This window comes from Streptomyces sp. NPDC041068 (assembly GCF_040647455.1).
Classification (GTDB): domain Bacteria; phylum Actinomycetota; class Actinomycetes; order Streptomycetales; family Streptomycetaceae; genus Streptomyces.
Window position 1 is genome coordinate 304,908 of sequence record NZ_JBEZCG010000009.1, and the last position, 102,405, is coordinate 407,312.

Annotated in this window: 80 protein-coding genes; 32 read left to right on the forward strand and 48 right to left on the reverse strand. The window is 70.9% G+C overall.

The genetic code is table 11. The annotated features are described in order from the left end of the window. Positions 1–95: 95 nt before the first annotated feature. The 13 genes from AB0B50_RS22645 to ngcE all read right to left on the reverse strand — a co-directional run bounded on the left by AB0B50_RS22645 (position 96) and on the right by ngcE (position 17,140). Positions 96–1,589, reverse strand: coding sequence for a glycosyltransferase family 39 protein (locus AB0B50_RS22645; protein WP_362334638.1), 1,494 nt, complete (start codon positions 1,587–1,589; stop codon positions 96–98). A gap of 84 nt (positions 1,590–1,673) precedes the next feature. Then, entirely contained in the window at positions 1,674–3,167 is a 1,494-nt protein-coding gene (locus AB0B50_RS22650) for an amino acid permease (RefSeq protein ID WP_362334641.1), read from the reverse strand. Between the two features lie 146 nt (positions 3,168–3,313). Then, on the reverse strand, positions 3,314–5,245 hold the full coding sequence (gene dxs, locus AB0B50_RS22655; protein ID WP_362334644.1) for a 1-deoxy-D-xylulose-5-phosphate synthase: 1,932 nt from the start codon (positions 5,243–5,245) through the stop codon (positions 3,314–3,316). A 227-nt stretch (positions 5,246–5,472) separates the two neighbouring features. After that, positions 5,473–6,771 carry a sugar ABC transporter permease gene (locus tag AB0B50_RS22660; protein WP_362334647.1) on the reverse strand — a complete coding sequence of 433 codons (1,299 nt, stop codon included), beginning with the start codon at positions 6,769–6,771 and terminating at the stop codon, positions 5,473–5,475. Further along, positions 6,768–7,568, reverse strand: coding sequence for an ATP-binding cassette domain-containing protein (locus tag AB0B50_RS22665; protein WP_362334649.1), 801 nt, complete (start codon positions 7,566–7,568; stop codon positions 6,768–6,770). The genes AB0B50_RS22660 and AB0B50_RS22665 overlap by 4 nt, the downstream gene beginning before the upstream one ends. Before the next feature lie 190 nt (positions 7,569–7,758). Next, positions 7,759–8,847, reverse strand: coding sequence for a substrate-binding domain-containing protein (locus AB0B50_RS22670; RefSeq protein ID WP_362334899.1), 1,089 nt, complete (start codon positions 8,845–8,847; stop codon positions 7,759–7,761). A 131-nt stretch (positions 8,848–8,978) separates the two neighbouring features. Further along, positions 8,979–10,178, reverse strand: a complete 1,200-nt coding sequence (locus AB0B50_RS22675) for an ROK family transcriptional regulator (protein ID WP_362334652.1) — start codon at positions 10,176–10,178, stop codon at positions 8,979–8,981. Between the two features lie 243 nt (positions 10,179–10,421). Further along, a complete protein-coding gene (locus AB0B50_RS22680) occupies positions 10,422–11,300 on the reverse strand; it encodes a carbohydrate ABC transporter permease (RefSeq protein ID WP_362334655.1) in 879 nt (292 codons plus the stop codon). After that, positions 11,300–12,247, reverse strand: coding sequence for a sugar ABC transporter permease (locus tag AB0B50_RS22685; RefSeq protein WP_362334658.1), 948 nt, complete (start codon positions 12,245–12,247; stop codon positions 11,300–11,302). Before AB0B50_RS22685 ends, AB0B50_RS22680 begins: the two co-directional genes overlap by 1 nt. A 51-nt stretch (positions 12,248–12,298) precedes the next feature. Then, on the reverse strand, positions 12,299–13,561 hold the full coding sequence (locus AB0B50_RS22690; RefSeq protein ID WP_362334661.1) for an extracellular solute-binding protein: 1,263 nt from the start codon (positions 13,559–13,561) through the stop codon (positions 12,299–12,301). Between the two features lie 149 nt (positions 13,562–13,710). Then, positions 13,711–14,604 carry a carbohydrate ABC transporter permease gene (locus AB0B50_RS22695; protein WP_362334664.1) on the reverse strand — a complete coding sequence of 298 codons (894 nt, stop codon included), beginning with the start codon at positions 14,602–14,604 and terminating at the stop codon, positions 13,711–13,713. Positions 14,605–14,625: 21 nt separating this feature from the next. Beyond that, positions 14,626–15,636: a sugar ABC transporter permease gene (locus AB0B50_RS22700; protein ID WP_362334901.1), complete on the reverse strand. Its 1,011-nt coding sequence runs from the start codon at positions 15,634–15,636 to the stop codon at positions 14,626–14,628. A gap of 70 nt (positions 15,637–15,706) precedes the next feature. After that, entirely contained in the window at positions 15,707–17,140 is a 1,434-nt protein-coding gene (ngcE, locus tag AB0B50_RS22705; protein WP_362334668.1) for an N-acetylglucosamine/diacetylchitobiose ABC transporter substrate-binding protein, read from the reverse strand. Between the two features lie 576 nt (positions 17,141–17,716). Between ngcE and AB0B50_RS22710 the strand changes: the two genes are divergently transcribed. Together AB0B50_RS22710 and AB0B50_RS22715 are read left to right on the forward strand one after the other, a co-directional pair. Continuing rightward, a complete protein-coding gene (locus AB0B50_RS22710) occupies positions 17,717–21,625 on the forward strand; it encodes a GH92 family glycosyl hydrolase (RefSeq protein ID WP_362334671.1) in 3,909 nt (1,302 codons plus the stop codon). 140 nt (positions 21,626–21,765) lie between these two features. Further along, positions 21,766–22,527, forward strand: a complete 762-nt coding sequence (locus AB0B50_RS22715) for a hypothetical protein (RefSeq protein WP_362334674.1) — start codon at positions 21,766–21,768, stop codon at positions 22,525–22,527. Between the two features lie 42 nt (positions 22,528–22,569). On the opposite strand, the gene AB0B50_RS22720 is transcribed toward AB0B50_RS22715, so the two are convergent. Continuing rightward, complete coding sequence (locus AB0B50_RS22720; protein ID WP_362334676.1) at positions 22,570–23,199, reverse strand: TetR family transcriptional regulator C-terminal domain-containing protein; 630 nt, start codon at positions 23,197–23,199, stop codon at positions 22,570–22,572. A gap of 151 nt (positions 23,200–23,350) precedes the next feature. On the opposite strand from AB0B50_RS22720, the gene AB0B50_RS22725 reads away from it, so the two are divergent. After that, positions 23,351–25,003 carry a carboxylesterase/lipase family protein gene (locus tag AB0B50_RS22725; protein WP_362334678.1) on the forward strand — a complete coding sequence of 551 codons (1,653 nt, stop codon included), beginning with the start codon at positions 23,351–23,353 and terminating at the stop codon, positions 25,001–25,003. Between the two features lie 10 nt (positions 25,004–25,013). On the opposite strand, the gene AB0B50_RS22730 is transcribed toward AB0B50_RS22725, so the two are convergent. After that, on the reverse strand, positions 25,014–25,547 hold the full coding sequence (locus AB0B50_RS22730; RefSeq protein ID WP_362334681.1) for a DUF1203 domain-containing protein: 534 nt from the start codon (positions 25,545–25,547) through the stop codon (positions 25,014–25,016). 64 nt (positions 25,548–25,611) lie between these two features. Continuing rightward, entirely contained in the window at positions 25,612–26,043 is a 432-nt protein-coding gene (locus AB0B50_RS22735; protein ID WP_362334904.1) for an ATP-binding protein, read from the reverse strand. Between the two features lie 84 nt (positions 26,044–26,127). Between AB0B50_RS22735 and AB0B50_RS22740 the strand changes: the two genes are divergently transcribed. The 4 genes from AB0B50_RS22740 to AB0B50_RS22755 are packed head-to-tail and all read left to right on the forward strand — an operon-like array spanning position 26,128 to position 29,817. Then, the gene (locus tag AB0B50_RS22740) at positions 26,128–26,955 is read left to right on the forward strand and encodes a helix-turn-helix transcriptional regulator (RefSeq protein WP_362334684.1); all 828 of its coding nucleotides are present in this window, start codon (positions 26,128–26,130) and stop codon (positions 26,953–26,955) included. Next, positions 26,952–27,203 carry a DUF397 domain-containing protein gene (locus AB0B50_RS22745; protein ID WP_362334687.1) on the forward strand — a complete coding sequence of 84 codons (252 nt, stop codon included), beginning with the start codon at positions 26,952–26,954 and terminating at the stop codon, positions 27,201–27,203. Before AB0B50_RS22740 ends, AB0B50_RS22745 begins: the two co-directional genes overlap by 4 nt. Positions 27,204–27,216: 13 nt before the next feature. Beyond that, positions 27,217–27,870 (forward strand): SAVMC3_10250 family protein, encoded by a 654-nt coding sequence (locus AB0B50_RS22750; RefSeq protein ID WP_362334690.1) that lies wholly within the window; start codon positions 27,217–27,219, stop codon positions 27,868–27,870. 36 nt (positions 27,871–27,906) lie between these two features. Beyond that, entirely contained in the window at positions 27,907–29,817 is a 1,911-nt protein-coding gene (locus AB0B50_RS22755) for a HEAT repeat domain-containing protein (protein WP_362334692.1), read from the forward strand. Positions 29,818–29,835: 18 nt separating this feature from the next. On the opposite strand, the gene AB0B50_RS22760 is transcribed toward AB0B50_RS22755, so the two are convergent. Then, positions 29,836–31,041, reverse strand: coding sequence for a S1 family peptidase (locus AB0B50_RS22760; protein WP_362334695.1), 1,206 nt, complete (start codon positions 31,039–31,041; stop codon positions 29,836–29,838). A gap of 327 nt (positions 31,042–31,368) precedes the next feature. Here AB0B50_RS22760 and AB0B50_RS22765 point away from each other — a divergent pair, with 327 nt between their 5' ends. The 3 genes from AB0B50_RS22765 to AB0B50_RS22775 all read left to right on the forward strand — a co-directional run bounded on the left by AB0B50_RS22765 (position 31,369) and on the right by AB0B50_RS22775 (position 34,111). Then, positions 31,369–32,706: an MFS transporter gene (locus AB0B50_RS22765; RefSeq protein WP_362334698.1), complete on the forward strand. Its 1,338-nt coding sequence runs from the start codon at positions 31,369–31,371 to the stop codon at positions 32,704–32,706. Between the two features lie 107 nt (positions 32,707–32,813). After that, positions 32,814–33,206, forward strand: coding sequence for a VOC family protein (locus AB0B50_RS22770; protein WP_362334701.1), 393 nt, complete (start codon positions 32,814–32,816; stop codon positions 33,204–33,206). Between the two features lie 134 nt (positions 33,207–33,340). Continuing rightward, positions 33,341–34,111 carry a hypothetical protein gene (locus tag AB0B50_RS22775; protein ID WP_362334703.1) on the forward strand — a complete coding sequence of 257 codons (771 nt, stop codon included), beginning with the start codon at positions 33,341–33,343 and terminating at the stop codon, positions 34,109–34,111. On the opposite strand, the gene AB0B50_RS22780 is transcribed toward AB0B50_RS22775, so the two are convergent. Continuing rightward, positions 34,112–34,732: a MerR family transcriptional regulator gene (locus tag AB0B50_RS22780; protein ID WP_362334706.1), complete on the reverse strand. Its 621-nt coding sequence runs from the start codon at positions 34,730–34,732 to the stop codon at positions 34,112–34,114. Between the two features lie 98 nt (positions 34,733–34,830). Between AB0B50_RS22780 and AB0B50_RS22785 the strand changes: the two genes are divergently transcribed. After that, a complete protein-coding gene (locus tag AB0B50_RS22785; protein WP_362334709.1) occupies positions 34,831–36,132 on the forward strand; it encodes an NAD(P)/FAD-dependent oxidoreductase in 1,302 nt (433 codons plus the stop codon). Between the two features lie 73 nt (positions 36,133–36,205). Here AB0B50_RS22785 and acnA read toward each other — a convergent pair whose 3' ends face one another. From acnA to AB0B50_RS22800, 3 genes are all read right to left on the reverse strand, one after another. After that, positions 36,206–38,920 (reverse strand): aconitate hydratase AcnA, encoded by a 2,715-nt coding sequence (acnA, locus tag AB0B50_RS22790; RefSeq protein ID WP_362334712.1) that lies wholly within the window; start codon positions 38,918–38,920, stop codon positions 36,206–36,208. A 156-nt stretch (positions 38,921–39,076) separates the two neighbouring features. Beyond that, positions 39,077–39,331 (reverse strand): hypothetical protein, encoded by a 255-nt coding sequence (locus AB0B50_RS22795; protein ID WP_362334714.1) that lies wholly within the window; start codon positions 39,329–39,331, stop codon positions 39,077–39,079. A 35-nt stretch (positions 39,332–39,366) separates the two neighbouring features. After that, on the reverse strand, positions 39,367–40,176 hold the full coding sequence (locus tag AB0B50_RS22800) for a class I SAM-dependent methyltransferase (protein WP_362334717.1): 810 nt from the start codon (positions 40,174–40,176) through the stop codon (positions 39,367–39,369). Positions 40,177–40,251: 75 nt separating this feature from the next. On the opposite strand from AB0B50_RS22800, the gene AB0B50_RS22805 reads away from it, so the two are divergent. Next, complete coding sequence (locus tag AB0B50_RS22805) at positions 40,252–40,848, forward strand: TetR/AcrR family transcriptional regulator (RefSeq protein ID WP_362334720.1); 597 nt, start codon at positions 40,252–40,254, stop codon at positions 40,846–40,848. Positions 40,849–40,988: 140 nt separating this feature from the next. Here AB0B50_RS22805 and AB0B50_RS22810 read toward each other — a convergent pair whose 3' ends face one another. Then, the gene (locus tag AB0B50_RS22810; RefSeq protein WP_362334723.1) at positions 40,989–41,912 is read right to left on the reverse strand and encodes a sigma-70 family RNA polymerase sigma factor; all 924 of its coding nucleotides are present in this window, start codon (positions 41,910–41,912) and stop codon (positions 40,989–40,991) included. Positions 41,913–41,999: 87 nt separating this feature from the next. Between AB0B50_RS22810 and AB0B50_RS22815 the strand changes: the two genes are divergently transcribed. Then, the gene (locus tag AB0B50_RS22815; protein WP_362334726.1) at positions 42,000–43,109 is read left to right on the forward strand and encodes an alkene reductase; all 1,110 of its coding nucleotides are present in this window, start codon (positions 42,000–42,002) and stop codon (positions 43,107–43,109) included. Here AB0B50_RS22815 and AB0B50_RS22820 read toward each other — a convergent pair. Beyond that, entirely contained in the window at positions 43,091–44,098 is a 1,008-nt protein-coding gene (locus AB0B50_RS22820; RefSeq protein ID WP_362334728.1) for a LacI family DNA-binding transcriptional regulator, read from the reverse strand. The genes AB0B50_RS22815 and AB0B50_RS22820 overlap by 19 nt on opposite strands. 154 nt (positions 44,099–44,252) lie before the next feature. On the opposite strand from AB0B50_RS22820, the gene AB0B50_RS22825 reads away from it, so the two are divergent. Next, entirely contained in the window at positions 44,253–46,145 is a 1,893-nt protein-coding gene (locus AB0B50_RS22825) for an amidohydrolase (protein ID WP_362334731.1), read from the forward strand. A gap of 93 nt (positions 46,146–46,238) precedes the next feature. Then, on the forward strand, positions 46,239–47,768 hold the full coding sequence (locus tag AB0B50_RS22830; protein ID WP_362334732.1) for a UDP-N-acetylglucosamine 1-carboxyvinyltransferase: 1,530 nt from the start codon (positions 46,239–46,241) through the stop codon (positions 47,766–47,768). Between the two features lie 66 nt (positions 47,769–47,834). On the opposite strand, the gene AB0B50_RS22835 is transcribed toward AB0B50_RS22830, so the two are convergent. The 3 genes from AB0B50_RS22835 to AB0B50_RS22845 form a co-directional block, all read right to left on the reverse strand. After that, a complete protein-coding gene (locus tag AB0B50_RS22835) occupies positions 47,835–48,674 on the reverse strand; it encodes an alpha/beta hydrolase (protein WP_362334735.1) in 840 nt (279 codons plus the stop codon). A 24-nt stretch (positions 48,675–48,698) separates the two neighbouring features. Further along, positions 48,699–49,097 carry a RidA family protein gene (locus AB0B50_RS22840; protein WP_362334736.1) on the reverse strand — a complete coding sequence of 133 codons (399 nt, stop codon included), beginning with the start codon at positions 49,095–49,097 and terminating at the stop codon, positions 48,699–48,701. 94 nt (positions 49,098–49,191) lie between these two features. After that, on the reverse strand, positions 49,192–50,313 hold the full coding sequence (locus AB0B50_RS22845; protein ID WP_362334739.1) for an acyl-CoA dehydrogenase family protein: 1,122 nt from the start codon (positions 50,311–50,313) through the stop codon (positions 49,192–49,194). A 109-nt stretch (positions 50,314–50,422) separates the two neighbouring features. Here AB0B50_RS22845 and AB0B50_RS22850 point away from each other — a divergent pair, with 109 nt between their 5' ends. Then, positions 50,423–52,099 (forward strand): AMP-binding protein, encoded by a 1,677-nt coding sequence (locus AB0B50_RS22850; RefSeq protein WP_362334742.1) that lies wholly within the window; start codon positions 50,423–50,425, stop codon positions 52,097–52,099. 4 nt (positions 52,100–52,103) lie between these two features. Then, complete coding sequence (locus AB0B50_RS22855; protein WP_362334745.1) at positions 52,104–52,925, forward strand: PaaX family transcriptional regulator C-terminal domain-containing protein; 822 nt, start codon at positions 52,104–52,106, stop codon at positions 52,923–52,925. A gap of 2 nt (positions 52,926–52,927) precedes the next feature. Here AB0B50_RS22855 and AB0B50_RS22860 read toward each other — a convergent pair whose 3' ends face one another. Together AB0B50_RS22860 and AB0B50_RS22865 are read right to left on the reverse strand one after the other, a co-directional pair. Beyond that, the gene (locus AB0B50_RS22860) at positions 52,928–55,222 is read right to left on the reverse strand and encodes a bifunctional salicylyl-CoA 5-hydroxylase/oxidoreductase (RefSeq protein ID WP_362334748.1); all 2,295 of its coding nucleotides are present in this window, start codon (positions 55,220–55,222) and stop codon (positions 52,928–52,930) included. After that, positions 55,219–56,046: an enoyl-CoA hydratase family protein gene (locus AB0B50_RS22865; RefSeq protein ID WP_362334751.1), complete on the reverse strand. Its 828-nt coding sequence runs from the start codon at positions 56,044–56,046 to the stop codon at positions 55,219–55,221. The genes AB0B50_RS22860 and AB0B50_RS22865 overlap by 4 nt, the downstream gene beginning before the upstream one ends. Before the next feature lie 259 nt (positions 56,047–56,305). Here AB0B50_RS22865 and AB0B50_RS22870 point away from each other — a divergent pair, with 259 nt between their 5' ends. Beyond that, positions 56,306–56,752, forward strand: coding sequence for an ATP-binding protein (locus AB0B50_RS22870; RefSeq protein ID WP_362334754.1), 447 nt, complete (start codon positions 56,306–56,308; stop codon positions 56,750–56,752). On the opposite strand, the gene AB0B50_RS22875 is transcribed toward AB0B50_RS22870, so the two are convergent. From AB0B50_RS22875 to AB0B50_RS22900, 6 genes are all read right to left on the reverse strand, one after another. Continuing rightward, a complete protein-coding gene (locus tag AB0B50_RS22875) occupies positions 56,718–58,172 on the reverse strand; it encodes an amino acid permease (protein WP_362334757.1) in 1,455 nt (484 codons plus the stop codon). The genes AB0B50_RS22870 and AB0B50_RS22875 overlap by 35 nt on opposite strands. Positions 58,173–58,304: 132 nt before the next feature. After that, the gene (argF, locus tag AB0B50_RS22880) at positions 58,305–59,303 is read right to left on the reverse strand and encodes an ornithine carbamoyltransferase (protein WP_362334760.1); all 999 of its coding nucleotides are present in this window, start codon (positions 59,301–59,303) and stop codon (positions 58,305–58,307) included. A 97-nt stretch (positions 59,304–59,400) separates the two neighbouring features. Then, complete coding sequence (locus AB0B50_RS22885) at positions 59,401–60,630, reverse strand: arginine deiminase (RefSeq protein ID WP_362334763.1); 1,230 nt, start codon at positions 60,628–60,630, stop codon at positions 59,401–59,403. Positions 60,631–60,684: 54 nt separating this feature from the next. After that, positions 60,685–63,258, reverse strand: a complete 2,574-nt coding sequence (locus AB0B50_RS22890) for a polynucleotide kinase-phosphatase (RefSeq protein ID WP_362334766.1) — start codon at positions 63,256–63,258, stop codon at positions 60,685–60,687. After that, entirely contained in the window at positions 63,255–64,802 is a 1,548-nt protein-coding gene (locus AB0B50_RS22895) for a 3' terminal RNA ribose 2'-O-methyltransferase Hen1 (RefSeq protein ID WP_362334769.1), read from the reverse strand. Before AB0B50_RS22895 ends, AB0B50_RS22890 begins: the two co-directional genes overlap by 4 nt. Positions 64,803–64,957: 155 nt before the next feature. Then, positions 64,958–66,322: an MFS transporter gene (locus AB0B50_RS22900; protein WP_362334772.1), complete on the reverse strand. Its 1,365-nt coding sequence runs from the start codon at positions 66,320–66,322 to the stop codon at positions 64,958–64,960. 732 nt (positions 66,323–67,054) lie between these two features. On the opposite strand from AB0B50_RS22900, the gene AB0B50_RS22905 reads away from it, so the two are divergent. The 6 genes from AB0B50_RS22905 to AB0B50_RS22930 are packed head-to-tail and all read left to right on the forward strand — an operon-like array spanning position 67,055 to position 78,922. After that, entirely contained in the window at positions 67,055–73,174 is a 6,120-nt protein-coding gene (locus tag AB0B50_RS22905; RefSeq protein ID WP_362334774.1) for an acyltransferase domain-containing protein, read from the forward strand. Continuing rightward, positions 73,171–74,988, forward strand: coding sequence for a non-ribosomal peptide synthetase (locus tag AB0B50_RS22910; RefSeq protein ID WP_362334777.1), 1,818 nt, complete (start codon positions 73,171–73,173; stop codon positions 74,986–74,988). Before AB0B50_RS22905 ends, AB0B50_RS22910 begins: the two co-directional genes overlap by 4 nt. A gap of 37 nt (positions 74,989–75,025) precedes the next feature. Continuing rightward, on the forward strand, positions 75,026–76,810 hold the full coding sequence (locus AB0B50_RS22915) for a type I polyketide synthase (RefSeq protein ID WP_362334780.1): 1,785 nt from the start codon (positions 75,026–75,028) through the stop codon (positions 76,808–76,810). Further along, positions 76,807–78,057: a cytochrome P450 gene (locus tag AB0B50_RS22920; RefSeq protein ID WP_362334783.1), complete on the forward strand. Its 1,251-nt coding sequence runs from the start codon at positions 76,807–76,809 to the stop codon at positions 78,055–78,057. The genes AB0B50_RS22915 and AB0B50_RS22920 overlap by 4 nt, the downstream gene beginning before the upstream one ends. Beyond that, entirely contained in the window at positions 78,054–78,230 is a 177-nt protein-coding gene (locus tag AB0B50_RS22925) for an MbtH family NRPS accessory protein (RefSeq protein ID WP_362334786.1), read from the forward strand. The genes AB0B50_RS22920 and AB0B50_RS22925 overlap by 4 nt, the downstream gene beginning before the upstream one ends. Beyond that, the gene (locus tag AB0B50_RS22930) at positions 78,227–78,922 is read left to right on the forward strand and encodes a formyltransferase family protein (protein ID WP_362334789.1); all 696 of its coding nucleotides are present in this window, start codon (positions 78,227–78,229) and stop codon (positions 78,920–78,922) included. Before AB0B50_RS22925 ends, AB0B50_RS22930 begins: the two co-directional genes overlap by 4 nt. A gap of 83 nt (positions 78,923–79,005) precedes the next feature. On the opposite strand, the gene AB0B50_RS22935 is transcribed toward AB0B50_RS22930, so the two are convergent. Beyond that, a complete protein-coding gene (locus tag AB0B50_RS22935; RefSeq protein WP_362334791.1) occupies positions 79,006–79,881 on the reverse strand; it encodes a ScbA/BarX family gamma-butyrolactone biosynthesis protein in 876 nt (291 codons plus the stop codon). Between the two features lie 180 nt (positions 79,882–80,061). Between AB0B50_RS22935 and AB0B50_RS22940 the strand changes: the two genes are divergently transcribed. From AB0B50_RS22940 to AB0B50_RS22955, 4 genes are all read left to right on the forward strand, one after another. Beyond that, positions 80,062–80,745: a ScbR family autoregulator-binding transcription factor gene (locus tag AB0B50_RS22940; protein WP_362334794.1), complete on the forward strand. Its 684-nt coding sequence runs from the start codon at positions 80,062–80,064 to the stop codon at positions 80,743–80,745. Then, a complete protein-coding gene (locus AB0B50_RS22945; RefSeq protein WP_362334797.1) occupies positions 80,742–81,698 on the forward strand; it encodes an NAD(P)-dependent oxidoreductase in 957 nt (318 codons plus the stop codon). Before AB0B50_RS22940 ends, AB0B50_RS22945 begins: the two co-directional genes overlap by 4 nt. Positions 81,699–81,955: 257 nt before the next feature. Further along, complete coding sequence (locus AB0B50_RS22950) at positions 81,956–82,522, forward strand: TetR/AcrR family transcriptional regulator (RefSeq protein WP_362334799.1); 567 nt, start codon at positions 81,956–81,958, stop codon at positions 82,520–82,522. Between the two features lie 157 nt (positions 82,523–82,679). Next, positions 82,680–83,825 (forward strand): transposase, encoded by a 1,146-nt coding sequence (locus tag AB0B50_RS22955; protein ID WP_362334802.1) that lies wholly within the window; start codon positions 82,680–82,682, stop codon positions 83,823–83,825. Positions 83,826–84,027: 202 nt separating this feature from the next. On the opposite strand, the gene AB0B50_RS22960 is transcribed toward AB0B50_RS22955, so the two are convergent. The 8 genes from AB0B50_RS22960 to AB0B50_RS22995 form a co-directional block, all read right to left on the reverse strand. Then, a complete protein-coding gene (locus AB0B50_RS22960) occupies positions 84,028–85,077 on the reverse strand; it encodes a transaldolase family protein (RefSeq protein ID WP_362334805.1) in 1,050 nt (349 codons plus the stop codon). A gap of 32 nt (positions 85,078–85,109) precedes the next feature. Beyond that, the gene (locus tag AB0B50_RS22965) at positions 85,110–86,135 is read right to left on the reverse strand and encodes a ketoacyl-ACP synthase III family protein (RefSeq protein WP_362334808.1); all 1,026 of its coding nucleotides are present in this window, start codon (positions 86,133–86,135) and stop codon (positions 85,110–85,112) included. Then, the gene (locus tag AB0B50_RS22970) at positions 86,135–87,232 is read right to left on the reverse strand and encodes a VOC family protein (protein WP_362334811.1); all 1,098 of its coding nucleotides are present in this window, start codon (positions 87,230–87,232) and stop codon (positions 86,135–86,137) included. Before AB0B50_RS22970 ends, AB0B50_RS22965 begins: the two co-directional genes overlap by 1 nt. Positions 87,233–87,275: 43 nt before the next feature. Then, the gene (locus AB0B50_RS22975) at positions 87,276–88,061 is read right to left on the reverse strand and encodes an SDR family oxidoreductase (protein ID WP_362334814.1); all 786 of its coding nucleotides are present in this window, start codon (positions 88,059–88,061) and stop codon (positions 87,276–87,278) included. A 204-nt stretch (positions 88,062–88,265) separates the two neighbouring features. Continuing rightward, positions 88,266–89,363 carry an alcohol dehydrogenase catalytic domain-containing protein gene (locus AB0B50_RS22980; RefSeq protein ID WP_362334816.1) on the reverse strand — a complete coding sequence of 366 codons (1,098 nt, stop codon included), beginning with the start codon at positions 89,361–89,363 and terminating at the stop codon, positions 88,266–88,268. Positions 89,364–89,379: 16 nt separating this feature from the next. Beyond that, complete coding sequence (locus AB0B50_RS22985) at positions 89,380–89,805, reverse strand: hypothetical protein (protein ID WP_362334819.1); 426 nt, start codon at positions 89,803–89,805, stop codon at positions 89,380–89,382. Continuing rightward, positions 89,802–90,611: a cupin domain-containing protein gene (locus AB0B50_RS22990; RefSeq protein WP_362334822.1), complete on the reverse strand. Its 810-nt coding sequence runs from the start codon at positions 90,609–90,611 to the stop codon at positions 89,802–89,804. The genes AB0B50_RS22985 and AB0B50_RS22990 overlap by 4 nt, the downstream gene beginning before the upstream one ends. Next, the gene (locus tag AB0B50_RS22995) at positions 90,604–91,887 is read right to left on the reverse strand and encodes a sedoheptulose 7-phosphate cyclase (RefSeq protein ID WP_362334825.1); all 1,284 of its coding nucleotides are present in this window, start codon (positions 91,885–91,887) and stop codon (positions 90,604–90,606) included. Before AB0B50_RS22995 ends, AB0B50_RS22990 begins: the two co-directional genes overlap by 8 nt. 231 nt (positions 91,888–92,118) lie before the next feature. Here AB0B50_RS22995 and AB0B50_RS23000 point away from each other — a divergent pair, with 231 nt between their 5' ends. From AB0B50_RS23000 to AB0B50_RS23015, 4 genes are all read left to right on the forward strand, one after another. After that, on the forward strand, positions 92,119–93,027 hold the full coding sequence (locus tag AB0B50_RS23000) for an NADP-dependent oxidoreductase (protein ID WP_362334828.1): 909 nt from the start codon (positions 92,119–92,121) through the stop codon (positions 93,025–93,027). Positions 93,028–93,082: 55 nt separating this feature from the next. Continuing rightward, complete coding sequence (locus AB0B50_RS23005) at positions 93,083–94,363, forward strand: MFS transporter (RefSeq protein ID WP_362334831.1); 1,281 nt, start codon at positions 93,083–93,085, stop codon at positions 94,361–94,363. Continuing rightward, the gene (locus tag AB0B50_RS23010; protein ID WP_362334834.1) at positions 94,360–96,012 is read left to right on the forward strand and encodes an FAD-binding oxidoreductase; all 1,653 of its coding nucleotides are present in this window, start codon (positions 94,360–94,362) and stop codon (positions 96,010–96,012) included. Before AB0B50_RS23005 ends, AB0B50_RS23010 begins: the two co-directional genes overlap by 4 nt. 116 nt (positions 96,013–96,128) lie before the next feature. Then, complete coding sequence (locus tag AB0B50_RS23015) at positions 96,129–96,923, forward strand: alpha/beta hydrolase (protein ID WP_362334837.1); 795 nt, start codon at positions 96,129–96,131, stop codon at positions 96,921–96,923. Positions 96,924–97,099: 176 nt separating this feature from the next. On the opposite strand, the gene AB0B50_RS23020 is transcribed toward AB0B50_RS23015, so the two are convergent. From AB0B50_RS23020 to AB0B50_RS23040, 5 genes are all read right to left on the reverse strand, one after another. Continuing rightward, complete coding sequence (locus AB0B50_RS23020) at positions 97,100–97,624, reverse strand: MarR family transcriptional regulator (protein ID WP_362334840.1); 525 nt, start codon at positions 97,622–97,624, stop codon at positions 97,100–97,102. Positions 97,625–97,715: 91 nt separating this feature from the next. Then, positions 97,716–98,870, reverse strand: coding sequence for an acyltransferase (locus AB0B50_RS23025; RefSeq protein ID WP_362334842.1), 1,155 nt, complete (start codon positions 98,868–98,870; stop codon positions 97,716–97,718). A gap of 41 nt (positions 98,871–98,911) precedes the next feature. Further along, a complete protein-coding gene (locus tag AB0B50_RS23030; protein ID WP_362334844.1) occupies positions 98,912–100,351 on the reverse strand; it encodes a sugar porter family MFS transporter in 1,440 nt (479 codons plus the stop codon). A gap of 50 nt (positions 100,352–100,401) precedes the next feature. Then, positions 100,402–101,730: a sulfotransferase gene (locus tag AB0B50_RS23035; protein WP_362334846.1), complete on the reverse strand. Its 1,329-nt coding sequence runs from the start codon at positions 101,728–101,730 to the stop codon at positions 100,402–100,404. Positions 101,731–102,051: 321 nt separating this feature from the next. Then, positions 102,052–102,405, reverse strand: a 354-nt coding sequence (locus AB0B50_RS23040) for a fructose-bisphosphatase class II (protein WP_362334848.1), incomplete at its 5' end; no start/stop codon positions are given.

Here is a 102,405-nt window from a genome sequence, read left to right on the forward strand (position 1 = left end):
GGGGCCGATCCACCGTTCGTCAGCATCCGTGGCCCGATAGGGGCGCGGGGAACTGCGCGACCAGCCCCCACCGAGCCGCAGACGAACAACCATCCCTACTCCTCCACCCGCACATACACCACCGCCCCCTCCACCCACATCACCGGCTCATACCCCACCGCCAGAACCCGCCGGAGCGAAGGAACCCGTTCCGGCGCGAACGGTTTGCCCCGGGAGTCGTCCACCACCATCACCGGCGGGCGGGCGCGCAACTCCTCACGAAAGACAGGCCAAGCGCCTGCGACCCCGTACTTCTCCCCCACCTGCGGCCCGTTCCGCCCCCCGCTGTAATTCGTGAGCAGCCCTGCCGTCAGATAGCGGCTGGCGGGCGCCCGGTCCGCCAGCCAGTACGCCTCCGGATGCATCCCCCAGAACAACACCCGGTCCTGCGGAGCGGTATGCGCCCTGACCGTCTCCGCGAGGCGCGCCGCATGCGCCAGTTCCGGCCTCGGCACCAGCAGCCCCCACGCCAGGAACACCGCACACACGCCCCCCGAGGCGACGATCGCCCGCACCGTCCGCTCGCGCGGCAGGATCTGCAGCGCCGCCGCGCCCAACAGGGCCAGTGGCGGCATGAGTTGAAGGTAGTAGTGCCCGAAGAAGTGGAAGCCGAGCAGTACCGCGGCCACCGAGGACGCGAGCCACAGCCACAGCTCCCCCACCCCGGTCCGCGCGACCCGCAGGACCCGCACCACCGGCGGGATGATCCCCGCGCAGGCCACGGCGAGGATCGCCGCGTTCACCAACCCCCGCCCCAGGACGTGGAGTTCGGAGCCGGTGAAGGAGGCGTACGCACCCGATCCCGTCACCGTCCAGAACAGGAACCCCGAGGGCGTCGTCAGCAGGGCCGCGGCGAGCACGGGGCCGCACAGCCCGGCCGCCAGGCGCGGCGCGTCCCGCCGGGGCGCCCCGGCGCGCCACAGCAGCCAGACGACAGGCAGCAGCACCGCTCCCCCGGTCTGCTTGGCGAGGAAGGCACAGGCCACGGCGGCGCCCGCGGCACCCCATCTACGGCGGTCCGCGCACCACATGGCGGCTGCCGTGCACGGCAGCATGAAGATCTCGAAGGTGGCCGCCTGGGCGTCCTCCGGGTTGAGGCCGATCGAGATCAACAGGTGGAGGACGCCTGCCGTACGGCCCGCTTCGTCGCCCCAGCGGCGCCGGGCCAGCGAGACCAACAGCACCGCGGTCAGGAGCTGGGCGGCGACCGCGAGGATCTTGAGCGGCAGCAGCGAGGCGTCGCCGCAGAGCGCGAAGGCGCCCGCGTACAACCAGGGGACGAGCGGCGGCTTGCGGTCGACGACCGTCTCGTAGAGCTCGCCGCCGTGCGCCAACATCCTTGCCTGGACGGCGAGATACCCCTCGTCGGGGTTCCACAGCGGCCACCGGAAGGACGGCAGCCGGGTCACGCACGCGAGGGCGGCGAGCAGCGGGAGCAGCCGGGTCCAGTACGGGTCCCGTGTGCCCCCGTCGGGGACGTACTCCTTGCGCGGGCCCGGCACCCGGAGATTGCGTACGGAGCGTAGTGATGCGGAGGGCGCGGCGAGCATACGGTGCACGCTATCCGGCCCCGCACTTCCCATCGGATCGGGACATACAGGGCCGGGAAAGAAGGCGTGCCGAATAGCAGATGACTACAAAGCGTCACCAGCCTTCGGGTCCCGCTGGAGCAGCCGGCTGTGCGAGCGCCCGTACACGAAGTAGATGACGATGCCGAGCACCATCCAGACACCGAACCGCAGCCAGGTCTCCGCCGGCAGGTTCAGCATCAGCCACAGCGAGGCGAGGACCGACAGGATCGGGACGAACGGCACCAGCGGCGTACGGAAGGCGCGCGGCAGGTCGGGGCGCTGCTTGCGGAGCAGGATGACGCCGAGGGCGACCACGACGAAGGCGAACAGCGTGCCGATGTTGACCAGTTCGGCCAGTTCGTCGATGGAGGTGAAGCCCGCGACGACCGCCACGATCCCGCCGAGCAGGATCGTCGAGCGATACGGCGTGCCGAACTTGGGGTGGACCTTGGAGAAGGTCAGCGGGAGGAGTCCGTCGCGGCTCATCGCGAAGAAGACGCGGGTCTGGCCGAGCAGCAGGATCATGCAGACCGAGGTGAGGCCGACGGCCGCGCCGAAGCTGATCAGACCCGCCCAGAAGGGGTGCCCGACGGCCTTGAAGGCATCCGCGAGCGGCGCGTCCGTGGAGAGCTCGGTGTACTTCTGCATGCCCGTGACGACGACGGAGACGGCGACGTACAGGATCGTGCAGATGAAGAGCGAGCCGAGGATGCCGCGGGGCACGTCGCGCTGCGGGTTGTGGGTCTCCTCGGCGGCGGTCGCGACGATGTCGAAGCCGATGAACGCGAAGAAGACGACGGCCGCGGCGGTGAAGATGCCCATCACGCCGAAGTTGGAGGGCGTGAACCCGAAGATCAGCTGGACCAGCGGCGCGGTGATGCCGCCGCCCCCCTCGACGTGCTCGGTGGGCGGGATGAACGGGTCGTAATTGGCGCCGGTGATGAAGAACGCGCCGACGATGATGACCAGGAGCACCACGGTGACCTTGACGGCCACGATCACGCTGGTGACCCGCGAGGACAGCTTCATCCCCGCGACGAGGATGCCGGTCAGGACGAGCACGAGCAGACAGGCCAGCAGGTCGAAGCCGAACTGGCCGTCGTGCGTCCCGCTCAGCGCCTGCGGCAGATGCATCCCCGCGGTGTCCAGGAGCGAGCGCAGATACCCGGACCAGCCGACGGCGACCACGGCGCAGCCGAGCGCCAGCTCCAGGATCAGGTCCCAGCCGATGATCCAGGCCGGGAACTCACCGAGTGAGGCGTACGAGAAGGTGTACGCGGACCCGGCCACCGGCACCGTCGAGGCGAACTCGGCGTAACAGAGCGCCGCGAGGCCGCAGACGAGGCCCGCGACGACGAAGGCCAGCGCGACCGAGGGCCCCGCGGTCTCCTTGGCGATCTTCCCGGTCAGGACGAAGATGCCCGTTCCGATGATGACGCCGACGCCGAAGACCGTGAGGTCGAGTGCGGACAGCGACTTCTTGAGCGCGTGCTCCGGCTCCTCGGTGTCCTTGATGGACTGCTCGACGCTCTTCGTCCTGAAGAGGGTGCTGCTCACGGGCGTACCTCCCACGTTGTCGTCCCCGACATGATCGAGAGGCCGAGTACCGCCTAAGCCCCGGCACGGGCCCATTCACGCGAATGGGCCGGTCCCACCACCCGTACAGGGTGTGGAGACCGGCCCTTCGGCGGTGCGGGTTGACGTCAGTCGCGGGCGGGCTCCACGGAGTCCACCGCGGCCGCGGTGGAGCGCTCGAACCTGCCGTCCAGCTTGGCGACCAGACCCGTCACCTGGCGAGCGATGTCCGGGGCGGTCAGGCCGATCTCGGCCATGATCTCCTTGCGGGACGCGTGGTCGAGGAAGCGCGGCGGGATGCCGAAGTCGCGCAGCGGCACGTCGACGCCCGCGTCGCGCAGGGCCTGGGCGATCGCCGAACCGACGCCGCCCGAGCGGGAGTTGTCCTCGACGGTGACGACGACGCGGTGCTGCTCGGCGAGCGGCGCCATGGCCTCGTCGACCGGCTTGACCCAGCGGGGGTCGACGACGGTCGTGGAGATGCCCTGCTTGTCGAGCAGGTCGGCGATCTCCAGGCACATGGGCGCGAGCGCGCCGACGGAGACGAGCAGGACGTCGGGCCTGCCCACGCCCGGCTTGCGGAGCACGTCCATGCCGCCGACCTTGCCGACGGCCTTGACCGCCGGGCCGACCGCGCCCTTGGAGTAGCGCACGACGGTGGGGGCGTCATCGACCTCGACGGCCTCGCGCAGCTGGGCGCGGACCTGGTCGGCGTCGCGCGGCGCGGCGATCCGCAGGGTCGGCACGCACTGCAGGATCGACATGTCCCACATGCCGTTGTGCGAGGCCCCGTCGGTGCCGGTGACGCCCGCGCGGTCCAGGACGAAGGTCACGCCGCACTTGTGCAGGGCGACGTCCATCAGGACCTGGTCGAAGGCGCGGTTGAGGAAGGTCGCGTACACCGCGAAGACGGGGTGCAGACCGCCGGTGGCCAGGCCCGCCGCCGAGACGGCCGCGTGCTGCTCGGCGATGCCCACGTCGTAGACCCGCTCGGGGAACTCCTTGGAGAACCGCTGCAGGCCGACCGGCTGCAGCATGGCGGCGGTGATCGCGACGATGTCCTCACGCTCGTGGCCGAGCTTGACCATCTCCTCGCCGAACACGGACGTCCAGTCCATGCCGCCCGCCGCGATGGGCAGGCCGGTGTCGGGGTGGATCGGGCCGATGCCGTGGAAGTGGTCGGCCTCGTCCTCCTCGGCGGGCTTGTAGCCGCGGCCCTTCTCGGTGAGGCAGTGCACGATGACCGGGCCGCCGAAGCGCTTGGCTCGCTGCAGGGCGGACTCCAGGGCCTCGATGTCATGGCCGTCGATGGGGCCGACGTACTTCAGGCCGAGGTCCTCGAACATGCCCTGCGGGGCGATGAAGTCCTTCAGGCCCTTCTTGGCGCCGTGCAGGGTTTCGTAGAGCGGCTTGCCGACGACCGGCGTGCGCTCCAGGATGTCCTTCCCGCGGGCCAGGAAACGCTCGTACCCGTCGGTGGTGCGCAGCGTCGCCAGGTGATTGGCGAGACCACCGATCGTGGGGGCGTAGGAGCGCTCGTTGTCGTTGACGACGATGACCAGCGGGCGGTCCTTGGCGGCCGCGATGTTGTTCAGCGCCTCCCAGGCCATGCCGCCGGTCAGGGCGCCGTCACCGATGACGGCGACGACGTGGTCGTCCTTGCCGCGCACCTGGTTGGCCTTGGCCAGGCCGTCGGCCCAGCCGAGGACCGTGGAGGCGTGGCTGTTCTCGATCACGTCGTGGTCGGACTCGGCGCGCGAGGGGTAGCCGGAGATGCCGCCCTTGCCCCGCAGCTTGCCGAAGTCCTGGCGGCCGGTGAGCAGCTTGTGCACGTAGCTCTGGTGGCCGGTGTCGAAGAGGACCTTGTCCTGGGGCGACTCGAAGACGCGGTGCAGGGCGATGGTGAGCTCGACCACGCCGAGGTTGGGGCCGAGGTGGCCGCCGGTCTTGGAGACTGCGTCGACGAGGAAGCCGCGGATCTCTCCGGCCAGCTGGTTCAGCTCCTCGGCGCTGAGCCGGTCCAGATCGCGCGGTCCCGTGATGCGGGTCAGCAGCGGCACCCGTGCCTCCTTGCAGTAGAGCTGACATGTGCTGTTCGAGCATTGCCGGGTCTGTCGAGTCTAATGTTCCGCCGCCGGGACCCGCGTCCGGGAGGCGTTTTCCCGGTCACACGAACAGATGCACCGCAAGGGGCACAATTGTTCCCCTTGCGGTGCATCGGCCGCGCCCCTTCAGGGGCGCGGGGAACTGCGCGACCAGCCCAAACGGACCGGCAGCCGACAGACCGCTAAGCCCGCCCTGCCGACTTCTGGGTACGCCGAGAAACCGAGTCGATGACCACCGCGGCCAGCAGCACCGCCCCCGTGATCATGTACTGGATCTCACTCGCCATCCCCAGCAGATTCAGTCCCTGCTGAATCGACTGGATCACGAGCATCCCGAGCAGCGCGGACCACACCTTGCCCCGCCCGCCGAAGAGACTCGTGCCACCGATGACCGCCGCCGCGATCACCATCATCAGCGTGTTGCCGCCGCCCAGGCTCTTCGTCGCGCCACCCGACTGGCTCGCGATGAAGAGCCCGCCGAAGGCCGCCAGCATGCCGGAGATCGCGAAGACGGTGATCCGGACCCGGTCCACGCTGATGCCGGCCCGCCGCGCGGCCTCCGCGTTGCCGCCGACCGCGAAGACCTGGCGGCCGAAGGTGGTGCGCCGCGCCACGAAATCCGCGACGACCAGAACGGCGAGGAACAGCACCAGGGCCAGCGGCAGGCCACGGGCGCCGACCGGCTCGTTCAGCTCGTACGCCGCGCCGCCCGCGAGGACGGCGACGACGACCGTGCGCAGCACGATCTCGCTGACGGGGCGCGAGGGCAGCCCTGCGGCCTTGCGGCGCCTGCTGTCGAGCAGCAGGGATCCCGCGTACGCGATGATCGCGACGGCCGCGAGACCGTACGCCGCGGCCTTCTCGGCGAAGAAGTGACCGGTCAGGTCCTCGACGACGCTGCCCTCGGGAGTGTTGATGCTCCCTTCGCCGCCCATCAGCCAGATCTGCACACCGCTCCAGCCGAGGAAGCCCGCGAGGGTGACCACGAAGGCGGGCACGCCGATCTTGGCGAAGAAGAAGCCGTGGACGGCGCCGATGACCAGGCCCGTCGCGATGGCGATGAACACCGCGAGCCAGTCGTTGAGACCGTGTGTGACGCTCAGCACGGCCCAGACCGCCGCGCCCATGCCGGCCACCGAGCCGACCGAGAGGTCGATCTCGCCGAGCAGCAGCACGAAGACGATGCCGACGGCCATGATGCCGAGGCCGGAGGTGAAGACCGCGATGTTCGCGAGGCTGCTCGCGTCCAGGAAGTGGTCGTTCTTCGCCTGGAAGATGATCGCGATGACGATCAGGCCGATGACGACGGGCAGCGAGCCGAGCTCACCGCCGCGCATCTTGCGCTTGAACTCGGTCCAGTAGCCGGCCAGGCCCTCCTCGCGGATGAGCAGGCGCGGATCGACGGCCGGGACGGGCGCCGCCGACTCCTCGACGGGCGGGGTGTCCGTTGCGGGCTTCGGGGTCTTGGCGAGGTCGCTCACTTGGCGTCCTCCTTCGTCACCGTGGCCGTGCGCGCCTTGCGGCGGGTGACGGCGTTGTCCGTGGCGCCGGTGATGGCGGCGATGATCTCTTCGTTGGTGGTGTCGGCGACGGAGAAGACGCCGTTGTTGCGGCCGAGCCGCAGCACCGCGACCTTGTCCGCGACGGCCTTCACGTCGGCCATGTTGTGGCTGATGAGGATCACGCCGTGGCCGCGCTCGCGCAGGCGCTCCACCAGGTCGAGGACCTGTGCGGTCTGCTCGACGCCGAGGGCGGCGGTGGGCTCGTCGAGGATGACGACCTTGGGGTCCCCGACCAGCGCGCGGGCGATGGCGACGACCTGGCGCTGACCGCCGGAGAGCGCCGCGACCGGAATGCGGACGCTGGGGATGCGGATGGAGAGGGTGTCCAGGAGCTCCCTGGCCCGCTTCTCCATCTTGATCTCGTCGAGGACGGAGGCGCTCTTCAGCTCGCTGCCGAGGAACAGGTTGGCGACGACGTCGAGGTTGTCGCAGAGCGCGAGGTCCTGGTAGACGGTGGCGACGCCGAGGTTCTGGGCGTCGTGCGGGCGTCCGATGCGGACCCCCTTGCCCTCCCACTCGATGGTGCCGTCGTCGATCGGGTGAACGCCCGAGATCGTCTTGACGAGGGTGGACTTGCCGGCGCCGTTGTCGCCGACCAGGGCGACCACCTCACCGGTGTGGATTTCGAGGTCTACGTCCGTGAGCGCCTGGACGGCGCCGAACCGCTTGGAGACCCCGCGCAACGCCAGCACGGGCGTAGCGGACACGTGAATCATCTCCTTCGCCGCCTGACCGGCGGGGATGGTGGTGCGTCAAGGGCAAGTCCGGTGCCCGCCCCTCCGATTGCGGGGCGGTTTGTGAGGCGGGCACCGGACCGGTACTGGAGGCCGTCGCACGTACGCCCGGGGAGCGCTCTCACGCTCCGCGGAACTCACTTCGTACGAACGGCTTTACCGCAAGCGGGAGTTACTTGATACCCGCGGCGTCGCACGCCTTCTTGTACTGGGCCGTGCAGATCTCGCTGACCTTGTAGACCTTGTCCTTGACGATCGTGTCGGCGACCTCGTCCTTGGTGATCGCCTGCGCGTCGTACAGCTTGGCGGGGATGTCCTTGAAGTCGCCGCTGAGCGAGTTCACCTTCTGGTCGGTGACGTCGTCGATGTTCTTGCCCTGGAGCAGGCGCACGGCGATCTCGGCGGTGGTCTGGGCCTCCGGCTTGATCTCCTTGTAGATCGTGTAGTCCTGGTCGCCGCTCAACAGGCGCTGCACACCCGCGAGTTCGGCGTCCTGACCACCGACGGGGACCTTGATACCGCGCTGCTTGAGCGCGGTGATCACGCCGCCCGCCATGCCGTCGTTGGCGGCGTAGACGCCCTGGATGCCGTCCTTGCCGAGCTTGTCGATCGCGGAGGACATCTTGCGGTTCGCCTCGTCGGGCGACCAGTCCGGGATGTCCTGCTCGTACGCGATGTCCTTGACCTTCTTGTCGAGCACCGAGTGGGCGCCCTTCTTGAAGAAGGGGGCGTTCGGGTCGGTCGGCGAGCCGTTGATCATGACGACGTTGGCGTCCTTGGCCTTGGCGCCGAGCGCCTTGACCATGGCGCCGCCCTGCAGGCGGCCGATCTTCTCGTTGTCGTAGCTCACGTAGGCGGAGAGGGGGCCCTCGGCGAGGCGGTCGTAGGCCACGACCTTCACACCCTTGGCGTCCGCCTGCTTGACCCAGGACTTGGTGGACTTGTAGTCGACCGCGTCGAGAATGATCACCTTGACGCCCTGCGTGATGAGGGCCTCGAACTGCTTCTTCTGGGTCTCGATGTCCTGACCGGCGTTGTTGTACTTGACCTCGCACTCCGAGCAGAGTTCCTTGATCTTCGCCTCCATGATGGGGCGGTCGAAGGTCTCGTACCGGGTGGTCTTGTTCTCGGGGAGCAGCAGACCGATGGTCTTGTTGTCGCCGCCGCCCTTTTCTTCGTCGCCGTCTCCGGCCTTGCCACATGCGGTCATGGCGAGTGCCATCGAAACCGCGGCCGTGCCTATGACGACGCGACGCGTCATTGCGTTCATGGTGGGGTGCCTCCCTGACGAGGCCGCGTCGTTGCGGCCGAGGTGGCTCGAAGTCAACTCGGCCGCCACACCAGCGTCAAGGAGTAAATCCTTAACGAGATGACAACGGTGCCATGCGTTATCTAAGTGAAGGCAGGTGCGCTCGCGGGCAGCGTTCCATCCAAAAGGGTTGAATCGCCCATCTCGCTCAGGGCGAGGGCCAGCGCGCCGAGCACCTCGGCCCGTCCCCCAAGTGCCCCGGGGAGTACGGACAGTTGACGCGCCGCACTCGGGATCGCGTACCGCCCGACGGACTCCCTGATGGGCCCGAGTACCAGCTCGCCGGCCTCCGCGAGATCACCGCCGAGCACGACACGGGAGGGGTTGAGCAGGTTGCAGAGATTCGCGACGCCACTGCCGATGTGCCGCCCGACGTCCGCGATCACCCGGCGGCACCCGGGGTCGCCGTCGCGCGCGAGGCCCACCACGCGCTCCATGGTCAGGTCCGTGCCGTGGCTGGACTGGAGCAGCGGCAGGACATAGCGGGCCGCGGTGAAGGTCTCCAGGCAGCCGCGGTTGCCGCAGCGGCAGACGGGACCCGACTCGTCGAGCGTGATGTGCCCGATCTCGCCCGCGGTGCCCCCGGGCCCCCGGTAGATCCGCCCGCTGATGACGAGGCCGGCGCCCACACCGCTGGCGACCTTGATGTAGGCGAGGTCCTTGACGCCCCGGCCGCTCCCCCAGACCAGCTCACCAAGCGCGCCGAGGTTGGCGTCGTTGTCGACGTGCACGGGAACGCCGAGGCGGGCCCCCAGCTCCTCGGCCGGCTTGGTGCCGGTCCAGCCCGGCAGGATCGACGTCGAGCCGAGGGTCCCGGACTCCACGTCGATGGGCCCCGGCACACCGAGCCCGACGCCCGCGATCTTCGTGGGGTCGACGCCCGTGGCCGCGATCAGCCTGCTGACCAGCTGCTCGGCCCGGTCGAAGCCCTGCGCGGCGGACGCGTCGACGTCCAGCGGCTCGGCCTCCTCGGCGAGTACCTGGTGGGCGAGGTTCCCCACGGCCACGCGCAGGTGCGTGTGGCCGAAGTCGACACCGATGACGATGCCCGCGTCCCCGCTGAGCGAGACGCTGCGGGCCCGCCTGCCGCCCGCCGACGTGGGCGTGACCTCGACGGTCCCGCCGTCCTTCAGCTCCCGGACGATGTTGGAGACCGTCGCGGCCGACAGGCCCGTCGCTCTCGCGATCTCCGCCTGCGTGAGCGACCCGGCGAGCCGCACGGCGCGCACGACCCGCTCCAGATTGGCCCGGTGCAGAGAGGACTGCGACCCCGGAGTCTCCATTGACTCATCCACCCTTTGCCGTATGACGTACGGCACTTAGCCGCCCGTACAAGTTGTGAACTCCAAACTCTGCCGAAGGAGATGTCGCAGTCAAGTCCTTGACGAGGATCAAGCAGGGGCGGAGACCGTACCTCGCGCCGATCGACGACCGGGCGGCACGCGGGGCCACCTGAGCCCTCCGTGCCGCCCGGATTCCTGGCGCCGGTGTCCCGCGGGCGCCACAAGCGCGTCCCGCGGCACGGTCTACTTCACCGAACCCGCCGTCAGCCCCGACACCACATGCCTCTCGATGACGGCGAACAGCACGATGACCGGGACGATGGCGACCACCGATGCCGCGAACAGGTAGTTCCACTGCACCGTGTAGTTGCCGATGAAGTTGTTGATGCCGACCGTCAGCGGCTGCTTGTCCGGCTCCGTGGTGAGGGTGAGGCCCATCACGAACTCGTTCCAGGCCGTGATGAAGGTGAAGATCATGGCCGTCACCACGCCCGGCAGCGCCAGCGGGAGTGTCACCTTGATCATGGCGCCGAAGCGGCTCGTGCCGTCCACCATCGCGGCCTCCTCCAGCTCCGGTGGGATCGAGCTGATGTAGGCCGTCAGGATCCAGACCGCGAAGGCGAGGTTGAACGCCGCGTTGGTGAGGATCAGCGTCCAGACCGAGTTGAGCATGTCCAGCTGGTGGAACTCCCGGTACAGGCCGACGAGCAGCGCCGTGGGCTGGAACATCTGCGTGACGAGGACGAGCAGGAGGAACAGCTTGCGGCCGCGGTAGCGCATGCGCGCCGTGTAGTAGGCGGCCGGGAGCGAGACCAGCAGGACCAGCAGCGTGGCGCCGCCTGCCACGAGCAGCGTCACCTGGAGGTTCTGGCCGAGCTCCGACTCCTTCCATACGTCGATGAAGTTCGCCCACTCCAGGTTCTGGGGCAGGTACGTGCGGTCCCGCAGCTCCTCCTTGGGGCGGAGCGCGGTGACGATCATCTCCAGGTACGGCGCGAGGAAGATCGCCGCAAGGAGCCAGGCGCAGGCCGTGATGACCAGCGTGCGCGGCCGGAAGGTGCGCTTCGGCCGGGAGCCGCCGCCCTTCTGCGGCGCCGGGCGGGTCGCCGTCGCGGTGGCCATCAGTCCTCCTCGTTCCACCGGCTGACCTTCAGGAAGATCAGCACGAGCACCACGACCATCAGGAAGTTGACGACCGACATGGCCGCGGACTCACCGATGTCGGTCTCCTTCAGCTTGTACATGAACACCATCGACGTGGAGGTGTCGTAGCCCGGACCGCCCTGGGTCATGGCCCAGATGATCGGGAAGGAGTTGAAGACGTTGATGAGGTTGATGACCACACCCACGAGGAACGCGGGCCGCAGCATCGGCAGCGTGATGTGGCGGTACGTCTGCCAGGAGCCCGCACCGTCGATCCGCGACGCCTCGTAGACGTCCTGGGGGATGGTCTGGAGCCCGGCGAGCAGCGTGTACGTGGTGAAGGGCAGGGAGACGAAGACGGCGACGGCCATCATCCACGGCCACGCGGTCTCCGGCTTGCCCAGCCAGTCCTTGGAGCTGTCGATCAGACCGAGGTCGAGCATCAACGTGTTGAGCACGCCCGCGGTCTGGTTGAGCATCCACTTGAAGCCGATGGAGGTCATCAGGACGGACGCCGCCCAGGGGGCGATCAGCGCCCAGCGGGCGATGCGGCGGCCGGGGAACTTCTGGTTGAACAGCTGGGCCAGGGCCAGCGAGAGCAGCATCGTCACCGTGACGACGACGACCGTCCACACCACCGTCCAGAACAGGACGGACCCGAAGTCGCTCTCCTCGAAGAGCTTCTTGAACTTGTCGGTCCCGGCGCTGCCGCGCACCTTGCCGGCGATGGAGATGTTGAGGAACGAGGTGCGGATCAGCTCGATGACGGGCCAGACGACCACGGCGAGGATCAGCAGGATGACGGGCGCTATCCAGGGCAGCGGGCCGAGCCGGGCGATGCCGGTGCGGCGGCTCACCGGCCCGGGTGCGCGCCCGCCCCGTCCCCGGCCGGACTCGGCCGTGGACGGAGGGGCCTTCAGTGACACAAGGTCTCCTTGCGAACTGGGTGAACTGAGCGAACTTGATTACGGGGGCGGCTACTTGGACTCGGCGGCTGCCGACTCCGCCTTCTTCTGCAGGTCACCGAGAACCGTCTTCGGGTCGTCGGAGACGGCCTTGCCGCCGGTCTTCTTCATCTCGGCGGAGACGACGTCCCAGGAGGTGTCGCCCAGCGGGTAGAACTTGGCGTTCGGCAGCACCTGGAAGAACGGCTCCAGGTCCTTGTGCTTGCCGCTGTCCGTCATCTGCTTCAGGGCGTCCTTGGTGACCGGCATGAGGTTGTACATCTCGTCGAACGCCAGCATCTTCTTGGAGTACGTGAAGTCCAGGAACTTCTTCACGCCCTCCTTCTCCGCTCCGCCGTCCTTGAACGCCATCATCCAGTCGGCCACGCCGAGGGTGCTCTGCAGCGGGCCCTCCTTGCCCGGGATGGGCACGACGCCGTAGTCGACCTTGCCGTCCTTGGCCATCTGGATCAGGCTCGGGTGGCCGTTGAGCATGCCGACCTTGCCGGCCGCGAAGTCCGCGAAGGCCGTCTTGCGGTCGGTGGAGGCCGGGTTGGCGTAGGTGAGGCCGGGCTTGACCAGGTTGGTCTTGAGCCACTCGAAGGTCTCGACGTTCTTGGCGCTGTCGAGGGTGTACTTGCCGTCGGCGTCGGTGTAGCCGCCGCCGTTGCCGAGCTCCCACATCATCGACTCGCCCTGGGTCTCCTCGGGGCCGAGGGGCAGGGCGTAGGGGGTGTCGGCGGCCTTCTTGTCCTTGATCTTCTTTGCGGCGTCGGCGAGTTCGTCCCACGTCTTCGGCGGGCTCTTGATCCCGGCCTTCTTGAAGACGTCCTTGTTGTAGAACATCACGCGGCTGGAGGAGACCCAGGGGATGCCGTACTGGTCGCCGTCGACCTCGCCGGCCTCGGCGAAGGACGGGATGAGGTTGTCGCGGGTCTCGCGCGAGAGGACCTCGTCCGCCTTGTAGAGCAGGTCGTCGGCGACCTTGTCCGCATAGCCGCCGGTCTGCAGCAGGTCGGGCTCGTTGCCCGCCTGGATCATGTTCTTGACCTGCTTGTCGATGTCGTTCCAGTTGATGACCTGGACGTCGACCGTGTAGCCCTCGTTGGCCTTCTCGAATTCCTTCTTGACCTCGGCCCAGTACACCTTGGAGGCGTTGGAGGCCTTGTCGCCGTAGTCGGCCGCGACGAGCTTGATGGTCTTGCTGTCACCGCTGTCGCTGTCCCCGCTGCAGGCGGCAAGTCCCAGCGCCATGCAGAGCGTTGCCGCACCGGTGGCGACTATTCGATTCCTCATTGCTGTTCAACCCTTCGACATCGGTGTCGACGTGAGCGCGTACAGTCGCCCCCCGCAGCGCCGTGGCGCCGACACTACTCACGCCCCGTTTTGCCTCAACAGGCGTAGACCACTTTCGTGGCCAAGCTGAAATCACCTTCTCCACCAGGTCACTTGATGGCCCCCGCGGTCAGGCCGGCCTGCACCTGCCGCTGGAAGACCGCGTACACGACGAGCACCGGCAGCATGGCGATCGTCAGGCCCGCGAAGAGCGCGCCCCAGTCGCCGCGGTAGCCCTGCGAGACCGCGAGCGAGGCGAGGCCCTGGGGCAGCACGTAGCTCTTCTCGTCCTCGTTGTTGAGCAGCAGCGGGAGCAGGTACTGGTTCCACTGGCCGAGGAAGTTGAAGATGCCGATGCTGACCAGGCCCGGCTTGGCCATCGGCAGCATGATCTGGAAGAAGGTGCGGGTGTGCGAGGCCCCGTCGACCATCGCCGCCTCCTGCACGCCGGTCGGCAGCGTACGGAAGAAGGAGGTCAGGAAGAAGGTGGTGAAGGGCAGCGAGTACGCGATGTACGCGATCATCAGCCCCGGCCGGGTGTCGAGGAGACCGAAGTTCTCCATGACCGCGAAGAGCGGGACGAGCGCCAGGATGACGGGGAACATCATGCCGCCCGCGAACAGCATGAAGATGACGCGGTTGCCCGGGAAGGTGAAGCGGGCGATGACATAGGCCGCCATCGAGCCGAGCAGCATGGTGCCGGTCAGCGAACCCGCCAGGATGATCAGCGAGTTGAGGGTGTACTGGCCGATGTTCGCCTTGTTCCACGCGTTGGTGAAGTTCTCCCAGTGGAAGGAGGCGGGCCAGCCCATCGGGTCGCTGAGGATCTCCACCGAGGGACGGAACGCGGTGAGCGCGACCCAGATCAGGGGTCCCGCCGCGAGGATCACCCACAGGACGAGGAAGGCGTGCGAGAAGACGTTGAGGGTGGTGCCCGTCTCCTTCTGGCGGCCGGGCGCGTCGGCGGTCTCGGGGCGGGGCGCGGCGGTGGCGGTCGTGGTCATGATGCAGTGGCTCCCGCGGTCTCAGTATTCGATCCGGTCGCGATTCCCGACCCGCATGATGATCAGGGAGAACACCATGCTGAGGACGAGAAGGACGACGCCGATGGACGTGGCGTAGCCGTACTGGCCGTCACGGAACCGTTCGTAAAGGAAGACCGGGGTGACCTTCAGTACGTGCGGCGGCACCATGACGAGGCAGATCGCGAAGGTGTCGAGCGCCTGGATGCCCATGTAGATCCAGCCGGTGCGCACCGTGTCCCAGATCAGCGGGAGCGTGACGCTGAAGAAGGTGCGGGCGCGGCCCGCCCCGTCCAGGAGCGCCGCCTCGTAGATGTCCTTGGGGATCGAGCCCATCGCCGCGGAGAACAGCACGACGTAGAAGCCGACGAAGCTCCAGCTGATCACGGTGAGCAGGGAGATCAGACCGAGGGTGTGGTCGCCGCCGAGCCAGGCGGGTCCTTCGATGCCGATCTTGTCCAGACCGCCGTTGATCAGGCCGCTGTTGGTGTTGAAGACGCGCCCCCACACCACCGCGATGATGGCGACGGACAGGACCTGCGGGAAGAAGTAGACGACCTTGTAGAAGGACGAACCCGCGACGCCCGCGATGGCCTGTCCCCTGCGGTGCCGGCCGCCCGAGGTGATCATGTAGGCGAAGAAGATGCCGAGGACGAGGGTGACGAGCGGGGCGACGACGAGCAGGAGGGCGCTGACCTTCAGGGAGTCCCAGAACCTCTCGTCGTTCCACATCTTCTGGTAGTTGTCGAACCCGATGAAGTTCGCGACCGGACCGCCGGACCAGTCGGTGAACGAGTAGTAAATCGCCTGCAGGAAGGGCGAGACGACGAACAGCGCGTAAAACGCGAGCGGCACGATCAGGAAGCCCACGATGAAGCGGTACTTGTCGAGCGTGCGGTAACGCCGGTCGTAGCGGACCTTCTGGGGGGTGAAGCGGGGCGGCAACAGCACCGCGAGGACGAACAACAGCCGGTTCGGCGCGTCCTGTCCGGTCCCGTTGCCCGCCCGCTTCATCGAACTCTTCGACGGCGGGCGGCCGTTGCCCACCTGGGTGTCGGTCTTCACGCTGCTCAGCCCTGCCCGCTCAGGCCTTCTTGACCTTGGTGATGTCGGGGTCGTTCTTGATGCGGTCGGCGGCCTTCTGCATGGCGTCCATCGCCTGCTTGGTGCCGATCTGACCCATCATGAACTTGTGGATCATGTTGTTGAAGTCCTCGCGGAACAGCTCGTTGTACCAGTCGACGAACTGCGGGATGACGACGTTCTCACCGGCCGCCTCGATCGCCGCCTGGGCGCTCGCGGTGCCCGAGGGCAGCTTCACTCCGTCGATGGCGCCCTTGACGACGGGCATCGAGCCGACCTCCTCGAAGAGGTTGCGCGCGGCTTCCTTGCTGTACATCATCCGCATCCACTCCAGGCCGCCCTGACGGTTCTTGGCCTTGGCGGGGACGATGAAGGGCTCACCGGCCGGGGCGTAGAGGGTGCCGAACGGCAGCTTGTCGTCCTTGTCGAGTGACGGGGTCGCGCCGACCGTCATCGCGAAGTCCTTGGGCGTGGTGTCCTTGGCCTCGTTCTCCACCCACGAACCGTTGGGCACGAAGAGGCACTTGCCCTCCTTCGTCCACGCGGTCTGCATCTCGGTGTGCGCCTCGGTGCCGTCGAAGCCGGTCAGCACGTACTTCTTGGCGACCAGCTCCTCCCAGGCCTCGAAGACGTCCTTGACCGCGTCGTGCTTCCAGGCGTCCGGCTCCAGGTAGTCCATCGCCGTGGTGACGTCGCGGCCGCCGCGCTGGGCGAACATCGCGTACATACTGAAGAACATGTACCGCGGGTGGCCGCCCGGGTAGCTCCAGCCGTGGATGCCCTTGGCCTTGGCCTTCTTGCAGACCGCGAGCATCTCGTCCCAGGTCTTCGGGTACTCGGACTCCAGCCCCTCCTCCAGGAGCTTCTTGGAGTACCAGTTGCCGTACACCGTCAGCGTGATGTTGAGCTGGTAGCACTCCTCGCCGCCGAAGCGGCCCATCTGCTCGACGACGGGTACGAGGGTCTCGCGCACCGTCACGTTCGGGTCGTCCCACGAGGGGGCGTCGAGCACCTCGCCTAGGTCGGCGACCTGCTTGTTGTGCACCAGCTTGCCGATGTTCATCAGGTCGGCGCCGGAGTTGTTGACGACGTCCGCCGTGGGGTTGCCGCGCACGATCTTCGGCTGTACCTGGGTGGCGATCTTCGTGGTGGCCTTCTGGCCCGGGTCGGACTCGGGGTACTTCTCGGCATACATGTCGGTGACGAACTGGGCGTACTTGTCGCCGTATCCGCCGTTGAAGATGTAGACCGAAAGGTCGGCGTCCTGCTTCACACCGAGCGGGTTCTTCTTGGACTTCTTGCCCTTTTCGGCCTTGTTGTCCTCGCCGCCCCCGCTGGCGCAGGAGGTGAGCGCCCCGACGGCGGGCACCGCGAGCAGACCGGCGGCTGCCGCCCTCTTCATGACATCACGACGGTTGACGCTGGTGGATCCCATGCTCAAGTCCTCGCCTTCTCCAGGACTCAGGCGGTGAACCGGACCCTCCCCGGCACCGCGGTGGTGTGAAGCTGGGGTCGTGCGGTGAAGCTGGGTCGTGCGATGGATCGGTGAAGCGGCGAAACGAGTGGTACGTCGGATTTGGTTGGCGGAAAGGGGAGTTGGCGCACCCGGGCTCCCCCACGCCGCCGTCCCGGGCCCGCGACCGGCCGAACGGCCGTGCAGACGCCGACAGGTATAGTCCACTCGCCATCAGGTGGGCAAGATCGAATACAGGTTTGGTCTGCAGGCTTGTCCGAGTTGAGACCTGCGACGTTCTCCCTCGAAACCTCTCGCACATCCCCGTCCGAACGCGTGGACTTTCGCGCCGGTTTCCATGGACTTTCCCGCACGGCCCCGCACGAGAGATCAGCGACGACAACGCCCCGCGTTCGCGAAAGCAACGCCCGTGCCGCCTCCCTCTACACCATCGGATGCCCCTCCAACAGCCTTGACACCACTCACCACTTGACGCCCTACTAGACCTTGCGCAGCGACCGTGACAACGTTGTCCAACTCGCAAGGAGGGGCTCGGGGATGCCGCACTCGGCACGCAGACCTCGTTTCAGACACCACCGTCCGCCCGGTCAAGGACCCCGCTCGGCCGCCGCCGTCGGGGCACTGGCGCTCGCGCTCGTCGCGGCGGCACAGGGGGCCGCCGTCGCCGGGCCGGAGCGGCCTCCCCGCCAACACAAGGAGTTCGTCTCCTCCTTCGAGGAAGGCGAGGCCCGGCCGGACTGGCTGAGCACCGTCGAGACGGGCCCCGACGGCAGGAAGAAGGCCGCGGGCGTGAACGGCGAGTTCAGCTCCGGCCTGCCCGGCAGCGTGAACGACCACGTCACCGACGTCCGCGCGAGCGGCGAGAACGCGGGCTCCGGAGAGGTCGCGGAGAACCTCGTCGACGCCGAGGCGACCAGCAAGTGGCTGACGTTCGCCAAGACCGGCTGGGTGGAGTTCGACCTCGACGAACCCGCGAAGGTCGTGACGTACGCGCTGACCTCCGCCAATGACCACGCCGAGCGCGATCCGAAGGACTGGACCCTGAAGGGCTCCGCCGACGGCAAGGACTGGAAGGTCCTCGACGAGCGCAAGGGCGAGACCTTCGACGGCCGCCACAAGACGAAGAAGTACGACTTCACCGAGCCCGGGGACGCGGCGGCGTACGCGCACTACCGCCTCGACGTCACGGCGAACAACGGCGCCGACGACGCCCTCCAGCTCGCCGACGCGCAACTGTCGGTGGGCGGCACCGAGGCCCCCGCCCCCGAGGACATGCTGAGCCTCGTGGACCGCGGCCCCAGCGGCTCGCCCACCGCCAAGTCCCGCGCCGGTTTCACCGGGACGCACGCGCTGCGCTATGCGGGCACCCACAAGGTGGACGGACGCGGCTACTCGTACAACAAGGTCTTCGACGTGAACGTCCCGGTGCGGCGCGACACCGAGCTCGGGTACCGCGTCTTCCCCTCGATGGCCGAGGGCGACCGCGACTACGCCGCGACGAACGTCTCCGTGGACCTCGCGTTCACCGACGGCACCTACCTCAGCGACCTCAAGGCCACGGACCAGCACGGCTTCCCGCTGAGCCCGCAGGGCCAGGGCGCGTCCAAGGTGCTCTACGTCAACCAGTGGAACAACGTCGCGTCGCGCGTCGGCGAGGTGGCCGCGGGCAAGACGGTCGACCGGATCCTGCTGGCGTACGACTCCCCCAAGGGCCCGGCGAAGTTCCGCGGCTGGCTGGACGACGTGTCGCTGAAGGAGAAGGCACCGGCGAAGCCGAAGGCGCACCTCTCCGACTACGCCGACACCACGCGCGGCACCAACTCCAGCGGCGGCTTCTCGCGCGGCAACACCTTCCCGGCCACGGCCGTCCCGCACGGCTTCAACTTCTGGACGCCGGTGACCAACGCGGGCTCCCTGAGCTGGCTCTACGACTACGCGCGCGGCAACAACGACGACAACCTGCCGACGATCCAGGCGTTCAGCGCGAGCCACGAGCCGAGCCCGTGGATGGGCGACCGGCAGACGTTCCAGATGATGCCGTCGGTCGACAAGGACACCCCGAACGCCTCGCGGACCAAGCGGGCGCTGGCGTTCCGGCACGAGAAGGAGACGGCGCGCCCGCACTACTACGGCGTGACGTTCGAGAACGGCCTCAAGGCCGAGATGACGCCGACCGACCACGCCGCGATGATGCGGTTCACCTATCCCGGTGACGACGCGAGCGTGATCTTCGACAACGTCTCCGAGAAGGGCGGCCTGACCCTCGACAAGGACAAGGGGGTCGTGAGCGGCTTCTCGGACGTCAAGTCCGGTCTGTCGACGGGCGCGACGCGCCTGTTCGTGTACGGCGTCCTCGACTCGCCCGTGACTGCGGGCGGCAAGCTGGACGGCGGCGGTGGCGGCGACGTCACCGGGTACCTCCGCCTCGATCCCGGCAAGGACCGCACGGTCACGCTCCGCATAGCGACGTCCCTGATCAGCCTGGACCAGGCGAAGGCCAACCTCGGCCAGGAGATCCCGGCGGGCACCTCCTTCGACCGGGTCGAGGACCGCGCCCAGAAGCAGTGGGACGACATCCTCGGCAGGGTGGAGGTCGAGGGCGCGAGCGAGGGGCAGCGCACGAGCCTCTACTCCTCCCTCTACCGCCTCTACCTCTACCCCAACTCCGGCTTCGAGAAGGTCGTCCCGGAGGGCGGCGGCAAGGCGACGTACACGTACGCGTCCCCGTTCTCACCGCAGACCGGTCCCGACACCCCGACCCACACCGGCGCGAAGATCGTCGAGGGCAAGCCGTACGTCAACAACGGCTTCTGGGACACGTACCGGACGACGTGGCCGGCCTACTCCCTGCTCACCCCGAAGAAGGCGGGCGAGCTGGTCGACGGGTTCGTGCAGCAGTACAAGGACGGCGGCTGGACCTCGCGCTGGTCCTCGCCGGGCTACGCGGACCTGATGACGGGCACCTCATCGGACGTGGCGTTCGCCGACGCCTACGTCAAGGGCGTGAAGTTCGACGCGGAGGCCGCGTACGACGCCGCGCTGAAGAACGCGACGGTGGTGCCGCCGAGTTCGGGCGTCGGCCGCAAGGGCATGGAGAAGTCGCCCTTCCTCGGCTACACGCCGAGCGAGACGCACGAGGGCCTCTCCTGGGCGCTGGAGGGCTACCTCAACGACTACGGCATCTCCCGCATGGGCGCGGCCCTCTACAAGAAGACGGGCAAGAAGCACTACAAGGAGGAGTCCGCGTACTTCCTCAACCGCGCCCAGGACTACGTGAACCTCTTCGACGACAAGGCGGCGGGAGCGGGCACGGACCCCGGCTTCTTCCAGGGCAAGGACGCCAAGGGTGTCTGGCGCGTACCGTCCGAGAAGTTCGACCCGCGCGTGTGGGGCTACGACTACACGGAGACCAACGCCTGGGGTTACGCCTTCACGGCCCCGCAGGACTCGCGCGGTCTCGCCAACCTCTACGGCGGCCGCAAGGGCCTCGGCGACAAGCTCGACACGTACTTCGCGATCCCCGAGACGGGTTCCGCCGAGTTCGCGGGATCGTACGGCGGCGTCATCCATGAGATGACGGAGGCGCGCGACGTACGCATGGGCATGTACGGCCACTCGAACCAGGTCGCCCACCACGCGGCGTACATGTACGACGCGGCCGGGCAGCCGTGGAAGACGCAGGAGAAGGTCCGCGAGGTCCTCTCGCGGCTCTACACCGGCAGCGAGATCGGCCAGGGCTACCACGGTGACGAGGACAACGGCGAGCAGTCGGCCTGGTACCTCTTCTCCTCGCTCGGCTTCTACCCGCTGGTGATGGGCAGCGGCGAGTACGCGATCGGCTCGCCCCAGTTCACCAAGATGACCGTCCACTTGGACAACGGGCGGGACCTGGTCGTCAAGGCGCCGAAGAACAGCGCGGAGAACGTGTACGTCCAGGGCCTAGAGGTCAACGGCAGGAAGTGGACGTCAACAGCCCTCCCCCACAAGGAGATAGCGCGCGGCGGAGTCCTGGAGTTCGACATGGGCCCGAAGCCGTCCGCGTGGGGCTCCGGCAGGAACGCCCAGCCGGCGTCGATCGCACAGGACGACAAGGTGCCGTCCCCGAGGAAGGACGCCCTCGACGGCGAGGGCGCGCTCTTCGACAACTCCTCGGACACGAAGGTGACTTCGGACTCGGCGGTGGAACTGCCGGTGGGCAAGGAGACGAAGGCGGTGCAGTACACGCTGACGTCATCGACCGACAAGGCGAAGGCGCCGCGCGGCTGGGTCCTGCAGGGCTCGAAGGACGGCAAGAAGTGGAAGGACCTGGACAAGCGTTCCGGTGAGTCCTTCGCGTGGGACCAGCAGACCCGGGCGTTCTCGATCGACGAACCGGGTACGTACGGGCACTACCGGCTCGTGCCGGACGGCTCCGCGACGCTCGCGGAGGTGGAACTCCTGAGCTGACGCCGCTTCCCCCTTCCGAGTGGCGAACCCGCCCCCCAGGCATATCCGTCGCAGCCGTGGTGCAGCACCACCGTGGTGCACCACCGAGTGAGCGCGACTATGTGCCTGGGGGGCCTGTGGAACTGTGGCTGCTGAACAGCATGTCCACCGCCGCGATCGCTGCCCTGATCGTCGGCGGCGTCGTCGTCCTGGCACTGGCGGGCAGCGTACTGACGCACCGGCGGCACCCCGGGCTGGCGGACGGTGAGCACAACGACATGGTCGGAGTCGTCATCGGCATGTACGGCGCCATCTACGGCATCATTCTCGCGTTCGTCGTCGTGACGCTGTGGACCCAGATGCAGGACGCCGACGCGGTGGTGCAGGACGAGGCGTCGGCCCTGGCCCAGCTCACCTGGGACAGCCAGGCATTCCCGCCCGCCCGACGCGACCGCGTCCACGCGGCCGTCGGCGCCTACATCCACAAGGTCGTCGACGTGCAGTGGCCCCTCATGCGGACCGGGAATCCGCAGTACAGCGTCGCCCAGCGCCAGATGGAGGACCTGTTCTCCTCGCTCCAGACGTACGAGCCGCGCACCGAGAAGGAGAAGGCCTTCTACGGCGAGGCGATCGACGACCTCAATGAGGTGGTCGCCCATCGCCGGGCCCGCATGACCATCGCCCGCCAGGAACTGCCCGGCCTGCTGAAGGCCCTGGTGTACGGCGGCGCGCTGGTGTTCATCCCCCTGACCTTCCTCTACGGCATCAAGAGCCGCCGCGTCCACCTCCTCTTCGTCGGCTCGGTCGCCGCCCTCATCGGCTTCAGCCTGCTGCTCGTCGTCGTCCTCGACCACCCGTTCGCAGGCAAGATCAGCGTGGACACGACGGCGTTCAAGGTGGGCCCTCTGTCCCGGTTCTGGTGACGTCGGTCCGGAAGGCCCGCGCCCACGACTCGCCCCCGCCCCCTAGGTCCGGGTCAAGGTGCCGTCGATGTGATGCGTCATGAGCCGTTCCGCGGACTCGGGGGTACGCAGGCCGAGGGCCACGTCCGTGGCCAGGCTCTCCGCCAGGCTCCAGCAGATGTCCGCCTCGGTGAGGGCGTCGAACTCCTCGCCCTCTGTGCCGCGTTCGCGGCGGGCCTCGGTGAGCAGCGATGCCGTGAACTCGCGCAGCGAGTCGTCCTGGGGGGCGAAGACTTCGGCCAGGCGGGGGTCCGAGACCGCGCGGCCCAGGCCCGCCACGGAGAGCAGGACCAGCCTGCTGGTCTCCTCGTCGCGGGCGAGCAGGGCGTGGAGGCAGGTGCGCAGGATCGCCTCCGGGGCGGTGGACGCGGCGGAAGCGGCGGAGTCTGCGGGGGCTGCGGATTCGATGCTTGCCCGCACCTTCGCGTCGACGGACCGCTGGGCGCGGGTGAAGGCGTCGCGGATCAGCTCCCGCATCGACGCGTAGTAGTGCTGCACCTGCCCCATCGAGACCCCGGCCTCGGCCGCGACCTTGCGCAGCGTCACGCCTTCCAGGCCCTCGCGGACGGTCAACTCCCAGACCGCCTCGACCAGTCGGCCTCTGCGTTCCTCGTGATCGACGACCTTCGGCATGCTCTTCTCCCCCGTCTCGCCCGCCTCGCACACTCGGCCACCTTTGCCATGCGAGTGCATTGCATAGTAGCCGCCGAACTCATTACCATGCGGTCGCATTGCAAAAACGGCGGCACGTGCCGCCCTCCCCCCACTCCGAAAGGCTGTGCCCATGAGGTCCGACAAGGTCGCGCAAGTGAGGCGGGCTGCGGCCCGGGGACTGCTCGCGCTCGGCGTCACGGCGGCGCTGGCGTCCTGCGGGCCGGGCGGGCCCACGGCGACCGCGGACTCCGCCGCGCCGGACGCCACCACGTCCGCCGCCACGTCCGCCCCCGTCGTCCGCACCACCGACGGAGCGGTACGCGGGACGGCCACGCGCGACGGGTTACGCCGCTTCCAGGGCATCCCCTTCGCCGCCCCGCCCGTAGGCTCCCTGCGCTGGCGGCCTCCGCAGCCCGCCCACGCCTGGACCGGCGTACGCGACGCCACGCGGCCCGGACCCGTCTGCGTCCAGCCCGACGCCCCGGAGATGCCGAGCGGCCTTCCGCAGAGCGAGGACTGTCTGACGCTGAACGTCACCGCCCCGCGCCGCCCGCCCGAGCCCGGCAAGCCCCGCCCCGTCCTCGTCTGGATGCCCGGCGGCGGATTCGTCACCGGCGCGGGCTCCGTCGACGACCCGTCGCGCCTCGTGAAGCGAGGCGACATGGTCGTCGTGACGCTCAACTACCGGCTCGGCGTCTTCGGCTTCTTCGCCCACCCCCGCCTCGGCGCCCAGGGCAACTTCGGCCTCCAGGACCAACTCGCCGCCCTGCGCTGGGTCCACGCCAACATCGCCCGCTTCGGCGGCGACCCCGGCCGCATCACCCTCGGCGGCGTCTCCGCCGGTGCCATGAGCACCTGCACGCTGATGACTTCGCCGCGCGCCCGCGGCCTGTTCCGGCAGGCGATCGTGCAGAGCGGATCGTGTCTGACCGACTTCCCCGCCGGCGGCTTCGGCCCCGGCTCCGGCCCCGTCAACGGCTGGCAGCCCCTGACGACCGTCCAGCGCACCGGCCGCGACCTCGCCGACCGCCTCGGCTGCCGCGACGTCACCTGCCTGCGCCGCCTGCCCGCACGCGAACTCGTCAAGCACCAGGCACAGTTCAGCATCGTCGCGTACGGGACGAACCTGGTGCCGCGGCATCCCGCCGAGGTGTTCGCCGCCGGGAAGCAGACCCCCGTACCCCTCCTCCAGGGCACGACCCGCGACGAGCACGTCGAGTTCGCCCTCGGTGTCTACCCGGACGGCCTGACCTCGGCCCAGTACCGCGGTCTCCTGCGCGACGCCTTCGGGGCAGACACCGCTCGGCGGGTCGAACGCCGTTATCCCGTACGGGACTTCCCCTCCCCCATGGCCGCCGCCGCGCGGATGTTCAGCGACCGCTCCTGGACGTGCCCGGCCTGGCGGGCCGCACGACTGCATGCCCGTACGGCACCCACGTACAGCTATCTCTTCGACGACGAGGCCGCGATCCCGCTCAGCGGTCACCCGCTGCCCGCACATGTCCGCCCCTCGGTCGCGCACGGCGCCGACGTCCCCTACCTCTTCGACTCCGTCAACGCCCCGCCGCTCACGGCCGCTCAGCGGCGGCTCGCGACCCGAATGGTCGGCTACTGGGCGCGGTTCGTGCGGTCCGGCGACCCGAACGGGCCGCACGCGACGCCCTGGCCGCGCATGTCCTTGACCTCGGGCGGCAGGTCGTACGCACTCGACCTGGCGCCCGGCCCGCGCCGCACCGACCTGGACGTCAGCCGGCAGTGCGGCTTCTGGCTGAACCGCGCCTGAGCCGTCCGCCTCAGGGGCGGCCCACCGCGTAGAGGAAGCAGCCGTACTCCACCGCCCGGACGTGCACCAGCGCCACGTCCGGCTCGGCGAAGGCCTCGCGCAGCGCCCGCTCCACGGCGGCCGCCGCCTCGGCCGGATGCTGCGGCAGATCCACGAGCGTGCCGCCGGTGATGTGCCCGAGCGCGTTGTAGCGGCGCAGGACGCGCCGCGCCCCGGTCTCGGCGAACGCATACCCGGCGGCGGGGTCCGGCCCCGCGCACACGTCGGCGTGGACGAAGACCGGCCCCACCTCGTCGTAGGCGCCGGGGGCCGCCCCCGTCCGCGCCGCCCACCGCCGCAGCGGCGCGTACGACACGAGAGCGATCCGCTCACCGGCGCGACTACGACGCAGACAGCAGCGCAAGGGCGCCCCGCCCTCGTCGTCCGCGTACGGCCGGGGGGCCGCACCGGCGTCGTCGCGCTCGCGGAGTCCCTCCAGGGCGTCGGGAGCGATGGCGGTCGGCTGATACGTCGGGTGCGTCGCTGTCGTCGCTGTCGTCGTCATGCGACCAGGCTGCACCGCGAGGAGCCCTCGGGCTGGCGGAAACGCGACGCCGAGTTCAGAGGGGTCACCGGCCGAACTCACACCAGACGATCTTCCCCGGATCGCGCTCCGAGATCCCCCACTTGTCGGCCAGGGCCGCCACGAGCAGCAGGCCGCGCCCCGACTCCGCGTCACCGTTCTCGCTGACGCCGAACCGGGGCAAGGGCCAGCCGCCGCCGCTGTCGTGGACCTCGACTCGGAGTACGTCGCTTTCGCGGCGGAGCTGGAGCCTGAATCCCCGTCCGGACGGGACGCCGTGCAGCAGGGCGTTCGTCGCCAACTCGCTGACGCAGAGCACGATGTCGTCCGCGCGGTTCCCGCCGATCCCCCAGTCGGCGAGCGCGGCGCCCGCGAAGGCGCGGGCGGCGGGGACGGACTGGCGTTCGCGCCGGTAGAAGCGTTCGCGTTCGCGTGGAGTTTCGTGGTTCACGTGACGAGAGTCACACTCTGTGTTCATCATGAAGCAGTGCGTGAACCCGTACAGCTGGGCTGTACGGGTTCTGCGCGTGAACGCACGGCCTCTGGTGGGGAGTTGCACCGCATGAGCAGCCCAAAACGACGGTCACGCAGGAACGCCTCGGCGATGCGGATGGTGGGGGCGCTGCTTGCCGTCCACCGGGAGGCGGCCGGGTACACGCAGAGGTCGTTGGCCGAGCGGTTCGTCATCAGCGAGGAGGCCATCGCTTCCATCGAGCAGGGGCGGCGGCCTCTGAAGATGGATCTGGCGGTGCAGTTGGATGAACTCCTGGGCACGAACCGGACGTTGGAGACGGCGGTCGACAATATGCCGGAGGTGGATCTGGTTCCGCGGTGGGCGGAAGAGTATTTGGACTGTGAGCGGGAGGCTATTGCGATCTCCGTGTACGACAGCCTGGCTGTACCCGGCCAGTTGCAAAGCGAGGCATACGCGCGGGCAGTGTTCCGCAGCCGCGTGCCGGTGTTCGACGAGGACGAGATCGAGCAGTTCGTCGCGACGCGGATCGAACGCCAGGAGATCTTGCACCGCAAGATCCCTCCGACCACGAGCTTTGTCATCTGGGAGGCGGCGCTGCACGACCGCCTCGGAGGTCGGGAAGTGTACGTCGAGCAGCTGCATCGACTGCGCGAGCATGCCGAACTCCCAGGCCTCGCCTTGCAGATCCTGCCGCTCGGGCGCACCACCCACGCGGGGCTGGATGGCCCCTTTGTTCTGCTGGAAACCTCTGAGCACCAGCGACTCGCTTACACCGAAACCCAGCGCGGCAGCCAACTGATCGCTGATCCAGACGAGGTAGCGATCCTGACTCAGAAGTATGCGATGCTGCGGACACAGGCCCTGAACTCGGAAGACACCAGGGACCTGTTGGACCGACTGCTAGGAGAGCAATGAGCGGCAGCACCGCGCTTGAGTGGTTCAAGTCCAGCTACAGCGGCAGCGAAGGCGGCCAGTGCCTCGAAGTCGCCTACGCCTGGCGCAAGTCCAGCTACAGCAGCGACGAAGGTGGCGCCTGTCTCGAAGTCGCCGCCCAACCCAACTCCGTACACGTCCGCGACTCCAAGAACCCCGACGGCCCCCACTTCACCGTCGCCCCGGAGACCTGGACCGCCTTCCTGAACCTCCCCCAGGACCACGCCTGACGTAGCGAACGACGTGCGTTACTACCTCTACGTGTCCGGCGCCAAGCTGGACATGCTGTACGAGCAGATCCCGCCCAAGCTGCTCAAACGCCTCGCCGTCGAGGCCAAGGTCGACCTGAAGGTGCTCAGCGTCTCCGTGCAGTCGCCGCGCGCGGAGGCCAGTGCGTACGACCGGCTCGACATCGTCGAGGCCTATCTGGAGCGGGAGTTCGACGTCAGCTGGATGACCGAGCCGAGGCCCTGGTTCCGGGGTGACCTGGGACTGCGGATCGCGGGGTACGGCTCGCCCGCCGGGCCGACGTTCATGACGGGGCGCGAGGGCGACACCGTGGTCGCGCTCATCGGGTCGGGGCACCACCTGATCGGGCAGCGGACGGCGCCGGACACGATCCAGGCGGCGTTCTCCAACCTGCCGTCACTGTTCAGGCTCGTACAGGATCACGCCGAGGCGAACGGGCTCGCCCCCAACGAGGACGAGGCGCTGGACCAAGTCCTCAGGTTCTCGCGGTCGTTGACGGTGCCGCCCGTCTTCAGTGAGTTCCTCGCGCGGCGCCTGCTGAGCGGCACCGTCACCGGGCAGGACGGACGGGAGCTGCAGGTCGTCGTCGGCACTCCGCTGTACGTGGCGATGGCGGACGAGGACCAAGGGCAGGGGCGGGGGGCCTGAGTGGAGCGGGATGCCGCGAGTCCCGGCCTGGCCCGGATGAGGGTGGCCGGGGACGTGGAGGGCCTGTGCAAGGTCATGCGGTCCGGTGACTTCCGTACGGCCCGGATGGCCGCCGAACTGCTGGGCGACATCGGTGGTCCGGTGGCGGCCGACGCGCTCCTCGACTGTCTGGAACGGCCGGACACGTACCCCCAGCACCTCGACCTGTGGGTCATCGCCCCCTTGGCGAAGCTGCGTGAACGCCGCGCGGTCCCCTTGCTGCTGCGGCGACTGCGCCGCACGCCGTCGAAGAACTACGGACGGCAGGAGACCCTGCTCCAGGCCCTCGGCGCCCTCGGCGGGCCCGAGGTCGTCCGGGAACTGGTCGGCAGACTGGCCGAGCCGCGCCCTTCGAAACCGGTGCTCGACGCGGTGGCCGCGCTGCGACCTGCTGAGGCCGTGCCCGCGTTGATGGCCGCGCTCTGGGCGCTGCTTCCCTGGGACGAGGCGCACGCGGTCCAGGTGCTCGGCGCGATGCGCGATCCGCGTACGGGACCGGCCCTGCTGTTCCTCGTGAGCTCGGAGGCCACCTCTCCCGAACTGCGCAGGGCGGCCGTCCGGGCGCTCACCGAACTCCCCGAGGCGTCCTGGCCGCCGCCGGCCGGCTGGATCCCCGAGATCATGCTGCGGCGGGCGCTGCGCGACCCGGACGCGGAGACGGCGGCGCCCACGGCCCGGCTGCTCGCCAGGACCAAGCGGGGGCGGGACGTGTTGCGGGGCGACCTGATGGACTCCGTACCGGATCGCAGGGCCCCGTACCGCGCCCCGGCCCGCGTCGCCGTGACGGTCTGCGCCCTCGTCCAGGAGCGGCCGGAACTCTTCGGCGCGGCACAGGACTACCGGGACGTGCCGACCCTGATCAAACTGATCGGCGCGGCTTCCGTGCCGACCGTGCGCAGGGCGGCGGCCTCGGCGCTCGGGGCCGTCGGCGGCGCGGCGGCGACGGGGGCGCTGCTGGCGGCCCTCGGGGACGCGAGGATCGGCGAGGCGGCAGCGCGGGCGGTGGCGCGCCTACCGGAGCCGCCGCCTGTACGGGAACTGCTCGCGCGACTGCCCGGGAACGGCGACACCCCGCAACGCCGCTTTTCCGCACGGGCGTTGGGGCACTTGACGTGCGAGGAGGCCGCACCCTCGCTCCTCGCGGCCCTGGACGAAGAGGACGCCCCGAAGCTGCGTACCGCCGCCGTCGACGCGCTCGCCGCGCTGCGCCACCGCCCGGCGGCCGACCGCCTCGCGGCACTGGTGGCGGACGAGGAGGAGCCCGGCACGCTCCGGGCCCGCGCCCTGCACGCACTGGGGGCCATCGGGGCTCCGGATTCGCTGCCGGTGGTGCTGGCCGCCGTGCGGGACGCGTCGGAGACGGTACGGCTCCAGGCGGCACAGGCGCTGGGCGGTTTCCCCGCGCCGCACACGGCCGAGGCGCTGGGGGAACTCGCCGCCAAGGACACCGACCGCGACGTCGCACGGGCCGCCGTGCGCGCCCTGGGCCGGATCGGCGCCCCGGCCGCACCTGTGCTCGCCTCCCTGGCGCAACCGCTGCGACCGGACATCACCGACGGGCTGATCGCCGCGCTGGCCCGGTGCCCCGGACCCGAAGCGGTCGCCGGCCTCGCCCAGTTGACGCGGCCGGACCTCCCGGAGGACGTCCACGTGGCGGTGGCCGAAGCGCTCGGCAGTCGGCGCGGCGCCGCGGAGGCCGCCGCGCCGTTGGCGGCGCTCCTGTCCGACGGCCACTACTTCCACTGCCGCGACGCGGCCCTGGCGGCCCTCGCCGAGCTCGACACCGAGGAGGCCGACGCGTACCTCCTGACGCACCGCGTGCCCCGCCACCTCGGCGGTGAGAGCTGGCGCGCGGCACTCACCGTCGTGGCGGAACGCCGGGGCACCTCCGCGCAGGGGCACGGCTGACCCGGCGTCGGGCGGACATCAGGCCGTGTGCAGCCTCAGCCCGTACCGCTGCAGGATCTCGTTCACCGGCTGGTACCACGTCTCGCCACCGCTGCCGCAGTTGCCCCAGCCGCCGGACGTCACGCCCTGGGCCTGGTCCCCGCTGATGAACGAGCCGCCCGAGTCGCCGCCCTCGGCGCAGACGCTGGTCTTGGTCAGCTGGTGGACGACGGCGCCGCCGGAGTAGTTGACGGTCTCGTTCTTGGCGAGAAGCTTGCCGCAGTGCCACTTCGTGGTCGAGCCGGAGCGACAGATCGACGAGCCGACCGGCGCCTCCGCCGAGCCCCGCACCAGCTGGTCGGGGACGGTGCCCCAGCCGAGCACGACCGGCACGGTCCACCAGCCGCTCCCGACCGACACCCACGCGTAGTCGTTGTCGGGGAACGAGGAGCCCTGGAACGTGCCGATGTGGGAGCCGTCCCAGCCGCGCACCGCCGCGCCCGCGCCGCCGCAGTGCCCGGCCGTGACGAAGCCGCCGTGCACCGAGAAGCCGATGGAGCAGCGGACGTTGCCGGTGTAGTACGGGTCGCCGCCCACCGTCCCGGCGGCGAAGGTGCTCGGCGCCTCGGCGACCGTGCCGACCTGGAGGGGCGCGGTGGCGCGGGCGCGCCGCAGGAAAGACGCGACATCGTTGTCGCCGCGGTGGCCTTCGACGACGTCCACGACGACGCGGTTCGCCTTCGGGTCGACCCGCCAACTGGCTACGCCCGCGGGTGCCTTCAGCTTGTCCACGCGCTTCTTCGCCGCGTCGAGCCGCGCCGCCGAGTGCTCGACGAACCGGACGTCGGCACCGGTCCCGCGTACGTCGGCGGCGGCCCGCCGCTCGGTGACGGCGACGGTGAGCCGACCGCTCCTGGCGTCGAACCAGGCCCCGCCGTACGCGGCACCGGCCGCCTTCCGTGCCGCACGCTCGGTCCTGACGGCCCGCCGCTCGTCCGCGAGGCGCTCGCGCGCGGCGGCGGGCGTCAGGCCGAGATCGCGCCCCATCGCTTCGAGGAGGGCCGGGGACGCGGGCTGCCGGGAGTTGGCGGGCTCGGGGCTCGCGGCAGCGGTGGGAACGAGGCCGGTGGCGGCGCAGGCGGCGGTCAGGAGCACGGCGGACAGGCGGAGGCGCGTGCTGGTCTCGCGCCTGGTCTCACGTCTGGTCTCACGTCTGGTCTCGCGCCTGGTCTCGCGCCTGCTCATACATCTGGTCTTGCGTCTCACGGGAGGACCTCTCGTCGTTCCAACAGGGCTGTGATGGACCGGAGTTGAGATCTGAGAGCGCTCTCATCTCATGGTGCGGCAGAGCGTAGAGAGAGCGCACGGCCAAGTCCAGGCCTACGGCGCCGGGGGCTCCGGAAGAAATCCAGGTGCGCGCCCACCACCCGCCGGGCTAGGGTCCCTCCCATGTCCGGGACCAAGTAACTCCAGGTGCCCCACCCGCCCCGCGGGTCCGTGGCACGGAAGCGACCTGTCTTCCTCAGCCCCCCGCCGCACACCGGCCAGGGGCCGACCTGGAGTGCCCCCTTCATGAACACCCATACGCGGGACCGCCGCGCCCTCAGCCTCGCGCTGCTCTCCCTCCTGCAGTTCCTCATCGCCATCGACGTCACCGTCGTGAACGTGGCGGTGCCGTCCATCGACGACCACTTCGGCACCGGGGCGGACTCCCTGTCCTGGGTCGTCACCGGATACACCCTCGCCGGCGGCGGCCTGCTGCTGCTCGGCGGACGCCTCACCGACCTGCTCGGCAGGCGCCGGATGTTCCTGCTCGGCGCGCTCCTGTTCGGCGCCGCTTCGCTCGCGGCGGGGCTCGCACCGAACCTGGAAACGCTGATCGCCGCGCGCTTCGCGCAGGGCGTGGGCGAGGCGCTCGCCTCCCCCGCGGCCATGTCCCTGATCGCGCTCCTCTACTCCGCCCCCGCGGAGCGGGCCAAGGCGCTCGGCATCTGGGGCGCGATCTCCGCGAGCGGCCTCGTCGTGGGCGTCCTGCTCTCCGGCGCGATCGTCCAACTCCTCGACTGGCGCTGGATCTTCGGCGTGAACGTGCCGGTCGTGGCGGCCGTCGTCGCCCTGACCCCCAGGCTGGTGCGCGCCGACGGACCGCGCGGCGCCGGGCGCAGGCTCGACCTGCCCGGCGCGGCGCTCCTCACCTGCGGACCGCTCGCCCTCGTCCACGGCGTGGTGAGCGGGTCCCCCGCCTCGGCACTCGCCGGAGCTCTCCTCCTCGCGGCCTTCGTCCTCGTCGAAGCGCGGGCCAAGAGCCCGCTCGTCCCGCTCGCCTTCTTCGCGCACCGCACCCGCGCCGTCGCCAACGCGGCCACGGTGCCGCTCAGCGCGGGCCTCTCCACGACGTTCTTCCTGCTCACCCTCTACCTGCAGGACGCCATGGAACTCACCCCGCTGCAGGCCGGGGCGGCTTACCTCCCCTTCTGCGCGGCGCTGCTGATCGCGATCACTCTGGCGTCCCGGCTCATCGGCGCGATCGGGCTGAAGCACACGGCGCTGACCGGGCTGCTGTGCACCGCCGCCGGGCTCGGCTGGCTGGCCCGCCTTCCGGACCACGGCGACCTGTGGGTGGACGTGCTGCCGGGGATGACCGCGGTGGCGGCCGGCATGGGCATCGGCCTGCTGGCCCTGCAGAACGCGGCCCTCTCCGACGTCACGGAGGCCGACGCGGGCACCGCCTCCGGCGTCCAGCGCTCCGTCGACCAGCTCGGCGGCTCGCTGGGCCTCGCCGTCCTGGTCGGCGCCGCCCTCGGCGGCGCGGGCACCCAAGTGGCCGATTTCCGGGCGGCGTTCGCGTGGGCGACGCTCGGGGTGCTCGCCGCCGCGGCGGGTGTGACCCTGGCCCTCGGCAAGAAGTAGCTCGACAGTTCGATGTCGCCGTGCTTAAGATCCACGGCGACATCGCGTGTCGGTCACCGGCTGGGTGAGGCATGGAGGTGTCAGGAGATGCCTGTTGGAGGCATTCCTTGTCAGTCGAGTTGAATCACACGATCGTCCACGCCCGTGACAACCGGGAGTCCGCCGAGTTCTTCGCGGACCTGCTGGGCCTTGAAATCGCCGGGGAATGGGGCCCGTTCGTCGCGGTCGCCCTGAGCAACGCGGTCACCCTGGACTTCGCCACCGTCCCCGCCGAATCGATCACCCCGCAGCACTACGCCTTCCTCGTCTCCGAGGAGGAGTTCGACGCGGCGTACGCGAAGATCAGAGAGCGCGGCATCACGCACTGGGCCGACCCGCACCAGAAGCAGCCCGGCGATATCAACCGCAACGACGGTGGGAAGGGCGTCTACTTCCTCGACCCGTCGGAGCACGCCATGGAGCTCATCACAGTGCCGTACGGCGGCTGGCCCCAGGCATAGCCGCGACCGCGGGAGGGCGTAGCCGCAATCCCCAGATTTCGGGATACCGGGGTGCGGGGTGCCCCTGGGACCTTCGTCGCAGGAAGTGCGGGACGGTTCCAGAGCGCAGCCCGCACCCGGACGGGAGAACCGAAATGAAGCGATGGACGGCCATGCGTGTGTGGCGACCGGCACTCGCCCTCACGGTCGGCGTGGGCACCTTCCTGGGCGCGGCCGGGCCGGCCCCGGCGGCCCAGGACCAGCGGGCCCCGCAGGCGGAGGCGGCCGCCTCCGGCTATCTGAACCTGCACCAGTGCGCGTACTACGCGAGCAGCCTCGACGACCACTTCAACACGTTCGTGACGCCGAGCGGCGACGGGCGCTACTCCACCGGCACGAAGCGCTCCGCCACCGCCGACACCACGGCGGCCTGCGGCGCGGGGAACGGCAATCACGTACCCGTTCCGGTCCTGCACGGCGTCAAGGCGCTGGACCTCACCGCGGGCCGCTACCTCAACCTCCAGCAGTGCGACTACTACCGGAGCGCGAGCACCGACCGCTTCACCACCCTGGTGACGCCGAGCGGCGACGGGCGCTACTCCACCGGCACGAAGGTCTCCAACACCAAGGAGAACACCCCCACTTGCGGCCCGGGCAACGGCAACCACGTGCCCAACCCCGGCCTCTCGGGGTCTCTGCCCCTGGACCTGACCGCGGGCCGCCACCTCAACCTGCACCAGTGCGTGTACTACTCGGAGCGGCTCAAGAGCCATATGACGAGCGTGGTGCCGAGCCCCGACGCCCGGTACAAGCCCGGCACGAACATCTCCGACACCGCCGACACCCGGCCCGTCTGCGGCTCCGGCAACGGCGACTACGTCCTCGTCCCGCTCCTGTCGGCCGTCAAGAGCATCCCGCTGAGCTGATCACTCGCGGTGACGCGCGCGGTAGGCGCGTTGCCGACAGGCGCGTGAGCAGTACGTCCGGGGTCGGCCGCGCGACGACCGCACGACCGGCCCCCGGCAGCCGGGGCAGAGCACCGTCCTTTCGTCACACGGAGGGCGGGCCGCCGGGTTTTCGTCACGCGTCGTGCGGGCGGCGGTGACGATGTCGGAGCCCGGGAAACGCCCGCGCGGGGTGTGCACGGACAGCTCGGCGTCCAGGTGGGGGCAGTCTCCCGCGATGTCGTCGTCCGTGCAGCCGAGCGCGTGGCGTAGGTATCCCCGGGCCGCCTCCAACTGCGCCATCTGCCGCTCCACTTGCGCAAGCCGGGCCTCGATGACCTCCTGCCAGGCGTCGCGCGTGGCCTTCCCCGAGGTGACGACGGCGGCTTGGTCCAGCGGCATCCGCCCGACCACGCAGCACAGATAGGCGAGGCCGATGCGGCGCAGGTCGGTGTCGTCGTAGAGACGCTTGCCGCCCGCACGTGCGGGCGGGTTGAGCACGCCCTGCCGCTCCCACCACCGCACCGTGGACGGCGCGAGGCCGTACAGAGCCGCCGCTTCACCGATGAGGACCGCACTTCGCCGCGCCATGAAACCAGCCATGAACCCAGTTGACATCAAGGCGACTTGAGACGGCAAGGTCTCACTTAGGTAAACCTAAGTAGCCGCGTTCTCGCGGCAGTCGGCAGAAGGGTTCGGTCATGGCAGCAGACGAATACGCGGAGACCGTCGTCATCGGCGCCGGACAGCAGGGGTGCGGAGTGGCGGGGGCCCTCCAGGAGCGGGGGCGGGAGGCGCTCGTCCTGGAGCGGGGAGAGATCGGCCAGGCCTGGGCCCACGAACGCTGGGACAGCCTGCTCATCGGCAGCGGGAACCAGTCGGTCCGCTTCCCCGGCCGGGACTACGACGGCGACGACCCCTACGGTTGCCCTTCGGGCCCCGAACTGGCCGACCGCCTGCGCCGTTACGCGACGGAACGGAAGCTCCGGGTACGGCAGCACACGCCCGTACGGAAGGTCGAGTGCCCGCCGGACGCCTCCGACCACGACGACGTGCGGTTCAGGACGCACCTGGCCTCCGGCGGCGTCATCGGATCCCGCAACCTCGTCGCGGCGGTGGGTGGTTACGCGGCTCCGCGCACGCCCGCCCTCGCCTCCGACATCGACCCGGCCGTGCACCAGATCCACTCCCGTGACTACCGCAACCCCCGGTCCCTGCCGGACGGAGCCGTCCTGGTGGTCGGCGCGGGCATCAGCGGCCAGCAGATCGCGGACGAACTGGTGGAGTCGGGACGCCGCACGTTCCTGTCCGTCGGCCGCCATCGCGCGTGGCCGCGTCGTTACCGCGGCCGCGGCATCCAGGAGTGGATCCGCCTGCTCCCCTCCCTGTACGAGGAGTTCGGCGCGGCGGGCGGCGACGGCGGACCGGTCCTGCCCGGCCTGCCGGTCACCGCCGTGAACGACAAGAGCGGCGACCTCAACGTCGGCACGCTGGCCGCGAAGGGCGTGACCCCGGTCGGCTCCGTGAGCGCGGCGGACGGCGGCAGGCTCCTGCTCAAGGACAACGTCCTCGCCCTGGCGGAGGAGTCCGCGCGGTCGTTCCGGCGGGCCCTCGACGTGATCGACACCGTGATCCGGGAACGCGGCTTCGCGGTGCCGGAGGAGGACCCGGCACCCGAGATGCCCCTGGACGACGTGACCGCCTTCGGCGAAACCCTCGACCTGGCGCACCACGCCATCGCCACCATCATCTGGTGCACAGGATTCGGCCCCGACTACGGCATCCTGCCGCGCCACGTCCTCGACGAGAACGGCGCCCCCGTCCAGCGCGAGGGCCTCCTCGGCGCGCTCCCCGGCCTGTACTACGCCGGGCTCCCGGACGGGAACTCGCTCGCCCCCGTGGGCATCGAGGCGAACGTGGCGAACGGCAGGTTCATCGCCCGCCTGATCCACGTCGACCACGTGATGCGCGCCGGTTCACCGGCGCCCCTCGTCACCGTGTGACCGCACAGGCGAAAGGGCCGTACCCCCCGGTCGACGCCGGGGGATACGGCCCTCAACTACCAGCCCTGACCGCTTACTTGCGGATCAGGCTGCGCAGCACGTACTGCATGATGCCGCCGTTGCGGTAGTAGTCCGCCTCACCGGGGGTGTCGATGCGGACGACCGCGTCGAACTCGACACCGGTGTCGGTGGTGACCTTCACCGTGCGGGGGGTCGTGCCGTTGTTGAGCTCGGTCACGCCGGTGATGGAGAAGGTCTCCTCGCCGGTCAGGCCGAGGGAGTCGGCGTTCTGGCCCTCCGGGAACTGGAGCGGAAGGACGCCCATGCCGATGAGGTTCGAGCGGTGGATGCGCTCGTACGACTCGGTGATGACGGCCTTGACGCCGAGGAGCGCGGTGCCCTTGGCGGCCCAGTCGCGGGACGAGCCGGAGCCGTACTCCTTGCCGCCCAGGATGACCAGCGGGGTGCCCTGCTCGATGTAGTTGCGCGAGGCGTCGTAGATGAACGAGACCGGACCGTCGGCCTGCGTGAAGTCGCGGGTGTAGCCGCCCTCGGTGCCCGGCGCGAGCTGGTTGCGCAGGCGGATGTTGGCGAACGTGCCGCGGATCATGACCTCGTGGTTACCACGGCGCGAGCCGTAGGAGTTGAAGTCACGGCGCTGCACGCCGTGCTCCGTGAGGTACTTGCCGGCCGGGGTGTCGGCCTTGATCGCACCGGCGGGCGAGATGTGGTCCGTCGTCACCGAGTCGCCCAGCTTGGCCAGGACGCGGGCGCCCGCGATGTCCGAGACCGGGCTGGTCTCCATCGTCATGCCCTCGAAGTACGGGGGCTTGCGGACGTACGTCGACTCGGTGTCCCACTCGAAGGTGTTGCCGGTCGGGATCGAGAGCGCCTGCCACTGGGCGTCGCCCGCGAAGACGTCCTGGTAGGACTTGTTGAACATGTCCTCGCCGATGGCGTTCGCCACGACGTCGTTGACCTCGGCCTCGGAGGGCCAGATGTCCTTCAGGAAGACCGGGTTGCCGTCCTGGTCGGTGCCGAGCGCCTCGGTCGTGATGTCGACCTTCATCGAACCGGCGAGGGCGTACGCGACGACCAGCGGCGGGGACGCCAGGTAGTTCATCTTGACGTCGGGGTTGATGCGACCCTCGAAGTTCCGGTTGCCGGAGAGGACCGAGGTGACCGCGAGATCGTGGTCGTTGACGGCCTTCGAGACCTCCTCGGGCAGCGGGCCCGAGTTGCCGATGCAGGTGGTGCAGCCGTAGCCGACGAGGTTGAAGCCGACCTTGTCGAGGTACGGGGTCAGACCCGCCTTGTCGAAGTAGTCGGTGACGACCTTCGAGCCCGGGGCGAGGGTGGTCTTGACCCACGGCTTGCGGGTCAGGCCCTTCTCGACGGCCTTCTTCGCGACGAGCGCGGCGGCGACCATCACGTACGGGTTCGAGGTGTTGGTGCAGGAGGTGATGGCCGCGACCGTCACCGCACCGTGGTCGATCTCGTAGGTCGAGCCGTCGGGGGCCGTGACCGTGGTCGGGTTCGACGGAACGCCGTTGGTGGTGGCCGGGGCGTCGGAGGCCGGGAAGGACTCCTCGCCCGCCTCGTCGGCGGTGGAGACGTAGTTGCGTACGTCGAGCGCGAACTGCTGCGCGGCGTTGGCGAGGACGATGCGGTCCTGCGGACGCTTCGGACCGGCGATCGACGGGACGACCGTCGAGAGGTCCAGCTCCAGCTTCTCGGAGAAGTCGGGCTCGGCCGCCGGGTCCAGCCAGAGGCCCTGCTCCTTGGCGTATGCCTCGACGAGCGCGACCTGCTGCTCGTCACGGCCCGTCAGGCGCAGGTACTTCAGCGTCTCGTCGTCGATCGGGAAGATCGCGGCGGTGGAGCCGAACTCGGGCGACATGTTGCCGATGGTGGCGCGGTTCGCGAGCGAGGTGGCGGCGACGCCCTCGCCGTAGAACTCGACGAACTTGCCGACGACGCCGTGCTTGCGCAGCATCTCGGTGATGGTCAGCACCAGGTCGGTGGCGGTGGTGCCGGCGGGCAGCTCACCGGTCAGCTTGAAGCCGACGACACGCGGGATGAGCATGGAGACCGGCTGGCCGAGCATCGCGGCCTCGGCCTCGATGCCGCCGACGCCCCAGCCGAGGACACCCAGGCCGTTGACCATCGTGGTGTGCGAGTCGGTGCCGACCAGAGTGTCGGGGTAGGCCTGGCCGCCCCGGACCATGACCGTACGCGCCAGCTTCTCGATGTTGACCTGGTGGACGATGCCGGTGCCCGGCGGGACGACCTTGAACTCGTCGAAGGCGGTCTGGCCCCAGCGCAGGAACTGGTAGCGCTCCTTGTTACGGCCGTACTCCAGCTCGACGTTCTGGCCGAAGGCGTCGGCGGTGCCGAACTTGTCGGCGATGACGGAGTGGTCGATGACCAGCTCGGCAGGGGCCAGCGGGTTGATCTTCGCCGGGTCGCCGCCGAGCTCCTTCACGGCCTCGCGCATGGTGGCGAGGTCCACCACACACGGGACACCGGTGAAGTCCTGCATGATCACGCGGGCCGGCGTGAACTGGATCTCCTGCGACGGCTGCGCCTGGGAATCCCAGTTGCCGAGCGCGCGGATGTGGTCGGCGGTGATGTTCGCGCCGTCCTCGGTACGGAGCAGGTTCTCCAGCAGCACCTTCAGGCTGTAGGGAAGGCGTGCGGAGCCCTCGACCTTGTCCAGCTTGAAGATCTCGTACGACTCGTCGCCCACGCGCAGCGTGCTGCGGGCGTCGAAGCTGTTCGCCGACACGACAGTCTCCTTCATTTTTGTGCGCGTTCCGTCACATCCTGCCGCCACGACTCCTCGTCGATCCGCTAAGGTAAGGCTTAGTTAGGTAACCCTTACCGAGTGGCGGCTTCTGGTGCGCCTCGGCAGATATCTCGATGTCGAGATAACTCTAGTACATCACCCGTGGGTACGACGAGGCATGTCCGCATGCCCTGGGTCACGCCGCCCCGGGTCACGCCGCAGCCGCCACGCACCGAGGAGAGTGAGCACGACATAGGAAGCAAGGGCGAGGCCGACCATGCCCGCGAGCATCCGCTGCCACCAGGTCCAGTCCATGCCCCCGAGCGCCCCGGCGATCAGGAGCCCGGGAGCCAGGATCAGGAACATCGCCTTCCTGAACGGGTCGGGACCCCAGGACCAGCGGGACGCCATGCGCTCCGGGAGCCTCGCCGGGTACCTCCGATGCCTCACCGGGGGCCGCCCGCCCAGGCGGCGACGGTCACCGTCGTGTAGCGCATCGTGAAGCTGCCGCCCAGCTCATCGACGGCGGCGCCGACCGAGGCGAGGACCTCGGACTGCGCCTGCGCCGGGAGGCGGGTGAGCGCGCCCTGGGTCGGCAGCTGGTCCAGCCATGCGTCGCGGGTGTAGGTCCACTCCCAGTCGAAGCGCCACTGCTCGGGCTCGCCGAAGCCGCCCGCCGCGCGGATGCCGTCGGCGGCCTTGGCCAGCAGCGGCTGATGGCCGTCCCGCGCCTGCCCCCGCCTCGGCCGGACGTCGATCGGCGCGTCGGGCGCGACCTTCCGGAAGCCCTCGGCGAAGGCTTCGGCCACGGCGAGCGGCGGTTCGTGGACGTTCCAGAACGCGACGAGGCAGCCGCCGGGCCGCAGCACCCGCGCGGCCTTGGCCGCCCCCGCGACCGGGTCGATCCAGTGCCAGGCCTGCCCCGCGACGACCGCGTCGAAGCGCCGCCCCGCCGGGTCCCAGTCCTCGAAGGTCCCCGGCTCGACCTCGGTCCCGAGCCGCCGCGCCAGGTCCGCCATCCGCCCGTCGGGCTCGACCCCGAGCACCTCGCAGCCGGCGGCCCGCAGCTGCCGGGCGACGATGCCGGTACCGCAGCCGACATCGAGGACGGCGCCCCCTCGGGCCCCCGTGGCGACGCGCTCGACGAGGGCGTCGGGGTAGCGGGGCCTTGCCCGGTCGTAGCGCTCGGCGTCCACGCCGAAGGATTCGGCCATCAGACGGTGTCGGTGCGGCTCGTCCTCGGGGATAGTGGGCATGCGCCCACTTTGAGTGGGCGCATGCCCACTCGTCAACCCGGCGGGTCGGAACAGCGGGAGAGAGGCAGAACCGACGTGCCTACAGGGGTGGCCATCCGCGACGTACGCGAGCAGTTGTTCGCCGCAGCCGAGCGCATTCTGCTCAGGGCCGGTCCGAACGCGCTGACCAGCCGCGCGGTCACCACGGAGGCGGGCTGCGCCAAGGGGGTCCTGCATCGGCACTTCGCCGACTTCGACGCCTTCCTCGAAGAGCTCGTCCTCGACCGCGCGGGGCGGATCGACGAGCGGGCCGCGGCCCTGCGCGCCGCCGCGGGGACCGGCACCGTCGTCGGCAACGTCACGGACGCCCTGACCGAGCTGTTCGGTTCGGTGGCCCTGAACATCCTCGGTCTCGTCACCGCACGGGACGCGCTGCGGGCGCGGCTTCGCCGCACCACCCCCACCGGAATCCCCCTCCTGACCGAGGCCACGGCCATGCTCGCCGCCTACCTCACGGCGGAACACGACCTCGGCCGCCTCGCCCCGGACGCCGACACCGAGACCCTCGCACTCACGCTGATCGGGAGCGGGCATCTGCTGTTCGCGGGACGGGACGGGGAGGCGCCCCCGGCCACGGAGATCCACCGGGTGGTCGGCACGGCGCTCGCGGGGGCGGTGGCTCAGGTCGACTGAGCCACCGGGCCGTCCGCCGCGAACAACGCCGCCTGCGCTGCGCCTGGCCTTCGGCCTCGGCTTCGCAGGGCAGGAGGGCGAAACACCGCAGTCACGGACGCCCCCGGGGGCGTCCGTGCGGCGCTCGCGCGAGCGGTGCCTCAGGTCGGCCGGGACACCGTGCCGTTCGCCGACCGGTGAGGCGCAGCGTCGGCCGTCGGGAGCACCGACAGCTTCAGCGCACGCAGCCGGCCCGGGTCGGCGATCACTTCGTACGCGGTGACCCGCTCGTCCTCGACGGTGACGAGGAGCGCGAGGAGAAGTCGCCCGTACGGGGCCACGACCAGGCCCACCGTGCCGTCGACGAGCGCGGCCTCCGCGAAGCGGGCGTTGCTCCTGAGGAGCACCGTCTCCTCCGCGACGGCCCGCGCGCCGCGGATCTCCGCAGCGAGCCCGCCGATGTCCACCGTGCGGACGACGTCGGGTGCGAGGACCGCGAGCAGCGCTTCGAGGTCGCCGCTGCGGGCGGCCGCGAGGAAGGCCTCGACGACGTGCCGGTTGCGGGCGGGCTCGGGGGCGGCGGACCGGGGCTCGCCTCGGACCTTGTGGCGGGCGCGGCTCGCGAGCTTCTTCGTGGCGACGGGGGTGCGCTCCACGATCGGCGCGATCTGCGCGAACGGCACCGCGAAGAGGTCGTGCAGCACGAACGCGACGCGCTCGGCGGGGCCCAGCGTGCCGAGGACCACGAGCAGCGCGCGGCCCACCGAGTCGGCGAGCACGACCTCCTCCTCCGGGCCCGCTCCGTCGCCGGACTCCCCGATGTGGTCGGGCAGTCGGCCGCCGACCGCCTCCTCGTGGCGGGAGACGCCGGAGCGCAGCATGTCCAGGCAGAGCCGGGAGACGACGGTGCGCAGCCAGGCCGCGAGGTTCTCGATCCCGTCGGCGTCGGAGCGGCTGAGCCGGAGCCATGCCTCCTGGACGGCGTCGTCGGCGTCGCTGAGCGAGCCGAGCATGCGGTACGCGAGCGCGCGCAGATGGCCCCGGTGCGCCTCGAACCGTTCCGCCAGCGCCTCTTGCCCGTCCATCGGTCACCTTTCCCTGGAGTACCCCGTCCCCTTCATGACGTACGCGGCCCTGTCGCCGTGACACCACCTCGTCGAAGGAGACCCGCCATGGGCACCGCTACCCTTCCCGCCCCCCTCGCCCCACCGCTGCTGCGCGGACTCGACCTGGGCGAACTGCGCCTGCCCAACCGTGTGGTGATGGCCCCGGCCACCCGGGCCCGCGCCACGAACAGCGCTCTCGCGCCGACCGAGCTGCACGCCGCGTACTACGGCCAGCGGGCCGGTGCCGGGCTGATCGTCACCGAGGCGACCTGGGTCAGCGAGCGGGCGATCGGCTTCGCGGGCGTCCCCGGCGTCTACAGCGAGGAGCAGGTCGCCGGATGGCGCAGGGTCACCGACGTGGTGCATGCCCTCGGCGGCCGCATCGTGCTGCAGCTGTGGCACGCCGGTGCCGTCTCGCACCCCGATCACCTCGGCGGCGAGACGCCCGCGGGGGCCTCTGCGGTCAACCCCGGGGAGAGGTCCTTCACCGCGGCCGGGTTCAAGGAGACGGTCACACCGCGCGAGATGGCCCTCGCGGAGATCGGGAGGACCGTCGAGGAGCACCGCAGGGCCTCGGAGAACGCCCGGCGCGCCGGGTTCGACGGGGTCGAGATCGGCGCCCTCGGGGTGTATCTGCTCGCCCAGTTCCTCAACCCGCGGCTCAACCGCCGCACCGACGCCTACGGCGGTGACCGCGCGAGGCGGCGACGCCTGCTGCTCGACGTCGTCGACGCGACCGCGGACGCCTGGGGCGGCCGTGGTGTGGGCGTACGGCTCTCGCCGTACTGGGACGGCGGGTGCTTCACCGCCGACGCGGAGGCACTCGCCGCGCACGACGAGCTGATCACGGTGCTCGGCGACCACCCGGTGGCCTATCTGCACCTGCGCGGCCCGGATCTCGCGGGGCCCGGCGACACCCCTGACCTCGGGGCGTTCGCCCGCTTCCGCAGGCGCTTCGACGGCCCGCTGATCGTGAACAACGGCTTCGGCAAGGACTCCGCCGACGCCGCCGTCGAACGGGGTGTCGCCGACGCCGTGTCGTTCGGCAGGCACTTCATCGCCAACCCCGACCTGGTGAGCCGCTTCGCCCTGGGCCGCGAGCTCGCCGACGGCGACCCCGCCACGTACTACCAGGGCGGCGCCCAGGGGTACGTCGACTATCCCGCCGCGGGCTGAGTTCCCGACGACGTCCGCACCACGAGGCCGGCCGGTACCGGTAGCGGGCCCGAGGGTGCGGTGCCGTCGTTCTCGATCAGGGATACGAGGACCGCCACCGCGGCGTGGGCCATGTGTTCGGGGGCGAGGGTCACCGTCGTCACGGGTGGGGTGGTCTCCGCGTATCCGGGGTCCTCGCTCGCGCAGACCACGCGCAGGTCGTCGGGGACGCGCAGGCCGTGGCGGGCCGCGGCGGCCAGGAGTTGGCGGCCGCCGGGGTCGTAGGCGGCGTAGACGGCGTCGACGCGGTCCTCGCCGCGCAACAGCGCGTCGAACGCGTGGCCTTGGGCGTCGGTCACGTCGAAGGTCACGGCCACGGGGGTCGCCGCGTGCTCCGCGCACCAGCGTTCGTACGCCGCCGTCACCGCGCGGGCGTAGTGCTCGTCGCCGTTGCCGGACTGCAGGGCGATGCGGCGGGCGCCGGACGCGGTGAGGTGGTCGAGGACCTCGCGGGTGGTCGCCTCGTGGTCGTTGTCCACCCAGTGGTCGCCGGGGCGCGGATCGCCGGGGACGCCGTCGAAGACGAGCGGGATGCCGCGGGCCCGCAGCGCGCGGACCATCGGGTCGCCGCGCGGGCTGTCCATGATCAGCATGCCGTCGACGGCGAGGCTGTGCCAGGAGTCGTCCGCGGCGCGGTCGGCGGGGAGCGTGATGAGGGCGTAGCCGCGCGCGTGGGCGGCGGAGGTGGCCGCCGTGACGGCACGTGAGAAGTAGGCGATCTCCGTGTAGTTCCAGGCGCCGGGGAAGGTGGTGACCGCGATGCCGATCGTGCGGGACGCGCCTGCCGCGCGGGGCCTGCCGTAGCCGAGGCCCGTCGCGACGGCCCGGACGCGGCGGCGGGTCGCCTCGCCGATCCTGCCGGTGCCGTTCAGGGCGTGCGAGACCGTCGCGGTGGAGACCTCCGCCGCGCGGGCTATGTCGGCGAGGGTCGGCTCCGGCACGGGGGTCATCGTACGGAAATCGTCGTCGGCGGTGGGTTCTGGTTAACGGATTACTCGTCCAGGGTTCGCTGCGGGTCGTGGGGGCATTCCTGTGCCGCCGCTTCGCGGCGGAGGCCTCCCGCCCACCCGCCCGTTACCGCTACGTGTTGGAGTGGTCGTCGTCATGTCCCATTCGTACGTTTCCTCATCGCCCTCCCGGCGTGGAGTCCTCACCGCCGCGGGAGCCGCGGGAGCCGCGGGGCTGCTGACCGTGGCAGGGCCCGCCGCTGCCTCCTCCCCCCGCCGCTCCGCCGCCCTCGTCGTGCACAACGCCCGTGTCTTCACCGGGACTTCGGACCACGTCCGGGACGAAGCCGTGGCCGTGGGGCGGGACAGGAAGATCCTCGCCGTGGGGACGGACGCCGCCGTCAGGCGTTTCGTCGGGCGGGACACCGAGGTCGTGGACGCGCGGGGCGGCACCGTCATGAGCGGCGTCCACGACGGGCACGCGCATCCGATGGACGCCGCGAGCCGTTCGCTGCGGCCCTCGCTGGCCGGTGCCGAGCAGACCGTCGAGGAGCTGCAGAAGGCGCTGACCGGGTTCCTGAAGGACTCCGCCGAGCAGGAGCCCGACGGATGGCTGGTCGTGGAGGACTGGAATCCGGTCGGGCTCCTGCCCCACGGCACCGCCCCGCACCACTCCATGCTCGACGCCCTGCCGACCCGCCGTCCCATCGCCCTGCGCGGCGGCGACGGCCACAACCTGTGGGCCAATCAGCGCGCCCTGGACATCGCGAAGATCACCGCGGCCACCCCCGACCCCGTCGGCGGCAAGATCGTCAAAGGCTCCGACGGCAAGCCGACCGGTGTGCTCAAGGACGACGCCCAGCCGCTCGTCTCGCGGCACATCCCCGAGCCGGACGAGACCCAGGTGGCGGACGCCGCCGCGAAGATCCTCGCCGAGGCCGCCGCGTCCGGGATCACCACGTTCATGGAAGCCGTGGTGGGCCGCGCCGAGCTGAAGCTCTATCAGCGCCTCGCCGAGTCGGACCGCCTCCCGCAGCGCATCGTGCCCGCCCTGCGCGTGGAGACCGAGCAGACCAAGGACCCGGCGGCCGCCCTCGCGTACGCGAAGACGCTGCGGAAGGACTTCGAGGACGTACGCGAACTGCGCTTCGGCACGGTCAAGGTCTTCCTCGACGGCGTCATCGAGTACCCGGCGCAGACCGCCGCCCTGCTGAAGCCCTACCTCGACAAGGACGGCAGGCCCACCGACCACCGCGGCGACCTGTACGTGACGGCCGCCGACTACGGCCGGCTCAGCGCCGCCTTCAACGCCGAGGGCTGGCAGATGCACGCCCACGCCATCGGCGACCGCGCGGTGCGCACCTCACTCGACGGGTACGCGTACGCCCTGCGGAAGACCGGCCGCCGTGATCTCCGCAACACCACCGCGCACCTCCAACTGGTCGACCCCGCCGACCTCCCCCGCTTCGCCGCGCTCGGCGTCGTCGCGTGCATGCAGCTCCAGTGGGCCAGCCGCAACACCTGGACCATGGACGCCCTGCTGCCCTACATCGGCCCCGAACGCCACCGGTGGCAGTACCCGGCGCGCAGCCTGCGGAACCGGCGCGCGGCGCTCGCGGGTGGCTCGGACTGGCCGGTCGACCCTCTACAAGTCTGGAATCAGATCCGTACCGCGATCGACCGCGAGGGCTTCGAGGGCGAGGGCGACCTCTATCGCGAGCAAGAAGGTCTCAGTCGTACGTCGTCCCTGCTCATGCACACCTTGGGCACCGCGCGTCAACTTCGCACGGAGCACATCACCGGGACCGTCGAGAGAGGGAAAGCGGCCGATCTCGTGCTGCTCGACCGCGATGTGACGCGGTGTCCGGTGGCCGATATCAGCTCCGCCGAGGTGCGCCTCACGCTCGTCGGGGGCACAGTGGTGCACGACGCCGAGTCGTCGGCAGGTCGCGCGGCCGCCGCCCGAGTGACGCGGGCGGCGGCGGGGCCCCGGCCCACGTCGTACGCGTCGGTGCACGGCGGGCGGCACGCCTCGTGCGGCTGCGGCTGAACTCCCTTGCGGGGAGCGGCCACCGGACGGCCGCTCCTCAAATGGCCTACCCCAGCGCGTACGTCATCTCATATCTGAGATAACCTGCGACACATGGCAGACGACTACCTCGTACGCATCGGCAAGCTCATCCGTGATGCCCGGCAGCACAGGGGCTGGACGCAGACGCAGCTCGCCGAGGCGCTCAGCACCAGCCAGAGCGCCGTGAACCGCATCGAGCGCGGCAACCAGAACATCAGCCTTGAGATGATCGCCCGGATCGGCGAGGCTCTCGACAGTGAAATCGTCTCGCTCGGGTACGCGGGCCCCATGCATCTGCGAGTCGTCGGCGGACGCCGACTCTCCGGCTCCATCGACGTCAAGACGAGCAAGAACGCGTGCGTGGCGCTGCTCTGTGCGTCCCTGCTCAACAAGGGCCGCACGGTGCTGCGCCGGGTGGCCCGCATCGAGGAGGTCTACCGCCTCCTGGAGGTGCTCAACTCCATCGGCGTACGCACCCGTTGGATCAACGACGGCGTCGACCTGGAGATCGTGCCGCCCGCGAAGCTGGACATGGAGGCCATCGACGCGGAGGCCGCCATCCGGACCCGCTCGATCATCATGTTCCTCGGCCCGCTGCTGCACCGCATGGACCGTTTCAAGCTGCCGTACGCGGGCGGCTGCGACCTGGGCACCCGCACGATCGAGCCACACATGATCGCGCTGCGCCGGTTCGGTCTCGACATCGCGGCGACCGAGGGTCTGTATCACGCCGAGGTGGCACGCGACGTCTCCCCCGACCGCCCCATCGTCCTCACCGAGCGCGGGGACACCGTCACGGAGAACGCGCTGCTCGCCGCGGCCCGCAGCGCGGGCACGACCGTCATCCGCAACGCCTCGTCGAACTACATGGTCCAGGACCTGTGCTTCTTCCTGGAGGCGCTCGGAGTGAAGGTCGAGGGCATCGGCACGACGACCCTGACCGTGCACGGCGTCCCGACCATCGACGTCGACGTCGACTACTCCCCCTCCGAGGACCCGGTCGAGGCGATGAGCCTGCTCGCCGCGGCGGTCGTCACGGAGTCCGAGCTGACGGTGAAGCGGGTCCCGATCGAGTTCCTGGAGATCGAGCTCGCGGTCCTGGAGGAGATGGGGCTCGACCACGACCGTACGCCGGAGTACTTCGCCGACAACGGCCGTACGCGCCTGATCGACCTCACGGTGCGGCCCTCCAAGCTGGAGGCGCCGATCGACAAGATCCACCCGATGCCGTTCCCCGGCCTGAACATCGACAACGTCCCCTTCTTCGCGGCCATCGCGGCGGCGGCGCAGGGCAAGACGCTGATCCACGACTGGGTGTACGACAACCGCGCGATCTACCTCACGGACCTCAACCGCCTCGGCGGCCGCCTCCAGCTCCTCGACCCGCACCGGGTGCTGGTCGAGGGCCCGACCCGCTGGCGCGCCGCCGAGATGATGTGCCCGCCGGCGCTGCGGCCCGCGGTGGTGGTGCTCCTGGCGATGATGGCCGCCGAGGGTACGTCCGTGCTGCGGAACGTGTACGTGATCAATCGCGGGTACGAGGACCTTGCGGAACGGTTGAACTCCGTTGGGGCTCAGATCGAGACGTTCAGGGACATCTGAGGCTCGCGAGGAGCGCCCCGAAAGGGGCGCGGGGAACTGCGCGACCAGCCACAACGGACCCGCGGATCAAGAACTGTCCCGCACGAACGCACGGATCGCCCCGGCCAAGCCGTCGGGGCGATCCAAGGGAATCAGCGTGCGGCAATCATCCAGTTCCACCAACCGCCCCTGCGGCAGCAACTCCGCCAGCCTGCGCCCGTGTTCGGGCGGCATCATCCGGTCCTGCCTGCCCCACACCACCAGCGCGGGACGGTCATAGGCGCGCAGCCCCTCCGCCGCCTCCATCATCTCCGAGGGGTGTACGGCCTTCAGATAGCGGACCAGGACCTCGCGGGCCACGGGGTTCTTTCGCAGCGGCTCGATCCAGCGGTCGATCAGGTCGTCCGCCACCGGCTGGTGCGCCATGACCGCGTACCCCGTGCCGGGGACCCGCCGCAGCGGGCGGATCGCCAGGGAGTGCATCAGGGCCGCGATGCCTCCGGGGACCTTCGCCGCGGCCGCCATCATCTTTCCGCCCGCGCGCGGCGGGTAGTTGTCGAAGGCCTCGCAGCCCGCGATCACCAACCGGCCCACGCGGTCGGGGCGTTCGGCCGCCAGCTGCTGGAGGCGCCCCGCGTCGTTCTCCACGAAGACCGCGTCGTCGCCGAGCTTGAGGGCGTCCGCGAACTCCCCGATGAGCAGGGCCATCGTGCGCGGCGTGAGCTCGGCGCCGGGCCGCAGGGGGACGCGGTGGCTGCCGTACGGCAGGGTCGGCACGAGGCAGCGGAACTCCGCGCCGAGCTCGTCGACCACATGGCGCCAGACCGAGCCGTCCTGTGCGGGGCCGTGCAGCAGGACGAGCGGCACGCCGTCGCCCCCGCTGTCGTCGTACGCGATAGGCCCCACGCCGGTCTCGATCCGCGCCACGCCGCGCTCCCCTCGCCGACCGGCTCAGCCGAGCACGGCCACCCCGTCCAGCTCCACCAGGGCTTGATCGTCCCACAGCCGTACGATGCCCACCACCGCCATGGCCGGGTAGTCGCGCCCCGCCAACCGCCGCCAGATTCGGCCCAGTTCGGGGGCGACCGCGCGGTAGTCGGCGACGTCCGTGGCGTAGACGGTGACGCGGGCGAGGTCGGCGGGGGTGCCGCCCGCGTGCCGCAGGGCGGTGAGGAGATTGGCCAGGGCAACCTCGAACTGCTCGGGCAGATTCGCCCCGGTGACCTTGCCCTCACCGTCCAGGGCGGTCTGCCCGGCGAGGAAGACGAGACGGGAGCCGGTGGCGGTGACGGCGTGGGAGAAGCCGGTGGGAGGGGAGAGTTCGGGGGGATTGACGCGGTTCAGAGGCATGAAGTCAGCACTCCTCGGTAAGGGAAGGCGCCCCTGCAAGGGGCGCGGGGAACTGCGCGACCAGCCACGTCCGGCCCGCAGACGACAAAGAACGTCACCCGTACAAATCCTTCGCGATGATGGACCTCTGCACCTCACTCGCCCCCTCGTAGATACGAGGCGCCCGCACCTCCCGATACAAGTGCTCCAGCAGATGCCCGCGCCGCAAGGCGCACGCCCCGTGCAACTGCACCGCCGCATCCACCACGAACTGCGCCGCCTCCGTGGCGACCAGCTTCGCCATGGCGGCACGCCGGGCGATCCCTGCCGCCTGCGGCCCTTTCGTGTCATAAGAAGAAGCCGCCGCGTAGACCATCAGGCGAGCCGCCTCGACCCGCGTGGCCATCTCGGCGACCTTGTGGGCGACGGACTGGAGGTCCTTCAACTTCCCCCCGAACGCGTCCCGTTCGGCCGTATGAGCCAGCGTCGCGTCCAGCGCCGCCTGCGCCATGCCGACCGCGAACGCGCCGACGCTCGGCCGGAACCGGTTGAGGGTCGTCATGGCGACCCGGAAGCCGCGGTCCACCTCGCCGAGCACATCGGCTCCGTCGACCCGCACTCCGTCGAAGGCGAGGGCGCCGATCGGATGCGGGGAGAGCATGTCGAGAGGGGTACCGGTGAGGCCCGCGCGGTCGGCGGGGACCAGGAAGGCGGTGACGCCGCGGGCGCCCGCGTTCGGCGACGTACGAGCAAAGACGGTGTAGAAGTCGGCTTCGGGGGCGTTCGAGATCCAGCACTTCTCGCCGGTGAGGCGCCAGCCGTCGGAGCCGTCCGGGGCCGCTTCGAGGGCGAGGGCCGCCGCGTCCGAGCCCGCGCCCGGCTCGGAGAGCGCGAAGGCCGCGACGGCGTGCCCCGCGCGGACGGGCGGCAGCCACTGCTCCCGCTGCGTCAGGGAGCCGTACGCGTGCACCGGATGGGCGCCGAGGCCCTGCAGCGCGAGGGCGGTCTCGGCCTCCGTGCAGGCGCGGGCGAGGGACTCGCGCATCAGGCACAGGTCGAGGGCACCGGAGGTGAACAGGCCCTCCAGGAGGCCCAGTTCACCCAGCGCCGCCACCAGTGGCCGGTTGACATGGCCGGGCTCGCCCTTCTCCGCCAGGGGGCGCAGGCGCTCGGCGGCGAGCGCGCGCAGCTCCTCACAACGGGCGGTTTGTTCAGGATTGAGCGAGAATGCCGTCATCCCGGACCCCTCCTTTATCGCGCACCGTTGACTGTCGTCACCATCACGATACGCTCATGGAGCGAGCCCACCACAGCGCCCGACCGGCAGGCAAGGGGGCAGAGCCGCCATGGAACCCATCGGCAATCCAGCCAACCCGGGGCCGACACCGTCCGGCCACGTCGACACCTTCGCCCGGGACCACCTCCCGCCCCGTGACCGGTGGCCCGCGCTGGTGCACGACCGGCCCGAGCTGCACTACCCCGCCCGCCTGAACTGCGGCGCGGAGCTCCTGGACCGCACCGTGGAACGGCTCGGCGCCGCGCGTCCCGCCTTCCACGCGCCGTCCGGCGAGACCTGGACGTACGGACAGCTGCAGAACCACGTCGACCGGATCGCGCACGTACTGACGAGCGAGCTCGACGTGCTGCCCGGCCAGCGCGTCCTGCTGCGCGGTCCCACCACCCCCTGGCTCGCGGCCTGCTGGCTCGCGGTGATGAAGGCGGGCGCGGTCGCCGTGACCGTGCTGGCCCAGCAGCGCGCGCAGGAGCTCGCCACGATGTGCGAGATCGCCGAGGTGCGGCACGCGCTGTGCGACATCCGCTCGGTCGACGACCTGATCAAGGCCGGTGTGCCGGGCCTGAACGTCACCACGTACGGCGGCGAGGGCCCCGACGACCTCCTGGCGCGCGCCGCCGGGCAGCCCGAGTACTACGAGGCGTGCGACACGGCGGCCGACGACGTCGCGCTGATCGCGTTCACATCCGGGACGACGGGCCGTCCCAAGGGCTGCATGCACTTCCACCGCGACGTGCTCGCCATCGCCGACACGTTCGCGCGTCACATCCTCAAGCCGGTGCCCGACGACGTCTTCGCGGGCAGTCCCCCGCTCGGCTTCACCTTCGGGCTCGGCGGCCTCGTCATCTTCCCGCTGCGCTTCGGCGCCTCGTCCGTGCTGCTCGAACAGGCGGGCCCCAAGCAGATGTTGCCGGCGATCGGGCGGCACGGGATCAGCGTGCTCTTCACCGCGCCGACCGCGTACCGCACGATGCTGGACCAACTCGACGCGTACGACGTCTCCTCGCTGCGCCGCTGCGTGTCGGCCGGCGAGAACCTGCCCGCGGCCACCTGGCAGGCCTGGCACGAGCGCACCGGGCACCGCATCATCAACGGCATCGGCGCCACCGAGCTGCTGCACATCTTCATCTCCGCCGCCGACGACGCGATCAGGCCCGGCACGACGGGACGTCCCGTACCGGGGTGGCACGCGCGCGTGGTGGACGATTCCGGTGCCCCGGTGCCGGACGGGGAGCCCGGACTGCTCGCCGTGCGCGGCCCGGTCGGCTGCCGCTATCTCGCCGACGACCGCCAGCTCCAGTACGTGCGGCACGGCTGGAACGTCACCGGCGACACCTACATCCGCGACGCCGACGGCTACTTCCGCTATGTCGCACGCGCGGACGACATGATCATTTCGGCCGGGTACAACATCGCGGGCCCCGAGGTCGAGGAGGCCCTGCTGCGCAGCCCCGACGTCGTCGAGGCGGCGGTCGTGGGGCGCCCGGACGAGCTGCGCGGACAGGTGGTGGTGGCGTACGTGGTCCCGCGCGCGGGGACGGCCAGGGACGACGACGAGGCGGTGCGGCTGCGGGAGTTCGTCAAGGCGGAACTCGTGCCGTACAAGTGCCCGCGCGAGATCGTCTTCGTGGACGCGCTGCCGAGGACGGCGACGGGGAAGCTCCAGCGGTTCCGGCTGCGGGCGCAGGGGCCGACGGGTCCTTCGGCGGAGCCGGGGCCCGTAGAGTGATCACGTGTCCGAGCAGCACACTCCACGGTCCCTGATCGTCACCTTCTACGGCGCCTACGGGCGGGCGGCCCCCGGCCCCGTCCCGGTCGCCGAACTGGTGCGTCTCCTCGCGCCGGTCGGCGTCGACGCGCCGTCGGTGCGGTCGTCGGTGTCCCGCCTGAAGCGGCGCGGCCTTCTGGTGCCCGCGCGCACGGAGGCGGGCGCGGCGGGCTACGACCTCTCGCCGGACGCCCGTCAGCTCCTGGAGGACGGCGACCGCCGCATCTACGGCCTGCCGCCCGCGCGAACGGCGGGCGGCTGGGTCCTCGCCGTCTTCTCCGTCCCCGAGGCGGAGCGCCACAAGCGGCACGTGCTGCGCTCGCGCCTCGCGGGCCTGGGCTTCGGCACGGCGGCACCGGGCGTCTGGATCGCCCCCGCGCACCTCTACGAAGAGACCAGGCACACCCTGGAGCGCCTCCAACTCGCCCCGTACGTCGACCTGTTCCGCGGCGAGCACCTGGGCTTCGCGCCGACGACCGAGGCGGTGGCGCGCTGGTGGGACCTCTCCTCACTGGCCAAGCAGCACGAGGCGTTCCTGGACCGCCATGAGCCGGTGCTGCGCTCCTGGGAGAGCCGCAAGGGCGCTCCCCCGCCGCCCGAAGAGGCGTACCGCGACTACCTCCTCGCGCTCGACTCCTGGCGCCAACTCCCCTACGCCGACCCGGGCCTGCCCGCCGAGCTCCTTCCCAAGGGCTGGCCCGGCGCCCGCTCCGCCGCGGTGTTCGCGGCGCTTGACGAGCGGCTGCGGGAGCCGGGCGGCCTCTTCGTGTCGCAGGGCGGCGGCTGACCTCAACTGCCGAGCTTCAGGCGCGGCTTGGGGGCGTCCGTGCGGCCCGTCTGGGGTCGCCTGCTGCCCGCGCGGTACTGCACGGGCCAGGGCGCGCCCGGTCCCGCGTAGTCCTGCTCGGCGGCGGCGTGCAGGGTCCAGTGGGGGTCGTAGAGGTGAGGGCGCGCCAGCGCGCAGAGGTCCGTGCGGCCCGCGAGGAGCAGGGAGTTGACGTCGTCCCAGGAGGAGATGGCGCCGACCGTGATCACGGGGATGCCCGTCTCGTTCCTGATCCGGTCGGCGTAGGGCGCCTGGTAGGAGCGGCCGTACGCGGGGCGTTCGTGCGCGACGACCTGGCCCGTCGAGACGTCGATGGCGTCTGCTCCGTGCGCCGCGAAGGCGCGGGCGATCCCGACGGCGTCCTCCGCGGTGGTGCCGCCCTCGGCCCAGTCGGTGGCGGAGACGCGGACCGTCATGGGCTTGTGCGCGGGCCACACCTGCCGTACCGCGTCGAAGACTTCGAGGGGGTAGCGGAGGCGTTTCGCGAGTGTGCCGCCATAGGCGTCCGTGCGGTGGTTGGTGAGCGGGGAGAGGAAGCCGGAGAGCAGGTAGCCGTGGGCGCAGTGCAGTTCGAGGAGGTCGAACCCTGCCTGGTCGGCGCGGTGGGCCGCCGCGACGAACTGCTCGCGGATCTCGGTGAGTCCGGCGCGGGAGAGCTCGTGCGGAGTCTGGCTGCCGTGCCGGTACGGCAGCGGTGAGGCGGCATCGAGGGGCCAGTTGCCGTCCGGCAGCGGTTCGTCGATGCCCTCCCACATGAGCTTCGTCGAGCCCTTGCGGCCCGAGTGGCCGAGCTGGACGCCGATCGCGGTGCCGGGTGCCTGCGCGTGCGCGAAGTCGGTGACGCGGCGCCAGGCCTTTGCCTGTTCGGCGGTGTAGAGCCCGGCGCAGCCCGGCGTGATGCGGCCGCGCTCGCTGACGCAGACCATCTCGGTCATCACCAGGCCCGCGCCGCCGAGGGCCCGCGCCCCCAGGTGCACCAGGTGGAAGTCGCCGGGGACGCCGTCCACGGCGGAGTACATGTCCATCGGGGAGACGACGACGCGGTTGCGCAGGGTCAGTTCGCCGATGCGGAAGGGCGTGAACATCGGCGGTGTGCCGTCCGGGCAGCCGAAGTCGCGCTCGACGGAGCGGGTGAAGTCAGCGTCACGCAGCCGGAGGTTGTCGTGGGTGACGCGGCGGCTGCGGGTGAGGAGGTTGAACGCGAACTGGCGTGGCGGCTGGTCCAGATAGTCGGGCAGGCGCTCGAACCACTCCAGGCTTGCGCGGGCCGCGCGCTGCGTGGACTCGACGACGGGGCGGCGCTCCGTCTCGTACGCCTGGAGGGCGGACGGGATGTCGGACTGCTCCTGGAGGCAGGCGGCGAGCGCGAGGGCGTCCTCGACGGCGAGCTTGGTGCCCGAGCCGATGGAGAAGTGCGCGGTGTGCGCGGCGTCGCCGAGCAGGACCGTGTTGCCGTGCGACCAGCGGGAGTTGACGACCGTGCGGAAGTTGATCCAGGCGGACTTGTTGCCGCGCAGCGGGCGGCCGCCGAGCGCGTCCGTGAAGATCTTGGCGCAGCGCTCGGTGGACTCGCGCTCGTCGAGCTCCGCGAAGCCGGCGGCCTCCCAGACCTCCTCGCGCATCTCGACGATGACGGTGGACTCATGCGGTGAGAAGGGATAGCCGTGCAGCTGCATCACGCCGTGCTCGGTCTCGGCGATCTCGAAGCGGAACGCCTCGAAGGCGAAGTCGGCGGCCAGCCAGATGTAGCGGCAGCGGTGCGTGATCAGGCGCGGCCCGAACGCGTCGGCGTGCGCCTCGCGGGTGAGGCTGTGCACGCCGTCCGCCGCGACGACCAGGTCGTACGCCGCGCTGAGCTCGGCAGCGGGCGGCGCCTCCGCGCGGAAGCGGAGCTCGACGCCGAGGTCACGGCAGCGCGCGTGCAGGATCTCCAGGAGCCTGCGCCGCCCGAGCGCCGCGAAGCCGTGGCCTCCGGAGGTGTGCCGCCGGTCGCGGTGCACGATGTCGATGTCGTCCCAGCGCACGAACTCGGCCTGGAGCGCGGCGTAGACGGCGGGGTCGGCGTGCTCGATGCCGCCGAGGGTCTCGTCCGAGAGGACGACGCCGAAGCCGAAGGTGTCGTCCGGGGCGTTGCGCTCCCAGACGGTCACCTCGCGGGTGGGGTCGAGGCGCTTGAGCAGGGCGGCGGCGTAGAGCCCGCCGGGGCCGCCGCCGATGACGGCGATGCGGTGGGCCGTCGCCCCGGGAAGCGTACTCATCGGCCCTGCCACTTCGGCGGGCGCTTCTCGGTGAAGGCCGCGTGAAACTCGGCGTAGTCCTCGCCGTTCATGAGCAGGGCCTGGGTCGCCGCGTCCATCTCCACGGCGGCGGCGAGCGGCATGTCGAGCTCGGCGGTGAGCAGCGCCTTGGTCTGGGCGTACGCGAGGGCGGGTCCATCGGCGAGGCGGCGCGCCAGGGTCTGGGCGGCCTCGGGTGCCTTGCCCTCCTCCGTCAGCTCGCTGAGCAGGCCGATCCGCTCGGCCTCGGGGGCGCGCACCGGCTCGCCCAGCATGAGCAGCCGGGTGGCGTGGCCGAGGCCGACGACGCGCGGCAGGAGGTAGGCGGCGCCCATGTCGCCGCCGGAGAGGCCCACCCGCGTGAAGAGGAAGGAGAACCGCGCCGAGGGGTCGGCGACGCGGAAGTCCGCGGCGAGGGCGAGCACGGCGCCGGCGCCCGCGGCCACGCCGTGCACGGCGGCGATCACCGGGAAGGGGCACTCACGGATGGCCCGTACGACCTGGCCCGTCATGCGGTTGAAGTCGAGGAGCTGGGCGGTGTCCATGGCGAGCGTCGCGCCGATGATCTCGTCGACGTCGCCGCCGGAGCAGAAGCCGCGCCCCTCGCCGCCGAGCACGAGGGCACGTACGGACTTGTCGCGGGAGAGCTCGGCGAGCAGGTCGCGCAGGTCGGCGTAGGCACCGAAGGTGAGCGCGTTGAGTTTGTCCGGGCGGGCGAGGGTGATCGTGGCGACCCCGTCGTCGACGGCCAGGCGCAGATGCCGCCAGTCGGGGGTGCGGGTCGCGGAGCCGGTGAAGGGACTCATGAGGTGCGGCCTCCTCGGCCTGAGGGCTGGAGTGCGCTGCCTTTCGAAGGTATCACCGTTCCGTGACTGTCGTCACGAGTACGCGATACAGCGGGCCGGTATCCCTTCCCTGCCGCCCCAGGAGGGAACGAAAATCCCGAAATACACGTCTTTTCCCTTGCACCACCACAGGGTCGGACGTCCCGGAAATGCCCGACCGTCGCCCCTGTCGACATAGCGCTTAAGATTCGTACGGTTGAAAGCAGGACCGCCTGCTGCCTTGAACGGACCCGCCTTGCACGAGCCTGCCTCTCCCGCCTCCTGGCGCATCGCGCTGCCGCACACCACGGCGGCCGTGCCCATCGCGCGTGCCCTGGTCCGTACGGCGCTCAACGACATCGAGTCGTCGGCCGACACCGACACCGCCGAGCTGCTCACCGCGGAGCTGGTCGCCAACGCCGTCGAGCACACCGAGGGATGCGGACCCATAGAGCTGGTCATCGAGCTGCTTCCGACCGGCTGCCAGGTCGAGGTGCACGACTCCAATCCGCTGCCGCCCGGCGATCTCACCGACCCGGACCCGGCCGGTGAGCCGGACCCCTGGCAGGAGCACGGGCGCGGCCTCCTCCTGATCCGCACCCTCAGCTCGTCCTGCGGCCACCGCCCCACCGAGTCCGGCAAGGCGGTCTGGTTCACGCTTCCCGCGACGCCCCCGCACCGGCACTGACGAGGCCCTCGCCCCGGCCGAGCCGCGAGTGCCCGCGGCCGTAGAGCGCGTACACCACGGCGCCCACCACCAGGAACACGGCGAACTGCAGCCACGTCGACCAGCCCGTGCCCCAGATCAGATAGAGGCAGAAGCCCACGCCGAGGACCGGGCTCACCGGGTAGAACGGCACCCGGAAGGTGCGCCGCAGATCCGGGTGCGAGCGGCGCAGCGCGATCACCGCGACATTCACCACGACCATGATCGCGAGCGTGCCGATGGTGGTCAGATTGACGACGACGTCCAGCGAGGAGAAGGCCGCGGGGACGGCCACGACCGCCGCGACGATCCAGGTGTTGGCCACGGGGGTCGCGGTCCTCGGGGAGACGCGTTCGAAGACGCGCGGCATCAGGCCGTCGCGGGACATCGACATCAGGATGCGGGTCTGGCCGTACATCACGGCGAGCACGACGGACGCGATGGCGACGACCGCGCCGAAGGCGATGATGCCGCCGCCGACGGTCGAGTCGGTGACCTGGTTGACGATGAGCGAGAGCGCCGCGGGCTTGTCGGCGACGGCGTCCGAGCCGAGCGCGCCGATGGCCGCGAGCGCCACGGCGACGTACAGCAGCGTGACGACACCGATGCAGATCATGATCGCGAGCGGGATGTTGCGCCGCGGGTTCCTGACCTCCTCACCGGCCGTGGTGACCGCGTCGAAGCCGATGAAGGAGAAGAAGGCGAGCGAGGCGCCCGCGGTGATGCCGGAGGCGCCGGCGCCCGCGAAGGGCGTGAGGTTGCCGTCCTGGAAAGCGGTGAACGCGATGGCGAGGAACAGCAGCAGGATGACGATCTTCAGCACCGCCATGGCGGCCGTGGCGCGGGCGCTCTCGCGGATGCCGCGCACCAGGAGCACGGCGGCGAGCAGGATGACGACGACGGCGGGCAGGTTCACCACGCCGCCCTCGCCGGGCCCCGCGGACAGGGCGGTGGGCAGCTCCCAGCCGGTGAGGCTGTTCAGGAGCTCGTTCAGATACTGGCTCCAGCCGACCGCGACCGCGGAGACCGAGACGCCGTACTCCAGCAGGAGGCACCAGCCCACGAGGAACGCGGTGCGCTCCCCCAGCGAGGCGTACGCGAAGGAGTACGAGCTGCCGGAGACCGGGATCGCGCCCCCCAGCTCGGCGAACGAGAACGCGGTGAAGATGCAGGTCACGGCCGCGAGTACATAGGAGACCGCGACGGCGGGCCCGGCCTCGGCGACCGAGTCGGACAGACCGACGAAGATGCCGGTGCCGACGATCGCGCCGACGCCGAAGCACACGAGCTGGAAGAGTCCCATGGTGCGCCTGAGGCCGTGGCCTTCGAGGTCCGCGCCCGATTCGGCGACGAGCTGGTCGGGGGACTTGATGCGCAGCCCGTTGGTACGCGTGGGGCTCATGGGGTGGTTCTCGTTTCTGGTGGTGCGTGGTGCTGGGTGCGGCAGGGGTACGCCGCGGCCGGTGGGGCGGGTGTGGTGTTCCGGCTCCACCAGTCTGTGCTGGATGTACGGGTACGGCAGGTCGTACGACGGTCAGGCGAGCGTCGCGACCAGCACCGCCTTGATGGTGTGCAGACGGTTCTCGGCCTCGTCGAAGACGACGGAGTGCGCCGACTCGAAGACCTCGTCGGTGACCTCCAGGGAGGTCAGGCCGTGCCGCTCGTGGATCTCGCGGGCGATCTTGGTGCCCAGGTCGTGGTAGGCGGGCAGGCAGTGCAGGAACTTGACGTCGGCGTTGCCGGTGGCGCGCAGGACGTCCATCGTCACGGCGTACGGAGCCAGGGCTCTTATGCGCTCGTCCCAGACCTCCTTGGGCTCACCCATGGAGACCCAGACGTCGGTGGCGATGAAGTCGGCGCCCCGGACGCCCTCCTCGACGGACTCGGTGAGCGTGATGCGGGCGCCACTGGACTCCGCGATCTCGCGAGCCTTGGCGACGACCTCGTCGGCGGGCCAGTAGGACTTCGGCGCGACGATGCGGACGTCCATGCCGAGCAGGGCGCCGGTGATCAGGTAGGAGTTGCCCATGTTGAAGCGGGCGTCGCCGAGGTAGGCGTAGGCGACCTCGGCGAGGGGCTTGGCGGTGTGCTCGGTCATCGTGAGGATGTCGGCGAGCATCTGGGTGGGGTGCCAGTCGTCGGTCAGGCCGTTGAAGACGGGCACGCCCGCGTGGGCGGCGAGCTCCTCGACGCCCGGCTGGCTGTCCCCGCGGTACTCGATCCCGTCGAACATCCGGCCGAGCACCCGCGCCGTGTCCTTCACGGACTCCTTGTGGCCCATCTGCGAGCCCGAAGGGTCCAGATAGGTGGTCGTGGCGCCCTGGTCGGCGGCTGCGACCTCGAACGCGCAGCGCGTGCGCGTCGAGGTCTTCTCGAAGATCAGCGCGATGTTCTTGCCGCGCAGCCGCTGCGTCTCGCTCCCCGCCTTCTTCGCCGCCTTCAGGTCGGCGGCCAGCTCGATCAGACCGCGGAACTCCTCGGCGGTGAAGTCCAGCTCCTTGAGGAAGTGGCGGCCGGTGAGGTCTGTGGCCATGGTCGCTCCTGGGATGCGGATACGGGGACCTTGAAACTATATACGATCCTCCACATTTCTATACAGGCGCAGGTGGGGGCGCCCGGAGCCCGTGGTGTCAGCCCCCCACGGCCGCGCGCTCGACCGGACAGCTCATGCACCGGGGCCCGCCCCGGCCGCGCCCCAGCTCGCTCCCGGGGATCTCGATCACTTCGATGCCTTGTTTCCGGAGGTACGTATTGGTCGTCGCGTTCCTTTCGTACGCGACGACGACACCGGGCTCCACCGCGAGGACGTTGCAGCCGTCGTCCCACTGCTCGCGCTCGGCCGCGTGCACGTCCTGGGTGGCCGTGAGCACCCGGATGCCGTCGATCCCGAGCGCGGCGGCGATGGCCCGGTGCATGTGCTCCGGCGGATGGTCCGTGACCTTCAACTCCCGCTCCCCGACGCCCGGTTCGATGGTGTAGGAGCGGAGCATGCCGAGGCCCGCGTACTGCGTGAAGGTGTCGCCGTCGACCATCGTCATGACCGTGTCGAGATGCATGAACGCGCGCCGCTTCGGCATGTCGAGCGCCACGATGGTCTGTGCCGAGCCCGCCGCGAACAGCTTGTGCGCGAGCATCTCGACGGCCTGGGGCGTGGTGCGCTCGCTCATGCCGATGAGCACCGCTCCCCTGCCGATCACCAGGACGTCGCCGCCCTCGATGGTGGAGGGGTAGTCCGACTGCCCCTCGGACCAGAGGTTGAAGTCCTCGTTCCGAAACAGCGGGTGGTGCCGGTAGATCGCCTCGAAGTGCACCGTCTCGCGCTGCCGGGCGGGCCAGCGCATCGCGTTGATGGAGACGCCGTCGTAGATCCACGCGGAGGTGTCGCGGGTGAAGAGGTGGTTGGGCAGCGGGCCGAGCAGGAAGTCGTCCATGTCCATGCAGTGGAAGCGCACCGAGGACGGTTCGGAGTGGCTCGCCAGGAACTCGCGCTTGGTCATGCCGCCGACCAGCGCCTCGGCGAGCTCCGTCGACGGCATCGTCTCGAACGCGGCCCGCAGGTGGTCGGTGGCCAGCGGGCCGTACTCCTTCTCGTCGAAGACCCGGTCGAGGACGAGGTTGCGGGCCGACGGCACGTCCAGGGTCTCGGTCAGCAGATCGCCGAAGAGGTGGACCGCGACGCCCCGGTCGCGCAGCACGTCCGCGAATCCGTCGTGCTCCTGTCTGGCCCTGCGCACCCACAGGACGTCGTCGAAGAGGAGAGCGTCCTTGTTGCTCGGCGTCAGTCGCTTCAGTTCCAGATCGGGGCGGTGCAGGATGACGCGGCGCAGCCGCCCGGCCTCGGAGTCGACATGGAATCCCATGGGTCCATCTTTCCCCGGCCGGACGGCCTACGCGCGGTCAATGCCGCGGTGTGGTCAAAGCCTCGGGTCGACCGGCTCCGACTCCAGGGCGAGCACCGCGAACACCGTCTCGTGCACGCGCCACAGCGGCTCGCCGTCCGCGAGACGGTCGAGCGCCTCCAGGCCGAGCGCGTACTCGCGGGTGGCGAGCGAGCGCTTGTGGCCGAGGAAGCGGCCGCGCAGTCGGTCGAGGTGCTCGGGCCGCGTGTACTCGGGACCGTAGATGATCCGCAGGTACTCCCGGCCGCGGCACTTGATGCCGGGCTGGACGAGCCGGCCCTGCTCGTTCCTGACCAGGGCCCCGACCGGCTTGACCACCATGCCTTCGCCGCCGCGGCTGGTCATCTCCAGCCACCAGTCGACGCCGGCGCGGACCGACTCCGCGTCGCCCGTGTCGACGTAGAGACGGCGGGTGGTCTGCAGCAGACCCGTGGCGTCGTGCTCCACCATGCGGTCGATCAGGGCCAGTTGCTCGTCGTGCGGGAGCGCGGCGAGGCTGCGGCCCTGGACGGCCAGGATCTGGAACGGCGCGAGACGCACGCCTTCGAGGCCGTCCGTCGGCCAGCAGTAGCGGCGGTAGGCGTCGGTGAACGCGGCGGCGTCCACCGCGCGTTCGCGCTGCCTGGCCAGGAGGTCCCGGGTGTCCACGCCGCGCGCCGCCGCGGCTTCCAGGGCGGCGAGCGCGCCGGGGAAGACGGCTCCGGAGGCGGCGCCCACGGCCGCGTACTGCGTACGGAGCAGGCCGGAGGCCTTGAGCGACCACGGCATCAACTCCGCGTCGAGCAGCAGCCAGTCCGTCTCGAGCTCCGCCCACAGGTTCGCATCGGTGACGGCGGTGCGCAGGCGGTCGAGTATCTCCTCGGTGACGGCCTGATCGTCGAAGAAGGGGCGGCCGGTACGGGTGTAGAGGGAGCCGGTCGGTCCGTCGACCCCGAAGCGCTCACGGGCCACGTCCGCGTCGCGGCAGACCAGGGCCACCGCGCGCGAGCCCATGTGCTTCTCCTCGCACACGACGCGGGCGACGCCGTCGGACGCGTACGCCGCGAAGGCCTCCTCCGGGTGTTCCAGGTAGCCCTCGCGCTGCGACGTGGCGGTCGGTGCCATCGTCGGCGGCAGGTACGGCAGCAGGCGCGGGTCGACGGCGAAGCGGCTCATGACCTCCAGGGCCGCCGCCGCGTTCTCCTCGCGCACGGCGACGCGGCCCGCGTGTCGGGTCTCCACCACGCGGCGGCCGTGCACGTCGGTCAGGTCGAGCGGCCGTCCGTCGTGGCCGCCCGGCGCCTCGGTGCGCAGCGGCCTGGTGGGCTCGTACCAGACCTGCTCCGCCGGTACGTCGACGAGCTCGCGCTCGGGCCAGCGCAGCGCGGTGAGCCTGCCGCCGAAGACGGCGCCGGTGTCCAGGCAGATGGTGTTGTTCAGCCAGGTCGCGGTGGGCACGGGGGTGTGGCCGTAGACGACCGCGGCCTTGCCCCGGTACTCCTCCGCCCACGGGTAGCGCACCGGCAGGCCGAACTCGTCGGTCTCGCCGGTCGTGTCGCCGTACAGCGCGTGGGAGCGGACGCGCCCCGAGGTGCGGCCGTGGTACTTCTCGGGCAGGCCCGCGTGGCAGACGACCAGCCTGCCCTCGTCCAGGACGTAGTGCGAGACGAGTCCGTCCACGAACTCCCGTACCCGGTCGCGGAACTCCTCGCTCTCCCCCGCCAACTGCTCGATGGTCTCGGCCAGGCCGTGGGTGTGCTGGACCTTGCGGCCCTTGAGGTGGCGGCCGAGCTTGTTCTCGTGGTTGCCGGGCACGCAGAGGGCGTTGCCCGAGCCGACCATGGACATCACGCGGCGCAGGACGCCCGGGGTGTCGGGGCCGCGGTCCACGAGGTCGCCGACGAAGACGGCGGTACGCCCTTCGGGGTGCGCGCCGTCTGCGTAGCCGAGCTTGCCGAGCAGGGTCTCCAGCTCGGCGGCGCAGCCGTGGATGTCGCCGATGATGTCGAAGGGGCCCGTGAGGTGGGAGAGGTCGTTGTAGCGCTTCTCCGTGACGATGCGCGCGCCCTCGACCTCCTCGACGCCGCGCAGGACGTGCACCTTCCTGAAGCCCTCGCGCTCCAAGTGCCGCAGGGAGCGGCGCAGTTCGCGCTGGTGGCGCTGGATGACGCGGCGCGGCATGCCCGCCCGGTCCTCGCGCGCGGCGTTGCGCGCGGCGCAGATCTCCTCGGGCACGTCGAGCACGATGGCGATGGGCAGCACGTCGTACTGCCTGGCGAGCTCGATCAGCTGCTTGCGGCTGTCGCTCTGCACGCTGGTCGCGTCGACGACGGTGCGGCGGCCCGCGGCCAGGCGCTTGCCCGCGATGTAGTGCAGCACGTCGAAGGCGTCGCGGCTTGCGCTCTGGTCGTTCTCGTCGTCGGCGACGAGGCCGCGGCAGAAGTCGCTGGAGATGACCTCGGTGGCCTTGAAGTGCCGCCGCGCGAAGGAGGACTTGCCGGATCCGGTGGCACCGATCAGGACGACGAGGGAGAGGTCGGTGACGGGGAGGGTGCGGCCCTCGTACGGGGCTTCGGTGCCGGCGCCGGTCTTGGTGTTGTCGTTCGTCATGCGGCCCGCACCTCCTGCTTCTCGTTCTTGCCGCTCTTGTCGTTCTTGCTGCTCTTGCTGCTCTTGCTGCTCTTGCTGCTCTTGTCGTTCTGGCTGTGCTGCGTGAAGACCGCCATCTGCGTCGGCGGCCCCACCTCGGGGTCCTCGTCGCCGACCGGCGTGAACTCCACGCCGTACCCATGGCGTTCGGCCACCCGGCGGGCCCAGGTCCTGAACTCCTCGCGCGTCCACTCGAAGCGGTGGTCGCCGTGGCGGGCGTGGCCTGCGGGGAGCGTCTCCCAGCGGACGTTGTACTCGACGTTCGGCGTCGTCACGAGGACGGTGCGGGGCCGGGCGGAGCCGAACACCGCGTACTCCAGGGCGGGCAGCCGCTCCAGGTCGAGGTGCTCGATCACCTCGCTGAGCACCGCCGCGTCGTACCCCTTGAGTCGCTTGTCGGTGTACGCGAGCGAGCCCTGGAAGAGCGTCACGCGCTCGGCCTGGCGCTCGCCCATGCGGTCCAGCTTCAGCCGCCGCGAGGCGACGGTCAGCGCGCGCACGGACACGTCGACCCCGACGATCTCGGTGAACCGGGTGTCCTTGAGCAGCGCCTGCACCAACTGGCCCTGTCCGCAGCCCAGATCGAGCACGCGCGAGGAGCCCGCCGCGGTCAGCGCCGCGAGGATGGCCTCGCGGCGGCGCACGGCGAGCGGAACCGGCTTCTCCTCCGTGTCCTGCTCCTCGTCGACGGCGTTGTCGATCTCCTCGACGTCCGTGTCGTCGGCGTCGGCGAGCCGCACCAGTTCGAGCCGCTCCCTGGCCTCGCGGGTCAGGGACCAGCGGCGCGACAGATAGCGGCTGGTGATGAGCTGCTGCTCCGGGTGGTCCGCGAGCCAGCCCTCGCCGGCCCGCAGCAACTTGTCGACCTCGTCCTGCGAGACCCAGTAGTGCTTGGCGTCGTCGAGGACCGGCAGCAGGACATAGAGGTGCCGCAGCGCCTCACCCAGGGTCAGCTTCCCGTCGGGCACCTCCAGTACGAGGTGGACGTACCGCGAGTCGCCCCACTCGGGGAACTGCTCGTCCAGCGGCACCGGCGTCACCGTCGCCGTCCAGCCCAGCGGCTCGAAGAGGTTCCGCACCAGCTCGGCGCCGCCGCGCGCGGGCAGCGCGGGTATCTCGACGCACAGCGGCAACGGCTGCGCCGCCCGCTCGGGGCGGGCGTTGCAGACGCCGCGCATGGCGCTGGAGAACACCGCGCTCAGCGCCACGGCGAGCAGCGACGACGCGGCGTAGGGCCGGTCGTTCACGTACTGCGCGAGCGCCGCGTCGGGCGCGCCGCCGCGCCCCTTGCCCTTCCCCTTGCCGCGCCGCACGAGCGCCACGGGGTCGACCTCCAGGAGCAGCGCGGCGGTGCACCGCTCGTCGGTCGCCTCGGGGTAGAGGACATGCGCGGTGCCGTGGGAGGTGGAGAACGCCTGCGCGTTGTCGGGGTGCTTGTGCAGCAGGAACCCGAGGTCGGTCGCGGGGCGGTCGGGGGCGCCTGTGGTGCTGATCGTCAGGAACACGGTGGTCGGCCTCGAAACGGGGTCTGAGCCACGGGTCTTCGACGGACCTTCGGTCACCGAAACCCGCGGCGATGGGAGCGCGCGCTGCGACGATCCCGGCTCCCCGGCCGCCTACGGCGCGCCTCTACAACGTACAGCGAACGTCACGGACATCCTCAGGAATTTCCTCTCGGCTCCCGGCCCCGGCCCATGGAGATGACCGCCGCTCCGAGCACGCAGGCGACGCCGGCCACGAGGTAGGCCAAGTGGTAGCCGGTGAGTTTGTCGTTGCTCGTCGCCGCCACCAGGACCATGACCGCGACGCCCACGCTGGCGCCGATCTGCTGGGCCACGACGTTCACCGCTCCGGCGACCGCGTGCCGGTCGGGCTCGACGCCGGTGAGCGCCGATGACGTCATCGAGGGGAAGTTGAGGCCCTGGCCGATGCCGCTGATCACCAGGCCGGGCAGGATGTGCAGCAGGTAGTTGCCCTGGTGCGGTGTGCTCATCCACAGCGCCGTTCCCACGCCGATCAGGACGAGGCCGACGGCCATCAGCGTGTACGGGGAGTACTTGGCGAGGAGGCGTCCCGTGCCGTAGTTGGCGGTGAAGAACACGGCCGCCGACATCGGTACCAGCGCGAGGCCGGACTCCATCGGGGAGTACTTCAGCATCTCCTGCAGATACAGCGGCGCGAAGAACAGCATGCCGACCGAGGCCATGTACTGCAGGAACGCCGCCAGGCTCGCGGCCCGTACCGACGAGAGGCGGAAGAGGCCGAGCGGCAGGACCGGGTCCGCGGTGCGGTTCTCGTGCACGACGAAGACGACCAGGAAGACCACCGCGACGCCGAGCGCGCTCCACGCCACCGTGCCGTCGCTGCTCGCGCCGACGACCAGCAGCGTCAGGCCGATCGTGCCCGACACCGCGCCGGGCAGGTCGATACGGCCGCCGCGTCCGACACCGTCGGGCAGTCCCGCGCGTGTCGCGGCGACCACGGCGAGGCCCAGGATCACCGAGAACCACAACACCGAGCGCCAGCCCATGAGTTGGGTCAGCACGCCACCCAGCAGGACCCCGCCGCTGAAGCTCGCGGCGCCGACCGCCGCGTACACGCTGAGGGCCCTGTTGCGCGCGGGACCGGCCGGAAAGACCTCTGTCAGCAGGGCGAGCGCGGCCGGGCCCGACAGGGCGGCGCCGATGCCCTGGACCGCCCGCGCGGCGAGCAGCACCCAGGTGTCCGGCGCCAGGGCTCCGACCAGCGCGGCCACCGTGAACAGGGCGACACCGGCCTCGAACACCCGCCGCCTGCCGAGCACATCGGCCAGGCGGCCGCCCACCAGAAGGAATCCCGCGAACGTGACGGCGTACGCGGTCATGACCCACTGGAGCGTGGTGTCGTCCAGGTCGAAACGCTCACCGACGGACGGCAGGGCGGCGTTGAGCACCCCGAGGCCGCTCACGTCCAGCGCGAGCGCTCCCGCGAGGACCCCGAGCGCCAGGCCCGGCCTCTGTGGCGCCCTCACCTCGGTGCTGGTCATGCGGACCTCCCGGAGAACGTGCCTTCGACCGTGTCAACCATGCCGAGCCATAATCGGGCGAACACTTCACCAACAATTGCTAAAGGCATGCCGGGGCAGGCGTCGGCATGCGACGCCCCATGGTCCAAGATTTTCATGACGAGCAGCTTGCAGTGCCCACTCGCCCCTTGTCCAGGCCACCAAAGAATCGCTAATGGATTGCCTGCCGAAGTGCGCCGGAATTGACCCGTGTTGAACATGGCTGCCCCTAGTTGACCATGACGTCCGAACCGCCTTGCGGCCATTGCGAGAGCAGAGAGCGCGAATCAGTCACTTCGGGGTCCAGATCACGCCACTGCGTGTTCCGGCCAACGGGGCGCACTTGTTTCACCATTCACTGGATGGCACTCTGTGGTCTGGTTCAGCCAGGACGACTTAACGGGGGTTCGGGTCGCAGTGCACGTACTAGTTCTCCTAGAGCCACGCCTTCACCCCTGACAGGGGCTTCCGCACGCCTGGCTCCACTGCGGCACTCGACACGTAGAAGCGAAGCTTCCGTGTGATGAACCGTCGCCCTTTCCCGGCGCCTGAGCGCTGATTCACCGTCCATTCTGCGTGCGCGCCGCGGACGCCTCGATTCCGCCGTTATTGCAGAGCTGTCCTGAAGAGATCTGCCCGGAAGTTTCCGGGTCCTTAATCAGCCGTGCCGCAAACTCTGCCACTTCATTCCATCCGCCCTGTTGAGGAGCTGCAATGCCCCAAGAGCGCACAGCACGAGATTCGCATGCCATAACAGACTTCTTGTTGTCTCGTGTTGTCGACCTCCTTGATGTATCCAAGGACACGGTGGATCGCTGGGCACCGATGCACCGATACGGCATGGACTCGCTGAAGGCGGCGACTCTGGCCGCCTCGCTCTCGGAATTCCTCGGCTGGAAAGTCCCCGTCACCTGGATGTGGCAGTACCCCACCGTCGACGAGCTGTCCCGCGCGCTCACCGACGGTCCGGGGGGCGCTCAGGACCCGGCGCCGAGCAGCGATCGTCGTCGTACGGGAACAGGGACGGGAACACACGAACCCGTCGCGATCGTGGGCATCGGCTGCCGCTTCCCCGGCGGACCCGACCCGGCGACGTTCTGGCAGCTCCTTTCCGAGGGCCGCGACGCCGTGGGCCCCGTGCCCGCCGCGCGGCGCGAGCTCCTGGGCGGCCGGGTGCGGTGGGGCGGATTCATCGACGGCATCGACCAGTTCGACCCGCTCTTCTTCGGCATCTCCCCCCGCGAAGCCGTCCAGATGGACCCGCAGCAGCGCCTGATCCTGGAGCTGTGCTGGGAGGCCCTGGAGGACGCGGGGGTCGCACCCGACAGCCTCGTCGGCAGCGACACCGGCGTCTTCATGGCCTCCTGCTGGGGCGACTACGCGGCCCTCGCGCACTACCGCGGCCCCGACAGCCAGATCACCCCGCACACCGCGACCGGCATGCACGACGGCATCATCGCCAACCGCGTCTCCTACATCCTCGGCCTGCAGGGCCCGAGCATGGCCATCGACGCCGCCTGCGCCGGGTCGCTGGTCTCCGTACACGTGGGATGCCAGTCGATCTGGCTGGGCGAGAGCGATCTGGTGCTCGCCGGCGGCGTGAACCTGAGCTTCGTCTCCGACTACTACACGGCCATGGACGCGATGGGCGCGCTCGCCCCGGACGGCCGCTGCAAGTCGTTCGACGCCCGCGCCAACGGCTACGTACGCGGTGAGGGCGCCGGTGTCGTCGCGCTCGCCCCGCTGAGCGTGGCGCTGGAGCGTGATCTGCCGGTGTACTGCCTGATCAAGGGCAGCTCCTCCAACAACGACGGCCTGAGCAACGGTATGACCGCGCCCAACCCGCAGGCGCAGGAGAAGATGCTCCGCACCGCCTACCAACGGGCGGGAATCGCACCGCACTTGGTGGACTACATCGAGTGCCACGGCTCCGCGACCCCCCTCGGCGACCCGATCGAGGCCAACGCCATCGGCGCGGTCCTCGGCGGCGACCGCGCCGAGCCGCTGCGGCTCGGTTCGGTCAAGTCCAACGTCGGGCACCTGGAGGCCGCCGCCGGCATCGTCGGCCTGGTCAAGCTCGCGATGTCCATGCGCAACGGCGTGCTGCCGCCGAGCCTGCACTACACCGCGCCGAACCCGCAGATCATGTTCGACGAGTACAACCTCACCGTCCAGGACCGGCTTGCGCCGTGGCCCCGGCGGTCCGACGCGCGCCGCGGCGGCGTCAGCTCGTTCGGCTTCGGCGGCGCGATCTGTCACGTCGCCGTCGAGGAACTGCCGCGCCCCGAGAGCTCGTTGCTCCTGCTCGCCGCGGACTCCCGCGAGGCCCTCGCCGAGCGGGCCAGGGCGCTGCGGGACGAGGACGACCTGCGCGCGCTCTGCGCCAAGGCGCCCGGCGACGGCACCTTCCGGCTCGCGGCCGCCGCCCGCGACATGGCCGAACTCAGGACGCAGCTGGACGCCTTCGTCGCCGGTGGGACGGCCGCCGGACTGAGCGCGGGCGAGATCACCGGACGCAGGCCCCGGGTGGCGTTCCTGTTCTCCGGCAACGGCTCCCAGTGGGTCGGCATGGGCAGGCAACTGCTCGCCGGCATGCCGGTGTTCCGCCGGTCCATGATGAGGTCCGACCAGCGGATGCGGGAGCTCCTCGGCTTCTCGCTCGTCGAGCAGCTGCTCGACCCCGAGGGCCGCATCGACGACATGGACGTCTTCCAGCCACTGCTGTTCTCCCTCCAGGTCGCGCTGGCCGAGGCCTGGCGCTCGCTGGGCGTCGAGCCGGACGTCGTCCTGGGGCAGAGCGTCGGCGAGTTCGCCGCGTCGCACATCGCCGGAGCGCTCGACTTCGACGACGCGTCGCGCCTGGCCGCCCACCACGGCCGGCTCCTCCAGCAACTGGCCGTGGGACGCGGCGAGGGCATCGTGGTCATGACCCCCGCGGCCGAGGTCGAGCCGCACCTGACCGGGCAGCTCACCGTGTCCGGCCGCAACGGCCTCGGCTCCACCCTGGTCACCGGCACCCCGCAGGAGATCGACGACCTCGTCCAGCGGCTGACCGACGCGGGCATCACCAACCACCGCGTGCGGATGGGCCATGCCCCGCACTCGCCGCTGGTCGACCACGTCCTGGCCCCGCTGAAGGTCGAACTCGACGGGATCAAGCCGCGCACCGCACGCATCCCGATGATCTCGACGGTCACCGGCGAACTCGTCGACGGCTCCGAGCTCGACCCCGACTACTGGGCGAACAACCTGCGCCAGGAGATCCGGGTGGTCGACGCCCTGACGAACCTGCGCGACCACGACGTCGACGCGGTGATCGAGCTCAGCCCGCACCCCGTCCTGCTCAAGTCCGTGTCGGAGATCCTCGACGCGACCACCCTGCCCTCGCTGCGCCGCGGCGCCGACGAGGCCTCCACCCTGCTCGGCTCGCTCGGCGCGCTGTACACCGCCGGACTCACCGTCACCCACGGCCCGTTCCTCGCGGGCGACCGAGGACGGCACGTCGCCCCGAGCCAGGGCGGCGTCGCGGCCGACGAGCAGGTGCACCTCGTCCCCGTCACGGCGCGCACGGCGGACGCGCTGACCGACACCTGCCGCGAACTGTCCAACCACGTCGAGCGCGACCCGGGCCTGCGGATCTCCGACCTCTCGTACACGCTCGCGGCCAGGCGCACCCACCACAACCACCGGATCGCGCTGTTCGCCCGCAACCGCCAGGACGTCCTGGACGGACTCGCCCGGGTCGCCGCGGGGCAGCCGCACCCCGACGTCGTCACGGGCACGGTCTCCGGCAGCGTCGACCGACGCGTCGCGCTGGTGTTCTCCGGCGGCGGAACGCAGTGGGTGGGCATGGGCCGGGAGCTCCTTCGCTCGCACACCGGATTCCGTACGTGGATGAACGCCTGCGACGCCGCGGTGCGCGCGGCGGGCGGCTGCTCGGTGCTCGACCAGCTCGCGGCCCCGGCCGACGAGGCCAGGTACGAGGAGATGGACTTCCAGCAGCCGGTGCTGTTCGCCCTGCAGGTCTCGCTGGCGAAGGTCTGGCTCGAACTCGGCGTCCGGCCGACCGCCGTCGTCGGGCACAGCCTGGGCGAGGTCGCGGCGGCCTGCGTCGCGGGGTCGCTGTCCCTTCAGGACGCCGCCCGCGTCGTGGTCGCCCGCTCGCACCTGCTCGAACGCAAGGCGGCGCCCGGCGCCATGATCTCGGTCGACCTGCCGGAGGACGAACTCCTGCCCAGGCTCGCGCCGTACGCCGAGCACGCGGCGATCGCTGTGGTCAACAGCCCCACCAGCGCGGCGGTCTCCGGCTCGCCCGAGGCCGTCGACGCCCTGGAGGCCGACCTCCGACGGGAGGGGATCTCGACCCGCCGGATCCGCGTGGAGCGGCCGGTGCACAGCCCCGGCATGGACCCGCTGATCGAGCCGCTGCGCGAGAGCATCGACGGGATCACGCCGCTGACGAACACCGTCGAGTTCCGTTCCACGGCCCTTGCCGACACGGTGAACCCGGTCGCCGACGTCGAGTACTGGGTGCACAACCTGCGCAACCAGGTGCGGTTCGCCGAGACCATCGGCGCCTTGGTCGAGGACGGCGTCTCCACCTTCATCGAGATCGGCCCGCACGAGACGCTGCGCGGCGCGGTCGAGGAGATCGCGCTGACCCGCGGTGCCCAGGTGCACGCGATCAACTCCCTGCGGCGGGGCGAGAGCGACGTCCGCTGTCTGCTGGGGGCCGCCGCTTCCCTGTACGTCAGGGGCCTTCCGCTGACCTTCGACTCGTTGTACGCCGATGACGTCGAGGTCGTGGAGACCCCGCTCGTGCAGTGGCAGAAGGACCGCTACTGGCTGGACACCACGCCGACGCCGCGTCGCGAGGCCGCGCAGGCCCTCGCGCCCGCCCTCGCCACGACCACGACCTCGACCACGACGGCAGCCGTGGCCGAAGCCGCGGTCGCGCCGTTGGAGGACCGGCCCGCGGAGCGGGACAACAGGTCGGTCGAGGAGATCGTCCTCGCCGAACTCGCCGACGCGCTGGGCGTACCGGCGAGCAGGTTCGACGCCGGCGCGGGGCTGCGCGAGTTCGGCTTGGACTCGATGCTGGCGATCCGCCTGGTCAACAGGATGCAGGCGCTGTTCGGGCAGCGGGTGTCGCCGGTCGTCTTCCTGGACGGCCGGACGATAGCCGAGGTCGTCGCGCACTTCGTCGAGATCACCGGCGGTCCCGCCGCTCCCGCCTCCCCTTCCTCCTCCGCTCCCTCCTCCGCTCCCCCGGCCGCGCGGCCGAAGCCCGTCGCGGTGGTGAAGCCGGAGCCCAGGGCCGCGGTCGAGCCCGCGCCCGAGGCCGAGCCCGTGCGGTCCTTCCTCGACGATCTGTCCGAACTGGACGCCGAGGAGCTGGTGGAGGAGCTGGACGCCCGCGGGCTCATCGACCCCACCGACGCCCCGGCGCTGGAGCAGCTGCGCGCCGAAGGGCTCGGCCTCGAAGTGGCACCGGCCTCGCACGGCCAGGCCTCGCTGTGGTTCATGCAGATGGTCTCGCCGGACGCCGTGCCCTACAACTTCATGGTCGCGGCCCGCATCAGGGCCGAGGTCGACGAGAAGGCGCTCGACCGTGCCGTGGGGGCCGTGATGGACCGGCATCCCGCGCTCCGCACGATCTTCGTGGAGGCCGGAGGCCGTCCCTACCAAGTCGTCCTGGACGAGCCGGAGTACGACTTCCGGGTGGTCGACAGCACGGACCTGGACGACGAAGAGGCCCGCGAGGAACTGGCGCGGCTCGGGCACCTGCCGCTCGACATGGACAACGGTCCGCTCGTGAGGGTCGTCCTCATGACGCGCGGCCCGGCCGACCACTACCTGCTGGTGCTCGTCCACCACATCGCCTCGGACGCGGCGTCGGCCGACGTGATGATCCGCGAACTCCAGGAGTTCTACGAGGGCGCCGACCCCGCCGAGGTCGAGCCGGTCGCCCCGTACACGGAGTTCGTCGAGTGGGAGCGGCAGTGGCTGGCGGGACCGGCGGCCGACGCGGCCCTGGACTGGTGGTCGCGGAAGCTGGCCGACCCGCCCGCGCACCTCGACCTGTCCACCAAGGAGCGGCCCCCGGGCGTCACCTACGAAGGCCGCGACATCGCGTTCCGCTGGAGCGCCGAGGAGTCGCGCCTGCTGCGGGAGTTCGCGGTCCGCGAGGGCGTGTCGATCAGCACCGTCGTCCTCGCCGGGTTCTTCGCCACGCTCAACCGCGCGGCGAAGACCGAGGACGCCGTTCTGGCCACGGCCATCGCCCAACGCGCCGAGCCCGGCTGGGAATCCGCCATCGGCTACTACCTCAACACGGTGCTCGTCCGTGCGAACCCGGCCGGTGACCGCAGCTTCCGCGACCTGCTGGGCGAGGTGCACGCCTTCTCGCTCGGCCTCCTGGAACACATGAACTACCCCCTCGACCTGCTGGCGTCCCAGCTGAAGCCGCCGCGGGCCGAGGGCCGCTCCCCGTGGTTCGACGTGGTGGTCAACTGGCTGTCCTCGGACGCCTTCCCCCGCTCCGTCAAGCTCTTCCACGGCGTCGGCGACACCGTCTCGCCCGAGGGCTCCCTGCCGCTCGAACCGCTCCAGGTCCGCAGGCACCTCGCCAAGTTCGACCTGGAGATCTCGATGGCCGACATCGACGGCGAGGTCGCGGGACACGTCCAGTACAAACCGAGCTATCTGGAAAGGCAGACCGTGACGGCACTGCTCGCGCTCTACCGCACTGTGCTCTTCGACTCGATCGCCCAACCCGACCTGGCCCTCGATGACATCGCGTCCGGCGGCCTCCCCGAGGAGACGGACCAGTGACCGAGACCCTGCACTCCGAGTTCATCGAGCAAGCGGTCAAGAACCCCGACGCGACCGCGGTCTACTCCGACGCCGGCGTCCTGACCTACGGCGAACTGGACGAGCGCTCCCGCGTGTTGGCCGAGCGGCTCGTCGCGGACGGCGCGGGGCCCGGTGTCCCGGTCGGCATCTGCGTCGAGCGCACACCCGACCTGCTCGTCGGCATCCTGGCCACGCTGCGGGCCGGCTCCTGCTACGTACCCCTGGACCCCAACTACCCCGCCGAGCGGCTGACGTTCATGGTCCGGGACAGCGGGACCCGTCTGCTGCTCACCACGCCCGCGTCCCGGGCCAACTGCCCGGCGGGACCGACCGTGGTCGTGCTCGACGAGAGCGTGAGGACCGAGCCCGGCGAGCAGCCCGTGCCGGTCGTGCCCGGCGACACCGCGTACATCATCTACACGTCGGGCTCCACCGGCCGGCCCAAGGGCGTGGCCATCCACCACAGCGGCTGCGTCGCCATGCTGTCCGAGATGGACCGGCTCTTCGAGGGCTGCGACCTGAGCGGTGTCTCCGCCGCGAGTTCGGTCTGCTTCGACATGTCCGTGATGGAGATCTTCGCCGCGCTGTGCCGCGGCGGCGCGGTCGTGCTCGTGGAGAGCGCAGTCCACCTGCCGGAGAGCCAGTACGTCGACAAGGTCACCCACCTCAACGTCATCCCGTCGGTGATGAACGGCCTGCTGGACGCCGGGTATCTGCCGCCGAACGTACGCACCGTCGTGTTCGGCGGCGAGCCCCTGCGGCGCAAGCTGGTGGACCGGGCCTACCGCGAGACCAACGCCGACCGGGTCTTCAACGCGTACGGCCCCACCGAGGGAACCGTCTTCTGCTCGTACGGACTCGTGCCGCAGGACGGGACCGACGAGCCGACGATCGGTCCGCCGTCGTCCCACGCCCGCGCCTACGTGCTCGACGAGAACCTGAAGCAGCAGCCCGTCGGCGTGCCCGGCGAGCTGTACATCGGCGGCGTCGGCCTCGCCCACGGCTACGTCAACCGGCCCCGCACCACGGCCGAACGGTTCGTGCCCGACCCGTTCCTCGACGGCGAGCGCATGTACCGCACCGGTGATGTCGTCACGTTCACCTCCGACGGAGAACTCCAGTTCGGCGGTCGCACGGACCACCAGGTCAAGCTGCGCGGCTACCGCATCGAGCTGGAGGAGGTCGAGGCCCGGCTCACCGCCTGCCCCGAGGTGCGGGAAGCCGCCGCCGTCGTACGGGGCAACCGGCTCATCGGCTACGTCGTGCCCGAGGGCGAGACCCCGGAGGGCACCCGGGTGGACGCCGCGCTGCAGAGCACCATCAACGGCAAGCTCGCCACCGAGCTGCCCGACTACATGGTGCCGGGCACGATCGTGTTCCTGCCCGCGCTGCCGTTGGCACCGGGCGGGAAGCTCGACCGGGCCGCGCTACCCGAGCCGCCGGCCGCCGACTCCGACGCGCCCCTGACGGCCGCCAGTACACCCACCGAGGTGGCGGTGTCGGAGATCTGGGGCCAGCTGCTCGGCCTCGAACCGGCGGGCATCGACGTCCGGGCCGCCTTCTACGACCTGGGCGGCGACTCGCTGCTGCTCGTGCGCCTCGCCCGGCTGATGACCCGGCGGTTCGACCGCCGCGTCCGCGTGCCCGACCTGTTCAGCTTCCGTGACATCTCCTCCCTCGCCCGCTGGCTCGACGAGGAGAGCGGCGCCACCCCCGAGGTGGTCGCGTCCGCCCGCCGCCGCGCGGGCGCCCGCCGTGCCGCGCTGCGCGGCCGCGCCTCCAGCGGCAGCTGAGTCACCGCCCAACTCGACCCGAATCAGGAGCCTTTCCATGACCGAAAGCCCCGAGCAGGACTACGACCCGGGCGATGTGGCCGTCATCGGCATGTCCCTGCGGGCGCCCGGCGCCCGCACCAAGGAGCAGTTCTGGGACAACCTCGTCCACGGCAGGGAGACGGTGTCGTTCCTGGAGAAGGACGACATCCACGTCGACGAGACCCTGATCCACAGCCCGTTCTACGTGCGGGCCTGCGGTGTGCTCGACACGTACGACAAGTTCGACCCGTCGGTGTTCGGCATCAGCGACCGGATGGCGGCCGCGATGACCCCGGAGAACCGGCTGTTCCTGGAGAGCGCCTGGGAGACGCTGGAGGACGGCGGCTACGACCCGGACCGGATCAACGCCGAGATCGGCATGTACGGCGCCAACAACCCGCAGACCGCCGCCCTTTACAGCTCCCCGCCGGACCGCGTGTCGGTCGGCCCCGAGGCGATCGAGGCGAGCCTTGCGTGGTCGCCGGACACCATGACGTCCAACGCCCTGTTCTACATGGGCCTGACCGGTGAGGCCGTCACCGTCGCCGCGGTCTGCGCGGGCTTCCACTACTCGGTGCACCTGGCCTGCCAGTCGCTGCTGCTCGGCCAGACCGACATGGCGATCGCGGGCGGCTCGATGGTCCGGCTTCCGCACCCCCGCGGTCACCTGTGGGAGGAGAACCGCATCCTGTCGAAGGACGGCCACTGCCGCCCGTTCGACGCGGGCGGCACCGGCACCGCGCTCTCCAGCGGCGTCGTCACGGTGCTGCTCAAGCCCCTCGGGCAGGCCGTCGCCGACCGCGACCACATCTACGCCGTGGTCAAGGGCTCGGCCGTCAACAACAACGGCGTCAGCGTGATGGCCTACGGCCTGGCCCAGCCCGAGCGGATGAGCGCGTGCATCGCCAATGCCATGGAGGTCGGCGGCGTCACCCCGGACACCGTCTCCATGTACGAGGCCAACGGACTCGGCATGCCGATGACCGACGAGCTCGAAGTGCACGCGGCGAGCATGGCGTTCGGCAAGCAGACCACCACCACCTCGATCGGCGGCGTCAAGGGCAACGTGGGCCACGGCGGCGTGGTGTCCGGCGGCTTCGGCGCGATCAAGGCCGCGATGTCGCTGTACCACAAGACGCTTCCCGCGACGATCAACCTGACCGAGGTCAACGAGGACCTCGACCTGCCCAGCACCCCGTTCGTGCCGCAGCTGGAGACGGCGGACTGGGAGACCGAGGCCGGCATCCGCCGCGCGGGCATCACCTCGATCGGCGGCGGTGGCTACAACGCGCACCTGGTCCTCGAAGAGGCGCCGGCCCTCGCCGAGCGTGCCCCCGAGGCCGGGGGCAGGCCTCGCCTGGCGACGCTGTCCGCGCTGGACGACGAGGCCCTCGCCCGGCAGCGCGCACGGCTGAAGGACTGGCTGGTCGCCAGCCCCGACCTGCGTCTGGACGACATCTGCTTCAGCCTCAACCTGGGCCGCAAGGTGATGACCCGCCGCTGGGCGGCCGTGGTCCGCAGCCGTGAGGAGCTGATCGCCGCACTGTCCGGCGACCGGGCCGGTGGCGCGGTCACCGAGACCGCCGCGGCGCCGCGGGTGGACGTGGACTCCTTCCGGCCGGGCGACAACGGGATCGTGGCGAGCGGCACGGACGCGCAGGCGCTGTCCGAGCTGGCCGCCGCCTGGGTGACGGGCCAGCAGGTGGACTTCGACTCCCTGCACCAGGGGGAGAGCAGCCACCGGGTGCCGCTGCCCACGTACCCGTTCCAGCCGCGCCGGTTCTGGCGTACGGACTGGTGACCATGAGCTCACCGGCACTGGACACCCTGGACCTGGGCGACCCGAACACCTTCGCCGACCACGACCTCGACGCGTTCTGGCGCCGTCTGCGGGACACCGACCCGGTGCACCGGAACCCTCCGGTCGACGGCCGCCGGGGGTTCTGGGTGGTCTCCCGTTACGACGACATCATGGCCACCTACCGGGACAACGTGAACTTCACGTCCGAGCGCGGCAACGTGCTCGTGACGCTGCTGGAGGGCGGTGACGCCGGGGCAGGGCGGATGCTGGCCGTCACCGACGGGCCCCGCCACCACGCGCTGCGCAAGATCCTTCAGCGGGTGCTCTCGCCGAGGGTGCTCGACGAGGTCGCGGTGACGGTGCGGGCCAACACCCGGCAGTGGATCCGCGAGGCGGTCGAGTCCGGCGGCTGCGACTTCGCCGAGCAGATCGCGAGCAGGATCCCGATGACCACGATCTCGAACCTGCTCGGGGTGCCCGAGCAGGACCGGGAGTTCCTGCTCTCCCTGACCAAGACCGCGCTGTCGACGGACGGCGCTGACGCCGACGACGCAGCCGAGGTCGACTCCGAGATGGCCCGCAACGAGATCCTGATGTACTTCATGGACATCGTCGAGGAGCGTCGCGAGTCACCGGGCGACGACGTGATCAGCATGCTGGTCGGCAGCTCCATCGACGGTGTGCCGCTGTCCGACGAGGACGTCGTGCTCAACTGCTACAGCCTGATCATCGGCGGCGACGAGACCAGCCGGCTCACGATGATCGACTGCGTCCGCACCCTCGCGGCCGAGACCGAGCAGTGGCGGCGGCTCAAGCACGGTGAGGTCGCGGTGGACACCGCGGTCGACGAGGTGCTGCGCTGGGCGTCGCCCACGATGCACTTCGGGCGCAGTGTCGTGCGCGAGACCGAACTGCACGGCGTGACGCTGCGGCCCGGCGAGATCGTCACGCTGTGGCACGCCTCGGGCAATCGGGACGAGCGGGTCTTCGAGCGGCCCGGCGACTTCGACCTCGGCCGCACCCCCAACAAGCACATGGCCTTCGGCTACGGCCCGCACTTCTGCGTCGGCTCCTACCTGGCCAAGGTGGAGATCGCCGAACTGCTCCAGGCGCTGCGGGACTTCACCACCGGCTTCGAGCAGACCGAAGAGGCGCTGCCCATCCGGTCCAACTTCCTGACCGGGTTCTCCACGCTCCCGGTGCGGTTCCTGCCCGATCACTCCGGACTGAAAGAGGTCGACCGATGAGCGGCAACCCCTTCGACGACGGCGGCGAGGACGGCTGGCTGGTGGTGACCAACGCCTCCGCGCAGTACTCGCTGTGGCGCCCGCATCTGGACGTGCCGAAGGGCTGGCGGGTCGTCCACTCCTGCCCGGACCGTGACGGCGCCCTCGACTACGTCGAGCGGGAGTGCGGATGAACATCTACCTCTCGGGACAAGGGGCGTTCGCGGTGCAGGTCGCGGAAGCCCTGCTCGACGAAGGCCACAAGATCGTCGGCGCGGCCGCGCCCCGGCTGCGCAAAGGGCAGACCGACGAGAGCAACGCGATGTCCTGGGACCGCCTGCGCTCCTGGGCGTTCCCCCGGGACATCCCGTGGACGGACTCGGCCGAACTGCGCGCGATGCACATCCCCGACGGCGTGGACATCATCGTCGCCGCGCACTCGCACGCCTTCCTGGGCCGCCACACCCGGGCCAGGGCCTCCGTCGCCACCATCGGCTACCACCCCAGCCTGCTGCCGCTGCACCGCGGCAGGGACGCGATCCGGTGGACGATCCGTGACGGCGACAAGGTGACGGGCGGGAGCGTCTACCACCTCACCGAGCGCACCGACGCGGGTCCGCTCGCCGCCCAGGAGCACCTGTTCGTGCCCCCTGGCTCGACCGCGCAGAGCCTGTGGCGCGAGCATCTGGCCCCGCTCGGCGTGCGGTTGCTCCTGAAGGTGGTCGCCGACCTCGCCGCGGACCGGCGGATCGAGGTCCCCCAGGACGAGAAGCTCGCGACCTGGGAACCGGCGATGGACTCGCAGCCGCTGTTCAAGCCGGAGCTCATCGCGCTGCCGGGAGCGGCGCGGGTCGACGGCAGCAAGTGGGCGCTGCACGGGGAGTGAGGCTCCCTCGGTTCCCCGCGGGGTGGCCCGGCGGTGATTCCGCCGGACCGCCCCGCGCCGTTCGGGCACCGGGCCCTTGGGGCCTAGCTCGCGGGGGCGTCCGCGAGCGTCACCACGCAGGAGTACGCGACCGCGTCGTTCTGCTCGGCGACGACGCGGACCCGGGTGCGTCCCGTCAGGTCGTCGGGGAGGGACTCCGCCAGGAACCAGCAGGGGCTGTCGAGTTCGACGTAACGGGTGAAGACCGAGTCCATGCCGACGACCACGCTCGGCCGGGGGTGGGCCATGGCCTCGGCGGACTGGCGCGCGGCTTCGAGCAGCAGCATGCCGGGGGCGTGGTCGACGGGGTGGTCGAAGAGCACCGGGTGGGCCGTGTCGGCGCGCAGCTGCCAGCGGTTGGCGCTGTCGGTGCCGGAGAGCACGACGTCGTCGAAGCGGTCGCGCCCGACGGGTCCCGCGGGGGCGGGCGGAGCCAGCGGGATCGCACGGGCGTTGGCCTCGGCGATGTCGGCGTAACGGCCGCGCAGGCGCTCGTAGATGGCGCGGTCCTGGATGGCGAAGCGGGTGCGGGCCGTGGCCAGCGGGGTGCCGTCGCGCAGGGCCTCGACGTGCATGGTGATGGCCGCGGCCCGGGTCCTGCGGTAGGCGACGTCCGGGCAGGTGATGCGCAGTTCGATCTCGGCGGCGCCGTCGTCGACGGCCAGCGCCTCGGGCGCCAGGCTCCAGTGGAAGTCGTGCCACAGGAGCTGGTGGCCGAGCGGCACCTCGTAGGCGCCGTGGGATATGAGCGGCAGCGTCTGCCGAATCGTTTCGCTCAAGAGGAGCGGGTCGTGCAGGCCGTGGCGGGAAACGTAGAAGGCGTGCGTACGAGGCCAGTGAGCGGTGACCGTGAAGGCGTCGTCCCCCGTGCGCCCCCAGCGGTCGAGCAGGACTTCGTCCTGGTTTGTCTTGTGTGTCAAGGCCTGCGGAACAACCGTGGTCCGGTCCTGAGCGAGGTGCAACGACATGACTGACTCTCCCCAACGTGCTGTTATGCGATGCGACCGCGGTCCCCGGTGGTGTCGCGGGACCCGCTCGCATAACATAGAGGTCATTCTTTTTGTTTGTCGAGAAACGCCGAAAGACCAGGAGCCGCGAGCATGGCGCGCCAGATGCAAGAACGGGCCCAACGGACGCGTGAGGTACTGCTGCGCGCGGCCGCCGAAGTGTTCGACGAGGTGGGCTACGCCGGGGCCAGCATCAACAAGATCCTCGACCAGGCCGGGGTCACCGCGGGGGCGGTGTACTTCCACTTCAAGTCGAAGGAGGGCCTGGCGCGCGCGGTGATCCTCGAACAGGCCGCGGACCTGAAGTTCCCGCAGGAGCACGACGGTCTGCAGCAGCTGGTCGACATGACCCAGTACCTGACCCTGGAGATGCAGCGCAACACGCTGTTCCGGGCGGGTGTGCGGCTCGCGGTCGAGCAGAGCGAGTCCGGCCTCCAGGACTACACGATCTACGACTGGTGGACCGAGCACTTCCGCGAACAGCTGGTCAGGGCAAGCGAGTTGGGCGAGCTGCTGCCGGACGTGAGCGAGGCGGAGTTCGCCCAACAACTGGTCGGCTCCTACACGGGAACGCAGATCATGTCGCAGATCTCCTGCGAACGCGCCGACCTGCCGCAGCGGATCACCACCATGTGGCGCTATCTGCTGCCCGCCATCGCGCCCGCCGAGGTGATCGCCCGCCTCGACCTCTCCCCCAAGTCCCCCGGGGCGACCCCGCTCAAGGGCTCGAACCTCAAGGGCCCGAAGGCGGCCGAGGCCGAGGAGGCGGACGCGTGAACCCGCTGCGTGTGGTCCTCACCGGCGCGACCGGCTTCGTCGGCTCGGCCGTGCTCCGCGAACTGCTCGCCGCGCGGCCGCAGGAGGGCGGCGTACGGGTGCGGGCCCTGGCCCGCAGCGTGTCCGGCCGCCCCTCGTGGCCGGGCCTCGTCTGGGAGAGCGCCGACCTCACGGCGCCCGAATCCCTGCGGGACGTCGGGCGCGACGCGGACGTCCTGATCCACCTCGCCTCGCTCGTCAGCGGGGACGACGCCACCTGCACCGCGGTCAACGTGCACGGCACCGGGGCCCTGATGGAGGAGGCGCGGCGGGCCGGCATCGGGCGGATCGTCCATCTGTCCACCGCCGCGGTCTACGGCCCCGGTCCCCACAGCGGGCCCGACGTGGGCGAGATCGCTCCGGCGCCCACGTCCGCGGCCAGCCGTACGCGGCTCGAGGGCGAGTCGGCGGCCCTCGCGGCGGGCGGGACGGTGCTGCGGCCGGGGCTGATCCTGGGGCGCGGGGACCGCTGGGTCGTCCCCGGCCTGACCGAGCTGAGGACGCGCGTACCGGCACAGTGGGACGGCGGCCGGGCGCTGCTGTCCATGGTGGACGTCGACGACCTCGCCCGGTTGATCACCGCCCTGGCGTGCGCGCCGGGGGACGGGCTCCCCGGGGTGCACCACGCGAGCCACCCCGTACCCGTACGCAATCTGGACCTGATGACCCGTCTGACCGCTCTCGGGGTGCTCGATCCGGTGGCGGAGGACTGGACGTGGCAGGAGTGCCTGGACCGCTTCGCGCGGACGCCCGGCCGTATGTCGGAGCGTCAGTTCTCGCTCCTGGCACGCGATCACTGGTACCGCAGCGAGGAGATCTGGCGGGCGGCGGGATGCCCCGAGGGTCCCGGGCCGCTGGCGCGCCTCGCCGATGCGGCCGCCTGGTACAGGGATCAGCGGGCGAGCGCTAGATAGCTCCACAGAGGGCGGGCAGCATCCGCGGGGTCGGCCCGCGGATGCCTCACAGAGGGCAAGTTGCCAAAGCCGTGAGCGATATGGCTGATCATCGACGCCCCGGGCACACGGGTGGGATAACTTCCGGTTACCGCCGCACCACCGCCCGGAGGAGACGTGCAACCGTCCGCCCGAAGCCCTCTGTGCTCGCTTCTCGCACACCCTGCCCCGCTCTGCGCCTGTCCGCACTCGGCGCCCTGGTGAGCCAGGCACGAGCAGTGAAGACCCGTCGCGCCCTGATCGCGGCGGCAGCCGCCGAGTTCGACCGCAACGGCTACGCGGGCACGTCCCTGGCCCGCGTCTGCTCCGCAGCGGGCGTCACCATGGGGGCACTGACCTTTCACTTCCCCACGAAGGGCGATCTGGCCTCCGCCGTGGGCGACGAAGGCGCGGACCTCACCTGCGAGGCACTGCGGGCCACCGCACAGCGGCCCGCCCAAGGCCTGGGCACCCTGGTCGAGTCGACCGTGACGCTCGCCCGGCTCCTGGAGGAGGACGTCGTGGTGCGGGCGGCGGCGCGGCTCGGGCAGGAGCGCGCGGGCACCGGGATGAACAGCTGGCACGCGGCGTGGATGCCGCAGGTGCGCGAACTCCTCGACAGGTCCGCGAAGGACGCCGAGGAGTACGGCGATCTGGCGGGCATAGAGCTCCTGGTCATCTATCTGGTGGCCGGCGCGGAGGCCGCAGTACGGGCGGGGAAGCTCGACGGCAGCGCTCAGGAACAGGTGCGCCGCCTCTGGGAGTTGCTGCTCAGCGGCGCCGGGAACCGGTCCGCCTCCGCGTGAAGCGGGCGCCGCCGGGGCGCCACCGGCTCCGCGAAGGTACACACCAACCTCTCGAAGTTGTGAGCCAGGTACACCCCCGACGAGAAAAAATAGCGAGCGTTCTCTATTCTTTAGGGGTGTCGCCCGTGAGCGGGCCGGTACGAGGGAGGGAACGGGCATGTTCGTACAGCAGGAGACTCGAAAATCGGCGTCGCCCTCGGCCTTCGCCGAGGAGCTGTTCCGCCGGTTGCCCCGGGCGGATCAGCGCAGATGGGCCCAGACCTATCTGCAGGCGCTGCTCGTCACACCGGGCAAGAAGACGATGCGCCGCCTCGCGGCCTCCGTCTCGGACTCGCCCACCGCTTCCCAGGCCCTGCACCAGTTCGTCAACGCCAGCCCCTGGCTCTGGTCGGAGGTGCGCGAGGACCTGGTCTGGCAGGTCAACCGGTACGCCAGGCCGAAGGCCTGGACCATCGCCCCGGTGGTGCTGCCCAAGCGCGGCACCAAGTCCTGTGGGGTGCACCGCCGTTTCGCCCCGGAGCTGGGGCGCTCCGTCAGCTGCCAGCTGGCCATCGGCGCGTTCCTGTCGACCGGGGTCGGGGAGGTCCCGGTCGACTGGTCCCTGCACCTGCCCGGCGCGTGGCTGGACGACCCGGTGCTGCGCCGGCGCGCCCGCATCCCCGAGGCCGCGACGGCGCGCTCGGTGGCCGCCGGTGTGCTGAGCCTCGCCGACCATCTCGTCGCCCGCAGTCCGCACCGGCCGCTCCCTGTGGTGGCGGACATCTCCGGGCACGGCGACCCGGGCGAACTCCTGCACGGACTGAGCGCCCGCGGCCGGGAGTTCGTCGTCGCCGTCCCCCCGGGGCTGCCCCTCGTGCCCGACGGTCCGCCCCGGGGTCCGCGGTGGAGCGAGTCCACTCCCGCGCTCCCTGCCGAGCGGCTGCTGCGGGCGCAGGGCAAGGCCGCGGCCCGCGGCGGCCGGTCCGGCAGCGCGTGGGTGCGGCTCGCGGTGGAGCGGAACATGGACCCGCGGCCCTGCCGGCTCTTCGTCGACCCGCGCCCCGGTCCCGGCAAGCCGCGCACCGGACAGCTGTGGATCACCAACCTGATCCACCGGCCCACCGAGGAACTCCTCGGTCTGGTCCGCGCGCAGGCGGCCACCGCGGACACTCTGCACAGCCTGGCCGCCGACTTCGGCCTGTACGACTTCGAGGGCCGCTCCTACCCCGGCTGGCACCACCACATGACCCTGGTCTCCGCGGCCTTCGCCTACCACAGCCTGACGGCGGACCTGGCTCCGTCCGCCGCGCTCCGGTCGGCCTGAACCCCGGCGCCCCCTCCGCCACAACTCCGCGCTCGCGGGCGGCCCTTCACAGGGCGCCACCCGCGAGCGCGGAGTGCTGTCGCGCGTCCCGGCCCCGGAACGGCGATTCGGCAGCGCCCCGAAGGGGCGCGAGGAACCGCGCGACCGGCCACAACAGTGCGGCAGACGACCGACGGCATGCGCGGCAGTTCCAGCGCAGCGCCTACGCCGCCGCCCCCGACAACTCGCGGGCGGCTTCTTCGTGTTCCGTCCGCACGGCCGGGACCGGCGAGGCCGTCGCTTCGCGACCGGCGTGCGCCGTTCTCGCGAGGGTGCCCGCCACGTCCTCCAGGCAGATGTCGAACCACTTGAGATACGTACGGGTCCTCGCGGCGTCCGCGTAGTGGCGCCAGACCCGGTCCACGCCCGCCACATCACGCGCCGCCACCGAGCGCAGGGCCGGGGGCCGCAGGGCGCTGACCGTGCCCGTGGTCACCAGCTCCTCGGCGTAGAAGGCGGATCGGGAGGCGCTGTGCGCCGCGGTGACCCACAGCGGTCTCGGCTCAGGGACACCCGCCGCGGCGAGCGCTCCCCAGCGGGCCGAGCCGAAGGTCATGTCGTGCGTCTGGTGGGCGAGGCGGGCGGCCGCGAGGCCCGCACGGCCCCGCAGCGCCTTGGCCTCGTCGGAGCCGATGAGGTCGAGGCGGGCGTCGACCCGCTCGTCCACGGCGGCCACCCCGAAGGCGATCAGCGAGACGGGGCCGCCCGGGACACCACGGCCCCGGCCGCGCCCCGCGGCGAGGCAGCGTTCGAGGCCTTCGAGGACCGCGTCGGCCACGTCCCCGTACTGCCGCGGGGAGTGGACGCCCGTCACCTCCACCCCGATGCCCTCGGCCAGGCAGTCCGTGACCGCCGGAAGCAGCCCGGGGGTGCCGGGCAGCCGTACGACGAGATTGGGCCGGTCCACGGCCGCGCGCAGCACACGGGCCCGCGCGATCAGGGACGCCACGTCCGTGTCCGCCCCCACCTGGACCGGGACCGACACGAGCCCGTCGCGGCCCGCGCTCTCACGGTGCGTGGCCATGAGCCGCTCGCACAGCTCCTGGACCGCGCCCAGGTGCCACGAACCGGCAGGGCCCATCCGCACCCCGGTCGCACCGCTCTCCCCCAGCAGCAGCCGCAGACGGTCGTCGCCCGGAGCCGTCGCGGCTCCCTGGGCGTCCACCCATACGCTGACGCCCGCCCCGGACAGTCTCCTCACCGCATTCCTCATGGATGCGCTCCCCTCCCTCGCCCACGGCGATGTCACAGTCGTTCGAGAACGGCGCAGGTCCAGCTGAACCCCGCGCCCACCCCCACGAGCAGCACCCGCTCGCCCGGTGCGAGACGGTCCTCCTCCAGGAGCTTCGCGAGGCCGGCCGGCTGGTCGCCCGCGCCGAGGTGGCCGATCGTCAGGCCCCAGTCCCGGAGCGTGACCTCGGGCCGGATGCCGAGCGGCTTCAGGCACTGCAGCCGGGACAGCTTGGCGCCGAAGAACGGCACGACGACGGCGGCCATGTCGCTCATCTCCGCGTCGGCCGCAGCGAGGCAGTTCTCGACCGCGGTGAGCATGCCCCGCTCGTTGCGGGCGGTGATCTCCTCGACGGCGTGGTGCCGCAGGAAGCCCTTCTTGCGTGCGACCAGGTCGAGCGGCCCCGCCTGCCCCGCGCTGTCCCTGAAGGGCTCGTCCCCCCGGTGCAGTCCTTCGAGCAGCGGCTGCGACCAGGCGGCCGTGGCCACCAGGCGCAGCGCGCCGGGCCGCCGGGACAGCAGCACGGCCGTGCCCGCGTCGCCGAAGGCCAGGCCGCGGTCGGTGGTCCAGCGCGGGAAGGCCGGGTCGGCGAAGCGGTCGCCGGTGGTGACCAGGGCCGCGCCGGTGTCGGACACCGCGGTGAGCCGGGCCGCGGCCGTCTCCAGGGCGCTCACACCGCCGTTGGACATCTGCCGCAGTTCGAAGGCCACGCACGCGCCGTGCCCGAGGACCTGCTGCTGGACGTAGGCGGCCGTGTTCCAGAACTCCAGGCCCTGGTACCAGCAGTCGGCGTGGATGAGCAGCCCCACGTCCAGCGGGTCGCGCCCGCTCGCCGCGAGCGCCTTCCCGCCCGCGGCGACGGCGAGTTCGGGTCCGCTGCGGTCCCGGCTGACCGAGACCGACACCTGTCGGCTCGTCTCGGCCTCCTCGGCGTCCAACAGGCCCGCGGCTACCGCCTCCTGGCTGGTCTGGGCCGTGCCGAGGGCCACCGCCGCGCTCTCCACATAGATGTCGTGCCAGCGCACGGCTCCCCGCGCCATCAGCGGTCGCTCCACCGCGGGCTGGGGCCGAACCTGCGGGCCGCCGTCTCCTTCTCGTACGGCATGCCCGGCGGCATGTTGAGCACCTCGAGCTGGAAGCCGCCGACGCCGCGGAAGTAGACCCAGCGGTCGCCGTCGATCGGGCCGCCGTCCTCGATGAGCTGGGGCTCGCCGAGCACCTCGGCGCCCGGCAGCTCGGCGAGCCAGGCCGCGGCGCGCGCCACGTCGTCGACGAAGAACGCCAGGTGGTGGCCGCCGACGTCGCTGTTGCGCGGGCGCTCGATCCGCTGCCCCTCGATCTCGCAGCTGCTCAGTTCGAGGTTGGTGACCGGGCCGAGCCGGATCACGGCGGTCTCGATACGGAAGGGGCGGTCGACACCGAACTGGCCTGCCGCCAGGGCCTCGTCGACCGACCTCGCGGAGCGGTGGACGAGTTCGCCGCCGATCGGTCCGGTGAAGAAGGCGACCGCCTCGTCCAGGTCCTCGACGGTGTAGCCGACGTGGTCGACGCCGCGCGCGGTGGGCAGGCCGGGGCCGCTCCAGTCCTCGGCGGGCCGGTAGACGCGGGCCTCGGTCCCGCTCTCGTACGGCAACTCGGCGGCGACCTCGCGCAGTTCGAGACGGAGCCCGCCGTCGGTCAGGACGTGGATCCAGCGGTTGCCCGCGGTCGGCCCCTCCGTCTCGGTGCGGGGCTCGCCGAGGACACGTACGCCCTCCTCCTCGCTGAGCCGGTCGAGGGCGAGGTCCAGGTCGCCGACGTGGATGCCGATGTGGTGGCCGCCGACATCGGTGAACTCCGGTACGCGGGTGCGCTGTTCGGGGGCGGTGTACTGGAACAGCTCCAGGTTGCTCACCGGGCCGAAGCGCAGCATCGCGATGTGCGTGCTCGCGCGGGGGTGGACGCCGAGCTGGCGCGTCATCCAGTCGCTGTCCGGCTCCTCGACCGGGCCGAGCCGGTAGAGCAGTTCGGCGCCGAGGACGCGGGTGAAGAGGTCCACCGCGCGGTCGAGGTCGGGCACGGTGTACGCGTAGTGGTCCACGTTGCGCAGGGTGGGAATGACGGCGACGGGCGCCTCGGTCGCCAGGGATGCTGACACGGTGTGCTCCAGAGGAGAGTCGGGTGGGGCCGGGCTGCGGGGCTCAGACGCTGCCCGCGTGGGCGGCGTTGGCGACGGCGGCGGTCAGCGCCATGCCACCGTCGACGAGGGTCGAGGTGCCGGTCGTGTAGGCGGCCTCGGGCGAGGCCAGATACGCGACGAGCGCGGCCACTTCCTCCGGGCGCCCCGGACGGCCCGCCGGGATCGCCGGGCGGGCGATCTGCGCGGCGTCCATGCCGGTGGGGACGTTGTTCATGGGCGTGGCGGTCTCGCCGGGCGCCACCGCGTTGACCGTGATGCCGTGCGGGGCGAGGTCGAGGGCCATGGCCTTGGTCAGCGCGCCGAGTCCGCCCTTGGCGGCGCAGTACGTGCTGCCCTCGCCGATCGGCAGGTGCTCGTGGACGCTGGTGATGTTGATGATCCGGCCGCCCCTGCCCTGCGCGATCATCTGCCGCGCGGCGACCTGGGAGAGGTGGAAGGGGCTGGTCAGGTTGACCGTGAGGACGCGCTGCCAGTCCTCAAGGGTCTCCTCGGTCACGGACGCGCGGCGGTTGATGCCCGCGTTGTTCACCAGGACGTCGATGCCGCCGACGGTCTCCGCCGTCTCCCGGAGCGCCTCGCCCGCGGCCTCGGGATCGGACAGGTCGAGGCCGAGGGTGTGGGCGTCCACCCCGTGTCGTACGGCGATGGTGTCGGCGAGCTCCTTGGCGGCCGCGGCCTGCCGGCCGTACCCGACCACGAGGTCGTGTCCTGCCGCGCCCAGGGCCTGGGCGACCGCGGCGCCGATACCCGAACTGGCTCCGGTGACAAAGGCGATGGGTCGGGACATGAGTGTGTGCCCTTTCTGATGAGTACGAGGGGAGGGGGAGAGGAGGAGAGGGGGAAGGGAGAAGGAGGAGGGCAGGAAGAGGAAAGGAAGAGGAAAGGGAGAGGAAAGGGAGAGGAAAGGAAGAGGCGGCCCCGCCCCCGCCCCCGGCACCGCGTGGGGATACGGCGCCGGGGTCAGGTGTGCGGGGGCGGGGACCGCCTCGGCTCAGGGGCGGGACGTCACCGAGAGGGCGACCTTGGGTGCGGCCCTGCGGCCGTTCTCCAGGAGGTCGAAGGCCTCGTCGGCGGCGGCCAGCGGGAAGACGTCCGCGATCATGCCCTTGGCGGTCAGGACGCCTTCCTCGAAGAGCCGCAGCGCGCGCTCGTAGTAGTCGAGCCCGTGCCGGACGCCGACCATGGTGACGCCGCGCAGCACCATCTCGGCCGCGTCGACCGAGGGCAGCGTCGCGTTCGGCACGCCGACCGCGGCGATGCGGCCGCCGATGTCGGCGACGCGCAGCGACTCCAGGAGTGCGGAGACCGCGCCGGACGCCTCGATGACGACGTCGTAGCGGCCGTCCTTGGCCTCGCCCGGCAGGAAGGCGTGTTCGGCGCCCATGCGCAGCGCGGTGCCGATGCCGGCGTCGTCGACACCGACCACGTCGACCGTGCCCGCGACCCGGCGGGCCATCTGCACGGCGAGCAGCCCCATGGTGCCGGTGCCCATGACCAGGACGCGCTCGCCGGGGAAGACGCCGACCTTGTCCAGCGCGGCGAGGACGGTGACGGCGGGTTCGGCCAGGGCGGCGGCGAAGTCGTCGACGCCCGGCGGAACCTTGGTCAGCGACTGGGCGGGCAGCCGGATGAACTCCGCGGCCGCGCCCTGCTGGCCGTACAGGCCGACCTCCTTGAGCTGGGAGCACTCGTTGCGGTGGCCGCGCTGACAGGCCCGGCAGCCGCCGCAGGAGAGCATCGTCTGGCCGACGACGCGGTCGCCGATCTCCAGCTGCCGCGAGTACTGGCAGTTGCCCGCGATGGCGACGACCCGGCCCACCCACTCGTGGCCGAACACGTGCGGCATGACGGCGCGGCCGTCCTTGACGTAGCTGGCGGTGCCGTGCAGCAGTTCCAGGTCGGTGCCGCAGATGCCGACGGTGGTCGGCGCGACGAGTACGTAGCCCAGTTCGGGCCCCGGTATCTCCAGCTGCACCGGGCCGACCTTGCCTGCCTCCAGGACGGCCGCGGCGGTCATGGAGCCGTTCGGCCAGCGGCCGCACAGCAGGTCGTCGGTGGGTGGCAGCACCTTGTCGTGGTGTTCGCTCAAAGCATCCCCTCCTGGGTCAGGGCCCGTCTGATTCCGGGCGGAAAATCGCGGTCTGCTCGTGGGCCGGGAGCTCCGGCACACGGGCGGGCAACTCGGCGGTGATCTCGGTGGGCAGGACGCGTACGACGGCGAGGTTCAGGCCGTCGCCTCCCGCGGTCACGCGCAGCGCGGAGCGGGCGGGGACGAGCAGGACGCTCCCGGGGTCCAGCGGGCGCCGTCCCGCCTCGTCGTCCACCGTGCCCCGCCCGGCGACGACGTAGAGGGTCACCTCGGTGCCGTGGTCGGCGTCGTGCGACCAGCCGGTGTCGGGGGCGAGCCGAATCTGCTCGAAGGCCTCGCACTCGCTGTGCAGCATGCCGCGGCGGGCCAGGCACCTCCAGGTGCTCTCCGGCGCGCCGGGCCGCAGGTAACGCGCGGGCAGGTCCTGGCTGTTGACGATCATCGGCCGGACTCCGCGGCGGGGACGGCGAGTTCGGCGTGGAAGAGCTCCAGCTCCCCCTCGCGGTCGGCGCCGACGCGGGCCCGGGTGCCGAGCGGCAGGGTGACGGCGGTGCCGGGGCGCAGCTCCGCGGTGCCCGCGCCGTTGTCGACCCAGCCGGTGCCGGAGAGGACGAACACCATGTGCTCGCAGCCCTCGGCGGCCAGTTCGGTGGTCCCGGACGCGGGGACGGTCTCGATGGCGACGGTGCGCAGGGGGCCGGTGAAGACACCGGACGGGTCGACGGAGCGCTCTGCGCGCAGGTCGTGGAGGCGGGCTCGCACTTCGGTCTCCTTCAGCGGGTTCGCGGAGGTCGCGGTGTCCGCGGGGTTCTGGTGGCCTGCGAACGAGGGGCGGTCGGCGGCGAGCGCGGCGGCGAACTGCGGCGAACGCATCTCGATGACCAGCCAGTTGAGGTCGTCGGGGCCGGTGTTGCGCAGGCCGTGGACGGTGCCGAGGCCGGTGAGGATCAGCGTTCCCGGCCCGACGGGGTGCCCGACGCCGTTCAGGTACATCTCGCCCTGGCCGGAGAGGATGAAGTAGATCTCCTCGGTGCGGGTGTGCCGGTGTTCGCCGCTGACGCCGCCCGCCGGGATACCGGCCCATTCGACGGCTTCCCAGTCGCCGCGCAGGTCCGCGCCCGACGCGAGGCACTTCCACCAGGTGACCCCCGTGGTGCCGTGCACTCCGTGGATCTCGGCGGGGCCCGTGACATCGCCGACGACGACGGCGTCGCGGGCCCCGGCCGGTGCGTACAGGAGGTCAGACACGACCGCCCTCCCTGTCCTGCGCGAGGTCCTGCGCCAGGCCCTGCGCCAGGCCCTGGGCGAGGTCCCCCAACTCGGCGACGGCATCCAGCAGTTCACGCTCGGTCAGGTCGTTGACGAAGACGGCTTCGCCGATGCCGTGGGGCAGCGGGAGGCGCTGGAGGCCGTCGCGGTGCCGGACGGTGTCGAGCAGCGCGGCGGTCAGCAGCTCGGGCTGGTTCAACAGCTCGTCCCAGACGGGCAGTTCGAGGGAGCGCATCACGGCGAGGACGCGGTCGCGGTCCACGGTGTCGACGAGGCCGCGGCGGTGCGCGATGACGGTGGTCAGCGCCATGTCGATGCAGACCGCCTCGCCGTGCAGCAGCTCGGGCAGGGCCCGCATCTCCACGGTCGGGCTGAAGGTGTGGCCGTAGTCGACGCAGCGCTCCAGCGTGGTCTCCCACAGGTTGGGCTGGAGCTCTTCGAGCATGCCGTGGATGGCTCGGCGCACCACCTCGCGGGCCACATCCTCGCCCTGCTCGCACTCGCCCTGGAACTTCTCGTCGAGCAGCAGCGGGCCGTGCTCCTCCAGGAGCCGGAAGAGCCGTACGTCCTTGATCAGTGCGATCTTGAGGATCTCGGCGAGCCCGTTGCCGATGTGGCGGCGGTCGATGGTGGAGAGGAAGGACCGGTCGAGCAGGGTGAGGTCGGCCGGGAAGTAGGTGCCCAGGCGGTTCTTGTGTCCGTTGAAGTTGACCCCCGTCTTGGCGCCGACTCCGGCGTCGACCAGGCCGATCAGCGTGGTGGGCACCCGGATGAAGGGGGTGCCGCGCCGGTAGAGGCTGCTGGCGAGGCCGACGATGTCCATGAGGACGCCGCCGCCGATGACGATGACCGGCTCGCGCCTGCGGTCGATGCCGAACGCGTCGAGCTCGCGGACGACGCGCGCCGTGGTGTCGAAGTCCTTGACCGTCTCGTTGGCCGGGACGACGCACAGGTGGTACTCGACGTCGTGGTAGTCGAAGTAGGCGCGGATGCGACTGCCGTGCAGCAGATCGACATTGGCGTCCAGGACGACGAATCTGCGGGTGCGCTGCCCCGGGGCGCCCGCCGGCTCCAGGAGGTCGGTCCGCGTGAGGTCGAAGAGCCCGTCCGCGACCCTGACTTCGTAGCTGACCGGCTTGGTCGCACGGACCGTCCAGGAGTCGATCCGCTCGCTGTAGGCGTACAGGCCGGGACCGGACAGAGCCTGCGCCGAGTCGCCGGTCAGGCCCACGAGCTCAGAGCTGGACACAGACATGAATCACCTCTCGTTGATGCGGACTTGGGGGGGATCTGCCAGGAGAATGTCGATCATTTATATGCATTGTCAAGCATGTACTTCCCAGAGTGCGCCCTCCACATGTGGACTTGGCCAAGTGGTGAGCGGTCGAGCCCCGAGCGCGAGGTTCAGTTGATAGCGACTGCTATTTTTTTTCGCAAGCAATAGCCAGTTCGCAGGCAATAGCCAGCAGGAAGAAGGAGTTACGTCGTGCGCGCCACCGTTCTGCACCGGTACGGCGGTCCCGAGCAGTTGACCGTCGCCGAGCTCCCGCGCCCCGTCCCGGGACCCGGCCAGATCCTTGTCCGCGCGGCCGCTTCGGCGGTGAACCCGGTCGACATCGAGGTGCGCTCGGGCCAGGCCGCGAGCCATGTGAACCACCCCTTCCCGATGGTGCTCGGCTGGGACCTGTCGGGCACGGTCGAGGAGTGCGGCAGCGGGGTGACCCGGTTCGCCGTGGGCGACCGGGTCGTCGCCATGTCCGCCCAGATGGCCACGGGCGTCGGCACCCATGCCGAGTACGTCGCCCTGGACACCGCCCTCGCGGCGCCCGCGCCCCGCGGTGTCGACCTGGTCCGGGCCGCGGGCCTGCCCCTGGCCGCGCTCACCGCCGACCAGGCCCTCGACCTGATCGCGCCGGAGCCCGGCAGCACCCTCCTGGTCACCGGCGCGGTCGGCTCGGTCGGCGGTTTCGCCGTCCAACTGGCCGCGGAACGGGGCCTGAAGGTCCTCGCCCTGGTCCGGCCCACCGACGTCGAGGAGGCCCGCGCGCTGGGCGCCCACGAGGTGTTCACCGCCGAGAACCCGGTGCCGCACGGCGTCGCCGACCACCTCCTGGAGACCGCGGGGCGGCCCGGCGCCATCGACGCCGTGCGCGACGGCGGCACCGCCGTGTCGATCGTGCCGACCAAGCCCCCGGTGACCGAGCGCGGCATCGACGTACGCATGTCGTTCGTCGAGCAGGACGGCGACCGCCTCGCGCGGCTCAGCCGTCTTGTCGGCGAGTCCGTGCTCGCCCTGCGCACGGCCGAGGTGTTCTCACTGGACGGCGTCGGCGAGGCGCACCGCAGGCTGGCGGCCGGCGGAAGCCGCGGCAAGCTCCTGATCGCGGCGGAGTGAGCGGGCCGCACCGGACGGCCCGACTCCCCTCGATCCCCTACGACTTGGACTAGCCATGCCGCTACCCCTGTTCTCCCTGATGCTCTGTGTCTTCGGCGTCGGCACCGCCGAGCTCGTCGTCGCCGGCATCCTGCCCGCCATCGCGGGCGACCTGGACGTCTCGCTCTCCGACGCGGGCCTCCTCGTCACCGCGTACGCGCTCGGCGTCGTGATCGCGGGTCCCGTGGTCACGCTGGCCGGCAGCCGGATTCCCCGCAAGCCGCTGCTGCTCGGGCTGATGACGCTCTTCGTGGTCAGCAACGCCCTGGCCGCACTGGCCCCGGGCTACGGGGTGCTCATGACCGCCCGCGTGCTCTCCGCCCTCACCCACTGCACGCTCTTCGCGGTGTGCATCGTGGTGGCCAGCGGCATGGCCGCGCCCGGCAAGGAGGCCTCCGCGGTCTCGAAGGTCGCCGTCGGCCTCAACCTCGCCACCGTGCTCGGCGTGCCCCTCGGCGTGCTCATCGAGCAGCACCTCGGGTGGCGGGCGGCCTTCTGGAGCATCTCCGGGCTGAGCCTGGTGGCGCTGCTCCTGGTCGCGGTCATGCTGCCCGCCGACACGGCCGAGGCCGAGGGCGGTGCCGCCGCCGAGCTGCGGGTCCTGCGCGGCCCCCGGGTCCAACTGGCCATTGTCATCACCGCGTTGGCGATGGCGGCGGTCTTCACCGCGTACACCTTCGTGACCCCGATCCTCACCGACCTCGGCGGTTTCGACTCCTCCACCGTGAGCTGGCTGCTGCTCCTGCTCGGCGGCGGCTCGCTGGTCGGCAATCTGATCGGCGGCAGGCTCGCCGACCGCGCGCTGATGCCGTCCCTGGTGGGCGTGCTCGCCGTGCTCGGCGCCGACCTGGCCCTGATGGCGCTCGGGGCACGCGTGCCCTGGCTGCTGATCGCGCTGCTCGTGGTGTTCGGCGCCGCCTACTTCGCGGTCATGCCTGCTCTGCAGGCCCGCATCCTGACCTCGGCGGGCGACGGCGCGCCCACACTGGCCGTCGCCGTGAACATCGGCGCCTTCAACCTCGGCATCGCCTTCGGCGCCTGGTTCGGCGGCCGGCTGCTCGGCCTCGACCTCGGCCTGCGCGTCGTCATCGCCGCCGCCGCGCTGCTCTCGTGGGCCGCGATGCTGCTCGCCGTGCGCGAACTGTCCGTGGACCGGCGGGCGGAGCGCCCCGCGCCGTCCGACGCTGCCGCCACCGGCGCCCCCAAGACTTCCGCGCCCCCCCACTCCCCCGTTCCGTCCGACGCCGCCGCTGCCACAGGCACCGGCGACCGACTCTCACTGGAGCGCAACCGATGAGTGAGCCCACCCGGCGCCGCATACTGCGCCAGTCCGCCCTGGCCGGCGGCACGGCCCTGGCCGTCGCCACGGCCGACGCCGTCCCCGCCTTCGGCCGCGCGCGGGCCGCCGCTGCCGACGCCGTGGCCGCCGCGGCCACGGTGTCGGACCTCGACGCCATCACCGTGCGGCCCGCCGACACCCGCTACCAGGAGCTGATCCGCGGCACCAACCAGCGCTGGGTCGGCCGCCCCGACTACGTACGCCTCGTCTACACCGCCGACCAGGTCGTCGACGCCGTCCGTGAGGCGGTCACCGCGGGCAAGCGCGTCGCCGTGCGCAGCGGCGGCCACTGTTACGAGGGCTTCACCACCGACCCCGAGATCAAGGTCGTCATCGACCTCTCGGAGCTCGCCGACGTCTCGTTCGACGCCGAGAAGCGGGCCTTCGTCGTGGAGCCCGGCGCCTGGCTCTCGGACGTGTACACCGCGCTGTTCAAGCGCTGGGGCGTCACCCTGCCCGGCGGCTCCTGCCCCTCCGTGGCGGCCGGCGGCCACATCGTCGGCGGTGGATACGGCGCCCTGTCCCGCATGTTCGGGCTCACCGTGGACCACCTGTACGGCGTCGAGGTCGTCGTGGTCGGCAAGGACGGCACCGTCCGCAAGGTGCTCGCCACCCGCGACAGTGACGACCCGGAGCTGCGCGACCTGTGGTGGGCCCACACCGGGGGCGGCGGCGGCAACTTCGGCATCGTCACCAAGTACCTGCTGCGCACCCCCGGCGCGAGTGGCACGGACCCGGCGAAGCTGCTGCCGCGCCCGCCCGCCGAGCTCCTGACCAGCACGGTGACCTGGTCCTGGGAGGGCATGACGCAGGCCGGGTTCAAGCGCCTGGTGAAGAACTACGGCGACTGGTTCGCCGCCCACGGCGCCGCCGACTCCTCCTGCCTCGACCTGTTCAGTCAGCTCAAGGCCGCCCACCGCTCCAGCGGCGGGATCCTGATGGTGACGCAGATCGACGCCACCCGGCCGGACGCCCAGCGGGACCTGGACGCGTTCGTCGCGGCGATCGGCAAGGGCGTACCCGTCACCGCGAAGACCGCCACCCAGCGGCTGCCCTTCCTGCACGCCACCAAGTGGCCGGGGTTCGCGGGCGGCGACCCGACCCTGCGGTTCGAGGACAAGTCCGCGTACATGCGGGCCTCTTTCCCCGACGACCAGCTCACCGCCATGTACAAGCACCTGACCCGCACCGACTACAGCAACCCCGCGGCCCTGCTCCTGATCGCCGCCTACGGCGGGCGCATCAACGCCGTCGACGCCGACGCGACGGCGGTGGCCCAGCGGGACTCCGTGATGAAGCTGCAGTACCTGGCGTTCTGGCAGGACGCGTCCGAGGACGACAAACACCTCGCCTGGGTACGGGAGTTCTACCGCGACGTGTACGCGGCGACCGGCGGCGTGCCCGCCCCGGGCCGGGTCACCGACGGCTGCTTCGTCAACTACGCGGACATCGACCTGAGCGACCCGGACCACAACACGTCCGGTGTCCCCTGGCACACGCTCTACTACAAGGACAACTACGCCCGCCTGCAGAAGGCGAAGGCCACCTGGGACCCGCGCGGCGTGCTGCGCCACGCCCAGTCGATCAAGCCCCAGGCCGGCCGCTGAGTTCCCCCTGACCACGCGGCGCGGGCCGTCTTCCCGCGTCGCGTCCTCCGCCCGCACGGCACGGGCCGTGCGGGCGGCCCCTCTGGTACGCAGACACAGCAACAAAGGAGAACGGCATGCCCACAGTCTCGACGTCCGACTCGGTGGTGGAGTACTTCGTCACCGGCACCGGAACCGGACTCGCGCTGGTCCACGGGACCGGCGGTGACGCGGCCGGTTACGAGCACCTGCTGGAGAAGTTCAACGACCGCCGCACCGTCATCACCCCCAACTACTCCGGCAGCGGCGCCACCAAGGACGCCGGTGACCCGCTCACCCTGGAGCTGCTCACCGAGCAGGTCGTCGCGGCCGTCGAGGACAGCCCCGCCGAGGGTCCGATCGACCTCGTGGGCTGGTCCCTCGGCGCGGTCGTCGCGGCCAAGGTCGCCGCCGAGCGCCCCGAACTCGTACGCAACCTGGTCCTGCTGACCGGCTGGGCCTCGCTCGACGAGCGCCAGCGGATCTTCTTCGACCTGTGGCACCGCCTCGACCAGCTCGACCACGACGCCTTCGGCCGCTTCCTGCAGCTGCACGGCTGGACCGACGAGCAGCTGAACGCCATGGGCGCCAAGGGTGTCGAGGAGGCCGTCTCGGGCGGCATCCCGGCGGGCATCGGCCGTCAGATCGCCCTCAACCTGACGACCGACATCACCGACCTGCTGCCGAAGATCACCGCGCCGACGCTGGTCATCGGGGCCAAGCACGACCGCATGGTGCCGGTGAAGCACTCGCGCGAGCTGCACGAGGCGATCAACGGCAGCGTCTACGCGGAGCTGGACGCGGGCCACTTCGCGCTCTACGAGAAGGCGGACGAACTGGCCGAGCTCATCAACGAGTTCATCCACCGGGAGGCTGCGCCGAGCGCCGCGTAAGGCGGCGGGCGCCGCACGTGTAGAGCCCTGTGAGGGGGCGGACTTGGTCCGCCCCCTCACAGGGCTCTCGCAGCTGAGCGCTCCGTCTGCGGGTCCGTTGTGGCTGGTCGCGCCCACGCGGCGGAGCCGCATACGTCACAGCCCCGCGCCCCTTCGGGGCGCTTCGCCGAGGCCGCTCAGCGGGCCGTGGGGTCGTGGCGCAGGCGGTTCACGAGGGATGCCGTCGCGGGCTCGAACGCCGCGACGTCCAGGGCCAGTTCCAGCTCCTTGGCGAACGTGCCCTGGGCGCGTGCGACCAGCTTCTTGCCGTCCTCGGTGAGGTGGGCGAACATCACCCGCCGGTCCTCCTCGCCCGCCGTGCGCGCGGCGAGACCCGCGCCCTCCAGGCGGCTCACGAGGCGGCTCATCGTGGACTGGCTCAGGCCCACCGAGTCGGCCAGCTCCTGCATCCGCAGCGAGCCGCCGGCGAGGATGGACAGCGCGGTGAACTCCGATGCGGTGATGCCGTGTTGGCGCTGGAGCTTCTTGTCGAGAGTCGATCCCACGCCATTGACGAGCAACAGCAGCTGTCGCCACAGCTCCTGCTGACCGCCGAGACGTCCTCGCCCGCCCACCGCCATGTCCGCCGCACCACCCTGTCCCGCGCTCAGCACCCGCTGCGGCACGGACCTGCCGAACGGTGAATTTGTTTCCGCAAGCATAGAGCACCCCCCGGGGGTACAGGAACCGGCCGGTGCGCGCCCCCGCGGGAACGCGCACCGGCCGTGGACCGCCGTGGACCGCCGTGGACCGTCAGGCACGGTCCCGCGGGCGGGGCTTGCTGTACTTCCGCATCATCGGCATCTCGATGCCCTTGTGCAGCAGCCAGGCCACCGCGAGGCACAGCACGAAGTAGAGCCCGATGACGCCGATGCCGCCCGGCACGTCGTAGAGCTCGCTCTCGCCGATCAGCGAACGGGCCCACACCATCAGGACGTTGTGCACGATGTAGAAGGCGAACGAGACCTCGCCCAGCCAGATCATCACCCGGCCGCGGAAGGGCGAGCGATCCCCGCGCAGGTCGGTGGTGGCCGCGGCGGGAATGAGCAGCGCGAAGGGAATGAGGGCCGCGGCGTTGAGCCCGAAGAGCCACGGCACGGCGTTGGCGACCACGTAGCCCACGACCACCAGGGCGCAGGCCGGCAGGAGTCCGAGGCGGATCCAGCGGCCGCTCATCACGATGCGCGCCATGATCATGCCGAGGGCGAAGTCGAGGGTCCGCACCGGCGGCAGCATGTAGACGGCCCAGTACTGGACCTCGGAGACGGGGAACCCGTTGGACATCGTGCCGTCGGGCAGCAGGAGATAGGCGAGCGCGGGGATCGCGGTGATGACGACGACGAGGCCGCCCGCCCAGGCCCAGAGCCGCTCGGGCCGGATCTTCTTGATCCAGTGGTGCAGCAGGGGAAAGCAGAGATAGAAGAAGACTTCGCAGGAGAGCGACCAGCTGGGCGGGTTGATGCTCAGGTAGGTGTGGTAGTCGGGGATCCAGGTCTGCACGAGGAGCAGGTTGGGCAGCCACTGCTGCCAGGTGGCGGTGGCCGCGGCGAAGAGCACCATGGCGCCGATCCACCCGGCCACGTGGCTCGGGTAGAGCTTGACCAGGCGCCGGCGCCAGAAGCGGCGCGGGGCGTCGCCCGGTCGCGCCGAGTAGGTGAGCACGAAGCCGCTGAGCAGGAAGAAGAAGGTGACGCCCATCCACCCGGTCTTGGTGAAGGCCTCGTGGTAGAGGTCGGACGCCGTGCCGCTGAAGGGGTTCAGCGGCGGCTCGGTGGTCAGCGAGGAGTGGAACAGGAAGACCATCACCGCGGCGATGAACCGCATGCCGGTCAGCGAGGGCAGCCGGGAGAACCCCGATGGTCGTGGGGCGAGCTCCGGCACTTCGGCAGGTCTGGCGTGGGTCGTCATGGAAACTCCTTCAGAGGCAAGAACAATGCATGATCAAGCATTTATTTGGGCGCAGAAAGGGCGCGGGCCGTGAGTTCTTCGTGGATCACTTCGAACGGGCGGTTCTTGGTCTCGGGGACGTGCCGCAGCACGAACCACAGGGCGGCCAGGGCGACCGTCGCGAAGAACCAGAAGACGACCGACTCCCCCACCAGATCCGCCGCGGGCAGGAAGAGCTGCCCCACCACGAAGTTGGCGGCCCAGTTGACCAGGGCGCACAGCCCGGCGCCCCAGGCACGCAGGGAGGGCGGGAAGATCTCCGCCGCGAGGATCCAGAAGACGGGGCCGAGTCCGATGGCGAAGGACGAGACGTACACCCCCATGCAGACGAGGGCGATGAGGTGCGAGGCGGGACCCAGGTCGCCGTCGAGCGCGAAGCCCAGCGGGATCAGCGCCACCGCCATGCCGGTCAGGGAGAGCACGAGCAGCGGACGCCGGCCCGCGCGGTCGATCAGCGGGACGGCGGCCACCGTCATCAGCAGATTGACCACGCCGATCACGACGGAGTAGAGGATCGAGTTGGTCGCGGGCAGTCCCGCGCGCTGCATGATGCTGGGGGCGTAGTAGATGATGGTGTTGATCCCGGCGAACTGCTGTACGGCGCCCAGCGTCAGGCCGATCATCAGGGCCCGGCGCACGGTGGGATCGGCCAGGTGCTCCCGGTGGCCGCCCCGGCTCCCGCTCGCCCCGCTCCCCTGCGGCTGCTCATCGCTCCCCCGCTCCTGCGCGCGGACGCTCAGCCACACCGGGCTCTCGGGTACGAACAGCAGCCCGGCCAGCATCAGCAGCGAGGGCACCAGGCCCACCCCGAACATGGCGCGCCAGTTGGCCTCGTCCGCGAACCACAGGTTGACGAGGTAGGACACCAGGATCCCCGCGGTGAGCAGGATCTGGTTGACGGTGATCAGGCGGCCGCGCAGCCGGGGCGGCGCGATCTCCGCCAGATAGAGCGGGACGACCGTCGAGGCGGAGCCCACCGCGAGGCCGAGGACCACGCGGGCCGCGATCATGGTCCAGAAGCCGGCGGCCGCGGTGGCGAGCACGAGGCCCAGCGTGAAGGTCACGGCGATCACGATCAGCGTCCTGCGCCTGCCCCACCGGTCGGCGGGGCGGCCGCTGCCGAGCGCGCCCGCGGCGGCGCCCAGCAGGAGTGAGGAGATGACCGTGCCTTCCTGGAGGGCGGACAGCTGGAAGTCCGTCTTCAGGAAGAGGAGCGCGCCGGAGATCACTCCGGTGTCGAAGCCGAACAGCAGCCCGCCGAGGGCCACGACGCCCACGGCGAAGCCGAGTCGCCGTGGTGGGTCCGGTTCCGGTTGTGGCCCGTTGCTGTCGACGGCGGTGGGCGGCCGCGTTCCGGCGGCCGCCGTTGTCGCTCCTGCTTCGTCGGTCGCCTCTAAGGCCTGTGTTGTCATGGCCTGTGTCGTCATGGCCTGTGTCGTCATGGGCGGCACCTCTGTTTCTCTCTTCTCGTCGGGCGCTTCTTTTCGGGTGTTCAGACGCCGTACGTCGTGCGGTACACGGCGAAGCGGCTGTCGAGTTGGCGGCGGGAGAGGCCGAACTCCGTGGGCCGGAAGGCGCGCGCCGCACGCGCCGCCCTGGTGGACCGGGCGGCCAGCGCGGCGACGGCGCGGTCGACAAGGACGGTGGACGTCACCCCGGCGAACCGCTGGACGCGGCGCACCTCTTGGACGGGGTCGGCCACCAATTCCTCGTAGCGGACGTCCAGAAGACGGGCCTGGGGCAGGGCCGACCTGGCCTGTTCCGAGGCCGCGAAGTGCCGCTCGGCACGCGCCGCCCACTCGGCGCCCACCGGCCCCGGGTCGCCCGCGGGGGCGGTGCGCCCGCGCCGTGCGGCGCTGATCCCGGCGCAGACGCCCACGACGTCCGCGGGGCTGCGGTGCACATGAACGACCCTGGCGTCCGGATAGGCCCGCAGCAGCTCGCGGAGATGACGGGAGTGGAAGGGGTCGCGGAGCACCGGGGTCGAGCCGGGTATCCGCCAGGTGACCGCCTGCAGTTGGGCGCGGTGGAAGGCGTACGCCTCGGTGAGGTCCGCGCCTTCGAGCCAGGTGCCGTAGCCCGGCACCCGCCAGGTGAGCGTGGCCATCATGCTGTGGAAGGCGTTCGCGAGGAGGCGGTGGCAGCCGCCGGGGCGGGTGTGGCGGAGCAGCTGCCCCGCGCCGCGCCCCAGGGTCGGCCGCACCGCGCGCTCCGCGTCCGAGCGGGCGCGCCGCAGGGCGGCCCGCCGCTGCTGGATGTCGACGAGTTCGGCGGCGGGGTCCGCCAGTTCCCACAGGGCGGGGGCGTCCAGGCCCGGGTGCTCCGCGAGCAGGTTGTGCAGGAGCGCGGCGCCGCTGCCGGGCAGCCCGGTGATGAACACCGGGGCCCGGATGTCGGTCAGGGCGATCGTCGGGTGGTCCCGCAGCAGCCGGACCAGCTGGCGCTGGCGGGCCAGGGCCTCCGCGAGTTCGCGGCGTACAGCCGCCCGGCCTTCCGCGTGCAGGCCGGCCTCGCTGTCGAGCGACAGGACGAGCTGTTCCAGGGCGGGCAGGAAGCGCAGCCGTGGCTCCCCCTCCTCGCCGTCCTCTCGCACCCGTTCCAGCAGGTCGCTCACCGCGAGCCGGTCCCTCGGCGCGGGCTTCGTCCGGCGCGGGGCTGCCGGGTCCTGCCCGGCGGGCCGTGCGACGTCGCCGGTGCCCGGCGCGTACCGCGCGCTCGGGGCGCCCCAGGCGGGACCGCCTCCACTGCGCCGCCAGGACAGCGCGGACTCACGTACGGCTGACTCCCGTACAGCTGGCTCCCGCAGGGCCGGCTCCCGCACAGCTGGCTCCCGTAGAGCTGGCTCCCGTGCGGCTGATTCCCGTACAGCTGACTCTTGTAGAGCGGTCTCCCGTGCAGCTGACTCCCGCACGGCGGGCTCCCGCGCAGGGGCCGACCGCACATGCTGCTCGCTCATCAATCCCACCTTCTGGTTCATCGCGCGCAGGGCCTCTCGGCCGCGTACGCAGTGCAGGGCCCGGCAGTCGGAATCCGCGTGCCCGCGTCGCGTCACGCGGGCGCGGGGCTCCGATGCCGGGGCGGGCGGGAGCGGAGGAGGCGGTGGGGGCGCACTCTCGCTCCGGTGCCCGGTTCGAACGTGCGGTTACTCGGCGCGGTCGAAGTCGATGGCGCTGTAGGCGCGGAGCTTCGAGAGCCGGTGGTCGGAGTCGATCTTGCGGATGGTGCCGGACTTGGAGCGCATGACCAGCGAGGACGTCGAGGCGGTCGCGGCGCGGTAGCGCACGCCCTGGAGGAGCTCGCCGTCGGTGATGCCGGTCGCGACGAAGAACACGTTGTCGCCCTTGACCAGGTCGTCGGTGGACAGCGTGCGGTCCAGGTCGTGCCCGGCGTCGATGGCCCGCTGGCGCTCGGCGTCGTCCTGCGGCCACAGCTTGCCCTGGATCACCCCGCCCAGGCACTTGATGGCGCACGCGCTGATGATGCCTTCGGGGGTGCC

Excerpts from the sequence above, each read along its gene's own strand:
- AB0B50_RS22645 (WP_362334638.1), bottom strand. The coding sequence starts at position 1,589 with ATGCTCGCCGCGCCCTCCGCATCACTACGCTCCGTACGCAATCTCCGG.
- AB0B50_RS22665 (WP_362334649.1), bottom strand. The coding sequence starts at position 7,568 with ATGATTCACGTGTCCGCTACGCCCGTGCTGGCGTTGCGCGGGGTCTCC.
- AB0B50_RS22670 (WP_362334899.1), bottom strand. The coding sequence starts at position 8,847 with ATGACGCGTCGCGTCGTCATAGGCACGGCCGCGGTTTCGATGGCACTC.
- AB0B50_RS22675 (WP_362334652.1), bottom strand. The coding sequence starts at position 10,178 with ATGGAGACTCCGGGGTCGCAGTCCTCTCTGCACCGGGCCAATCTGGAG.
- AB0B50_RS22680 (WP_362334655.1), bottom strand. The coding sequence starts at position 11,300 with ATGGCCACCGCGACGGCGACCCGCCCGGCGCCGCAGAAGGGCGGCGGC.
- AB0B50_RS22690 (WP_362334661.1), bottom strand. The coding sequence starts at position 13,561 with ATGAGGAATCGAATAGTCGCCACCGGTGCGGCAACGCTCTGCATGGCG.
- AB0B50_RS22695 (WP_362334664.1), bottom strand. The coding sequence starts at position 14,604 with ATGACCACGACCGCCACCGCCGCGCCCCGCCCCGAGACCGCCGACGCG.
- AB0B50_RS22700 (WP_362334901.1), bottom strand. The coding sequence starts at position 15,636 with ATGAAGCGGGCGGGCAACGGGACCGGACAGGACGCGCCGAACCGGCTG.
- ngcE (WP_362334668.1), bottom strand. The coding sequence starts at position 17,140 with ATGGGATCCACCAGCGTCAACCGTCGTGATGTCATGAAGAGGGCGGCA.
- AB0B50_RS22710 (WP_362334671.1), top strand. The coding sequence starts at position 17,717 with ATGCCGCACTCGGCACGCAGACCTCGTTTCAGACACCACCGTCCGCCC.
- AB0B50_RS22715 (WP_362334674.1), top strand. The coding sequence starts at position 21,766 with ATGTCCACCGCCGCGATCGCTGCCCTGATCGTCGGCGGCGTCGTCGTC.
- AB0B50_RS22720 (WP_362334676.1), bottom strand. The coding sequence starts at position 23,199 with ATGCCGAAGGTCGTCGATCACGAGGAACGCAGAGGCCGACTGGTCGAG.
- AB0B50_RS22725 (WP_362334678.1), top strand. The coding sequence starts at position 23,351 with ATGAGGTCCGACAAGGTCGCGCAAGTGAGGCGGGCTGCGGCCCGGGGA.
- AB0B50_RS22730 (WP_362334681.1), bottom strand. The coding sequence starts at position 25,547 with ATGACGACGACAGCGACGACAGCGACGCACCCGACGTATCAGCCGACC.
- AB0B50_RS22735 (WP_362334904.1), bottom strand. The coding sequence starts at position 26,043 with ATGAACACAGAGTGTGACTCTCGTCACGTGAACCACGAAACTCCACGC.
- AB0B50_RS22740 (WP_362334684.1), top strand. The coding sequence starts at position 26,128 with ATGAGCAGCCCAAAACGACGGTCACGCAGGAACGCCTCGGCGATGCGG.
- AB0B50_RS22745 (WP_362334687.1), top strand. The coding sequence starts at position 26,952 with ATGAGCGGCAGCACCGCGCTTGAGTGGTTCAAGTCCAGCTACAGCGGC.
- AB0B50_RS22755 (WP_362334692.1), top strand. The coding sequence starts at position 27,907 with ATGAGGGTGGCCGGGGACGTGGAGGGCCTGTGCAAGGTCATGCGGTCC.
- AB0B50_RS22760 (WP_362334695.1), bottom strand. The coding sequence starts at position 31,041 with ATGAGCAGGCGCGAGACCAGGCGCGAGACCAGACGTGAGACCAGACGT.
- AB0B50_RS22765 (WP_362334698.1), top strand. The coding sequence starts at position 31,369 with ATGAACACCCATACGCGGGACCGCCGCGCCCTCAGCCTCGCGCTGCTC.
- AB0B50_RS22775 (WP_362334703.1), top strand. The coding sequence starts at position 33,341 with ATGAAGCGATGGACGGCCATGCGTGTGTGGCGACCGGCACTCGCCCTC.
- AB0B50_RS22780 (WP_362334706.1), bottom strand. The coding sequence starts at position 34,732 with ATGGCTGGTTTCATGGCGCGGCGAAGTGCGGTCCTCATCGGTGAAGCG.
- AB0B50_RS22785 (WP_362334709.1), top strand. The coding sequence starts at position 34,831 with ATGGCAGCAGACGAATACGCGGAGACCGTCGTCATCGGCGCCGGACAG.
- AB0B50_RS22795 (WP_362334714.1), bottom strand. The coding sequence starts at position 39,331 with ATGGCGTCCCGCTGGTCCTGGGGTCCCGACCCGTTCAGGAAGGCGATG.
- AB0B50_RS22800 (WP_362334717.1), bottom strand. The coding sequence starts at position 40,176 with ATGCCCACTATCCCCGAGGACGAGCCGCACCGACACCGTCTGATGGCC.
- AB0B50_RS22810 (WP_362334723.1), bottom strand. The coding sequence starts at position 41,912 with ATGGACGGGCAAGAGGCGCTGGCGGAACGGTTCGAGGCGCACCGGGGC.
- AB0B50_RS22815 (WP_362334726.1), top strand. The coding sequence starts at position 42,000 with ATGGGCACCGCTACCCTTCCCGCCCCCCTCGCCCCACCGCTGCTGCGC.
- AB0B50_RS22820 (WP_362334728.1), bottom strand. The coding sequence starts at position 44,098 with ATGACCCCCGTGCCGGAGCCGACCCTCGCCGACATAGCCCGCGCGGCG.
- AB0B50_RS22825 (WP_362334731.1), top strand. The coding sequence starts at position 44,253 with ATGTCCCATTCGTACGTTTCCTCATCGCCCTCCCGGCGTGGAGTCCTC.
- AB0B50_RS22830 (WP_362334732.1), top strand. The coding sequence starts at position 46,239 with ATGGCAGACGACTACCTCGTACGCATCGGCAAGCTCATCCGTGATGCC.
- AB0B50_RS22840 (WP_362334736.1), bottom strand. The coding sequence starts at position 49,097 with ATGCCTCTGAACCGCGTCAATCCCCCCGAACTCTCCCCTCCCACCGGC.
- AB0B50_RS22845 (WP_362334739.1), bottom strand. The coding sequence starts at position 50,313 with ATGACGGCATTCTCGCTCAATCCTGAACAAACCGCCCGTTGTGAGGAG.
- AB0B50_RS22850 (WP_362334742.1), top strand. The coding sequence starts at position 50,423 with ATGGAACCCATCGGCAATCCAGCCAACCCGGGGCCGACACCGTCCGGC.
- AB0B50_RS22860 (WP_362334748.1), bottom strand. The coding sequence starts at position 55,222 with ATGAGTACGCTTCCCGGGGCGACGGCCCACCGCATCGCCGTCATCGGC.
- AB0B50_RS22865 (WP_362334751.1), bottom strand. The coding sequence starts at position 56,046 with ATGAGTCCCTTCACCGGCTCCGCGACCCGCACCCCCGACTGGCGGCAT.
- AB0B50_RS22875 (WP_362334757.1), bottom strand. The coding sequence starts at position 58,172 with ATGAGCCCCACGCGTACCAACGGGCTGCGCATCAAGTCCCCCGACCAG.
- argF (WP_362334760.1), bottom strand. The coding sequence starts at position 59,303 with ATGGCCACAGACCTCACCGGCCGCCACTTCCTCAAGGAGCTGGACTTC.
- AB0B50_RS22885 (WP_362334763.1), bottom strand. The coding sequence starts at position 60,630 with ATGGGATTCCATGTCGACTCCGAGGCCGGGCGGCTGCGCCGCGTCATC.
- AB0B50_RS22890 (WP_362334766.1), bottom strand. The coding sequence starts at position 63,258 with ATGACGAACGACAACACCAAGACCGGCGCCGGCACCGAAGCCCCGTAC.
- AB0B50_RS22900 (WP_362334772.1), bottom strand. The coding sequence starts at position 66,322 with ATGACCAGCACCGAGGTGAGGGCGCCACAGAGGCCGGGCCTGGCGCTC.
- AB0B50_RS22905 (WP_362334774.1), top strand. The coding sequence starts at position 67,055 with ATGCCCCAAGAGCGCACAGCACGAGATTCGCATGCCATAACAGACTTC.
- AB0B50_RS22915 (WP_362334780.1), top strand. The coding sequence starts at position 75,026 with ATGACCGAAAGCCCCGAGCAGGACTACGACCCGGGCGATGTGGCCGTC.
- AB0B50_RS22925 (WP_362334786.1), top strand. The coding sequence starts at position 78,054 with ATGAGCGGCAACCCCTTCGACGACGGCGGCGAGGACGGCTGGCTGGTG.
- AB0B50_RS22930 (WP_362334789.1), top strand. The coding sequence starts at position 78,227 with ATGAACATCTACCTCTCGGGACAAGGGGCGTTCGCGGTGCAGGTCGCG.
- AB0B50_RS22940 (WP_362334794.1), top strand. The coding sequence starts at position 80,062 with ATGGCGCGCCAGATGCAAGAACGGGCCCAACGGACGCGTGAGGTACTG.
- AB0B50_RS22955 (WP_362334802.1), top strand. The coding sequence starts at position 82,680 with ATGTTCGTACAGCAGGAGACTCGAAAATCGGCGTCGCCCTCGGCCTTC.
- AB0B50_RS22960 (WP_362334805.1), bottom strand. The coding sequence starts at position 85,077 with ATGAGGAATGCGGTGAGGAGACTGTCCGGGGCGGGCGTCAGCGTATGG.
- AB0B50_RS22965 (WP_362334808.1), bottom strand. The coding sequence starts at position 86,135 with ATGGCGCGGGGAGCCGTGCGCTGGCACGACATCTATGTGGAGAGCGCG.
- AB0B50_RS22975 (WP_362334814.1), bottom strand. The coding sequence starts at position 88,061 with ATGTCCCGACCCATCGCCTTTGTCACCGGAGCCAGTTCGGGTATCGGC.
- AB0B50_RS22985 (WP_362334819.1), bottom strand. The coding sequence starts at position 89,805 with ATGATCGTCAACAGCCAGGACCTGCCCGCGCGTTACCTGCGGCCCGGC.
- AB0B50_RS22995 (WP_362334825.1), bottom strand. The coding sequence starts at position 91,887 with ATGTCTGTGTCCAGCTCTGAGCTCGTGGGCCTGACCGGCGACTCGGCG.
- AB0B50_RS23005 (WP_362334831.1), top strand. The coding sequence starts at position 93,083 with ATGCCGCTACCCCTGTTCTCCCTGATGCTCTGTGTCTTCGGCGTCGGC.
- AB0B50_RS23010 (WP_362334834.1), top strand. The coding sequence starts at position 94,360 with ATGAGTGAGCCCACCCGGCGCCGCATACTGCGCCAGTCCGCCCTGGCC.
- AB0B50_RS23015 (WP_362334837.1), top strand. The coding sequence starts at position 96,129 with ATGCCCACAGTCTCGACGTCCGACTCGGTGGTGGAGTACTTCGTCACC.
- AB0B50_RS23020 (WP_362334840.1), bottom strand. The coding sequence starts at position 97,624 with ATGCTTGCGGAAACAAATTCACCGTTCGGCAGGTCCGTGCCGCAGCGG.
- AB0B50_RS23025 (WP_362334842.1), bottom strand. The coding sequence starts at position 98,870 with ATGACGACCCACGCCAGACCTGCCGAAGTGCCGGAGCTCGCCCCACGA.
- AB0B50_RS23030 (WP_362334844.1), bottom strand. The coding sequence starts at position 100,351 with ATGACGACACAGGCCATGACGACACAGGCCATGACAACACAGGCCTTA.